Source organism: Arthrobacter sp. LjRoot14 (assembly GCF_964253905.1).
Taxonomy (GTDB): domain Bacteria; phylum Actinomycetota; class Actinomycetes; order Actinomycetales; family Micrococcaceae; genus Arthrobacter.
In genome coordinates this window covers 3,822,706-3,934,566 of record NZ_CAXURL020000001.1, presented here as the reverse complement: position 1 = coordinate 3,934,566, position 111,861 = coordinate 3,822,706, and the positions used below count along the sequence as shown (strand labels likewise).

At 66.6% G+C, this 111,861-nt stretch carries 99 protein-coding genes, 1 tRNA gene and 2 pseudogenes (1 of these 102 only partly in view); 55 read left to right on the top strand and 47 right to left on the bottom strand.

The window, feature by feature from the left end:
• Positions 1-137: 137 nt before the first annotated feature.
• A complete protein-coding gene (gene pucL, locus ACSQ12_RS17810) occupies positions 138-1,046 on the bottom strand; it encodes a factor-independent urate hydroxylase (RefSeq protein ID WP_436066301.1) in 909 nt (302 codons plus the stop codon).
• 360 nt (positions 1,047-1,406) lie between these two features.
• On the opposite strand from pucL, the gene ACSQ12_RS17805 reads away from it, so the two are divergent.
• Positions 1,407-1,604: a hypothetical protein gene (locus ACSQ12_RS17805; RefSeq protein ID WP_436066300.1), complete on the top strand. Its 198-nt coding sequence runs from the start codon at positions 1,407-1,409 to the stop codon at positions 1,602-1,604.
• 199 nt (positions 1,605-1,803) lie between these two features.
• Here the strand turns inward: ACSQ12_RS17805 and ligD are convergent, their stop codons facing one another.
• Positions 1,804-3,048 (bottom strand): non-homologous end-joining DNA ligase, encoded by a 1,245-nt coding sequence (gene ligD / locus ACSQ12_RS17800; protein ID WP_436066299.1) that lies wholly within the window; start codon positions 3,046-3,048, stop codon positions 1,804-1,806.
• A 120-nt stretch (positions 3,049-3,168) separates the two neighbouring features.
• A complete protein-coding gene (locus tag ACSQ12_RS17795; RefSeq protein WP_436066298.1) occupies positions 3,169-4,533 on the bottom strand; it encodes an 8-oxoguanine deaminase in 1,365 nt (454 codons plus the stop codon).
• A gap of 393 nt (positions 4,534-4,926) precedes the next feature.
• Here ACSQ12_RS17795 and ACSQ12_RS17790 point away from each other — a divergent pair, with 393 nt between their 5' ends.
• From ACSQ12_RS17790 to ACSQ12_RS17760, 7 genes are all read left to right on the top strand, one after another.
• On the top strand, positions 4,927-5,421 hold the full coding sequence (locus tag ACSQ12_RS17790; RefSeq protein ID WP_436066297.1) for a nucleoside deaminase: 495 nt from the start codon (positions 4,927-4,929) through the stop codon (positions 5,419-5,421).
• A 14-nt stretch (positions 5,422-5,435) separates the two neighbouring features.
• Positions 5,436-6,932, top strand: coding sequence for an NCS2 family permease (locus ACSQ12_RS17785; RefSeq protein ID WP_436067025.1), 1,497 nt, complete (start codon positions 5,436-5,438; stop codon positions 6,930-6,932).
• Positions 6,933-7,064: 132 nt separating this feature from the next.
• Complete coding sequence (locus tag ACSQ12_RS17780) at positions 7,065-8,366, top strand: XdhC family protein (RefSeq protein WP_436066296.1); 1,302 nt, start codon at positions 7,065-7,067, stop codon at positions 8,364-8,366.
• Positions 8,357-9,325: an FAD binding domain-containing protein gene (locus tag ACSQ12_RS17775; protein WP_436066295.1), complete on the top strand. Its 969-nt coding sequence runs from the start codon at positions 8,357-8,359 to the stop codon at positions 9,323-9,325. The genes ACSQ12_RS17780 and ACSQ12_RS17775 overlap by 10 nt, the downstream gene beginning before the upstream one ends.
• 2 nt (positions 9,326-9,327) lie before the next feature.
• Positions 9,328-12,216 carry a molybdopterin-dependent oxidoreductase gene (locus ACSQ12_RS17770; RefSeq protein WP_436066294.1) on the top strand — a complete coding sequence of 963 codons (2,889 nt, stop codon included), beginning with the start codon at positions 9,328-9,330 and terminating at the stop codon, positions 12,214-12,216.
• A gap of 7 nt (positions 12,217-12,223) precedes the next feature.
• A complete protein-coding gene (locus ACSQ12_RS17765; protein ID WP_436066293.1) occupies positions 12,224-13,207 on the top strand; it encodes an aldo/keto reductase in 984 nt (327 codons plus the stop codon).
• A gap of 52 nt (positions 13,208-13,259) precedes the next feature.
• Positions 13,260-14,012: a HEAT repeat domain-containing protein gene (locus ACSQ12_RS17760; RefSeq protein WP_436066292.1), complete on the top strand. Its 753-nt coding sequence runs from the start codon at positions 13,260-13,262 to the stop codon at positions 14,010-14,012.
• On the opposite strand, the gene ACSQ12_RS17755 is transcribed toward ACSQ12_RS17760, so the two are convergent.
• Positions 14,009-14,533, bottom strand: a complete 525-nt coding sequence (locus tag ACSQ12_RS17755; protein ID WP_436066291.1) for a DUF488 domain-containing protein — start codon at positions 14,531-14,533, stop codon at positions 14,009-14,011. The genes ACSQ12_RS17760 and ACSQ12_RS17755 overlap by 4 nt on opposite strands.
• 70 nt (positions 14,534-14,603) lie before the next feature.
• Here ACSQ12_RS17755 and ACSQ12_RS17750 point away from each other — a divergent pair, with 70 nt between their 5' ends.
• Positions 14,604-15,254, top strand: a complete 651-nt coding sequence (locus ACSQ12_RS17750) for a uracil-DNA glycosylase (protein WP_436066290.1) — start codon at positions 14,604-14,606, stop codon at positions 15,252-15,254.
• Positions 15,255-15,258: 4 nt separating this feature from the next.
• Here the strand turns inward: ACSQ12_RS17750 and nboR are convergent, their stop codons facing one another.
• The gene (gene nboR / locus ACSQ12_RS17745; protein WP_436066289.1) at positions 15,259-15,867 is read right to left on the bottom strand and encodes a nicotine blue oxidoreductase; all 609 of its coding nucleotides are present in this window, start codon (positions 15,865-15,867) and stop codon (positions 15,259-15,261) included.
• A 130-nt stretch (positions 15,868-15,997) separates the two neighbouring features.
• On the bottom strand, positions 15,998-18,766 hold the full coding sequence (aceE, locus tag ACSQ12_RS17740) for a pyruvate dehydrogenase (acetyl-transferring), homodimeric type (RefSeq protein ID WP_436066288.1): 2,769 nt from the start codon (positions 18,764-18,766) through the stop codon (positions 15,998-16,000).
• 307 nt (positions 18,767-19,073) lie between these two features.
• Here aceE and ACSQ12_RS17735 point away from each other — a divergent pair, with 307 nt between their 5' ends.
• The 5 genes from ACSQ12_RS17735 (at position 19,074) to ACSQ12_RS17715 (ending at position 25,123) form a co-directional block, all read left to right on the top strand.
• Entirely contained in the window at positions 19,074-20,642 is a 1,569-nt protein-coding gene (locus tag ACSQ12_RS17735; RefSeq protein ID WP_436066287.1) for an NCS1 family nucleobase:cation symporter-1, read from the top strand.
• Positions 20,643-20,682: 40 nt separating this feature from the next.
• Entirely contained in the window at positions 20,683-21,426 is a 744-nt protein-coding gene (locus tag ACSQ12_RS17730; protein ID WP_209742494.1) for an aspartate/glutamate racemase family protein, read from the top strand.
• A 42-nt stretch (positions 21,427-21,468) separates the two neighbouring features.
• Positions 21,469-22,248: an SDR family oxidoreductase gene (locus ACSQ12_RS17725; protein WP_436066286.1), complete on the top strand. Its 780-nt coding sequence runs from the start codon at positions 21,469-21,471 to the stop codon at positions 22,246-22,248.
• 138 nt (positions 22,249-22,386) lie between these two features.
• Positions 22,387-23,400 (top strand): endonuclease domain-containing protein, encoded by a 1,014-nt coding sequence (locus tag ACSQ12_RS17720; protein ID WP_436066285.1) that lies wholly within the window; start codon positions 22,387-22,389, stop codon positions 23,398-23,400.
• Positions 23,401-23,614: 214 nt separating this feature from the next.
• Positions 23,615-25,123, top strand: a complete 1,509-nt coding sequence (locus tag ACSQ12_RS17715) for a cation:dicarboxylate symporter family transporter (protein ID WP_436066284.1) — start codon at positions 23,615-23,617, stop codon at positions 25,121-25,123.
• A 211-nt stretch (positions 25,124-25,334) separates the two neighbouring features.
• On the opposite strand, the gene ACSQ12_RS17710 is transcribed toward ACSQ12_RS17715, so the two are convergent.
• The 3 genes from ACSQ12_RS17710 to ACSQ12_RS17700 are packed head-to-tail and all read right to left on the bottom strand — an operon-like array spanning position 25,335 to position 28,368.
• Positions 25,335-25,736 carry a sterol carrier family protein gene (locus ACSQ12_RS17710; RefSeq protein ID WP_436066283.1) on the bottom strand — a complete coding sequence of 134 codons (402 nt, stop codon included), beginning with the start codon at positions 25,734-25,736 and terminating at the stop codon, positions 25,335-25,337.
• 1 nt (position 25,737) lies between these two features.
• The gene (locus tag ACSQ12_RS17705) at positions 25,738-26,754 is read right to left on the bottom strand and encodes an asparaginase (protein ID WP_011693233.1); all 1,017 of its coding nucleotides are present in this window, start codon (positions 26,752-26,754) and stop codon (positions 25,738-25,740) included.
• Between the two features lie 36 nt (positions 26,755-26,790).
• Positions 26,791-28,368, bottom strand: a complete 1,578-nt coding sequence (locus tag ACSQ12_RS17700; RefSeq protein WP_436066282.1) for a molybdopterin-dependent oxidoreductase — start codon at positions 28,366-28,368, stop codon at positions 26,791-26,793.
• A 91-nt stretch (positions 28,369-28,459) separates the two neighbouring features.
• Here ACSQ12_RS17700 and purD point away from each other — a divergent pair, with 91 nt between their 5' ends.
• Positions 28,460-29,776, top strand: a complete 1,317-nt coding sequence (purD, locus tag ACSQ12_RS17695; RefSeq protein ID WP_436067024.1) for a phosphoribosylamine--glycine ligase — start codon at positions 28,460-28,462, stop codon at positions 29,774-29,776.
• Position 29,777: 1 nt separating this feature from the next.
• Positions 29,778-30,731, top strand: coding sequence for a phosphoribosylaminoimidazolesuccinocarboxamide synthase (locus ACSQ12_RS17690; protein WP_436066281.1), 954 nt, complete (start codon positions 29,778-29,780; stop codon positions 30,729-30,731).
• 27 nt (positions 30,732-30,758) lie between these two features.
• Here ACSQ12_RS17690 and ACSQ12_RS17685 read toward each other — a convergent pair whose 3' ends face one another.
• Complete coding sequence (locus ACSQ12_RS17685) at positions 30,759-32,033, bottom strand: helix-turn-helix domain-containing protein (protein ID WP_011693229.1); 1,275 nt, start codon at positions 32,031-32,033, stop codon at positions 30,759-30,761.
• Between the two features lie 131 nt (positions 32,034-32,164).
• Between ACSQ12_RS17685 and ACSQ12_RS17680 the strand changes: the two genes are divergently transcribed.
• Entirely contained in the window at positions 32,165-32,395 is a 231-nt protein-coding gene (locus ACSQ12_RS17680; RefSeq protein WP_209742500.1) for a hypothetical protein, read from the top strand.
• 97 nt (positions 32,396-32,492) lie between these two features.
• The gene (locus ACSQ12_RS17675) at positions 32,493-32,837 is read left to right on the top strand and encodes a hypothetical protein (protein WP_436066280.1); all 345 of its coding nucleotides are present in this window, start codon (positions 32,493-32,495) and stop codon (positions 32,835-32,837) included.
• Positions 32,838-32,917: 80 nt separating this feature from the next.
• Here the strand turns inward: ACSQ12_RS17675 and ACSQ12_RS17670 are convergent.
• The 5 genes from ACSQ12_RS17670 to ACSQ12_RS17650 all read right to left on the bottom strand — a co-directional run bounded on the left by ACSQ12_RS17670 (position 32,918) and on the right by ACSQ12_RS17650 (position 40,136).
• Positions 32,918-32,994: transfer RNA gene (locus tag ACSQ12_RS17670), tRNA-Pro, on the bottom strand.
• A gap of 82 nt (positions 32,995-33,076) precedes the next feature.
• A complete protein-coding gene (locus ACSQ12_RS17665; protein WP_436066279.1) occupies positions 33,077-34,909 on the bottom strand; it encodes an ABC transporter ATP-binding protein in 1,833 nt (610 codons plus the stop codon).
• Positions 34,906-36,723, bottom strand: a complete 1,818-nt coding sequence (locus tag ACSQ12_RS17660; RefSeq protein ID WP_436066278.1) for an ABC transporter ATP-binding protein — start codon at positions 36,721-36,723, stop codon at positions 34,906-34,908. The genes ACSQ12_RS17665 and ACSQ12_RS17660 overlap by 4 nt, the downstream gene beginning before the upstream one ends.
• Positions 36,724-36,883: 160 nt before the next feature.
• Positions 36,884-37,828, bottom strand: a complete 945-nt coding sequence (locus ACSQ12_RS17655) for a metallophosphoesterase (protein WP_436066277.1) — start codon at positions 37,826-37,828, stop codon at positions 36,884-36,886.
• Between the two features lie 7 nt (positions 37,829-37,835).
• Positions 37,836-40,136 carry a transglycosylase domain-containing protein gene (locus ACSQ12_RS17650; RefSeq protein ID WP_209742505.1) on the bottom strand — a complete coding sequence of 767 codons (2,301 nt, stop codon included), beginning with the start codon at positions 40,134-40,136 and terminating at the stop codon, positions 37,836-37,838.
• A 37-nt stretch (positions 40,137-40,173) separates the two neighbouring features.
• Here ACSQ12_RS17650 and ACSQ12_RS17645 point away from each other — a divergent pair, with 37 nt between their 5' ends.
• From ACSQ12_RS17645 to ACSQ12_RS17635, 3 genes are read left to right on the top strand one after another with little or no spacing between them, the layout of a single operon-like run.
• Positions 40,174-40,329, top strand: coding sequence for a DUF4177 domain-containing protein (locus ACSQ12_RS17645; protein ID WP_011693223.1), 156 nt, complete (start codon positions 40,174-40,176; stop codon positions 40,327-40,329).
• Positions 40,330-40,331: 2 nt separating this feature from the next.
• A complete protein-coding gene (locus tag ACSQ12_RS17640; protein ID WP_209742506.1) occupies positions 40,332-40,901 on the top strand; it encodes a RidA family protein in 570 nt (189 codons plus the stop codon).
• A gap of 15 nt (positions 40,902-40,916) precedes the next feature.
• The gene (locus tag ACSQ12_RS17635) at positions 40,917-41,828 is read left to right on the top strand and encodes an NUDIX hydrolase (RefSeq protein WP_209742507.1); all 912 of its coding nucleotides are present in this window, start codon (positions 40,917-40,919) and stop codon (positions 41,826-41,828) included.
• A gap of 260 nt (positions 41,829-42,088) precedes the next feature.
• Here ACSQ12_RS17635 and ACSQ12_RS17630 read toward each other — a convergent pair whose 3' ends face one another.
• Positions 42,089-42,766, bottom strand: a complete 678-nt coding sequence (locus tag ACSQ12_RS17630; protein WP_011693220.1) for a Crp/Fnr family transcriptional regulator — start codon at positions 42,764-42,766, stop codon at positions 42,089-42,091.
• A 260-nt stretch (positions 42,767-43,026) separates the two neighbouring features.
• Here ACSQ12_RS17630 and ACSQ12_RS17625 point away from each other — a divergent pair, with 260 nt between their 5' ends.
• Positions 43,027-44,211 (top strand): MarP family serine protease, encoded by a 1,185-nt coding sequence (locus ACSQ12_RS17625; protein WP_209742508.1) that lies wholly within the window; start codon positions 43,027-43,029, stop codon positions 44,209-44,211.
• Between the two features lie 14 nt (positions 44,212-44,225).
• On the opposite strand, the gene ACSQ12_RS17620 is transcribed toward ACSQ12_RS17625, so the two are convergent.
• From ACSQ12_RS17620 to ACSQ12_RS17600, 5 genes are all read right to left on the bottom strand, one after another.
• The gene (locus ACSQ12_RS17620) at positions 44,226-45,245 is read right to left on the bottom strand and encodes a DUF2332 domain-containing protein (protein WP_436066276.1); all 1,020 of its coding nucleotides are present in this window, start codon (positions 45,243-45,245) and stop codon (positions 44,226-44,228) included.
• Between the two features lie 2 nt (positions 45,246-45,247).
• Positions 45,248-45,724 carry a type II 3-dehydroquinate dehydratase gene (aroQ, locus tag ACSQ12_RS17615; protein ID WP_209742510.1) on the bottom strand — a complete coding sequence of 159 codons (477 nt, stop codon included), beginning with the start codon at positions 45,722-45,724 and terminating at the stop codon, positions 45,248-45,250.
• Between the two features lie 74 nt (positions 45,725-45,798).
• Positions 45,799-46,167: an SRPBCC family protein gene (locus ACSQ12_RS17610; RefSeq protein WP_436066275.1), complete on the bottom strand. Its 369-nt coding sequence runs from the start codon at positions 46,165-46,167 to the stop codon at positions 45,799-45,801.
• A 5-nt stretch (positions 46,168-46,172) separates the two neighbouring features.
• Complete coding sequence (locus ACSQ12_RS17605) at positions 46,173-46,997, bottom strand: FAD-dependent oxidoreductase (RefSeq protein WP_436066274.1); 825 nt, start codon at positions 46,995-46,997, stop codon at positions 46,173-46,175.
• Between the two features lie 28 nt (positions 46,998-47,025).
• Positions 47,026-47,520 (bottom strand): FAD-dependent oxidoreductase, encoded by a 495-nt coding sequence (locus ACSQ12_RS17600; protein ID WP_436066273.1) that lies wholly within the window; start codon positions 47,518-47,520, stop codon positions 47,026-47,028.
• Between the two features lie 164 nt (positions 47,521-47,684).
• Here ACSQ12_RS17600 and ACSQ12_RS17595 point away from each other — a divergent pair, with 164 nt between their 5' ends.
• Entirely contained in the window at positions 47,685-48,632 is a 948-nt protein-coding gene (locus tag ACSQ12_RS17595) for an SMP-30/gluconolactonase/LRE family protein (protein ID WP_209742513.1), read from the top strand.
• An 89-nt stretch (positions 48,633-48,721) separates the two neighbouring features.
• On the opposite strand, the gene ACSQ12_RS17590 is transcribed toward ACSQ12_RS17595, so the two are convergent.
• The 4 genes from ACSQ12_RS17590 to ACSQ12_RS17575 all read right to left on the bottom strand — a co-directional run bounded on the left by ACSQ12_RS17590 (position 48,722) and on the right by ACSQ12_RS17575 (position 54,383).
• Positions 48,722-50,929: an alpha-galactosidase gene (locus ACSQ12_RS17590; protein ID WP_436066272.1), complete on the bottom strand. Its 2,208-nt coding sequence runs from the start codon at positions 50,927-50,929 to the stop codon at positions 48,722-48,724.
• 173 nt (positions 50,930-51,102) lie between these two features.
• On the bottom strand, positions 51,103-52,446 hold the full coding sequence (locus ACSQ12_RS17585; protein ID WP_209742515.1) for an ABC transporter substrate-binding protein: 1,344 nt from the start codon (positions 52,444-52,446) through the stop codon (positions 51,103-51,105).
• 58 nt (positions 52,447-52,504) lie between these two features.
• Positions 52,505-53,431, bottom strand: a complete 927-nt coding sequence (locus tag ACSQ12_RS17580) for a carbohydrate ABC transporter permease (RefSeq protein ID WP_011693211.1) — start codon at positions 53,429-53,431, stop codon at positions 52,505-52,507.
• A 10-nt stretch (positions 53,432-53,441) separates the two neighbouring features.
• On the bottom strand, positions 53,442-54,383 hold the full coding sequence (locus ACSQ12_RS17575; protein ID WP_436066271.1) for a carbohydrate ABC transporter permease: 942 nt from the start codon (positions 54,381-54,383) through the stop codon (positions 53,442-53,444).
• Between the two features lie 214 nt (positions 54,384-54,597).
• On the opposite strand from ACSQ12_RS17575, the gene ACSQ12_RS17570 reads away from it, so the two are divergent.
• Positions 54,598-55,800 carry a Gfo/Idh/MocA family protein gene (locus tag ACSQ12_RS17570; protein ID WP_436066270.1) on the top strand — a complete coding sequence of 401 codons (1,203 nt, stop codon included), beginning with the start codon at positions 54,598-54,600 and terminating at the stop codon, positions 55,798-55,800.
• A 14-nt stretch (positions 55,801-55,814) separates the two neighbouring features.
• Positions 55,815-56,834 carry a LacI family DNA-binding transcriptional regulator gene (locus tag ACSQ12_RS17565; RefSeq protein ID WP_374100806.1) on the top strand — a complete coding sequence of 340 codons (1,020 nt, stop codon included), beginning with the start codon at positions 55,815-55,817 and terminating at the stop codon, positions 56,832-56,834.
• 35 nt (positions 56,835-56,869) lie between these two features.
• On the opposite strand, the gene ACSQ12_RS17560 is transcribed toward ACSQ12_RS17565, so the two are convergent.
• From ACSQ12_RS17560 to acs, 5 genes are all read right to left on the bottom strand, one after another.
• A complete protein-coding gene (locus ACSQ12_RS17560) occupies positions 56,870-57,661 on the bottom strand; it encodes a DeoR/GlpR family DNA-binding transcription regulator (RefSeq protein ID WP_436066269.1) in 792 nt (263 codons plus the stop codon).
• 58 nt (positions 57,662-57,719) lie between these two features.
• Positions 57,720-58,634, bottom strand: coding sequence for a carbohydrate ABC transporter permease (locus ACSQ12_RS17555; RefSeq protein ID WP_436066268.1), 915 nt, complete (start codon positions 58,632-58,634; stop codon positions 57,720-57,722).
• Entirely contained in the window at positions 58,631-59,602 is a 972-nt protein-coding gene (locus tag ACSQ12_RS17550) for a carbohydrate ABC transporter permease (RefSeq protein ID WP_209742521.1), read from the bottom strand. The genes ACSQ12_RS17555 and ACSQ12_RS17550 overlap by 4 nt, the downstream gene beginning before the upstream one ends.
• 119 nt (positions 59,603-59,721) lie before the next feature.
• Positions 59,722-61,032 (bottom strand): ABC transporter substrate-binding protein, encoded by a 1,311-nt coding sequence (locus ACSQ12_RS17545; protein WP_436066267.1) that lies wholly within the window; start codon positions 61,030-61,032, stop codon positions 59,722-59,724.
• 227 nt (positions 61,033-61,259) lie between these two features.
• On the bottom strand, positions 61,260-63,290 hold the full coding sequence (gene acs, locus ACSQ12_RS17540) for an acetate--CoA ligase (RefSeq protein WP_209742523.1): 2,031 nt from the start codon (positions 63,288-63,290) through the stop codon (positions 61,260-61,262).
• Positions 63,291-63,783: 493 nt separating this feature from the next.
• On the opposite strand from acs, the gene ACSQ12_RS17535 reads away from it, so the two are divergent.
• Genes ACSQ12_RS17535 through ACSQ12_RS17525 form a run of 3 tightly spaced genes read left to right on the top strand, consistent with a single transcriptional unit; the run spans position 63,784 to position 66,864 of the window.
• Positions 63,784-65,346: a hypothetical protein gene (locus ACSQ12_RS17535; protein WP_436066266.1), complete on the top strand. Its 1,563-nt coding sequence runs from the start codon at positions 63,784-63,786 to the stop codon at positions 65,344-65,346.
• Between the two features lie 10 nt (positions 65,347-65,356).
• A complete protein-coding gene (nth, locus tag ACSQ12_RS17530; RefSeq protein WP_436066265.1) occupies positions 65,357-66,190 on the top strand; it encodes an endonuclease III in 834 nt (277 codons plus the stop codon).
• Positions 66,187-66,864, top strand: coding sequence for an NUDIX hydrolase (locus ACSQ12_RS17525; protein WP_011693200.1), 678 nt, complete (start codon positions 66,187-66,189; stop codon positions 66,862-66,864). The genes nth and ACSQ12_RS17525 overlap by 4 nt, the downstream gene beginning before the upstream one ends.
• 54 nt (positions 66,865-66,918) lie before the next feature.
• On the opposite strand, the gene ACSQ12_RS17520 is transcribed toward ACSQ12_RS17525, so the two are convergent.
• Together ACSQ12_RS17520 and ACSQ12_RS17515 are read right to left on the bottom strand one after the other, a co-directional pair.
• Entirely contained in the window at positions 66,919-67,119 is a 201-nt protein-coding gene (locus tag ACSQ12_RS17520; protein WP_209742525.1) for a YegP family protein, read from the bottom strand.
• A gap of 159 nt (positions 67,120-67,278) precedes the next feature.
• Positions 67,279-68,985, bottom strand: coding sequence for a bifunctional 3'-5' exonuclease/DNA polymerase (locus ACSQ12_RS17515; protein WP_436066264.1), 1,707 nt, complete (start codon positions 68,983-68,985; stop codon positions 67,279-67,281).
• A 380-nt stretch (positions 68,986-69,365) separates the two neighbouring features.
• Between ACSQ12_RS17515 and ssd the strand changes: the two genes are divergently transcribed.
• From ssd to ACSQ12_RS17480, 7 genes are all read left to right on the top strand, one after another.
• Positions 69,366-70,670, top strand: a complete 1,305-nt coding sequence (gene ssd / locus ACSQ12_RS17510; RefSeq protein ID WP_436066263.1) for a septum site-determining protein Ssd — start codon at positions 69,366-69,368, stop codon at positions 70,668-70,670.
• A complete protein-coding gene (locus tag ACSQ12_RS17505; RefSeq protein WP_436066262.1) occupies positions 70,667-71,947 on the top strand; it encodes a TadA family conjugal transfer-associated ATPase in 1,281 nt (426 codons plus the stop codon). The genes ssd and ACSQ12_RS17505 overlap by 4 nt, the downstream gene beginning before the upstream one ends.
• Positions 71,947-72,777 (top strand): hypothetical protein, encoded by an 831-nt coding sequence (locus tag ACSQ12_RS17500; RefSeq protein ID WP_436067023.1) that lies wholly within the window; start codon positions 71,947-71,949, stop codon positions 72,775-72,777. The genes ACSQ12_RS17505 and ACSQ12_RS17500 overlap by 1 nt, the downstream gene beginning before the upstream one ends.
• Positions 72,774-73,388, top strand: coding sequence for a type II secretion system F family protein (locus tag ACSQ12_RS17495; RefSeq protein ID WP_436066261.1), 615 nt, complete (start codon positions 72,774-72,776; stop codon positions 73,386-73,388). Before ACSQ12_RS17500 ends, ACSQ12_RS17495 begins: the two co-directional genes overlap by 4 nt.
• A gap of 168 nt (positions 73,389-73,556) precedes the next feature.
• Positions 73,557-73,850, top strand: coding sequence for a DUF4244 domain-containing protein (locus tag ACSQ12_RS17490; RefSeq protein WP_209742530.1), 294 nt, complete (start codon positions 73,557-73,559; stop codon positions 73,848-73,850).
• Entirely contained in the window at positions 73,847-74,302 is a 456-nt protein-coding gene (locus ACSQ12_RS17485; RefSeq protein WP_209742531.1) for a TadE family type IV pilus minor pilin, read from the top strand. Before ACSQ12_RS17490 ends, ACSQ12_RS17485 begins: the two co-directional genes overlap by 4 nt.
• Positions 74,299-74,769, top strand: coding sequence for an Rv3654c family TadE-like protein (locus ACSQ12_RS17480; protein WP_436066260.1), 471 nt, complete (start codon positions 74,299-74,301; stop codon positions 74,767-74,769). The genes ACSQ12_RS17485 and ACSQ12_RS17480 overlap by 4 nt, the downstream gene beginning before the upstream one ends.
• A 147-nt stretch (positions 74,770-74,916) precedes the next feature.
• Here the strand turns inward: ACSQ12_RS17480 and ACSQ12_RS17475 are convergent, their stop codons facing one another.
• Both ACSQ12_RS17475 and ACSQ12_RS17470 read right to left on the bottom strand, forming a co-directional pair.
• Positions 74,917-77,331, bottom strand: coding sequence for a DEAD/DEAH box helicase (locus ACSQ12_RS17475; RefSeq protein WP_436066259.1), 2,415 nt, complete (start codon positions 77,329-77,331; stop codon positions 74,917-74,919).
• A 107-nt stretch (positions 77,332-77,438) separates the two neighbouring features.
• Positions 77,439-78,131, bottom strand: a complete 693-nt coding sequence (locus ACSQ12_RS17470; RefSeq protein WP_209742533.1) for a GNAT family N-acetyltransferase — start codon at positions 78,129-78,131, stop codon at positions 77,439-77,441.
• Between the two features lie 144 nt (positions 78,132-78,275).
• On the opposite strand from ACSQ12_RS17470, the gene trhO reads away from it, so the two are divergent.
• Positions 78,276-79,169, top strand: coding sequence for an oxygen-dependent tRNA uridine(34) hydroxylase TrhO (gene trhO, locus ACSQ12_RS17465; RefSeq protein ID WP_436066258.1), 894 nt, complete (start codon positions 78,276-78,278; stop codon positions 79,167-79,169).
• Between the two features lie 15 nt (positions 79,170-79,184).
• Here trhO and ACSQ12_RS17460 read toward each other — a convergent pair whose 3' ends face one another.
• The 6 genes from ACSQ12_RS17460 to ACSQ12_RS17435 form a co-directional block, all read right to left on the bottom strand.
• A complete protein-coding gene (locus tag ACSQ12_RS17460; protein ID WP_436066257.1) occupies positions 79,185-79,724 on the bottom strand; it encodes a hypothetical protein in 540 nt (179 codons plus the stop codon).
• 72 nt (positions 79,725-79,796) lie between these two features.
• Positions 79,797-80,357, bottom strand: coding sequence for a hypothetical protein (locus tag ACSQ12_RS17455; RefSeq protein WP_436066256.1), 561 nt, complete (start codon positions 80,355-80,357; stop codon positions 79,797-79,799).
• Entirely contained in the window at positions 80,354-81,241 is an 888-nt protein-coding gene (locus tag ACSQ12_RS17450) for a hypothetical protein (protein WP_436066255.1), read from the bottom strand. Before ACSQ12_RS17450 ends, ACSQ12_RS17455 begins: the two co-directional genes overlap by 4 nt.
• Positions 81,242-81,285: 44 nt before the next feature.
• Complete coding sequence (locus tag ACSQ12_RS17445; protein ID WP_436066254.1) at positions 81,286-81,747, bottom strand: hypothetical protein; 462 nt, start codon at positions 81,745-81,747, stop codon at positions 81,286-81,288.
• 40 nt (positions 81,748-81,787) lie between these two features.
• The gene (locus tag ACSQ12_RS17440) at positions 81,788-81,916 is read right to left on the bottom strand and encodes a hypothetical protein (RefSeq protein WP_280872639.1); all 129 of its coding nucleotides are present in this window, start codon (positions 81,914-81,916) and stop codon (positions 81,788-81,790) included.
• 66 nt (positions 81,917-81,982) lie between these two features.
• On the bottom strand, positions 81,983-83,176 hold the full coding sequence (locus tag ACSQ12_RS17435) for an NYN domain-containing protein (protein ID WP_436066253.1): 1,194 nt from the start codon (positions 83,174-83,176) through the stop codon (positions 81,983-81,985).
• Positions 83,177-83,292: 116 nt separating this feature from the next.
• On the opposite strand from ACSQ12_RS17435, the gene ACSQ12_RS17430 reads away from it, so the two are divergent.
• The gene (locus ACSQ12_RS17430; RefSeq protein WP_436067022.1) at positions 83,293-84,954 is read left to right on the top strand and encodes a DUF7059 domain-containing protein; all 1,662 of its coding nucleotides are present in this window, start codon (positions 83,293-83,295) and stop codon (positions 84,952-84,954) included.
• A gap of 159 nt (positions 84,955-85,113) precedes the next feature.
• Here the strand turns inward: ACSQ12_RS17430 and ACSQ12_RS17425 are convergent.
• A pseudogene (locus tag ACSQ12_RS17425) lies at positions 85,114-86,166 on the bottom strand (MFS transporter); the annotation flags it as partial.
• A gap of 214 nt (positions 86,167-86,380) precedes the next feature.
• Between ACSQ12_RS17425 and ACSQ12_RS17420 the strand changes: the two are divergent.
• From ACSQ12_RS17420 to proC, 9 genes are all read left to right on the top strand, one after another.
• Positions 86,381-87,016: an ArsR/SmtB family transcription factor gene (locus tag ACSQ12_RS17420; protein ID WP_209742539.1), complete on the top strand. Its 636-nt coding sequence runs from the start codon at positions 86,381-86,383 to the stop codon at positions 87,014-87,016.
• Between the two features lie 107 nt (positions 87,017-87,123).
• Positions 87,124-89,859: a type I DNA topoisomerase gene (gene topA, locus ACSQ12_RS17415; RefSeq protein WP_436066252.1), complete on the top strand. Its 2,736-nt coding sequence runs from the start codon at positions 87,124-87,126 to the stop codon at positions 89,857-89,859.
• A 770-nt stretch (positions 89,860-90,629) separates the two neighbouring features.
• Positions 90,630-91,118, top strand: a complete 489-nt coding sequence (locus ACSQ12_RS17410; protein WP_436066251.1) for a hypothetical protein — start codon at positions 90,630-90,632, stop codon at positions 91,116-91,118.
• A gap of 121 nt (positions 91,119-91,239) precedes the next feature.
• On the top strand, positions 91,240-91,689 hold the full coding sequence (locus ACSQ12_RS17405) for an SseB family protein (protein ID WP_043431006.1): 450 nt from the start codon (positions 91,240-91,242) through the stop codon (positions 91,687-91,689).
• An 80-nt stretch (positions 91,690-91,769) separates the two neighbouring features.
• On the top strand, positions 91,770-92,828 hold the full coding sequence (locus ACSQ12_RS17400) for a Ppx/GppA phosphatase family protein (RefSeq protein ID WP_436066250.1): 1,059 nt from the start codon (positions 91,770-91,772) through the stop codon (positions 92,826-92,828).
• Position 92,829: 1 nt separating this feature from the next.
• Positions 92,830-93,666: a sugar phosphate isomerase/epimerase family protein gene (locus ACSQ12_RS17395; protein ID WP_209742543.1), complete on the top strand. Its 837-nt coding sequence runs from the start codon at positions 92,830-92,832 to the stop codon at positions 93,664-93,666.
• Between the two features lie 112 nt (positions 93,667-93,778).
• The gene (locus ACSQ12_RS17390; RefSeq protein WP_436066249.1) at positions 93,779-94,120 is read left to right on the top strand and encodes a YciI family protein; all 342 of its coding nucleotides are present in this window, start codon (positions 93,779-93,781) and stop codon (positions 94,118-94,120) included.
• An 18-nt stretch (positions 94,121-94,138) separates the two neighbouring features.
• Positions 94,139-95,449, top strand: a complete 1,311-nt coding sequence (locus tag ACSQ12_RS17385; RefSeq protein WP_436066248.1) for an RNA polymerase sigma factor — start codon at positions 94,139-94,141, stop codon at positions 95,447-95,449.
• Between the two features lie 489 nt (positions 95,450-95,938).
• Entirely contained in the window at positions 95,939-96,772 is an 834-nt protein-coding gene (gene proC, locus ACSQ12_RS17380) for a pyrroline-5-carboxylate reductase (RefSeq protein WP_436066247.1), read from the top strand.
• 20 nt (positions 96,773-96,792) lie between these two features.
• Here the strand turns inward: proC and ACSQ12_RS17375 are convergent, their stop codons facing one another.
• Together ACSQ12_RS17375 and ACSQ12_RS17370 are read right to left on the bottom strand one after the other, a co-directional pair.
• A complete protein-coding gene (locus ACSQ12_RS17375; RefSeq protein WP_198011609.1) occupies positions 96,793-97,431 on the bottom strand; it encodes a potassium channel family protein in 639 nt (212 codons plus the stop codon).
• 40 nt (positions 97,432-97,471) lie between these two features.
• The gene (locus ACSQ12_RS17370) at positions 97,472-98,905 is read right to left on the bottom strand and encodes a TrkH family potassium uptake protein (RefSeq protein WP_436066246.1); all 1,434 of its coding nucleotides are present in this window, start codon (positions 98,903-98,905) and stop codon (positions 97,472-97,474) included.
• A gap of 104 nt (positions 98,906-99,009) precedes the next feature.
• On the opposite strand from ACSQ12_RS17370, the gene ACSQ12_RS17365 reads away from it, so the two are divergent.
• Positions 99,010-100,233 carry an acetoin utilization protein AcuC gene (locus ACSQ12_RS17365; RefSeq protein ID WP_436066245.1) on the top strand — a complete coding sequence of 408 codons (1,224 nt, stop codon included), beginning with the start codon at positions 99,010-99,012 and terminating at the stop codon, positions 100,231-100,233.
• Positions 100,234-100,261: 28 nt separating this feature from the next.
• Here ACSQ12_RS17365 and ACSQ12_RS17360 read toward each other — a convergent pair whose 3' ends face one another.
• Positions 100,262-100,756, bottom strand: a complete 495-nt coding sequence (locus tag ACSQ12_RS17360) for a hypothetical protein (RefSeq protein ID WP_436067021.1) — start codon at positions 100,754-100,756, stop codon at positions 100,262-100,264.
• Between the two features lie 166 nt (positions 100,757-100,922).
• On the opposite strand from ACSQ12_RS17360, the gene ACSQ12_RS17355 reads away from it, so the two are divergent.
• The gene (locus tag ACSQ12_RS17355) at positions 100,923-101,480 is read left to right on the top strand and encodes an ArsR/SmtB family transcription factor (protein ID WP_436066244.1); all 558 of its coding nucleotides are present in this window, start codon (positions 100,923-100,925) and stop codon (positions 101,478-101,480) included.
• Positions 101,481-101,581: 101 nt separating this feature from the next.
• On the opposite strand, the gene ACSQ12_RS17350 is transcribed toward ACSQ12_RS17355, so the two are convergent.
• Positions 101,582-102,961, bottom strand: coding sequence for an alpha-hydroxy acid oxidase (locus ACSQ12_RS17350; RefSeq protein WP_436066243.1), 1,380 nt, complete (start codon positions 102,959-102,961; stop codon positions 101,582-101,584).
• Positions 102,962-103,079: 118 nt separating this feature from the next.
• Between ACSQ12_RS17350 and ACSQ12_RS17345 the strand changes: the two genes are divergently transcribed.
• Entirely contained in the window at positions 103,080-103,787 is a 708-nt protein-coding gene (locus ACSQ12_RS17345; RefSeq protein ID WP_436066242.1) for a FadR/GntR family transcriptional regulator, read from the top strand.
• A gap of 95 nt (positions 103,788-103,882) precedes the next feature.
• On the opposite strand, the pseudogene ACSQ12_RS17340 reads toward ACSQ12_RS17345, so the two are convergent.
• Positions 103,883-104,110: pseudogene (locus ACSQ12_RS17340) on the bottom strand (fibronectin type III-like domain-contianing protein); the annotation flags it as partial.
• Between the two features lie 169 nt (positions 104,111-104,279).
• Between ACSQ12_RS17340 and ACSQ12_RS17335 the strand changes: the two are divergent.
• On the top strand, positions 104,280-104,870 hold the full coding sequence (locus ACSQ12_RS17335; protein WP_436067020.1) for a TetR/AcrR family transcriptional regulator: 591 nt from the start codon (positions 104,280-104,282) through the stop codon (positions 104,868-104,870).
• Between the two features lie 86 nt (positions 104,871-104,956).
• On the opposite strand, the gene ACSQ12_RS17330 is transcribed toward ACSQ12_RS17335, so the two are convergent.
• Positions 104,957-105,979 (bottom strand): LacI family DNA-binding transcriptional regulator, encoded by a 1,023-nt coding sequence (locus ACSQ12_RS17330; protein ID WP_209742552.1) that lies wholly within the window; start codon positions 105,977-105,979, stop codon positions 104,957-104,959.
• A gap of 202 nt (positions 105,980-106,181) precedes the next feature.
• Between ACSQ12_RS17330 and ACSQ12_RS17325 the strand changes: the two genes are divergently transcribed.
• The 5 genes in view from ACSQ12_RS17325 to ACSQ12_RS17305 are tightly spaced (at most 32 nt apart) and all read left to right on the top strand, a layout consistent with a single transcriptional unit that may run on beyond the window.
• Positions 106,182-107,669 (top strand): Gfo/Idh/MocA family oxidoreductase, encoded by a 1,488-nt coding sequence (locus ACSQ12_RS17325; protein ID WP_436066241.1) that lies wholly within the window; start codon positions 106,182-106,184, stop codon positions 107,667-107,669.
• Between the two features lie 32 nt (positions 107,670-107,701).
• Positions 107,702-108,670: an NAD-dependent epimerase/dehydratase family protein gene (locus tag ACSQ12_RS17320; RefSeq protein WP_209742554.1), complete on the top strand. Its 969-nt coding sequence runs from the start codon at positions 107,702-107,704 to the stop codon at positions 108,668-108,670.
• Positions 108,667-109,572 carry a 5-dehydro-4-deoxyglucarate dehydratase gene (locus ACSQ12_RS17315; RefSeq protein ID WP_436066240.1) on the top strand — a complete coding sequence of 302 codons (906 nt, stop codon included), beginning with the start codon at positions 108,667-108,669 and terminating at the stop codon, positions 109,570-109,572. The genes ACSQ12_RS17320 and ACSQ12_RS17315 overlap by 4 nt, the downstream gene beginning before the upstream one ends.
• Positions 109,572-110,717 (top strand): mandelate racemase/muconate lactonizing enzyme family protein, encoded by a 1,146-nt coding sequence (locus ACSQ12_RS17310; RefSeq protein WP_436066239.1) that lies wholly within the window; start codon positions 109,572-109,574, stop codon positions 110,715-110,717. The genes ACSQ12_RS17315 and ACSQ12_RS17310 overlap by 1 nt, the downstream gene beginning before the upstream one ends.
• Positions 110,714-111,861, top strand: the 5' portion of a protein-coding gene (locus ACSQ12_RS17305) for an aldehyde dehydrogenase (NADP(+)) (RefSeq protein ID WP_436066238.1). The gene runs 331 nt beyond the window's last position; only the first 1,148 of its 1,479 coding nucleotides appear in the window; its start codon is at positions 110,714-110,716; the stop codon falls past the right edge of the window. The genes ACSQ12_RS17310 and ACSQ12_RS17305 overlap by 4 nt, the downstream gene beginning before the upstream one ends.

Genomic DNA, 111,861 nt, shown 5'->3' with positions numbered 1-111,861 from the left:
TCTGGCTAACAGTTGTGAATCGTTGATGGCCCCGGGCCCGGAGTTTTTGTCCAGATAATGGCCGCTTAGGGGTGCTAAGGCCTCGATATCTGGACAAAAACTCCGAGCCGCCGGAGCGGGCGGGCGCTAAGAGCGGTTTAGCAGAAGCCGGCGATGCCGGACCAGGCGATATCCGCCGGGGTGGCGTCCTCGCGCTGGACCGTGGCCTCGATCAGGCCGTAGGGACGGTCTGCGGCGAAGAAGACCTCGTTGGGGTTGTCGAGGCCGAACGGGGAGAGGTCCACCAGGAAGTGGTGCTTGTTGGGCATCGAGAACTTGATCTCGTCGATCTCGCTGTGCGCTTCCAGGACCTTGGCGCCCATGTCGAACAAGGTCTGCTGCAGGGCGTGGGAGTAATTTTCGGTGAAGCCCTCCAGCAGCAGGCTCTTGACGTCCTCGTAGCTCTTGTTGAAGTCGAGTGCGCTGAAGTCCGTGTTGGCGTTGAAGCGCCAGCGGGCCGAAACGTCCGTGGCCAGGATGCGGTCGGTGGTCTCCGGCAGGGTGGTGTACTTGTCCCGCGGGTAGCCGACGAAGCCGGACTGGGTGGACTTGAGGACGGTGAGGTCCTTCAGGCCGGAGATCAGGTGAGTGGCCGCGCCGTCGCGGACCAGCACCGCAGTGCGGACTTCCTGGCCGTTGCGCACGAAGGAGTGGTCGTGCTCGGCACCGTGGGCCTGGATCCGGTCCCAGCTGTAGGACTCGGCTTCCCAGCGGCCGCCGGTGACCCAGTCGAAGCTGGAGGTGAAGTGCTCGCCCAGCCGCAGGAGGAAGGCCTCGGGTGAGCCGACGCCTTCACGGGCAAACGCGTAGATGGTGTTCTTCTGCGTGTCCGTGGCCACAACGTGGCTGTTGTCGCCCTCAAGGTGTGCGGCGGCGAAGTCCCCGCGGAGCTGCGAGGTGACGTTCAGGTCTTCGATCTCGTGGCGGTCGGTGTCCCTGGTGATCTTGACGACCCGGACTTCGGCCTTGCCGTACTGGTTCTGGCCGAGGATGATTTTGCTGCTCATGGTCTGTTCCCAACTTCCGTGATGTGGAACCTAGGTTCCATCATTGAAATTAAGCGCGTGTTACACACGCGTTTCTGGTGGAGCCGACCCAACAAAAAAGAGCCGGCATCCAATGACGCCAGCTCATTACGACCCTGCCTGCTGCTCCCAGGTTACGTGACCTACGCCACGAGTTGACTTAAAGCGTAGCCGAGCATCGCCGTGGTGTACATCACTAGCTGAAAAATCAAATTGTGACCGGCGGCCTCCCGGACCATTGACGAATACCGGGCAGCGCTCTACGCTATTTCACATAGCAAAAGTTATTTTCCATTTTGTGGAAGTTGAGAGCTTAACCAAACCACCTTGGAGGAGGATCAGATGTACCAGCAGGACACAACGCCGGTTGCACCGGCACCGACGGCGGCACCTTCAGTCCAGGAGTTCTACCTCCCCCTCGGAGGCGGAACGGATCCGGACTTCTACCTGCCTGCAGACCGGGAGCACGTCCCGGGCCGCTTCTCGCGCTGGGTCCACGGCCTGCCGGGCTTCGGCGGCCAACGTTCGCAACGAGGCTGACGACACGCTTCTTCGCTGACGACGCCCAAAAGGCCTGGCGACACCCGAATCCGGGTGTCGCCAGGCCTTTTACGCGTCGCCAGGCCTTTTACGTGTCGCCGGGCGCTTTGCGTGTCGCCGGGCGCTTTGCGTGTCGCCGGGCGCTTTGCGTGTCGCCGGGCGCTTTGCGCGTCGCCGGGCCTTTTGCGCGTCGCCAGCGTCAGGCCCCCGCGCGTCCCGGCCATTCCTTGCCGGCCCAGGGGTCGTAATCGGCGATGAGCTCCTCCTGCTGCGGGCGCTCCGCTTCGGGGACGTGCTGCAGGTTCACCCGCACCCTGTACCAGAGCGAGCTCGATCCGCGCATTCCGTCGACGAGCACGTCGGCCGGGTGCAGGGCCGGGACAACGTCCGCGTGCCGGGCCTTCCACTCGTCGAGCGCCGCGAGGGCCTCGGGTTTGGTCCGGGTGCGGGCCACCTCGATCAGCGGCATCACTGATTGCCGGCGGCCTGAGCCGTCGCCGCCGCGCGGCGGCTTTTCGGCGGGGCCGAGCTCGGCAGCCAAAGCGAGGAGCCCGTCGAGGCTGCCCACCGCGGCGTCGATGCCGGCATGCGGGTCGCCCAGGTCCGCGAAGCGCTCGAGCACGGTGGGCACCGTGAACTGTTCCGGCCGGGTGGAGCGGACCTCGTCCCAGGTGAGCGGCGTCGAGACCCGGGCATCGGGCAGCGGCCGGATCGAGTACGCGGATGCCACGGTGCGGTCTTTGGCGTTCTGGTTGAAGTCGACGAACACACTCTCGCCGCGTTCCTCCTTCCACCACCGCGCGGTGGCAAGGCCGGGCGCGCGGTTCTCCACCTCGCGGGCGAGGGTCTCGGCGGCGAGCCGTACGTCGCGGTACGACCACTGCGGGGCGATGCGCACCAGAATGTGGAGTCCCCGCGAGCCGCTCGTCTTCGGCCACCCCACGAGTCCCGCGTCGGCGAGGACCTCCCGTGCTACATATGCGGCGTCGACGATCTGGGGCCAGCCGACCCCCGGCATCGGATCGAGGTCCACCCTGAGCTCGTCGGGGTGCTCAAGGTCCTCGGCGCGCACAGGATGCGGGTTGAGGTCGAGGCATCCAAGGTTCACTACCCACGCAAGGCCGGCAGCATTCCGGATAACAGCCTCTTCGGCAGATGTCCCGGACGCGTAGTGAAGGGTCGTCGTGTCAATGAAGTCGGGGTGGTTTTCGGGCACGCGCTTTTGAAAGAACGGTTCAGCATCGATGCCTTTCGGGAAGCGCTTGAGCACCATCGGACGGCCGCCTGCGCCGCGAAGCGCACCATCCGCGACGGCGAGGTAGTAGCGCACCAGGTCGAGCTTCGTCAGCCCGGGCCCGGGGAACACCACCTTGTCCGGACTCGAGATGCGGACGTCGCTGCCGGCAATGTTGAGGATCTCCGCCGGGGTCTTTGAATGGCTCATTTCGACACGCTAGCAACGATCGGATACCGCAGCCAGACCCGTTGCGCGGCAGGCCGCATGGCCCGCGGCGGCCCGCCCAGGCCACATGGCCCGCGGCGGCCCGCCACGGCCCGCGGGAACCTACCCGCTCACCAGCTTCCGGGCCGCGGCCGAGTGTTCCGCGATCAGCCCGGCAACATCCAGGCCCGGAATCTGCCCGTCCACCACGCGCCACTGCCCGCCCACCATGACCCGGTCGGCCCGGTCCGCTCCGCACAGCAGCAGCGCGGTGAGGGGGTCGTGGCTGCCGGAGAAGCGCAGCTCGTCGAGCCGGAACAACGCCAGGTCCGCCTGCATCCCGGGTGCCAGCTGGCCCAGGTCGGAGCGGCCCAGCACCGCTGCCGACCCCCGTGTCGCCCAGCCCAGCGCCCGCTCCACCGGGACCTGCGCCCCGTAGCGAAGCCGCTGCAGGTACAGTGCCTGCCGTGCCTCCAGGATCATGTTCGAGGCATCGTTCGACGCCGACCCGTCAACTCCCAGCCCCACGGGCACTCCGGCGTCCTCCAGTTCGAGTACCCGGGCGGTGCCCGAGGCCAGCCGCATGTTGGAGGTGGGGCAATGCGCGACGGCGGTGCCCGCGGCTCCCAGCGCGGCGATCTCGGCATCGCTGAAGTGGATGCCGTGGCCCAGCCAGGTCCGGTTGCCGAGCCAGCCCACGCTCTCCAGGTAATCCACCGTCCGCAGGCCGAACATCTTCCGGCAGAAGTTTTCCTCGTCCAGCGTTTCAGCCAGGTGCGTGTGCAGCCGGACGTCATGCCGCTCGGCCAGCGCGGCGCTTTCGGCCATGATCTCCTTGGTCACGGAAAACGGCGAGCACGGGGCCAGGGCAATCTGGATGACGGCGCCGTCGCCGCGTTCGTGATACTCGCGGATGAGCCGTTCGCTGTCCGCCAGGATCACCTCCGGCTGCTGGACGGTGGACTGCGGCGGCAGGCCGCCGTCGTCCTCTCCGAGCGTCATGGAGCCGCGGGTGAGCGTGGCCCGCATGCCGAGCTCCCGCACCGCCCGGACCTCGATGTCGATGGCGTCCTCCATGCCGTCCGGGAACAGGTAGTGGTGGTCCGCGGCCGTGGTGCAGCCGGAGAGCAGCAGTTCCGCGAGGGCAACCGTGGTGGCCAGTTCCAGGTCGCGGGGTGTGAGCCGGGCCCAGACCGGGTACAGGTTCTGCAGCCAGGGGAACAGCGGGGCGTTGGCCACCGGCCCCCAGGCGCGCGTGAGTGTTTGGTAGAAGTGGTGGTGGGTGTTGATCAGGCCGGGCAGCAGCACGTGGCTGCCGGCGTCGAATGTTTCCTCGCAGGGGGCGGAAGGCAACTGGCCGGCGGCCAGGACTTCCGTGATGATGCCGCCGGCCACCACGATGCCGCCGGAGGCATCAAGACGGTTGGCGGTGAAGGCTGCGAGTGGATTCCGGATCCAGAGCCGGGAAGCGGAGGGATGCGTGGTCATGGGGCTGGCTCCTGCCTGAGGGTGCGGATGTGGTTCCAGCTCAGTGAAGGGCCTGTCTGCTGATCCAGGCGTCCGGCGCGCGTGGCACCGGTTGGGCATCAGCGTAAGGCGGCGGGAATCGCCCCGTCAACGCCGGAAACTGTGCCGACGCGTTGTGACAGGCCGGAAACGCAAATTTCACATCACGAAATTAACTTTCCGAAAACCTATGGCGCAGCTCACGTTCCGGTGCTAGTCTCGATTCTGCCAAAGGCGGGCCCCCGGACACCGGGGAAGCTATCTACCAGGCGCAACTTAACCTTCAAAAGCACATGCTGAAGCCTGGTAACCGTCGCATCTGGCCTTTTTCGTTCCACCTCGGCGTACCGGCTTCCCAGCAAAGGGAGTCGCATCATGAGTACCACCGTCACGGCCCAGGAATTCCTGGCCAGGTCCATCGAGTTGGCCACTGCCAACGTCCTCAACAGCGGCGGCCCGTTCGGAGCCGTCATTGTCACCGCAGACGGACAAGCGTTCGACGGCGTCAATCGCGTCACCGCCACGAACGACCCCACTGCCCACGCCGAAGTCACGGCCATCCGCCGCGCGTGCAGCGAACTCGGCACGTTCGACCTCTCCGGAGCCACCCTCTACACCAGCTGCGAGCCCTGCCCCATGTGCCTGGCCTCCGCACTGTGGGCCAGGGTGGACCGGGTGGTGTTCGCAGCGGACCGGCACGACGCCGCCTCCGTGGGTTTCGACGACGCCGTGTTCTACGAGTACTTCGAAAACGAGCAGCGCGATGCGCTGATGCCGGTGGCCAGGCTCGAACTCGAGGACCCCGAGGCTCCTCCGGTCCTCGAACCGTTCACCACCTGGAACACGCTCGACTCCAGGATTGATTACTAGGGCCGGTGGCTGAGATGACAATCCTGGACACTACCTCCGACGAGCGGCAGCAACCGGCCGCACCCAAGCGCCCGCAGCCAGCCAATGCTTTCCTGGACCGCTTCTTCGAAATCACCAAGCGCGGTTCAACTGTGGCCCGCGAGGTTCGCGGCGGCCTGGTCACGTTCTTCACCATGGCCTACATCGTCATCCTGAACCCGTTGATCCTGGGCGGCTTCAGCGCGGACAATGCCCCCACCGATGTTGCCGGGGGCTGGCTGTCCGCAGCGCAGGTGGGCGCCGTCACCGGCCTCACCGCCGGCGTCATGACCATCCTGTTCGGCCTGATCGCCAACCTGCCCTTCGGGCTCGCGGCCGGCCTGGGGATCAACTCCTTCCTGGCCGTGGCCGTGATCCAGGAGGTTACCTGGGCCGAGGCCATGGGCCTGGTGGTCATCAACGGAATCCTGATCGTCCTCTTCGGCGTCACCGGCGCCCGGACAGCCATCTTCCGGGCCGTGCCCAAGGAACTGAAGGCTGCCATCACGGTGGGCATCGGCCTGTTCATCGCCTTCATCGGGTTCGTGGATTCGGGCTTCGTCCGGGCCACGACCGCGGGGCCTCCGGTCCAGCTGGGCGACAACGGTTCCATCACCTCGGTTCCCACCCTGGTGTTCGTCGTGGGCCTGCTGGTCATGGGCATCCTTGTGGCCCGCAAGGTGCAGGGCGGCCTGCTGATCGGCATCGTGGCCACCACCGTGCTCGCCGCGGTGGTCGAGGCAGTCATGCAGATCGGCCCCGGCAGCGCGAGCAACCCCGGCGGCTGGCACCTGAACACCCCTGTCCTCTCCGGCCAGCTGGTGTCCGCCCCGGACCTGTCCCTGGTGGGACAGTTCGACCTCTTCGGCGCCTTCGGCCGGATCGGCGGGCTCGCGGCGACCATGCTGGTGTTCACGCTGGTGTTCACCAACTTCTTTGACGCCATGGGCACCATGACAGGCCTGGCCAGGAGCGCCGGCGTGGCGCACAAGGACGGTACGTTCCCGCGGCTGAAGTCCGCCTTCATCGTCGAAGGCCTGGGAGCCGTGGCGGGCGGTGCCACGTCAGGTTCGTCCAACACGGTGTACATCGACTCGGCCGCGGGCATCGGGGAAGGCGCCCGCACCGGTCTGGCCTCCGTGGTCACCGGCGCGCTGTTCCTGGGCTCGATGTTCCTGACCCCGCTCACCTCCGTGGTGCCGCTGGAAGTGGCCGCCGCAGCGCTGGTGGTTGTCGGCGCCATGATGATGGCCCAGATCCGCGAGATCAAGTTCAGCAAGTTCTCCGTGGCACTGCCCGCCTTCCTGACCATCGTCACCATGCCGCTGAGCTACTCGATCGCCAACGGCATCGGCGTGGGCTTCATCTCCTGGGCGGTTATCAGTGCCTGCTCCGGCAAGATCCGGAAGGTGCATCCGCTGATGTGGGTGGTCACGGCAGGCTTCCTGATCTACTTCGCCCGCGGTCCCATCAACGCCCTGCTGGGCGCGTAGGGACCCTTTAGACCGGACCGGGGCAGGCAGATGGGGCCGGCCCCGGTCCACCAAACCGCCGGTGCTTCCCCCGGCGCACGATAGGAACGAGAATATGGACACCATCGCCGCACAGGAAAAGGGAGTGCAGCAATGTTGGATCTGATGCCTTCACTGAAGGAATGGCAGCCCGCCGCCACCGGCCAGCGCTGCGCACTGGCCACCGTGGTGGGGGCCGGCGGATCCGTGCCGAGGCCGCTGGGCACCTCCATGCTGGTGTCCGAAGCCGGCGACGTCCTGGGCAGCCTGTCCGGCGGCTGCGTTGAGGGCGCCGTCGTGGAGGCGGCGCTGGCGGCAATGCACGACGGCGGCACGCGCCGCGAGTTCTTCGGCTACAGCGCGGAGGACGCGTTCGCCGTCGGGCTCACCTGCGGGGGAGAGCTGGAGATCCATATCGAACCCCTGGGCACGGCGGCCGGCGGGCTCCGGTTGGATAACCTGCGGGTCCTTGCCGGTCAGGGGGGCGGCAGCGCACTCGCGCTGATCCGCCGGGTGGACGCCCACGGGGGCGGCGCCGTCGTGATTCCGGACCCGGCAGGTTTCCAGGCGGAGCGTTCCCCGGAACTCGCGGCGCTGCTGGGCCTCCCCGGGCCGGCAGCACCCGAGGCCCGGCGCCTGATGCTGGCGGCCGCCGCCCAGCTGGAACCCCTGCTGCGCGGCGGCCGGACAGGGCTGGTCCGGCTCGCCCCGCCGGAGGGCTGCCTTTCCGGCACAGCCGTGCCACATAACGCCCCAACCGGTCCGGCCACCGGCCCGGAGCCCGTCACCCTGCTCGTGGAGAGCCGGCTGCCCCCGGCCCGCCTGCTGATCTTCGGCGCCAACGACTTCGGGGCCGCACTGCTGCCCGCCGCCCAGCTGCTGGGCTACCACGTGACCCTCTGCGACGCCCGGCCGGCCTTCGCCGGCCAGTCACGGTTCGCCGCGGCGGACCAGGTGGTCACGGCCTGGCCGCACCGCTACCTCGCCGAGGAAGCAGCGGCAGGGCGGATCGACGCGCGGACCGTGGTGTGCGTCCTGACCCACGATCCCAAGTTCGACATCCCGCTGCTGCACACCGCGCTGCGGCTTGACCTCGCCTTTGTGGGCGCCATGGGATCGCGGCGCAGCCACCGGCAGCGCGTCGATGCGCTCCTTGCCGCAGGGGTGGACCCCGAGGACCTGTCCCGGCTGCATTCGCCCATCGGGCTGGACCTCGGCGCCGTGACGCCTGCCGAAGTGGCCGTGTCCATCACTGCCGAACTCGTGGCCAGCCGCAGCCGCTCCGCTGGTGCCTCGGTGCGGGCGGCGTCGCTGAAAGACGGCGCGGGCCCCATCCACGGAACCGGCCCCATCCACAGAACCGGCCGCATTGACAACGTCAACACCCCGCAACACCAGGAGACCCCATGGACATGAACACCATCGAGGCCGTGGTCCGCACCGAAGACCCGGCCGAATGGCGCGACGGCGATGCCTGGCTCGCCGGCGGAACGGTGCTCTTCTCCTACGGGAGCCTTGCCTTCGGCAAGGAACCGCTCCGGCGGCTGCTGGACCTCGGCTCCGCCGGCTGGCCCGCCGTCACGGTGACGGATGCGGGCATCGAGCTCGCGGCCACCTGCACCGTGGCGGAGCTGTACGCCCTGCCCGGGTCCGCCGCGGCGGACCGGGACACTGCCTGGCCCGCCCTGGACCTCGTCCGTCCCTGCTGCGACTCCTTCGTGGCCTCCTTCAAAGTGTGGAACATGTCCACCGTGGGCGGAAATCTCTGCACCTCGCTACCCGCCGGGCCCATGACCTCCCTGTGCGCCGCCCTCGACGGGGTGGCCACGGTTCTCGGGGCGGACGGCACCAGCCGGACCGTCCCGGTGGCGGATTTCGTCACGGGGGACGGGCGCAACTGCCTGGCACCCGGCGAGCTCCTCCGCAAAGTCCACCTCCCGGCGTCGGCCCTTGCCGCCCGGGTGGCTTTCCGCCGGCTGTCGCTGAGCAACCTGGGACGTTCGGGGGTGCTGCTGATCGGAAGGCTCGACGCCGACGGCACCCTGGTCCTGACCGTCACCGCGGCCACCAAACGCCCCGTGCAGCTGCGCTTTCCGGCCACTGCCGCGATCTCCGCGGCCGCGCTCATAGAAGCGCTCGACGCCGCCATTCCGGCGGAGCTCTACCACGATGACATCCACGGCCTGCCCGCCTGGCGGAAGGACATGACCTACCGGCTCGCGGAGGAAATCAGGGCAGAACTCGCATCTCCGGCAGGGGTTCCGCCTGCCCGGGTGTCCGGGGACTTCTGGCCGCCGCAGCGAAAATCGCCACAGCACGGTTCACCACAGAGCACAGTTACATCGCAGGCGTCGCCTCAGCAGGAAGGGGCCTGAGCATGGCCAACCACACCACCCGCGGCATCGAAATCAACGGCGTCCAGTCCGCGGCGGAGCCACGTCCCGGCCAGTGCCTGCGCACCTTCCTGCGCGAACAGGGCAACTTCGGCGTCAAGAAGGGCTGCGACGGCGGCGATTGCGGCGCCTGCACCGTGCACGTGGACGGCACTCCCGTGCACAGCTGCATCTACCCGGCCGTGCGGGCCGAAGGGCGCGCCGTCACCACCATCGAGGGGCTCGCCCGCACCTGCGGCAGTTCCGCCGGGACTGATACCGAAACGGCAGGGACCGGCTCAGGCGCCCTCCACCCGATGCAACAGCAGTTCCTGGACCGCCAGGGATTCCAGTGCGGATTCTGCACCGCCGGCATGGTGATGACGGCGGCCACGTTCGACGAGGAGCAGAAAGAGAACCTGCCCCGGAACCTCAAGGGAAACCTGTGCCGCTGCACCGGCTACCGGGCCATCGAGGATGCCGTGTGCGGCCACGAAGGGCACCCGGACCCCAAGGGCCCGGGTTCGGGCATCGCCGGTGAAGGCCAGCCCGAGCCCAAGCCGGGCCAGCTCGGAGACGACGTTCCCGCCCCCGCCAGCCTTGCGGTGGTCACCGGGAAAGCCCGCTACACCCTGGACGTTCCCGCAGAGGAGCTGCAAGGGCTGCTGCACCTAAAGCTCCTGCGGTCACCGCACGCCCACGCGCGGGTAATCTCCGTCGACTCAAGCGCTGCCCTCCAGGTTCCGGGCGTGGTGGCCGTCTTCACCCACGAGGACGCCCCGGCCCAGCCCTTCTCGACCGCCCAACACGAGCTTTACACCGACGATCCGGACGATACCCGTGTCCTGGACGACGTGGTGCGGTTCATCGGACAGAAGGTGGCCGCCGTCGTCGCCGATTCCGTGGCGGCCGCGGAAGCCGGCGTGCGCGCCCTCGCCGTGGAATACCAGCTGCTCGACGCCGTCTTCACCCCCGAGCACGCGATGCGCCCCGGTGCCCCCGCGATCCACGGGGAAAAGGACGCCGCCACGGCCCGCATCAGCCGGCCCGAGCAGAACGTCGTGGCAGAGCTGCATTCGGAACTCGGCAGCGTGGCAGCCGGGTTCGCCGAGGCCGATTTCATCCACGAACAGACGTACCGGACCCAGCGCGTCCAGCACACCGCACTGGAAACCCACGCCGCGATCGCATCCGTGGACGGGGAAGGCCGGCTGCAGGTCCGCACCTCCAGCCAGGTCCCCTTCCTGGTCCGGCGCACCCTGTCCCGGGTCTTTGATATGCCGGAAGAACAGATCCGCGTGGTGGCCGGCCGCGTTGGCGGCGGTTTCGGCGGCAAGCAGGAGGTGCTCACGGAGGACGTCGTGGCCCTGGCGGCGATGAAGCTGAAGCGGCCGGTGCAGCTCGAATTCACCCGGACCGAGCAGTTCACGGCTTCCACCACCCGGCACCCCTTCACCATCCACCTCAAGGCCGGTGCCAGCAGGGACGGCCGGGTCACCGCGCTGCAGCTGGAGGTGCTTACCAACACCGGCGCGTACGGCAACCATGCCCCGGGCGTGATGTTCCACGGTTGCGGCGAATCCCTGGGCGTATACAAGTGCGCCAACAAGAAAGTCGATGCCCACGCCGTGTACACCAACACGGTTCCGTCCGGCGCGTTCCGCGGCTACGGCCTCAGCCAGATGATCTTCGCCATCGAGTCCGGGATCGACGAGCTCGCCACCGGGATCGGGATGGATCCGCTCGAGTTCCGCCGCCGCAACATGGTCCTGGAGGGCGACGACATGCTCTCCACCCATTCCGAGCCCGAGGATGACGTGCACTACGGCAGCTATGGGCTGGACCAGTGCACGCGGCTGGTGCAGGATGCCCTGGCACGCGGGTTGGAACGGTACCGTGCCGCCGGTCTGGATGACCTGGGCCCGGACTGGGTCACGGGGGAGGGGACCGCGCTGTCCATGATCGACACCGTCCCGCCGCGCGGCCACTTTGCCCACTCAAAGCTCCGGCTCCTTCCGGACGGAACGTACGCTGCCGACGTCGGGACCGCCGAATTCGGCAACGGCACCACCACCGTCCACGCGCAGCTCGCGGCCACCGCGCTGTCCACGACGGCGGGACGCATCACGGTGCGGCAGTCGGACACGGACCTGGTGCAGCACGACACCGGGGCGTTCGGCTCGGCCGGAACCGTGGTGGCTGGCAAGGCCACACTGGCCGCGGCCGAGGAGCTCGCGGTCCGGATCCGGGCGTTCGCTGCCGGGATCCGCCAGGTCCAGTCCTCCGGCTGCGTGCTGGAGGAGGACGCCGTGGTGTGCGAAGGAACCCGGGTTCCCCTGACCGAAATCTTCGAGGCCGCCGAAGCCGCCGGCGTCGAACTCGCCACCGAGGGGCACTGGGGCGGGACGCCGCGCTCGGTGGCGTTCAATGTCCAGGGTTTCCGCGTGGCGGTTAATACGGGCACCGGCGAATTGAAGATCCTGCAGAGCGTCCAGGCCGCCGACGCCGGCGTGGTGGTCAACCCCCGGCAGTGCCGCGGGCAGATCGAAGGCGGGATCGCGCAGGCCCTCGGCGCCGCGCTGTACGAGGAAGTGAAGGTGGACGACGGCGGAAAGGTCACCACGGACATCCTCCGGCAGTACCACATCCCCACGTTCGCGGACGTGCCCCGCAGCGAAGTTTACTTCGCGGAGACCAGCGACAAACTGGGCCCGCTGGGGGCGAAGTCTATGAGCGAAAGCCCGTTCAACCCGGTGGCGCCGGCGCTCGCCAATGCCATCCGGAATGCCACGGGGGTGCGGTTCGCCGAGCTGCCCATCGCCAGGGACAAGATCTACCTCGGCCTGAAGGAAGCGGGGCTCGCCTCTCACCTTGAGAGCGCTAACGGCCTATAGTCGGATGATGGAAAAGCGAATGTTGGGCAAGACAGGACGGAATGTCTCCATTGTTGGACTGGGGACCTGGCAGCTTGGCGCGGACTGGGGCAGCGTGGACCCCGCGCAGGCGCAGGCCATCCTGGCCGCTTCCGTGGAAGAGGGCGTCACGTTCTTCGACACCGCAGACGTCTATGGTGACGGCCGCAGCGAGCAGGCCATCGGCGCGTTCCTGGCGGCCAACCCCGACCTGGAGATCACGGTGGCCACCAAGATGGGCCGCCGGATGGAGCAGCGGCCGGAGAACTACAACCTCGCCAACTTCCGCGAGTGGGCGGACCGCTCCCGGCGAAATCTGGGCGTGGAACAACTGGATCTGGTCCAGCTCCACTGCCCGCCCACCGCCGTGTACAGCAACGCGGAAGTCTACGACGCGCTGGACACCCTCGTGGCGGAGGGTGCCATCCGGAACTACGGCGTCAGCGTGGAGCGGACCGACGAAGCCCTTGAAGCAATGCGCCACGAGGGCACAGCCACCGTGCAGATCATCCTCAACGCCTTCCGGCTCAAGCCGCTGGACGACGTGCTGCCCGCGGCGGAGGCTGCCGGGGTGGGCATCATCGCCCGCGTACCGCTCGCCTCCGGGCTGCTCTCCGGAAAATACACCGAGGATACGTCCTTCGCGGAGAACGACCACCGCAATTACAACCGCACCGGCTCGGCGTTCGACGTCGGGGAGACCTTCTCCGGTGTGGACTTCGGGCAGGGCCTCAAAGCGGTGGCCGAGTTCGAGGAACTGGTGCCCGACGGCGTCAGCACAGCACAGGCGGCCATCGCCTGGATCGCGGCGCAGGACGGCGTCAGCACGGTGATCCCGGGCGCGCGCAACGTGGACCAGGCCCGTTCCAACGCTGCCGCTGCGCATGTCAGCGGCATTGACGCAACGTTCGACGTCGGTGTCCACGAAATCTACGACCGCTACTTCCGCGAATCGATCCACCCGCGCTGGTAGCGCGCAGGATTTCTTCACGGCCGGGCGCACTTCGGGAGCGAGGAATTGGCCGATGACCAAACGTTCGGATTACCGGGCGGTGCTGGAGTCGCTCCCCGCTGACCAGTGGGTGGCCTACCTGAACCAGGAATCCGGCCTTCCCGGCCCCCGCGGGAACATAGAACTTGCGGAGGCTTTCGCCGATGTGGCCGACCCCGTCCTGATCCGAAGGTGCGCGGAGAGCCAGGACGAATACCTGGCTACCTGCGGCGCCGTCGGCTTTGGCCGTTTACTTGCCGAGGCCGAGGGCGAGGGCGAGGTGGAGGCCGCGGAAGCGTTGAGGTCACTGGCAGCCGATTCCCGCTGGCGGGTGCGCGAGGGTGTGGCGATGGCACTGCAGCGGCTCGGCGATGCGGACATGCCGGCATTGTGGGCCGTGACCGGGGACTGGTCGGATGGCCCGCTCCTGGTGCAGCGCGCCGTGGCGGCCGGGATCTGCGAACCCCGCCTGCTGGGCCACCCGGACGATGCCCGCCGGGCGGTGGAGACCCTGGACCGGATCACGGCGTCAATCCAGGGCCTGGGGCCTGAGTCCCGGCGTGCGGAAGAGTTCCGTGTGCTGCGGCAGGGGCTGGGCTACTGCTGGAGTGTTGCCATTGCGGCGTCACCGGCGGAGGGCTTCGAGAGGCTGGAACGGTGGGCGGCCAGTGACGACAAGGATGTTCGCTGGATCGTGCGGGAAAACCTCAAGAAGGCGCGCTTGGCACGGGCCGACCCGGCAGCTGCCGAACGCGTGGCCGCCGTCCTGGACCGGGCAGCTCGTTAGTCCGCCGGGTACCACACCCGCTCTTCCTCGACGCGGGCAAAGGAGGTCAGGGTGTGGGGTTTGGCGGACTTTTCCGTCATGATGTCCAGCACCTTGACGTTCCGGGCCAGGAGCGCGTCACCGATCAATGAACGGTGGCAACGCCACGGGACTGCCTCCGCGCACATGATCACCGCATTGCCGGTCCGGCCGCGTTCCATCAGCTGATCGATCGCTGATGAGAACTCTTCGGTCTGCATGTAGTCCGCGTACCCCCGGAAAGACGCGTTCCGCCAAGCGTCGTTGGGGCTGTCTTTCCGGGCATGCCGCAGGCCTCCGAGGGATGCCATCCGCCGGTAGGTGATCCCGCTGGCGCGCGCGCTCGCCGCCAGGGCGTCCCCGTTGAACTGCGGATTGTGCCGCGACTTCGGGACGGTGCGCACATCGATCAGCTTCTTGACGCCGTGGGCCTTGAGCATGCCGATGAATTCGTCGATGGGATGAGTGGAGTGCCCCACCGTAAAGATGGTCATGTCCGTCATGCCCCCATGCTAAGGCGGCAGCCCGGATATTCTGGTTGTCCGACCAGCTGCCAAGGGAAACGGGCATGGAATGACTTCATCCGCACTCGATGCCTTCATCGAGCGGCTCGGGGCCGTGGCAACAGGGCCGGGGTGCAACAACTTCTTCGACCATGCCGTCCCGGAGAATGCGCAGCGCCGGCGGAACCTGGGGATCTACCTGCAGGAAATGCTGGACCGTTCCCCGAAGGTGCTGCTGGTGGGGGAGGCCCCCGGCTTCCGGGGCATGAGGGTCACCGGTGTTCCGTTCACCAACCGCACCATGTTTGAGGGGCCGGCCAACAGCTTTGGGCTGTTCGGGCCGGGCAAGGGATATGTGCTGCCGGCTGAGGCCGCCGGCGTTGCAGCCGAGCCCACCGCAACAGTCATGTGGCAGGTCCTGGCCGAGCTGGAATTCCTGCCCCTGCTGTGGAGCGCGTGCCCATGGCATACGCGCGTGCCGGGGCGGCCGCTGTCCAACCGCACTCCGAAGCCGGCCGAGGCAGCACTCGGAACTCCCTTCTGGCAGGCACTGACTGAGCTCTTTCAGATCGAAACCGTGGTGGCCGTAGGCAACGTGGCGCACCGCAGCCTGCACCGGAGCGGCCTGGACGTGCCGAAGATCAGGCATCCCGCCCATGGCGGCCGGTCCGGGTTCAAAAGGGGACTGGAGGAGTTGCTGGCAGCGGGAATCCGGCCCTGAGCCGCTAGCCGAGCAGCCCCAGCTGGTCCGGGGTGTCGAGGTCCCCGCCGCCGGACTGGTCGCTGCAGTCCACCAGATCGATGAGCTCCGGGTGGGCCTGCAGGAAATGCCGGGCTCCGGCGTCGCCTGTTGCTGATTCAGCCGCGTCGGCTCGCAGGCCGGCGTCCAAAAGCAGCGGATGGCCGCGCCGGAGGACGCCGTCCGCGCCGCGGTAGGCGGCGGCAGTCACCCGGCCGGGCGTGTGGGCTGCCAGGAGCCGGGACACGGTTTCGGGAGTGAGGCCGGGCTGGTCCACCAGCGCGATCAGCACATGGTCGTCTGCTGCCGCCGCGGCAACCCCCAGCCGGAACGACCCGCCCATCCCGGACTGCCAGTCAGGGTTGTGGGCAACGGTGTACTTGGCCAGGTCGGTGGTTTCGCGGACCTTCGCGGCGTCGGCGCCGAGGATGATCACGACGTCGCGGCATCCGCCGTCGAGCAGCACCCCGGCGAGCACTTCCACCAGTGTGCGGCCGCGGAACGGCAGCAGGGCCTTGGGCCCCAGTCCCAAACGGGACCCGGACCCGGCAGCGAGCAGCACCGCCGTCGTCCCCTGCTTGTTCGGATGGGTCATTCCCACACCATATACAAGCGAGTCCCCCCACATCACATACGAGTTTTTGTCCAGATAATGGCCTCAAAAGTGCTTCCAAAGCGCATTATCTGGACAAAAACTCCAAAGGAGGACAGCTGGGTTGCCTGCGTCAGGCGTCGCCGCCTGCTCCTCCGGTTGTTCCGGCGTTCACGTCCAGGAGCTTGTAGCGGTCCATGGCGTACGACGGCGCCCCCTCCTCCACGTCTCCCCTCGCCGCGAGCATTTGCAGCGTCTTCACCACGATGGAGTGGGTGTCGTTCTTGAAGAAGCGGCGGGCGGCGGCGCGGGTGTCGGAGAAGCCGAAGCCGTCCGCGCCGAGCGAGGCGAACTCGTTCGGGAGGAACTGGCGGATCTGGTCCGGGACGGCCTTCATGTAGTCCGAGACCGCCACGATGGGCCCGTGCGCCTCGGCCATCTGCTGTGCCACAAACGGGATCCGGGCCGGCTCGCCGGGGTTCAGGAATGCTTCCTCCTCGGCGGCGAGGCCGTCGCGGCGGAGTTCGTTCCAGGACGTGACGGACCAGACGTCTGCGGAGACGCCCCAGTCCTCAGCCAGGATCCGCTGGGCTTCCAGCGCCCAAGGCACCGAAACGCCCGACGCCAGGATCTGGCTCTTGGGACCTTCCACACCCGACGCCGATACCCGGTAAATGCCCTTCAGCACACCGTTGACGTCGAGGTTCTCAGGCTCGTTGGGCTGGGTGATGGGTTCGTTGTAGACGGTGAGGTAGTACATCAGGTTTTTATCGGATGCAGCTCCGGTTCCTTCGCCGCTTGCGGCCCCCGGTCCGTACATGCGCTCGATGCCGTCGCGGATGATGTGGCCCATTTCGTAGCCGTAGGCGGGGTCGTAGGTGACGACTGCCGGGTTGGTGGCGGCGAGGATGGGGGAGTGGCCGTCGGCGTGCTGGAGTCCTTCGCCGGTGAGGGTGGTCCGTCCTGCGGTGGCGCCGATGATGAAGCCGCGGGTCATTTGGTCCGCGGCGGCCCAGAAGGCGTCGCCGGTGCGCTGGAAGCCGAACATGGAGTAGAACACGTAGACCGGGATCAGCGGTACGCCGTGGGTGGCGTAGGCGGTGCCGGCGGCGGTGAAGGCTGCGACGGCGCCGGCTTCGTTGATGCCGGGGTGGATCAGCTGGCCCTGGGCGGATTCCTTGTAGGCCAGGACCAGGTCCCGGTCCACGGAGAGGTAGTTCTGGCCGCCCGGATTGTAGATCTTCGCCGTGGGGAAAAACGCGTCCATGCCGAACGTGCGCGATTCGTCCGGCACGATGGGAACGATCCGGTGCCCGAACTTCTTGTCCCGGAGAAGGTCCTTGAGCAGGCGGACGAACGCCATGGTGGTGGCAGCCTGCTGCTTGCCCGTGCCGCGCTTGGCGACGTCGAACGTCTTGGCTTCGGGCAGCTCAATGGCCGCGTGGTTGGCCCGGCGCTCGGGCGTGTAGCCGCCGAGGGCCGCGCGGCGCTCAAGGAGGTAGGCGATCTCCGGAGCGTCCGCACCGGGATGGAAGTACGGCGGGCTGTACGGGTCCTCCTCCAGGCGGGCGTCGGAAATGGGAATCCTCAGGTAGTCCCTGAATTCCTTCAAATCCTCCACCGAGAGTTTTTTCATCTGGTGGGTGGCATTCCGGCCCTCAAACCTCGGGCCGAGGCCGTAGCCCTTGACCGTTTTGGCCAGGATGACGGTGGGTTTGCCCTTGAATTCGGTGGCTGCCTTGTACGCGGCGTAGACCTTGCGGTAGTCGTGGCCGCCGCGCTTGAGCTTCCAGATCTGGTCATCGGTGAGGTCCGCGACGAGGTCCTTGGTGCGGGGGTCCTTGCCGAAGAAGTGTTCGCGGACGAACCCGCCGGATTCGGCCTTGTAGGTCTGGTAGTCCCCGTCCGGGGTTTCGTTCATGATCTTCACCAGCGACCCGTCGGAGTCCTTGGCGAGCAGCTCATCCCATTCCCGGCCCCAGACGACCTTGATGACGTTCCAGCCCGCGCCGCGGAAGAACGCTTCGAGTTCCTGCATGATCTTCCCGTTGCCGCGCACCGGCCCGTCCAGGCGCTGGAGGTTGCAGTTGATCACGAAGTTCAGGTTGTCCAGGTTCTCGTTCGCGGCGAGCTGGAGCAGGCCGCGGGACTCGGGCTCGTCCATTTCCCCGTCGCCCAGGAACGCCCAGACCTGCTGGTCCGAGGTGTCTTTCAGGCCGCGGTTGTGCAGGTACCGGTTGGACTGGGCCTGGTAGATCGCGTTCATCGGCCCGATGCCCATGGACACGGTGGGGAATTCCCAGAACCCGGGCATCAGCCGCGGGTGCGGGTAGGAGGACAGGGCGTGCCCGGCCTTGGACTTTTCCTGCCGGAACCCGTCCAGGTCTTCCTCGGTCAGCCGGCCTTCCATGAAGGCACGGGCGTACATGCCGGGGGAGGCGTGGCCCTGGAAGAAGACCTGGTCCCCGCCGCCGGGGTGGTCCTTGCCGCGGAAGAAGTGGTTGAACCCGACCTCGTACAGGGTCGCGGCACCGGCGTAGGTGGAGATGTGCCCGCCGACGCCGATGTTCGGGCGCTGGGACCGGTGCACCATGACCGCGGCGTTCCAGCGCATGTACGCCCGGTAGCGGCGCTCGTATTCCTCGTTGCCGGGGAACGGTGCTTCCTGGTCCGCGGGGATGGTGTTCACATAGTCCGTGGTGGTGACCATCGGAACCCCGACGCTCTGGGCGCCGGCACGCTGCAGGAGACTGCGCATGATGTACTGGGCACGCTCAGTGCCCTGTTCCCTGATCAGCGTATCCAGGGACTCAATCCATTCGGCGGTCTCTTCCGGATCACGATCAGGCAGCTGGTTAGTCAACCCGCTGAGGATATGGGAGGTATCTTCTCCTGCAGCCACGGCAGCCTCTTTTCATCTTTGAATGTCTGGGCTCTAAGTTTTCGTATTGTGAGAAAACATTCTTGCCATTCGAGATTATGCAGAAGCGGCCGAACGGTCAAGGCGGTCCCGCCGTGCCGCCTCCGGAGCGGAGGGAAAGCTCCTGCGGACGGATTGTGACCGGCTGATGCGCCGCCGGGCCCTTGACCATAAGGTGACCCAAGTCATAAAGTTATTCCACTCCTCAAAACCAAATTTCCATCCTGTGGAATTACTCTCTCGGAAGCAGTGGCTTCCCCCATCACCATCCCTAGAACTGGAGAACCAGATGCAGACGACCCCATCAGTCGGCGTCAAAACGGACTCCGGCCCGACAGAGTTGTCGGGCCAGCCGGTCCATCCCGCAACGGGCGTCGAAGCCCTGTGCGAAACAGCGAGCGCCGCGTCCGGGCGCATCATCAGCCCCAGCCTGTACAACATCGACCTTGCGCCGACGAAGCGCGAAGGCCGCCGCTGGACCAGCTACAGCATCTTCACCCTGTGGGCCAACGACGTCCACAGCCTTGGAAACTATGCCTTTGCCATCGGGCTCTTCGCGCTGGGCCTCGGCGGCTGGCAGATCCTGCTGGCCCTCGGCGTCGGAGCCGTCCTCCTGTTCGGTCTCCTGAGCTTCTCGGGTTTCATGGGTGTCAAGACCGGTGTGCCTTTCCCCGTCATGAGCCGGATCAGCTTCGGTATCAGGGGAGCACAGATCGCCAGCCTCCTGCGCGGTGCTGTGGCCGTGGCCTGGTTCGGCATCCAGACCTACCTTGCGTCGGTAGTGCTTCGGGTCATGCTCGTGGCCGTGGTTCCCGTGCTGAAAGAACTGGACTCCAACTCGATCCTCGGGCTGTCCACGCTGGGCTGGGCCGCCTTTGTGTTCCTCTGGATCGTGCAGCTGATTATCGTCAGCTTCGGCATGGAAATGATACGCAAGTACGAGGCTTTTGCCGGGCCCGTCATCCTCGTGACCATGGCGGCCATCGCCGTCTGGATCTTCATCGAAGCCGGCGGCTCCATCGCGTGGTCGTCCGATAACGCCCTCGAGGGCGCGGACATGTGGCGCACCATCTTCGCCGGCGGTGCACTGTGGGTATCCATCTACGGAACTTTCGTCCTGAACTTCTGCGACTTCACCCGCTCGGCCGTCTCCAAGAAAGCGGTGGTGCGCGGCAACTTCTGGGGCATCCCCATCAACATGCTCCTCTTCGGCGCCATTGTGGTGGTAATGGCCGGCGGCCAGTTCAAGATCAACGGCACGGTCATCCAAAGCCCGTCGGATATCGTCCAGACCATTCCAAACACGCTGTTCCTGGTGTTGGCCTGCCTCGCGCTGCTCATCCTGACCATCGCCGTGAACCTGATGGCCAACTTCGTGGCCCCGGTCTACGCCCTGACCAACCTGTTCCCGAGGCACCTGAACTTCCGCAAGGCGGCCTGGGTCAGCGGCACGATCGGACTGATCATCCTGCCGTGGAACCTGTACAACAATCCGCTCGTGATCGTGTACTTCCTGGGCGGCCTCGGGGCATTGCTCGGCCCGCTGTTCGGCGTCGTCATGGCCGACTACTGGCTGCTACGCCGCGGCAAGGTCAATGTGCTTGAGCTGTACACGGAAGATCCCGCCGGAGCCTACTTCTACAAAAAGGGCTTCAACCCCCGCGCCATCATCGCGCTGGTCCCGGCAGCCGCCGTCGCGCTCCTGATAGCCTTCGTTCCGGCGCTCGAGGCGGCCGCCCCGTTCGCCTGGTTCTTCGCGGCCGGCATCGCCGCAGTGGTGTACTACTTCATCGCCGACCGCTCGCAGCGGCTCGAAGACGTCGACGGCGAATCCATCGCCGTCGCGAGCACGCACTGACGAACACCGCCCGGCTCCACAGACAACGGAAGACACCACCATGCGCATACTTGTCGCCAACGTGAACACCACACAGTCCATGACCGACTCCATCGCCGCCCAGGCCCGGTCCGTCGCGGCACCCGGCACCGAGATCATCGGGATCACGCCGCGGTTCGGCGCGGACTCCTGCGAGGGGAACTTCGAAAGCTATCTCGCCGCGATCGCCGTCATGGACGCCGTGGTCAACTACCCGGAGCCGTTCGACGCCGTCATCCAGGCCGGGTACGGCGAGCACGGGCGGGAGGGGCTGCAGGAGCTCCTCGACGTCCCCGTTGTGGACATCACCGAGGCAGCGGCCTCCACGGCGATGTTCCTTGGACACAAGTACTCGGTGGTCACCACCCTTGACCGGGCGGTTCCGCTCATCGAGGACCGGCTGAAACTGGCCGGCCTCGATGCGCGGTGTGCCTCGGTGCGGGCCAGCGGAATGGCAGTCCTGGAGCTGGAAGAGGAGCCGGAGAGAGCTGTCGAAGCGATCATCGAACAGTCGCTGGCCGCCGTGCGTGACGACAAGGCCGAGGTGATTGTCCTGGGCTGCGGCGGGATGGCCGGCCTGGACGAGGAGATCCGCAAGCGTGCCGGCGTCCCGGTGGTTGACGGAGTGGCGGCCGCCGTGACCATCGCGGAGTCCCTGGTGCGGCTGGGGCTGTCCACGTCCAAAGTCCGGACCTACGCCAGCCCGCGGCCCAAGACCGTCATAGGCTGGCCCCTAACGGCAGCGGACGTGCCCGCTGCGCCGTAACCGCGGCCCCGACAGCCCGGCCATCAACGCAAGGAGCGACGAATGACTGCAACCCACCGGCCTGTTCCACCCCACCGGCCGGGGCCGGTCGCCGTCGTGACCGGTGCAGGGTCCGGGATTGGCCGGGCGGCGGCGCGGCTCATGCTGGCCGAGGGCTACCGCGTGGTGCTGGCCGGCCGCCGTGAGGCTCCGCTGCTGGAGTCTGCGGCGGGTCACCGCCAGGCGCTGGCGGTGACCTGCGATGTCACGGTGCCCGACGACGTCGAACGCCTTTTCGCTGCGGCCCTCCAGAAGTGGGGGCGGGTGGATGTCCTGTTCAACAACGCGGGGGTGTTTGGCCCGGCCGCGTCGGTGGACGAGATCAGCGTGGCCGACTGGGATGCGGTGGTGGCGGTGAACCTCACCGGGTCCATGCTGTGTGCCGCCGCTGCAGTGCGGGCGATGAAAGCCCAGGAGCCGCAGGGCGGCCGGATCATCAACAACGGTTCCATTTCAGCCCATTCCCCGCGCCCCCGGACGGTTGCTTACACAGTGACCAAGCACGCCATGACGGGCCTGACCAAGAGCATCGAACTGGACGGCAGGGGATTCGGCATCACCTGCGGCCAGATCGACATCGGCAACACGGCCACGGACATCATGGGCACCATCGGCGTGGACTCCGGTGCCCTGCAGGCCGACGGCAGCCGCCGGGTGGAGCCCACGTTCCCGGTGCAGGATGCCGCCCGCGCGGTGCTTCTGATGGCAGGCATGCCGCCTACGGCCAGCGTCGGCTCGGTGGTGATCACGGCAGCAGGAATGCCGTTCATCGGCCGCGGCTAACCTCCTTCTTCGAGTTTTTGTCCACATATCGCGACTTGGGAGGCCTCTAAGTCCCCCGATATGGACAAAAACTCGCGAGCCGGGATGTTGGCCTGTGGATAACCTCTGCGGGCATGCGGAGGGGTGCCTCAATGGACCATGAGCAGATTGTCTCCCCTTCCAGAAGAAGTCGGCCGGCGCCCCTTTGCTGTTGCGGAGGCCACCGCTGCCGGCGTCGGAACCAGCAGGCTGCTGGGCGCCGACCTGCACCGGCCAAGCCGCGGAATCCGCGTGCCCAAGGCCGGCCGGACTGACCTCGCGGCGCTCGTCCGATCCCACACCCGGTTGGACGCGGTTACCTTCTGCAGCCTTGTCAGCGCTGCTGAGATCCACGGCGTTCCGCTGCCGCCGTGGGCGGAATTCCGGCCCGACGGCGGCGGCCCGGTGACCGCCGTCGTCGAACCTGTTCCCTGGGGTAAGAAAACCGGCCCGCACTTCCGCGAGCCCGGGCGCTTCCTGCACCTTTCCCGCGGGGGCGGCGCAACGCTGCCCCGACGCAAGGGAGTGGCGGGACACCGGCTCAGGATCCGCGACGGCGATGTCGTCGAAATCGATGGGCTGAGACTGACGTCTGTTGCCCGGACCTGGGTGGATCTTGGCTCACTGCTGCCCATGGATGACCTGGTGGTGGCGGGCGACGCCATCGTCAGCGAACACGCCAGGTCGTTCGGTCCGCCAAAAGTTGCCATGGTGCCGCTGGCTGAGCTCCGGAAGTTCGTGGACAACGCCAACGGCATCCATGGTGTCCGCAAGGCCCGGCTTGCCCTGGACCTGCTGCGCGTCGGCGTCGATTCGCCGCCCGAAAGCAGACTTCGCCTGATGCTCCACGGCGCGGGCCTTCCGGAGTTCACCGCCAACTGCCGCGTGGACGATGCCCTGGGAAGGCCGGTCTGGACGGACCTGGGCAACGCGCGGTACCGGACCTGCGTCGAGTACGAGGGCCTGCATCATCTGGACCCGGAGCAGCAGGCCATGGACGCATACCGGGATCAGCGAGTTGCGGACGCGGGCTGGCGGCAGGTCAGGATCAACAGGATCGACGTGGAGCGGGGTCCCGAGTGGGTGGTGTCGAGGGTGACGCACACACTCCGGAAGCAGGGCTGGCGGCGCTAGGGAGTTTTTGTCCAGATGACGTGACTTCAGACGCTTTCGAGTCCCTCGATGTGGACAAAAACTCGAAGACGGGGGCGCAGCCAGGCTTTCGCGACTTCTTCATGATTTCCACTCTGTGGAAACTGAATTTCCTCTTGCGGAATAATGTGAGCGGGGTTACTTTGGAAACAGACCCCGATCTCCGGGGCTGTTCCCGATTGATAGGTACAGATCAATGAAGATCCCAGACTCTGCGGCGCTGAAGGCGAGTTCGGCGCCGTCGAAGAAGAAGCCCCTGTATAGGTCGCTCTTCTTCCAAATTCTGATCGCCGTCGTGGCAGGTGTTCTTATCGGACATTTTTGGCCGGACCTCGGCTCGCAGCTGAGGCCTCTCGGTGATGGATTCATCCAGCTCATCAAGATGATCATCGCGCCGCTGATTTTCCTGGTGATTGTCACCGGAATCTCGGCCGTAGGCGACGTCAAGGCGGTCGGAAGGGTAGGAGTCAAGGCCCTTCTCTACTTCACTGCGGCCACCCTCTTCGCGCTGGTCTTCGGCCTGGTCGTGGGCAACATCGTCCAGCCCGGAGCCGGGCTGAACATCGATCCCAGCACGCTCTCCCAGGAAGCGCTGAACGCGAAAACCGGCACCACGCCGCCGAAAGACGCGGCCCACTTCATCCTGGACATCATTCCCACCAGCGTGATCGGTGCCTTCGCGAGCAACAGCCTCCTGCAGGTCCTGTTCTTCTCGGTGTTCTTCGGCGCGGCCATCGTGGTCATTGGACGCGAGCGCTGCATGCCGGTCATCAGCCTCATGGAGACTGTCCTTGAGCTCATCTTCAAGATCATGTCCTGGATCATGAAGGTGGCACCGATCGGCGCCTTCGGTGCGATGGCATTCATCATCGGCCAGTACGGCCTCGGTACCCTCGGCACCTACGCCAAGCTGATCGCCGCCTGCTACGGTGCAGCAATCGTCTTCATCGCGCTGCTGTTCCTTGTGGCCTGGGGCTTTGCCCGGGTTCCGCTCTGGCATTTCCTGAAGTACACCCGCGAAGAGTTCCTGCTGGCCCTCGGCACTGCCTCCACCGAGGCTGTCATGCCGCGCATCATGACCAAGCTGACCAATGCCGGCTGCTCACGGGCCACTACCGGCCTGGTGGTTCCCACCGGCTACTCGTTCAACCTCGACGGCGCCGCGATCTACCTTTCGATCTCGCTGCTCTTCCTGGCCCAGGCCTTCGGCCACAACCTGGACCTTGGCCAGCAGTTGGCCGCCCTCGGTGTCCTGCTCCTGACCTCCAAGGGCATGGCCGGAGTGCCCGGGTCCTCGTTCCTCGCGCTGTCCGCCACCGCGGCCGCGCTCGGCATCTTCCCGGTTGCCGGCGTGGCACTGCTCCTCGGCGCCGACCGCCTCATGGACTCCATGCGGGTTGTGGTCAACCTGCTGGGGAACTGCGTAGCCACCTTCGTGGTCTCCAAATGGGAGGGTCAGTTCGACCGCAGCGTCATGGTCCGTGCATTCCGCGGCGAAATCACCAACCACGACTCGGCCATCATGCTCGGCGTCGAGGATGACTTCGAGGACCAGGAGCTCGAGCGGATCAGCGGCGGAGGGGCGCCGTCGCCCAAGTTCCGCGGCGGACCCAACCCCGAGGACATCCCCGGCTTCCAGATGAGCCGGCCCGGCGCCCACGCAGGTCCGCCGGAGCGCAGCTCAGCCGCCATCAACCACGAATAGGGCCCGGCCGTACAACCGGAAACCCGCAGAACCGCACTATACGCAGCCCCGTCCCGGAACACCGGGGCGGGGCTGCGTGTTGCCGCCGCGGAGTGTCCGGCCAACGCCGGCTGAAGCACCCCGCCCGCTGGCCGGGTTTTTGTCCAGATAATGGGTCCAAAACGTCCTTGAAGTCCCTCGATGTGGACAAAAACTCCAAGAGGAGGTGGGGCTACAGCGGGAGCAGTTCCGAGAGATCCGCCCGCAGCCCGGATGCCGCCACTTTCCCGGATGCCACGGCGTCGGCCCAGCCCACCCGGCCGGTGACCATTGCCAGCCAGGTGGCGGCGTCGCATTCGATGACGTTCGGGGGAGTGCCGCGCGTGTGCCGCGGGCCCTCCACGCACTGCGTCACGCCGAACGGCGGAACGCGCACCTCCACGGAGTTGCCCGGCGCCCTCGCTGTGACCTCCTCCAGCGTGTAGCGCACCGCCGTCGCGGTCACGGCACGCGGTACGCCCGACGCCGGAACGCCCGACGCCGGAACGTCCGACGCCCGTCCGGCGGCTTCCAGCCACGCGGCCAGGGCGGCGCGGCCTTCTTCGATATCAATGCGTCGACGTGAAACAGCCATGTCAGTCCAGGAGCGCCGAGACGGCATGGCCGAGCCGGATCTTGCCCACAGGCCGTCCGCCGCCGAGCACGGGTTCCACTACTTTTTCCAGCACGCTGGAGACGCCCGGGATGTCCACCGCGCCGGAGGCGGCCAGCAGGGTCAGGCCCACCAGGGTGGTGGCCCGCAGGTTTCCGTCCAGCACCTTGATGGCCACGGAAACCCCCGTGGTGGTGGCCATGGCAAGCACGCCTTCCGCACCGATCTTGGCGATGATCTCCAGTTCGTCCATCACGATCGTGTTGGGCTCGCCCTTGCCCTGGACTGCCCATGGGTAGTCGAGCATGGAGGTCGCGATGGTGGCGGCGCGCGCATTGGAATTCTTGTCCCCAGGGGCCTTGGCCAGCCGCGAGTAGGCCCGTGCCAGCCCGGTCAGCGAGATGGCCGCCACCGGTGCACCGCAGCCGTCGATCCCCAGGTGTGCGATCCGCTCGCCGGAATACTCCTCGATGGCGGAGCGGACCCGCTGCTGCAGCGGATGGTTGGGCTCAAGGTAGCTGTGTGTGTCCCAGCCGTTTTCCGTGCAGGCCCACAGGAACGCGGCGTGCTTTCCCGAGCAGTTGAACGCGAGCTTGGACCTGCCCTGTTCGGACCGGATCAGCCAGTGGCGGGCGTTCTCGTCCTGCGGCCAGGCGGCGGGACACTGCAGCTGCTCTTCCTTGACTCCCGCGGCCTTCAGCATCCCCTCCACCACATCCATATGGTCCAGGGAACCGGTGTGGCTGGCGCAGGCCAGGGCGACCTGTGCGCCCCGCAGGGGAACCCCGGACTGCATGGCCGCCAGGGCCTGCAGCGGCTTCAGCGCCGAGCGGGCGTAGATGGGGGTGGTGATGTCGCCGAGCTGCGTGACCACCGTTCCGTCGGCGGCAAGGACCACGGCTGAGCCGATGTGCCGGGATTCGACGAAACCGCTTCGTTCCACGACTGCCAGTTCGACGGCGGACTCCACTGTGAATGTGGCATGCGGATTTTCTGGCATGGCTAAAGTCTATGGTGCCGTTGCCTGAAATCCGGGCTATTGCACGGTCACCATGACCGACTGCCAGCCGGAGGCGCCGTCGGGCACGGGATCGGCGCGCTTGTCCGTCTGGACCTCGCCGGTACCGTCCGTGGCGCGGGCCTTGATGTAGTGCGGCCCGGGGGTGGCGTCCCATTCGAACGACCACTGGCGCCACGTCACTACGGATGCTTCGGTGGACAGCACGGCCTCTGTCCAGGGCCCGTTGTCGATCTGCACCTCCACCTTGGTGATGCCGCGTGTCTGCGCCCAGGCGGTGCCGCCGATGGCCACCTTGCCGGCCGGGACCTGCGCGAAGGACTTGGGCACCTCAACCCGGGCCATGGTCTTGATGGGGCCGCGCTCGGACCAGCCGCGGTCCGTCCAGTAGGCCTTGCTGTCAGCGAAGCGGGTCACTTCGAGGTCAACCACCCATTTGGTGGCGGAGACGAATCCGTACAGGCCCGGGACCACCATGCGGACGGGGTAGCCGTGTTCCAGCGGCAGGGGCTCGCCGTTCATGCCGATCGCCAGCATGGCGTCCCGGTCATCCTGCAGCACCTCGAGCGGAGTTGAGGCGCTGAAGCCGTCCTCGGAGGTGGACAGCACCATGTCCGCGCCATCCTTGGGGCGGGCCATCTTGAGGACCTCGCGGATGGGCAGACCCAGCCATTTGGCGTTGCCGGCGAGGTTGCCGCCCACGGGATTCGACACGCAGGTGAGGGTCACGTGGGACTCGATCAGCTCGGCGTCGAGCAGGTCCTGGAACGTCAGGGTGACTTCCTGCTCCACGAGGCCGTGGACGCGAAGCTCCCACTCCTCGGCATTGATCTCCGGGACGCTCAGGGCGGTGTCGATCCGGTAGAACTCGTTGTTGGGGGTAATCCACGGTGTGACCCCCGGTGCGGCGGACTGGACACCCGCCGGGACAGCGGGGGCTGCCTTGGCCGGCGCCGGCAGCTGGAGGGATTCGCGGGCCTGGGCAATATTGCTCCGTGCCGCGCTGAGCAGCCGGCCGCCGGTGGCCGCGACGGCAGCCGCCACGGCAGTGATCCCGCTGGCGGCGAAGAAGGCGCGGCGGGTGGTGGCCGGGCGTTCGGTGTCCTTGGCGGCAACATCCGCGGCGACGCCGGGCCATGTACGCATCCGCCACAGCCGCGTGATCAGCAGCCGCAGCACCACCAGCCCGGCGGCGGTGCCGATCAGCGACGGGATGGCGTCCAGCGGTTCCACGCTGGCCCGGGTCACAACGCTGGCCACGATCACCGCGCCCATCAGGAGGACGCCGGCAACGCCCAGCGCCCACTTCCGGTAGGCCACGACGCCCAGGACGCAGGCGAGCAGGAAAATGGTCAGCCCCATGCCCGCGAAGAGTGCCGCCTTGTCATTCGTGCCGAACGTGGCGATGGCGAAATCCTTCAGCCACGGCGGCGTGAAGTCGATAAAGGTTGAGCCGAGGGCAATGAGCGGCGTTGCCCGCGCCGTAAAGAAGGCGCCGATCAGCTCCGCAACGGAAAGTACGACGGCGGCCGCGGCCACGCCTGCCAGCGCGGCCAGCGCAGTGGGGCCCTTGAGCCAGTTCGTCAGCTTCTTCATGCCGGAGGTTCGTAGCTGCGGGCGTTAAGGATTGACGGGGGCAGGTCACGGCTTAGGAGCGGACCGGGTGCACAAAGTACCCTTGGAGACTGTGAAGGTACTCGTCATTGGCCCTGGTGGCCGCGAACACGCCATTGTCCGCTCCCTGCTTGCAGACCCCAACGTTTCCGAAGTCCACGCGGCTCCGGGCAACGCGGGCATCGGCAAGCTGGTCCCCACCTACGCCATTGACGGCAATGATCCGGACGCCGTTGCTGCCCTGGCCACCAAGCTGGGTGTGGACCTCGTGGTGGTTGGTCCCGAGGCGCCCCTGGCCGCCGGAGTTTCCGACGCCGTCCGCGCAGCCGGCATCCCCGTCTTCGGGCCCAGCAAGGCGGCCGCCCAGCTGGAGGCATCCAAGGCGTTCGCCAAGCAGGTCATGGCCGAGGCCGGCGTCCCCACCGCCATGGCGCGCGTTGCGAGCACCGCCGAGGAAGCCGCCGACGCACTGGACACCTTTGGCGCCCCCTACGTGGTCAAGGACGACGGGCTGGCCGCCGGCAAGGGCGTCGTTGTCACCAAAAACCGCGACGAAGCCCTGGCCCACGCCCAGAGCTGCTTCGACGCGGGCGGCTCCGTGGTGATCGAAGAGTTCCTGGACGGTCCCGAAGTTTCCGTGTTCGTCCTCTGCGACGGCCGGAACACGGTGGCACTCTCCCCGGCGCAGGACTTCAAGCGCATCTTCGACAACGACGAGGGGCCCAACACCGGCGGCATGGGCGCCTACACCCCGCTGGAGTGGGCTCCGGAAGGCCTGGTCCAGGAAGTCATCGACCGCGTGGCGCAGCCCACGGTCAACGAGATGGCGCACCGCGGCACCCCGTTCGTTGGTGTGCTGTTCGTGGGCCTGGCCCTGACCTCGCGCGGCACCCGCGTCATCGAATTCAACGTCCGCTTCGGCGATCCGGAAACCCAGGCCGTCCTGGCCCGGCTCAAGACGCCGCTCGGTGCGCTGCTGCTGGCAGCTGCCAAGGGCGAACTGGACAAGGCGGAAGAGCTGCGCTGGTCCAAGGACACCGCCGTCGCCGTCGTCGTCGCCTCGGAAAACTACCCGGACACCCCGCGAACGGGCGACCGCATCCGCGGGCTCAAGAAGGTAGACGAGCTGGAAGGCGTCCACGTGATCCACGCCGGCACCAAGCTGGACGAGGAAGGCAAAGTGGTCTCCGCCGGGGGCCGCGTGCTCGCCGTGGTGGCGCTGGGAACGGACCTTGTGGAGGCCCGCGAACGTGCGTACGACGGCGTGGAGCTGGTTCAGCTCGAAGGCGGGCAGTTCCGCACCGACATCGGGCGCAAGGCGGCCCGTGGCGAGATCAAGGTCTCGTCCGGAGCAACAGGGTCGCTGCCCGTAACGAAGGCGAAGGCATAGCATGACCGATAATTCCCCCTTTGAAGCAGCTCCCAAGGCCGGACTGGACACCGCCACGCTGGACCTTCCGGGCTGGCGCCATGTTTATTCCGGCAAGGTCCGGGACCTCTACGTGCCCGCGGATGATTCCGACGCCCGGCAGTTCGGCCAGGACTGCGTCCTGGTGGTGGCCAGTGACCGCATCAGCGCCTACGACCACGTGCTTTCGAGCGAAATCCCGGACAAGGGCCGCATCCTCACCCAGCTGAGCCTGTGGTGGTTCGACCAGCTCGACGTCGCACACCACGTGCTGGCATCCACCGTCGAGGACGGCGTCCCGGCGGCGGTCGAGGGCCGCGCCATGATCTGCAAGAAGCTGGATATGTTCCCGGTGGAATGCATTGCCCGCGGCTACCTCACCGGCTCCGGGCTCCTGGAATACCAGAAGTCCCGCACCGTCTGCAGCATCCCGCTGCCGGAGGGCCTCGTTGACGGTTCCCGGCTCGACGAAGCCATCTTCACGCCGTCCGCCAAGGCAGAGGTGGGGGAGCACGACGAAAACATCACCTATGACGCCGTGGTGGGCCTGGTGGGCGAGGACGTGGCCGCCCGCCTGCGCGAGCTGACGCTGAAGATCTACACCAAGGCCGAGGAAATCGCGCGCGGACGCGGCATCATCCTGGCCGACACCAAGGTGGAGTTCGGCTTCGACGTGTCCACCGGCGTCATCACCCTGGGTGACGAGGTCCTCACCCCGGATTCTTCGCGTTTCTGGGACGCGGCCACGTACGAGCCGGGCAAGTCCCAGCCGTCGTACGACAAGCAGTATGTCCGCGACTGGCTGACATCAGCCGAATCCGGCTGGGACCGGTCTTCGGACGTACCGCCGCCGGCACTGCCGGAGGACGTGGTGGGCCGCACGCGCGGCCGCTACGTCGAGGCGTACGAAAAGCTCACCGGACGGGCGTTCGTCTAAGCGGAGGTTTATTGAGGGGCGGGTTCGCTAGCTGGCCTCAGCAGCTGCCTGGGCGGCTGCTGCGCGCCGCTGGGCGAGCTTGATCTCCAGTACGGCGTCCATGGCCTGCTGGACGCGGTCGGAGGCTCCGGCGGCGCTGAATTCCTGCTGCGCTTCCTCGAGGAGCACCAGTGCTTCGTCGGATTCCCCGGCGGCCTTGAGCGACTTCCCCAACAGGAGTGACACTTCGCCTGCCGTGTGACGGGCCAGGGCCTTCCGCTCGGCGTGGATTTCGCGGAGCTTCTCCACGGCGGCCGGGATGTCGCCGGTCAGGTAGAGCCAGCGCGCGCGGATGAAGGCCACTTCCAGCTGGTCCGTCTTGTTCCCGCCCACGATGGACAGGGCAAGTTCGGCGCGCTCGATGGCGGAGAGGGTTTCCGGTTCCACGATCCCCGAGGAGAGCCGCACTGCTGCGGAGGCCTTGTTGAAGCGGGCCCACAGCTCGATGTCATTGGCCGGGGAGAGCAGTTTGGCGGCGCGTTCGTGGTACTTGATGCCCTCGGGGTAGTCATGCCGCATGAACGCCACGTTGCCAATCACCCAGGCGACCTCTCCGGCGAGCTGCGAGATGGACTGGTCGTCCATCTGGTCGTTCATGGCCTGGCAGTAGGTCCAGGCTTCGTCCAACCGTCCGCTTTCAGCCAGCGCGCCGATCAGGGCCCGCAGGGCACCGATGATCAGCGTTGACCCCTTCGGCAGCTGCGAGCAGAGTTCCACGGCCTTCTGGGCATGCTCGACGGCGGTGGCCAGTTGGCCCTGCCCGTGGCACACCGCGGCGAGCATCTGGCGGGCACGTACGCCCAGGCCGGCGGACTCGGTGGCCATGGGGTGCTCCAGGAGGTGCTGCATGATGTTCTGGCATTCCTGCAGCTGGCCCTGCTTCATGAGGCATTCCGCCTGCATATAAGTCATGTTCCACCAGGCGCTGGTGTTCTTGCCCTCAAGGGCTATCTGGGCGGCTGTGGCGGCGTGCGCCGCCGCGAGCGGGTAATCCCGCAGGTCCCAGGCCTGCCGGGCGTAGAGGCCGGCCAGGACATACTCGGCGTCGCTGACCGAGATGGGCTGGCTCCAGGCTTCCAACGCCTTGGGGGCCAGCTCGAGCCTGCGGGCTAACTCTTCGATAACATCGGCGGTAGGTTCACGCCGGCCTGTTTCCAAGAGGGAGATGTAGCTGGGAGAATAGAGGTCCTTTCCCAGTTCTGCTTGCGTCAACCCACGTTCGAGTCGTTCGGCGCGGAGCTTCTCCCCGAATCCGTTCCCCACGGGTTTCCTCCTTATTCCGGACAGTCTTTATACCAAATGCTTGACAGTCTCTGTGGAAAACATTTTACAATGTATGTCAACAAGGGCAGTGCTGACTTTGTAACGAATCCGACTCGTATTGAGGAAACCTAATGTTGAAGAAGATCGCAGCCGCCGCCGCCTTGGCTGGCGCACTGGCATTTTCAGCCGCAGCCCCCGCAGTGTTGTCTGCAGGTCCTATCGGCAACTGGGCGGATCAGCTGGGAAGCACCACCGCTATCGGTAACTGGCCGGATCCCATGCAGTTTGCGCAGTCCATCGGTAACTGGCCGGACCCGATGTCTTACCAGGCGTCCATCGGCAACTGGCCGGACCCGATGTAGACCTGAGGTACCTCCCGCAAGGGATCACCAGCTCCGGGACATGCGCAAACCATGTCCCGGGGCTGTTTTTTTGGCCAAACGTCGCAAGGGGAGTGTCATGAACCGCAGGGAACCGAATGACTTGAAGCGTGCCTACACGGCATGGACCATCGCCGGGACCTCGTTGATCGTGACCGCCGTGGCGGGGTCGGCAATAATCGCAGTGTTCGGCGGGACGGCCGACGCCGGGACCCTGGTGTGGGGGATTGTGGGCATGGCGTCGCTGCTGGAGGCGCTGGTGCTCTTCGCCTACGGACTCCGGCTTCGGCACCGGTACGTGACCCAGGTCCAGACGTATGAAACGCGGGGAGATTACCGGGAGGACGACGGCTCCAACCGGCCACGGGTTCCACTATTGGGCGACGGCCAGGCCAGCCAACGGTCCACGTTCGAGGGCCTCTGAGGTCACGGACGGCACCGCCGGAGCCGCCGAAGCAAACCAACGCAAAGAGGGCCTTCCGAATGGAAGACCCTCTTTGCTTTTGGTCGGGATGACAGGATTTGAACCTGCGACCTCGTCGTCCCGAACGACGCGCGCTACCAAGCTGCGCCACATCCCGATCCGTTGCTTCAAAAGCAACTTCACAAGAGTATCCGATTCCGGCCCCCATGTGAAATCGGCGCCCGGACGCCCCGCGGGAGCTACACCAGTGAGTCTTTCCACGCCCCGTGCAGCTCAGCGAATCGCCCGCCGCCGCCAATCAGTTCCTCCGGCGTACCGTCCTCCACCACCCGTCCGTCGTGGACCACCAGGACGCGGTCGGCGGTTTCCACCGTGGACAGCCGGTGGGCGATGATCAGCGCCGTGCGGCCCGCGTCGTGCCCTGCCACGCCCTCCAGCAGGCCGGCGAGTCCGCTCTGGACCAGGCGCTCCGAGGGGATGTCCAGCGAGGAGGTAGCCTCGTCCAGGATGAGCACTGCCGGGCGGGCCAGGAACGCCCGGGCAAAGCTGATGAGCTGGCGCTGGCCGGCCGAGACACGCCCGCCGCGCTTGTTCACGTCAGTGTCGAAGCCTTCGGGCAGTTCCATGATGAATTCGTAGGCGCCAACGGCACGGGCGGCCTCCTCGATCTCCTCGCGGGAGGCTTCCGGACGGCCCAGCGCGATGTTGTCCGCCACGGACCCGCTGAACAGGAAAGCCTCCTGGGTAACCATCACCACGTTCCGGCGCAGGTCCGGGGTGGTGAGGCTCCTCAGGTCCACGCCGTCCAGCGTCACCGACCCTTCGGACACGTCATAGAAGCGGGCAATCAGTTTGGCCAGCGTGGACTTGCCGGCCCCGGTCTGGCCCACCAGGGCCACGATCTGCCCGGCCGGTATGTGCAGGTTCAGCCTGGGGATGATGACCGGCCCGTCGCCGTACCGGAACTCCACTCCGTTGAAGTCGATGCTGCCGCGGGCGTCACGGAGCGCTACGGGGTTCTTCGGAGGCCGCACGGTGGGAACCTCCTCCAGCAGGCCGGAGACCTTCTCAAGGGCTGCCTGGGCGCTCTGGAACGAGTTGTAGAACATGGCCATCTGGTCCACCGGCTGGAAAAAGCGCTTGGTGGACAGGATCAGGGCCAGCAGGACACCCACAGCGAGGTCACCGCCCAGCACACGGAAACCGCCAAAGAGCAGAACCACCGCGACGCAGACGTTGCCGATCAGCACCAGGCCCGGCTGGAAGATGCCGTTGAGGTTGATGGACCGGACAGTCACTTTGCGGTAGTCCTCGGACAGTTCGCCGTAGCGGTCGGCGTTTTCGCGCTCCTTGCGGAAAGCCTTCACTGCCCGGATGCCCGTCATGGTCTCCACGAAGTGCACGATCAGGCGCGCGGACACCACCCTGGACTCGCGGAAGGCGATCTGGGAGTGCTTCTGGTACCAGCGTGCCAGGAAATACATGGGCACGCCTGCGGCCAGCACAATGAGGCCGCTGCGCCAGTCCAGGGCGAACACCGTGATGGCCGTGAACACCATGAACAGCATCCCGGAGGCCAGCGAGCTGACGCCCGAGTCCAGGAGTTCGCGCAGCGCTTCGAGGTCCGACGTCTGCCGGGCGATGATCCGGCCGGACGTGTACTTCTCGTGGAATTCCAGACTCAGCCGCTGTGTGTGCCGGAAGACGCGGACCCGAAGGTCCAGCAGCATCGCCTGGCTCAGCTTCGCCGTCGAGGTCACGTACAGGGCGGTGAGGCCTGCAGTGGCAACCGCCGCGGCAAGGTAGGCGACGCCGGTGAGGACCAGCGGCAAGTTGTCCCCGGCCCGCAGTGCGGGCAGGGCGTGGTCGATGCCGAAGGCGATCAGCGCCGGCCCGGCCACCCGGGCAGCCTGCGACAGGACCACCATGGTGATGGTGAGCCAGAACCTCAGCCGGACGGGACGGATCAGGGAGCCCAGCAACGCGAGCGACCGCCGTCGTACGGTTTTACTTTCGCTCTTGCTCAGGTGGGCGTTGTCCTCGTTGGCGGTGCCGAAGGTAGCGGTGGTCATCGGGAAATCTCCTCGGACTCGTCGCTCAATTCTGAAAGGTCCGACAGTTCGGAATCCAGGTCACGGGGTTCCGTTTCCAGGCTGGCGATCACGTAGCGGTAGTGCTCGTTGTGCGCCAGCAGCTCGGCGTGGGTCCCCACGGCGGCGATCCGGCCGTCCTCAAGCAGCGCCACCCGGTCCGCCAGCGCCACGGTGGACGGCCGGTGGGCGACGATCAGCGTGGTGGTGTCGGCAAGCACTTCGCGCAGCCGGGCTTCCACGAGTTCTTCGGTGTTGACGTCCAGGGCGGACAGCGGATCATCCAGCACCAGCACCTTGGGCTTCGCGGCGATGGCACGGGCCAGGGCAATGCGCTGCCGCTGGCCGCCGGACAGGCTGAGGCCCTCCTCGCCGATCAGCGTGTCCAGGCCGTCCGGAAGGGAATAGGCGAAGTGGGCCTGGGCAACGTCCAGGGCCTCCTCCAGCGCTTCCTGGCTCCGCTCGCTTGCACCGAGCAGCACGTTGTCGCGGACGGAATTGGAGAACAGGGTGGTGTCTTCGAAGGCGACGCCCACCACCGTGCGCAGCTGTTCCACGGAGAACTCACGCAGGTCCACGCCGTCGATGGTGATGGAGCCCGCGGTGACGTCGTAGAGGCGGGGGACCAGCTGGAGCAGTGCGCTCTTGCCGCTGCCGGTGATACCCACAAGGGCCATGGTCTCCCCGGGGCGGACGTCAAGGCTGATGTCCTTGAGGATCGGTTTGTCCGGGGCGTCCTCGAAGGCGAACGTCGCGGCGTTGAAGCTGAGGGCGCCCCTGAGCTGCGTGGGCTGCCGGGGCTGCTCCGGGCTGGTAATGGTGTTGGCGGCGTCCATGACCTCGAAATGCCGGTCGATGGCTGTTTTGGCCGTCAACGCCATGGCGAGCAGCATGCCGCTGAATTCCACGGGCGCAGCGACGACGGCCGCGGTGGCGAAAAACGCCACCAGCGAACCGATGCTTAGCTGGCCGTCCGCCGCCAGTGTGATGCCCACCACCAGTCCGGCGCCGAGCGCGAGTTCGGGCAGGAGAGTGACCACCATGCTGAAAGTGGCCTGGTGTTTGGCCTTGGCGATCTCGGTCTGCCGGAGTTCCTCGGCCTGTTCATTGAAGTTTTCCAGGGCTTCACGGCTGCGGCCGAAGGCCTTGAGCACGCGGATGCCGTGCACGGATTCCTCCACCGTGGTGGCGAGGTCGCCGGCCTGGTCCTGGCTCCGGCGGGCCACCTTGCTGAAGCGGGTCCGGAACCGGAAACCGTAGATCATGATGGGCACGGCGGCGGCCAGGAAGATCAGTGCAAGCTGCCAGCTCATGGCAAACATCACGACGACGCCGATCACCACCGTCAGCGTCGTCACCACCAGCATGATGGCGCCGAACGCCATCCAGCGGCGCAGGAAGTTCAGGTCCGTCATGGCCCTGGAGAGCAGCTGCCCGGATCCCCAGCGGTCGTGGAAGGACACGGTCAGGTCCTGGAGGTGCCCGTAGAGCGATACCCTCATCCGCGTTTCCACTGTGGTGGCCGGATTGATCACAAACTGGCGGCGGAGGGCAACCAGCCCGGCTTCGGCGACACCAAGGCCCAGGATGATCAGGGAGGCGATCCAGACAGCGTCCGTGGCGCCGCCCGGGCGGAGCGAGTCATTGATGAGCACCCGCAGCACCTGGGGGATGGTCAGTGCCACGATGCTGGCCAGGAGGGCACACAGGAGTCCCATAAAAAGCCGGGGGATGATCGGCTTCACATGGGGATAGAGTCGGCTGATTGACGTGAAGAATGGAGTCTGCTTGGCCATGCCTGCTTCTTAAAGCTCAACTGCGAATGTAGTTTCCTTTAGCAACTACCCTATGCCATGGCGTGACGTCGTTCACAGGATTCTGCGGGCCGCGGGGATCTTGCCCAGTCATTGCGTTTTGTAATGCATCCGGCGGTTGGGCCTGCGCAAACCTGGCTCCTCAACGCTCCGTCAGCGTGAGGAGTACGGCCTCGGGGCGGCAGGCGATCCGTACCGGTGCGAAGCGCGAGGTGCCGATCCCGCCGGAGACGTTGACCGGCGTCGTGCGTCCGTTGCTTTCCCAGTTGTTGAGTCCCTTGGCCCGCCACGTGGGGAGGTCGCAGTTGGACACCAGGGCGCCGTACCCGGGCAGGCAGATCTGGCCGCCGTGGGTGTGCCCGGCGAGGAGCAGGTCCGCACCGTCCTCGGTGAAATGGTCCAGCACGCGCTGGTAGGGCGCGTGGATGACCGCCACGCGCAAGTGCGGCGTGTTGTCCTGGCCCTTCGTCCCGCGGGGCCAGCCGGCATAGCGCTCCAACTTGAGGTGGGGATCGTCCACACCGGAGAAGTCAAAGCGCAGGCCCTTCAGCACCACGGACTGGTTCCGGTTGGTCAGGTCCACCCAGCCTGACATTCCGAAGTAGGAACGCAGCCTCGGCCAGTCGAGTTCCACGGGCTTTTTCTGGGCTTTTGACGGCCCCAGCAAGTAGGACGCCGGATTCTTCACGGTGGGTGCGAAGTAGTCGTTGGAACCGGGCACAAAGACGCCGGGAAATTGCAGGAGGGGTTCCAGTGCCGCCAGCAGCGGGTCGATCGCCTTGACGTGGCTGAGGTTGTCCCCGGTGTTGACCACCAGGTCCGGCTTCAGCTCCGCCAGGGACGAGAGCCACTGCGCCTTCCGGTTCTGCCCCGGAACGAAGTGGATATCGCTGAGGTGCAGGATCCGGAACGGGCCGAAACCGGCGGGAAGGACGGGCACGGTTTCCTCGCGCAGGACGAACTGGTTCTTCTCCCAGAGCCCGTACCCCGCCGTTGCCATGCCGGCCGCGGCGCCGGCTGCTGCAGTTACGGCAAGGCCGCGTCCGATGCTTCGGGCGCGGCCTGCCAGCGTTGTGTTGTCCCCCATTGGTGCGCTACCCGTTGCCCTTGCCGTTGTCCTTGTTGCTGGGTGCCGGAGCCGGAGCTCCGGTGGTGGGAGCCGGCGCCGGTGCTGGCGCACTGCTCTGCGTCGTCGGGGTGGTCTGCCGCGTGGGCGCTCCATTGACCATGTTCGACGGCGGGGCCGTGAACGGGTTGGTACCGTACGCGGGCGCTACCTGGGACATGAAGTTCGAGAACATCGGTCCGGCGATCATGTAACCGTCGATTCCGGTGTAGAACTTGCCGTTGACAGTCACGTTCTGGCCCGCGCGCTGCTGCGTTCCGAGGGCGTCACCGAACCAGGCCGCGGTGGCCAGGCCGGTGGTGTGTCCCACCACCCACGTTGAGCCGTTGTTGTTGGAGGTACCGGTCTTGGCTGCGATGGGGAAGTTGGTCTTCGTGGAAATCCGGGGCTGGATCAATGAGCCGGAGCCACGGTTGAGGACTTCCTGGAGGGCGTAGTTCACGCCGCGGGCGACCTCCGGCTTGAGGGCATCACGGCAATTCGTGGACTGGGCCGGCAGCTGGGCTCCGGTCTGGTCCGTGACCGACGTGATGGCAATCGGGGCACAGTACTTGCCGTCATTAGCGAAAGTGGCGAAGGCGCTCGCCATGGCCAGCGGCGACGTCTGCCTGGAACCAAGGAGGTTACCCAGGGTCGTCATGGTGATGGGCGGCGTCGGGTTGGTGATCTTACCGTCGCCGTCCCTCTGCGGAAGGCCTTCGTGCAGGCCCACGGCGTCCACGATCTTCTGGATTCCGCACAGATCCACCCTGGCGGCGGTGGCAAACGTCATGGTGTTGATCGAGTTGGCCAGGCCGTCGAGGACCGTCATTGACTTGTAGTAGTTCGGCTCGGCATTCTGCAGGTCCGTGGACTCGCCGTTGGTGCTGTCGTACCAGCCAACCGTCGGGGTCTCGCAGGTGTTCTTCCAGGGGAAGTTCTGTGGATACCGACGAACCGCTCCGTTCAGGATCGTGTTCATCGAATTGCCCTCGTTGAGCCACTCGGCAAACGTGAACGGCTTCATGGTTGAACCGGGCTGTGCACCGCCGAGTCCGTTGAGGTCGTTGCCGTTGGCGTCATACTGGTCAACGCTGAAGTTGAGCTGGCTGTCGAATTTGCCGTCCCCGGCGAACCACACGGTGTTCTGCGCCATGTTGGTGATCTTGCCGGTGTTCGGCTGGACCGAAACCACCGCAGCACCCCATTTGTCCGGGTTGGCTCCGGCTGACGCGTCCACTTGGGCCTGCGCCGCGTTCTGGGCCTTGGGGTCAAGGGTGGTGGTGATGGTCAGGCCGCCGCGGAAGATCTTCCGCTCGCGTTCCGTGGCATCGGCGCCATAGGCCGGATCGTTCAGCAGCAGGTGCAGGACGTAATCACAGAAGTAGGGGGCCGTGGAAGCATAGGCACAACCCTGGCGGGCCGGGGTGACCTTGGTTTCCACCGGGGTGGCTACCGCTGCTTCGTAGTCGGGCTGGTTGATCTTGCCCTGCGTGTACATCGCCTTGAGCACCTGGTCGCGGCGGTTCTTCGCGTTCTCGGGGTTGTTGATGGGGTCATAGAACGACGGGCTGTTCACCACGCCGGCCAGCAGGGCGGCCTGCGGCAGGGTGAGGTCCTTGGCGGTGGTGCTGAAGAAGAACTTGGAGGCCGCCTCAATGCCGTAGGCGTCCCGGTTGAAGAACACGATGTTGAGGTAGCCCTCGAGGATCTGTTCCTTGGTGAACTTCTTTTCCAGTGCGATGGCCAGCTTCATTTCGCGGAGCTTGTCGCCTACGCCCTTGTTGACGCCGTTGAGCTTGATGTCCTCGGTATTGCCTTCAGCTTCCAGCGAGGCATTGATGACGTTGTTCACGTACTGCTGCGTGATGGTGGACGCGCCCTGCTTGTTGCCGCGGGCCGTGCTGACCAGTGCACGCATGATGCCCGTGGTGTCCACACCGCCGTGCTCATAGAAGCGGCTGTCCTCAATGGCGATCACTGCGTCCTTGATGAATGGCGACATCTGGTCCAGTGCAACGCGTGTGCGGTTTTCAGCGTAGAGGTTGGCGATCAGGCTGCCGTCGGAGGCGAGGATCTTGGTGGACTGGCTCGGCGGATCCACCTGCAGCTCCGCCGGGAGCGTGTCGAAGAACTCGATGGAGCCGCTCGCGGTGCTGCCGGAAACAGCCGCCGCAGGGACCAGCAGGCCTGCCACCAGGACACCACAAATCGCGCTCACGCCAAGGAAAGCAAGGATCTTTCCGAGGGTGGTGGCCGTGTCGAATAAAGGGTTCTTACCAGTCGCCATGTTTTCCACTTTACCGGCAAGGACTAGTCTTTAGCTCATGACCAAATGGGAGTACGCCACGATTCCGCTCATTATTCACGCCACGAAGCAGATTCTGGACCAGTGGGGAGAGGACGGCTGGGAGCTCGTCCAGGTAGTCACCGGTCCTGACGGCAACGGCCTCGTTGCCTACCTCAAGAGGGAGAAGCAGTAGTTATGACAAGCCCTGCGGGCACGGCGCCGGAATCCCCGGCCCACGCCGAAAATCCGGCCTCCGGAGCGGAAACCGGAGCACCGGTTTCCGCCGTCGAACAGCGTCTGGCGGAGCTGGGACTGGCCCTTCCGGACGTTGCGGCCCCGGTGGCTGCCTATGTTCCGGCCGTCATCTCCGGGAACCATGTTTATACGTCCGGCCAGCTGCCCTTTATTAACGGCAAACTCGAAGCTACCGGCAAGGTGTCCACGGGCACCGAGGGCTACGCTGACGAACCCACGGTTTCTCCCGAGGACGCCAAGCGCTTCGCTGCTGTCTGCGCCGTCAATGCCCTGGCCGCGGTCAAGAGCGTGATCGGCGACCTCGACCGCATCACCAGGATCGTCAAGGTGGTGGGCTTCGTTTCCTCCGATCCCACCTTTACCGGGCAGCCGGGAGTCATCAACGGCGCGTCCGAACTCCTGGGCAAGGTCCTCGGCGACGCCGGCCAGCATGCACGGTCCGCCGTCGGCGTGTCGGTGCTTCCGCTGGACTCGCCGGTCGAAGTCGAACTGATCGCCGAATTTAGCTAAGGCCGGTCACTTCCCTTGCCCCAGTTAGCCCGTCGCCTGTTTGTGCTGCCTCCCGATCTTGAGGGGGCAGCACAAAGCTGGCTCGAACATGGCGAGCGGACACCGCGCGCCGCACGCTACGCGTCCTCCGTTGTCCTGCTGAGGGACTCTCCCACAGGGCTCGAAACCTGGCTGGGCTACCGGCCGGGTTCGTCTCCGCTCGGCGTCCTCGCCTTTCCCGGCGGTTCGCTGGAGGCGTCCGACGACGACGCCGTCGGCTGGCTGGGCCCCACGCCGCAGCATTGGGCGGACCAGATGGGAACGGCCGACGTCGGTCTGGCGCGCCGCCACGTGGTGGGTGCCATCCGCGAACTCTTTGAAGAAACCGGCGTCCTGCTCGCCGGCCCGGACTTCTCCACCACGGTGGAAGCCACCTCCACGCCCGAATGGATGCGCGCCAGGATTGCCGTCGCCGAACAGGAGAAATCCTTTACGGACGTGCTGGCCAAGCGCGGATTGTCGATCCGCACGGATCTGCTGAAACCGCTGGTCAACTGGCTCAGCCCCGACTTCGCCCACCGCCGCTTCAACACCCGCTACTTTGCCGCCACCGTGCCCGTGAACCAGCAGCCCACCCTGCTGGGAAGCAAGGGCGTGTGGGGCCGGTGGGTGTGCGCCAGCAAGGTTATCGCCGAACGTGACACCACTGCCCTGGGTGACGAAGTGGGCCAGGAAAACACGGTGGGCCTGAAACTCGGCCAACTGCTGGTCCCCGGCTCCGAAATCATGCTCGAGAAGATGGCGGCCGCCAACGGCTGCATCGCCTACCTGAGCTATAAGCGCAAGCCGCACGTGTACCAGCCGAAGCTCGTCGACGAAGACGGCAAGCTGATGCTCGAAGTCGAAGCCGCCAAAACCGTGGCAGGAGAGCCTCAGCGCGAGCGCTAAGTCTGTCAGCCGCATCGCCGTGGTTCGGTTCGCCGCGATGCGTTCCTACGCGAAGGACCGCCGCACGGTTTTCTTGGACGCTCTCGCAGTTCCTGTCGCCTTTTTCGAAACCCTCTCGCAGTTCCTGCCGTGTCTTCGAACCCTGAACGTGGCCGGGACGCAAGGGAGGCCCTGAGGCGGGCATCCGGAAGCGTGCGTCAAAGCGACGAAGGAGCAGCACGCGGAGGATGTCGCCCTAGGGCCTCACCTAGTGAAAGTGACTAGCGGGAGCGCTGGCGGAGGCGCTGCATGTCCAGGATGACGACGGCGCGGGCTTCCAGGCGGAGCCAGCCTCGCTGCACGAACTCGGCCAGGGCCTTGTTCACGGTTTCGCGTGAGGCGCCCACCAGCTGGGCCAGTTCTTCCTGCGTGAGCTCGTGGGCCACCAGGACGCCGTCGGTTGCCGGGCGGCCGAAGCGGTCGGCCAGGTCCAGCAGCGCCTTGGCCACGCGGCCCGGGACGTCGGAGAATACCAGGTCGGATAGGGAATCGTTGGTGCGGCGCAGGCGGCGGGCCAAGGCCTGCAGGAGCTGGGCCGATACCTCGGGGCGGGTGCGCAGGAGTGCGTTGAGGCTCTCGTTCTTCAGGCCGGCGAGGCGGGTCTCCGAGACGGCAGTTGCCGTGGCCGTGCGGGGGCTCGGATCGAAGAGGGCCATTTCGCCGAAGAGCTCGCCCGGGCCGAGGATGGCCAGCAGGGACTCGCGTCCGTCCGGGGACGTGCGGCCCAGCTTCACCTTGCCGGAGACGATGAAGTAGAGCTGATCACCCTGGTCGCCTTCGCGGAAAACCGAGGCTCCGCGTGAGAGGTCCACCTCCGTGAGCTCGTCCGTGAGCAGGCGGAATGCCTCGTCGTCGAGCGTGGCGAATAGGGGTGCGCGGCGCAATACCTCGATGTCCATGAAATCTCCTGAGTAAATGTGTCGGCTGGGGCGCTTCAGCCATTGTTTCAGAATTTTGAAGGTTCTGTGACGTACTTGGCACGCGAAACGCCTGAAACGGCGCCGATAAGGCCCTTGCGGGGCCCCTACGCGGCAGTTTCCGACGGCGGGAACGGGGTTTGGCGGGCAAATTGCCGTTTGCTGCGGCGTCCGGCCCCGGTCGGCAAACTGTCAGGGTCCGCCCCTAGAATTAGGGCTTACCTGTTTTGTGAGGAGCCCGTGTGTTCGGCTTGACCATCCTGGACCTGGCGTTGATCCTGGTGCTGCTGTCGTACCTGATCTACGGCCTGCGCAATGGCTTCCTGGTGACCCTTGGCGGCATTGCCGGGTTTATCGTCGGTGCCGTGGCCGCGTTCGTTTCGGTGCCCGTCGTCAGCAACCTGGTGGAGGACAGCGGGTGGCGGCTCACCGCCATCGTGGCCGCCGCCGTCGTGCTGATTGTCCTGGGGCACGCGCTGGGAACCATGATCGGCCGCAAAATCCGCAGTGCCGTGCGGATCCAGCCCCTGCGGGCAATGGACCGGCTGGTGGGTGGAGGCGTCAACGTGGTGGTGGCAGCACTGGTCATGTCCATGCTGTCCTTCAGCATCAGCGCACTGGGCGTCCCGTTCGTGTCCCAGCAGCTGGCCGAGTCCAAGGTCATCCGGTTCATCGACGGCCTCACGCCCGTGCCGGTAAAAACGGCCGTGGCGCAGCTGCGCTCCACCGTGATCGGTGACGGCATCCCCACGCTCATCGAGGGACTCGGACAAGGCCAGCAGGTGGCCATTCCCAACGCCAGCACGGACACGCCGGCCCTGAACCGGGCAGCGGAATCCGTCCTGAAAATTGCTGGCACTGCCTACCAGTGCGGCCAGAACCAGACCGGAAGCGGCTTTGTGGTGTCGCCGGGGCGCGTTGTGACCAACGCCCATGTGGTGGCGGGCGTGTCGCAGCCCGTGGTGGAGATTCCCGGCGGGGGAGCCATGCCCGGCCGGGTGGTCTACTTCGACAGCCAGCATGACCTGGCGGTCCTCGCCGTGGACGGCCTGCCTTCGTCCCCGCTGCAGCTGAGTGCGGACCTTCCGGCCGGCAGCCCGGCCGCTTTCGCAGGCTACCCGCACGGCGGTCCGTTCCAGTCCAAACCGGCAACGGTGCAGGACATCGCCACCGTCCTTGTTCCGGACATCTACGGCAGCAATGCGGCACCCGAGGATGTTTACCGGCTTGCCGGCGATGTCCAGCCGGGCAACTCCGGCGGCCCGCTCTTGACTACCGAAGGCCAGGTGGCCGGTGTGATCTTCGCGAAGGCAACCTCGGATGCCGATTTGGGCTTTGCCATCACCATGGATGACCTCGGTCCGGTGGCCGCCCAGGCCGCTGGGCTGAGCAGCCCCGTCTCATCCGGGCAGTGCATCCAGAAGTAAACGGGCACCGGGACTTAGAGCCACTCCAGGCTTTGGCCGTGCGGGCCGGCGATGGCCACGGGAACGCCGTCCTGGAGGAGGAGGAAGCGGCCCTGCAGGCGGGCGTCATCCATTTCCGGCACCACCACCGAGCCGTCGGCCTGGGCAACGACCGTGTGGCCCTCGTTGGACAGCCAGTGGCAGCCCCGCTCTGCCGCAAGAGCGCCGATGGTGGCCCGGAAGGTTTCCCGCTGTGAGGCGTTAAGGTAGGCCATCACCGCGCTGTGGAACACCACCAGGGTTGCGTCCGGCGGCGCCTGTCCTGCCAGCGCCACCAGCTGCTCGTTGAGATCGCCGGTCACCAGGAGGGGCGGATCCTGGCGCGCGATGGCAATCGCCCGGCGCAGCCGCTCGCGGCGGAAGTCCTGCTCCGGCCAAATGAGGGCTTCAAGCCAGGCGACGTCGTCGGGGTTGTTGATGTCCAGGGGGTTCAGGTCGATTCCGGCCCGCCACACCACCTCGGGCAGCCGGGAAGGAACCGGAACGGCACCCTGCACCGTGCAGTGCAAGACCGGCGGCCCGTCCGCCGGGGACCGGGCGGTGTCCGGCTGCGGGTCCAGCCGCGTGACAGACGCCCCGCGGTGGTACTCGTAGGCGTATTTGTCCGGGTACAGCGCCAGCCCTGCGGAGGCGCCCACCTCGATCAGGGCCAACGGACGGCCCGAGGCAGCGGCGATGCCCGCGAGGGAGGGCAGCAGCGTGGCGCAGCGGCCGGCCTCGTTGGTCTGCGTGGCGCGGGAGAGCACAATCCGGGAAACCTCCTCCCAGTTAGCGACCACGAACTCCCGGAACGCGCGGTACGGGGTGATTCCAGCCCCGAGGAAGCGGGCGGCAGCGAGGATCAGCAAAGGCTGGCGCTTGTTGTGCGGCCACTGCTCGATGCAGCGGATCAGCTCGGGATCGTCGGCGATTCCCACTGACCATTCGGCGTAGCAGGGCGAGGAAGACGGCGCATCGAAAGTCCCGAAGTTCCGGTACCAATCCGCCGTCCCCATGGTCAGGCCTTGCCGGCGTTCAGTTCTGCGAGGTATTCGACGGCGAACCGGTAGCCCATCACGCCGGCGCCGGCAATCACGGCCTTGCTGATGTCCGAAAGGTACGAGTGGTGCCGGAATTCCTCGCGGGCGTGGACGTTGGTGATGTGGACCTCCACGGCCGGCAGCTGCACCGCGGAGATGGCGTCCCTGATGGCCACGGAAGTGTGCGTGTACGCACCGGCGTTGAGGACGATGCCGATGGCCTTGCCCCGGGCTGCGTGAATAGCGTCAACCAGTGCGCCCTCGTGGTTGGACTGGAAGCACTCAACCTCGAGGCCGTACGTTGCGGCGGCATCCTTGGCGAGCTGTTCGACGTCGGCCAGCGTGGCCGTGCCGTACTTCTCCGGTTCCCGCGTTCCCAGCAGGTTCAGGTTGGGTCCGTTGAGGACCAGGATGGTGCCGCGGCCGGCGTCGGTGGCGGGGGAGGCTTCAGTCATGTCAGCCAATCTATCGCGTTGCGGGCGGCGTGCGCCGTTCTTTACGAGCCACCGCAGCTGCGCAGCTGTTGTGCCTATTCGGTGATTCTGGCGATCCTGCGCAGTGCCACTGCGCAGACCGGCAGGTAGGCCGGCGCCCACCATGGGACAGTGAACGTGGCCCGGCAGCCGTCCCCCTCCGGAACCACGAGGTGCCCGGTGGCCCGGATACCGGCCACGGCCCAGGCCCAGGACCGGCCCGCGTCGAATTCCGTCACCGTGAACGGCAGCCTTAGGCCGAGTCGAGTCCGCACCCGGCCTGTGCTGCCGGCTTGGAGGCCGGGCGAGTCGAGTTCGGCACCCGTTATGGAAGGCCCCCAATCCGGCCAGCGCCCGACGTCAGTGAACAGCCCCCACACGTCCGCCGTGGACGCCGCCATGTGCCGCGACACGGAAAACTGCATGCCAGCTACCCGAAATCCGGGCGCAGAATGGCCTGCGCCGCGCGGTGGCCGCTTTCGAGGGCACCCTGGATGGACGCGGTGGCGCGGTAGTCGCCGCAAAGAAAGAGGCCCGGCGAGGCCTCCGCCGGGTGCGGTGATCCCAACGGCGGCGGCTGGACGGGCAAGGCCTGTGGAACTTCGTGCCTGGCCACCAGTTCCCAATGCGTAGCATCCTCGCCGTAGATCCCAGCGGCGTGATTGCGGACCTCGTCGTCGCCGGGCACCGGCCGTCCCGGGCCGAACAGTGCCGAGGTCTGCACCAGGTGCCTGCCCGCGGGTGCGTATCCGGGCGCGGCGTTGGATACGACGGCGGTATTGACCAAGGGACCGCCGCGAGGTTCCCGGGCATCGACGCAGAGCATGTTGAGCCGCGACGGTGGCTCGCTGGCCGCAAACCAGTGCGTCAGCACCCCCTTCATGGCCGGGGCGCCGCCGCGCCCCGCCCTGCCGGCTGCCGCACCGCGGCCCGGCGCACCGGCGTCGTCGTTTCCCGGCGCCAGGCTTCCGGCACTGACCGGATCGGTGGCCAGCACCACCTGCTCTGCGCGGAGCTCCGCTCCGGGGGCACGGACCAGCATGGAACCGCCCTCGCGCCGGATGGACTCCACCGTGGTCCGGGTGCGCACCGGGACGGCGAGGGAAGCCGCCAGCTGCCTGGGCAGCGCCTGCATGCCCAGCCGCGGCAGCCCCGGCACACCCAGCGCGAAGGTGCGCAGCAGGAGCAGGGCGAAGTCATTGGAGGTGCTGCCGTCGTCTTCCAGGAGCACCCCCGCGAAAAACTGTTCAACCACCCGGCGGAGTTCGCCGGAAAGGCGGGCGTCATCCAGCGCCCGGTGCAGCGTGACGTCCCGCCCGGACCCTCCGGTGCGACGCCCTGCGGGCGCGGCTTCCGCCGTCGTCGTACTGCCCCCAGGATCGGACAAATGCCGGAGCCGCCCAGCGGAGGAAGGCAGCCGCATCACGTGGCTTGGCGATGCCGCTGCCAACCGTCCGGGCGATCAGCCGGGGTTCGCGCAGCGGGTGGGCGAGCACGGCGAAACCGTCATCGCGCCGGACGCCGAGGCCGGCGCCGAAGGGCTGCAGTTCCAGCGCGCCCACGTCCACCCAGCGCCGGACGGCCGGGTAGGCGGGATTCAGCACCTGGAACCCGCGGTCCACCAGGAAACCGTCCACCTGTTCCGTGCGGATCCGGCCTCCGACGTCGTCGGCTGCTTCCCACACCTGCACGTCACGCCCGGCGGCCTGCAGTTCGCGGGCACACTGGAGCCCCGCGAGCCCGGCACCGACCACCAGGACTTCACACGAATCGGTCATGGTTCATCTTGGCACGCCGGGGCGGGGCAGCCGGCGGCCCGCGACCGCCGTTTCCCGCGACTCTGGCCACCCTTAGCGGGGGTGCCTAGACTTGAAGGACCATCGTGCGGAGCTCCCGTACCGGTCAGCTCGCGCGGAAAGCCCGATCTGGAGAGAGCGTCATCATGCGCTGCAAAAATGTGGATTCAGGAAACGCAATTCGCCGTGCCGCCGTGGGACTTGTTGCCCTCGCAGCACTCTTAGCGCCGGCGCCTGTGGCGTCCGCCGCCCCGCCGTCAAACGGCCACGACAAAGTCATTGAGCTCCCGGGCGCGTCGTCGGCCGAGGGCATAGCCGAGGGGGAGGGCACCAGCTTCTTCGCCGGGGACCTGCTCAAGGGGGATATTTTCCGCGGTGACATCCGCAGGGGAACCGCCAGGCTTTACATTGACGTGCCCGACGGCCGGATGGCGGTCGGCATGAAGGTGGACGTGGAGAACGGCCTGCTCTTCGTGGCCGGCGGCGCCACCGGCCAGGCCTACGTCTATGACACTGACACCCGAAAGACAGTGGCCACCTATCAGCTGACCACGGAACCGGCGTTTATCAATGACGTCGCAGTGACCCCAGACGGCGCCTGGTTCACCAACTCGCGCAAGGGTGAGCTGTACTTCGTCCCGGTGGACCGCCACGGCACGCCGGGCGAGGCCAGCACGCTCGAACTGACCGGACCGGCCGCGGCCACCCCGGCCGACTTCAACCTGAACGGCATTGCGGCCGTCCGGGGCGGCCGGACCCTGATCGTGGCCCACACCGCCAACGAGGCCCTGTACACGGTGGACCCGGACTCCGGTTCCAGCGCCGACATCACCGGTGCCGGCCTGCCCTTCGTGGACGGGATCGTGGTGAAGGGGAACACCCTCTGGGCCGTGCAGAACATGCTCAACCAGGTGAGCCGTGTCCGGCTGGACTCCCGGCTGGATTCCTTCGAGGTCAGGGACGTGATCACCAGCCCTGACTTCCAGGTCCCGACGACGGCAGCCCTGTTCGGCGATACGCTCGCCGTGGTCAATGCGAAGTTCGGCGTTCCCGGGGCCAGCACCTACGAAGTGGTCCTCGCCGACGCCCGCTAAGCGGTCTCGGAAAGCCAAGAGCCTGCCGGCCGGGTTGGTACCCGGCCGGCAGGCTCTTTGGGACGCGGTGAAACTACACGGCGTTGAGGCTACACGGCAGTGAAGCTGAGCAGCAGTGCATGCTCCGGGTTGAGGACGGGCATGGGCAGGCCCACCTCGGACAGGAACCGGCCGCTGGCTTCTGCACCCTCGGTCAGCCATGCGGGGGGCTGCGCCTGGGTGTAGTTGTGCGCGTAGTCGGCATCGCCGGGCGTCGGGAAGATGGCCTCCACGCGGTAGCTGCGGTCCTGGTCCAGTCCCGGAATGGTGATGCGGCCCGGCTGCTCCGCGAGCGAGGTCCTGGTGCTGACCAGAGCGAACAGTGCCGCCGTGTCCCCGGTTGCGGGGCTACCGTGGGAAACGACGCCGTGCAGCATCAGCGAATCGTCGGCAACATCCGCCCGGACCATCCGGCCCGAGTGGATCAGTCCGCGGTGCGCCTTGTAGAGCCCGATGAAACGCTTGAGTTCTTCGCGCTCCGCGCCGTGGACCTGGCGGACGTCCCATTCGAGGCCGAAGTGTCCGAACAAGGCCGTGATGGCGCGGAACGAAACGTCGTGCGTGCGGCCCGTGGTGTGGGACGTGGTGGGACCGATGTGTCCTCCGACCAGTTCCGGCGGCACCACCAGTCCGGTCCAGCGCTGGATGGTCTGGCGTTCCAGGGCATCGTTGCAGTCCGAAGCCCAGATCCGGTCCGTGCGTTCCAGGATGCCCAGGTCCACGCGTGCCCCGCCGGAAGAGCAGCTCTCGATCTCGAGGCCGGGATGGGCTTTCCTGAGCTCGTCGAAGAGGCGGTAGGCGGCCAGGGTCTGTTCGTGGACGGAGGCGCGCCCGGCGTGGCCGTGCTCGGTGAGGTCCCGGTTCTGGTCCCACTTCAGGTAGCTGATGTTGTTTTCGCGCAACAGGGCGTCGATCCGGTCGAAGACGTACTGCCAGGCCTCGGGGTTGACCAGGTCGATGACGTGCTGGTGGCGCCAGGTCAACGGCAGCCGGCCGCCGTCCTTGTGGGACCGTGGGGCGGGCCCGACGATCCACTCCGGATGGGCGCGCGCGGTGTCCGAGTCCAGGTTGATCATTTCGGGCTCCACCCAGAGGCCGAATTCCATGCCGCGGGAGGTGACGGCGTCGATCAGGGGCGTGAGGCCGTCCGGCCAGAGGCCTTCGTCCACGTACCAGTCGCCCAGGCCTGCCTGGTCGTGCCGGCGGCCGCGGAACCACCCGTCGTCGAGCACGAAGCGCTCCACGCCCAGGTCCGCCGCGGAATCGGCCAGTTCGACCAGCGTGCCGAGATCGTGGTCGAAGTAGACGGCTTCCCAGACGTTCAGCACCACAGGCCGGGCCTTGCCGGTGCCCGCAGTGCCTGCTCCTGAAACGGCTGACGGCGCAGGCAGCACGTGGTGCGGGCGGCTCCTGAACCAGCTGTAGAAAGCTTCGCTGATGCCGTCCAGGCCACGGTCCGAGTAGGCCGCGAAGAGAGCGGGGGTGGTGTAGCTGCCGTTCGCCTGGAGGACCACTTCGGCGGGACCCAGCAGCTCGGACCCTCCGATGACGGTCCGTCCGTCCCCGATGCTGTCCGCGAACTGCTCATGGTTTCCGCTCCAGGCCAGGTGGGTGGCCCAGACCTTGCCGTGGCGGTTGCCGAAGCCTGCCGTGCCGGCGGCCAGCAGCAGGGAGGAGTCGTGTCCGGTGCGGCCGTGCCGGCCGGTCCGCACCCAAGTGCCCTGCTGGATGGCGCGGCGCTGGGGGTGGCGTTCACGGCACCACCGTCCGGTCAGGTCAAGGAGTTCGACGGCGTCGGGAGCCACCGGCAGCACGGTGGCCAGTTCGTCGAGCTGAAAAGGCGACGTGCCGGTGTTGGTGACGGTGTGGCGCATTTCCAGCAGCCCGCCGTCGTGCAGTTCCAGCGCGGATTCAACGGAGATGCCGGCATCGGGATCAGACTGGACAACCACAGCTGAACTTCCTCCGGTCTTGACGTCCGTGACGCGGAGGCGGACGGAAAAGTCGTAGCCGGGCACGCCGTCGGCGATCCGGTGCCCCCGGAGGGCCGGGCGTCCACGCCAGCTGGAGGATGCCTGCGGAAGCAGCCCGGCGGGGACGGCGGTATCGACGGCGGACGGCGGGATCGCTTCGCCGAGGATGGCCAGATCGGGCAGTGAAGCGCCCAGATCGGCGCCCCAGTGAATGACCTCGGCCTCCCCGCTGTCGAAGCTGATCACCAGGCTGGTGCCGGCGGAGCGGAGGTGCAGGGGATCCATGGGGGTTCTCTTTCGTTGTGGCGGGCGTCCGGTGACGCTGCCGGCGGGGTTCGTATGGTGTGTTTGTCAGTACGTGCGGGGTGGAGCGCCCCGGGTGCCGCCGCTCCGCGAGGATGAAGCGGCGGCACCGGGGCCGTGGCTGCGACCACTTACGCAGCCACTACAGGTGCGATCTACTTGAAGAGATCGTTCACCTGGTTGTTGGCTTCGGTCAAGGAGCTGGCAGGCTTTTTGCCGGATACCACAGCGTCCATGGCAGGCTCCATGATGCCCTTGACCTTGGCAGTATTGTCAGTGATGGGGTAGAGGAAAGTAGTTCCGTTCTTGACGTGCTCGGTGAAGGCGGTGACATCTACACCCTTGGCCTTGAATGCTTCCGCAGCTTTTTCGGAAGAGGCCTTGAGGGCCGGGAACACTACAGCCTTGGATGCGACGACGTCCTGGCAAGGTGCCGAGGCAAGGTACTCCACCCACTTGATGGCGGCGTCCTTCTTCTTGGTGCCGGCCCAGATCGAGTCGGCCAGGCCGTTGAACATCGAGGCCCGCTTGCCTTCCGGACCCACGGGGGTGGGAGCGATGCCCACCTCAACACCCTTGTACCCGGTGTACTGGCCGATCATCCATGAGCCGTGGGCGTTGATGGCTGACTTGCCTGCGGCGAAGGTGTCGGCCATGGCCGCACCAACAGTGGTTTCGAGCTTGGGCATGTAGCCCTTGTCAACCAGCCCGGCGAACCAGTCGATTGAGGACTGGAACTTGGGGTCGTCATAGTTGTAGTGCGTTCCCCACGGGTTCTTGTCCGTGTGTGACCAGCCGGTGGTGTTGGTGAGGTAGCTCCACTCAGTCTGGCCTGAGGAGTCGCCGCCGCCGTTGAGTCCAAGGCCGTAGACATCCACATTGTTCTTGTCGAAGCCCGCTTCGTCCCCGCGCTTGCCGTTCTTGTCAACGGTCAGGTGGGCAATGACCTTCTCGTACGTGCCGCCGTCCTGCGGGTTCCAGGTGAGGTTCTTCATCTCTTCTTCAGAGACGCCGGCCTTGGAAAGCATGGCCTTGTTGTAGAACAACCCGATGGTGTCCCAGTCCTTCGGCAGGCCGTAGCGCTTGCCGTCTTGGCCCACCCAGAGGTCCGCGAGTCCCTCGTTGTAGGCGGACAGGTCCACGTTGTCCTTCTTGACGGCGTCGTCAATGGGGAGCAGCTGCTTGTTCGCGGCGAGCTCGCCGTAGCGGCCCAGGTGGTTGGTGAAGACGTCGGGAGCCGTGCCGCCAACGAACCCGTTCGTGAGCGTGCTCCAGTAATCGTCCCAGCCGCGCTGGGTGATCTTGACCTTGATGTCCGGGTTGGCCTTCTGGAAGTCATCAGCGCACTGCTGGTAGGCGGGAAGCTGGTTGGCGTCCCAGAGCCAGTAGCTGAGCTCGCCCTTGGCCGATTCTGCTGAGGATCCTGAGCCGCCGCCACAGGCGGAGAGTGAGAGCGCGATGGCTGCGGCGACGGCGACGGTGCCGAGGGATTTCTTCATTGTTTTCTTTCCGTTCGGGATGGGATGGGGAGTCGGGGTGGTGGTGAGAAGCCGGGGGTTACTTGATTCCGGAGAATCCGATGGAGTTGACGATTTTCTTGCCGAAGGCGGCGAAGAGGATCAGTACGGGCAAGGCAGACACCAGGGTTGCGGCCATGAGGCCGGACCAGTCCGGCGCTCCCTGCGGGGATTGCGACTTGAAGACGCCGAGCCCTACCTGCAGGACGCGGACATCATCCTGGGAACCGACCAGCAGGGGCCAGAAGTACTCGTTCCACTGCCCGATGAAGGTCAGCAGGGCCAGAGTGGCCAGGGGTGCGGCGGCATTCGGGAGAACGATCTGGAAGAAGATGCGCAGGTGCTTGGCGCCGTCGAGCATGGCCGCCTCTTCCACTTCGCGCGACATGTTCAGGAAGAACTGACGGAGGAAGAAGATCGCGAAGGGGGTCATGAACACGTATGGCAGGACCATGCCGAGCATTGTGTTGAGCAGGTCCAGGTTCTTGATCAGCAGGAAGTTGGGCAGTGCGGTGAAGATTGGCGGGACCAGCATGGTGCCCAGGAACAGGCTGAATACGGCGTTCCGGCCCTTCCAGCGCAGGCGGGCAAAGGCGTAGGCGGCCATCGCGCTGAAGAACACGGCTCCGGCGGTGGTGATGGAGGAGAAGATGATCGAGTTGCGCAGGTACAGCCAGAAGTCGATGGCTGCGCCGGAACCGCCTTCGGCGACGGCGTCGGCCGGGCTCTGCAGCCCGAACACGCGCATGAAGGCACCCAGCGTGAAGTCCGCCGGAAGGAGGCTGGCCGATTGGGAGGCCAGTGACCCGTTGGTGGACAGTGCCGTGCGGAGCACCCAGAGGAACGGGACCACTGAGACCGCGATGGCCAGGGCCAGCAGGGCCCAGGCGCCTGCGCGGCGGGTGTTGAAGGGACGGCGACGGCGGGTGGTGGCCGGCTTCGGTGCGCGGCTGGTGGTGGTGGTCATGCGGGGCTCCTTAGTCCAGGTCCGACTCGTTGCCCCGGAGGAACTTCATCTGAATGAAGGCAACGAGGGCGAGGATGAGGAAGAGAATGACGGCGATGGCGGACCCGTAGCCGAAGTCCGACTCAGTGAAGGCGCGCTGGTAGATGTAGTACTGGATGACGCGGGTGGCGTTGACCGGTCCGCCCTGGGTGGTCACGGCCACGGTGTCGAAGACCTGGAAAGAGCCGATCACCGTCACCACGAGTACCAGAACCAGGACCGGGCGCAGCAACGGCATGGTCACCTTGCGGAACGTCTGGAACGGAGAAGCGCCGTCAAGGTTGGCCACTTCATAAAGGTGCTGCGGGATGGCCTGGAGGCCGGCAAAGATGAGCAGTGCGGTGTAGCCCATGTGCCGCCAGGTGTTGATCAGGGCCTGGGTGGGGATTGCCCACTCCTCACTGCCGAAGAACGCGACGCGGGGAAGGCCGCTCCATTCGATGAACTGGTTCACCACGCCGATCTGGTAGTCCAGCATCCAGAACCAGAGCAGGGCGGCGATCACGTTTGACATCAGGTAGGGAAGCAGCAGGGCCCCTCGCACAAGGGTGGATTTAGCCACCCTGTCCATCAGCAGTGCCAGGCCGAGTGCCAGGGCCGTCTGGAGCACGATATTGATGAGGACGTACTGCCCTGTGACGGCCAAGGAATTCCAGAACAGGGCATCCTTGGCAATCGCTGCGTAATTGTCGAAGCCGACCCATTCCGGGTCACCGAGGATGTTGTACTCCGTGAAGCTCAAGTAGATACCGCGGAACGTGGGCACAACGTAGAAGAGGACGAACCCGATCATCGCCGGGGCAATGAAGAAGAGGGCGATCTTGAGGTCACCGAACCGGCGGAGGCCGCCTCGCGGCGTTGGCGCTCCGGCCCGGAGCTTTGCAGAACTCTCGTGCTTGGTAAGGGTGGTCATCTTCGACCCTTTCCTGACTGTGATGTGGATTACAACTGAGGATGAATCTACACGAGTAGATTCGAGGTGGCAAGTATTTCTTCCCATGAATCGGGAGGATTTCCGATGTCGCCGGAAATTCGTTGACTCGAGTAGATTCCGGTGGAAGACTCGCAGTAAGCCCGCAGGGGCCAGTCGTGCCCGGTATCGCGGGCCAATCAGGGAAAGGTAAACAATGACGTTTTCAATCGGAGTCGTCGGCGTCGGACAGTTCGGCGGCCATTTCGCCCACCTCTTCAAGCTCCACCCGGGAGTCAGCGAGGTCTACGTCGTCGACGAACGCCCGGAACGCGCCGCCGCAGCGCTTGAGCGCTGGGGGCTTGACGGCACCAAGGGGAGCTTCGAGGAGCTGCTGGAGTCCGACGTCGATGCAGTCGCCATCTTCACGCAGCGCTGGACCCACGGTCCCCTGGTGGAACAGGCGCTGCGCGCCGGAAAGCATGTCTACTCCGCTGTTCCGATGGCGGTTTCGGAAGAAGAGATCGAACGCATCATCGCGGCGGTGAAGGAAACCGGGCTTGTCTATGCGATGGGCGAGACCAGCTACTACAACCCCGCCACCGTGTACGCCCGCAACCAGCACGCGGCCGGCAAATTCGGCCGGATCTTCTACAGCGAAGGCGACTATGTCCACGACATGGACCTGGGCTTCTACGACGCCTACCAGTACAGTGGCGGGGAATCGTGGAAGTCGACGGCGAGCTACCCGCCCATGCTGTACCCCACCCACGCCATCGGCGGCGTCCTGGGGGCGATTCCATCCCACGCAGTCAGCGTCAGCTGCATCGGAGTCCGGGACGACCGCAATGACGGTGTCTTCGACAAGGACGTGAGCATGTTCGGCAACGACTTCTCCAACGCCACGGCACTCTTTGAACTGAACGACGGCGGCGCCATGCGCACCAACGAAATGCGCCGCGTGGGGTATCCGTCTCACATCCGCGAATCACGGTTCCGCTTCTTCGGCACTGAGGCGAGCTTTGAGCAGCTTGCCAAGGTGACGGTGTGGCAGGACAAGGAAAACGTCCACGACATCTCCGAACAGGTGGAAACCCGGCCCAGCATCCCGCTGGACGACCCGTCGCTGGCCGACGTCGCCCCGGAACTGCGGGACGCCTTCATCTCCGGACTTGCACCTGTGCACGACCGCGGACGCCTGCCGGAGGAATTCCGCGGCGCCCCGAACGGCCACGAAGGAAGCCACCAGTTCCTGGTGGACGACTTCGTGACGGCGGTCAACGAAGGGACGCTTCCGCCCGTCAACGCCTGGGTTGCCGCGCGCTTCACGCTTCCCGGAATCGTGGCGCATGCCTCGGCCCAGCAGAACGGCGAACGCCTGCCGATCCGCGATTTTGGCGACGCTCCGCAGCGTGCATAGCTAGCATGTACTCCATGACCATTCCCGCAACGCATCCGCCCCGAGGCCCGGTAACCCGCAAGGATGTTGCCCGCTATGCGGGTGTGAGCACTGCGGTGGTCAGTTACGTTGTCAACGGCGGACCCAAGCGGGTTGCGCCGGCCACCGAGGCGAAGGTCCAGGACGCCATCCGCGTCCTGGGCTACCGTCCCAACGCCGCGGCACGTGCGCTGAAACTCGGTTCCAGCGAAACCATCGGCCTGATCATTCCGGACAACAGCAACCCTTTCTTCTCCTTGCTGGCGCACGCGGTGGAAGACGCCGCCGCTGACCGGGGATTTGCGCTGGTTCTAACGAACTCGGACGGCAATGTAACGAAGGAACGGCGGAACATCCGCAACTTGGCCGCCCGCCAGGTGGATGGCGTGGTGCTGGCCAGTGTGCTGTTTGAACCGGACCTCGCGGAACTTGAGTCGGCCGAGATCCCCTCGGTATTGCTCAATCACAGCGGGGATTCCCCCGGTTTCAACAGCGTGGGCGTGGATCTTGCCGCCGGCGCCAAGATCGGTGTGGAGCACCTGATCTGGCACGGCCACAAGAACATCGCGCTGGCCATGGGCACCAACGTCTCCAACGAGGTCGACGGACGTGAACAGGGCTGGCTTCAGGCGCTGGCTGCGGCCGGCCTGCCGGAAGGCCCCATTGTCCGCGGTGAATTCACCCGGGAGGGTGGCTACGCGGCGGGGCAGCGCCTGGTGGCATCTGCCAGCCATCCGACCGCGGTGTTTGCGAGCTCCGACATGCAGGCCATCGGAATCCTCAGGGCCCTGCATGAGGCCGGCGTCTCCGTTCCGCAGGATATGGCGCTGACGTCCTTCGACGGGTCCGCCGAGGCGGAATTCAGCTGGCCCGCACTGACCACAGTGGAGCAGCCGGTCCGCGCCATGGCGGAAGCCGCCGTCAGTGCCCTGGTGGGTGAAACGAAGGGAAGCCCGCCCGAACATAGGCTGTTCCCCACCCGACTGCGCATCAGGCAGTCCTGCGGCTGCCCGTAGCCGGACCCGGGCCGTGAACAGCGCCGGACGCAGGGTTACCCCGCTTTGGCGATCCGGAGCCGGCTGACGCTTTCCTGCAGGATCCGCCGCGCGTCGCTGCTGAGCCCGGCGTCGCTGATGACCTCGTCCGCCTCCTCGAACCCGGCAATGGTGCTCATGCCCTGGGTGCCCCACTTGGTGTGGTCGGCCACCACCACCACCTTGCGTGAGGCCGCCACGAACGCGCGGTCCGTCTCGGCCTCCAGCAGGTTGGGAGTGGTGAAACCGGCATCGGGATCCATGCCGTGCACGCCCAGGAACAGCAGGTCCAGGTGCAGCTGCTTCAGCGCGGCCGTCGCAATAGGGCCTACCAATGCGTCCGACGGCGTGCGCTCGCCGCCGATCAGGATCACCGTGGAGCCGTAGCGTCCTGCCCCGGAAGACGAGCCGTGATGGAAGAGATCGGCTATGCGGATGGAGTTGGTCACCACGGTGATGCGCGGTCCGTTGACGAGTTCCTTGGCCAGCGCCCACGTGGTGGTTCCGGCGCCCAGCCCCACCGCCATCCCCTCATGCACCAGCGAAGCTGCTTCCAGGGCGATGGCCCTCTTTTCCGCCGTGAGCTGCGTCGACTTCTGCTCGAAGCCGGGTTCATGGGTGCTGGCATCGCCGGGGAGCTTGGCGCCGCCATGGATCCGTTCCACCCGGCCGCCCTCCTCCAGCAGCTCGATGTCCCGCCGAACGGTCATGAGCGACACACCCAGCTGCTGCGCGAGATCCGACACACGGACCACCCGCTCGCGCTGGACGGCGTCCACGATTGCCTGGTGGCGTGCTGCGGGGAGCATGGAGTTCCTTTCGGGCTGTGGCCGGGGGAGTGCTGTCCCCGTCAGCTTCCATCATGGTCTACCCCTTGGAAGAACCAAGAGTCAGCCCCGCAACAAACTGCCGCTGCAGGAGCAGGTAGATCACCAGGGTGGGGATGACGGTGATGACGGCACCGGCCGCCAGGAGGTTGTAGTTGTTCAGGAACTGGCCCTGGAGGTTGTTGATGGCGGTGGTGATCGGCAGCCGGTTGCCACTCTGGATGAACAGCAGCGGCCAGAAGTAGTCGTTGTAGATGAAGATGACCTGCAGGGTGCCGAGCGCAGCGAAGGCCGGCCGGCACAGCGGAAGGATGATCTCCCGGTACTGCCGCCAGATTCCGGCGCCGTCCACCAGGGCGGCTTCGGTGAGGTCGGCGGAGAGCGCCTTCATGTAGTTGGAGAGCACGAACGTGCAGAACCCCATCTGGAAGGCCGTGTTGACCGCGATGACAATGATGTAGGTGTTCAGCATGTTGCCGGAATCGCTGAAGGAGTAGGGCACTTCGAAGTGCTTGGCCATCTCGAACAACGGCGCGGCAAGGACCTGCGGCGGCAGGAGGTTGCCGGCGGTGAACATGATGAGCAGGGTGATGTTGAACTTCCAGCTCACCCGGCTTACGGCGAATGCCATCAGGGAGGCCAGGAAAAGGGTCATGAGCACGGCCGGGACGGTGATGAGCACCGAGTTCCAGAAGTAGGTGGAAAATCCGCCCTGGGTCCAGGCCTGGATGAAGTTGTCGAAATTGAAGTCGCCCGCCAAGCTGAAGTAGCCGTGCTCGTTGGTGGATGCCACCGGACGGAGGGCAGTGAAGACGGACCAGCCCAGCGGGACCAGCCACATGACGGCCATGACGGTCAGGAAAATATGGGTTCCGTAGTGGCGTTTGGGCCGGCTGCCGGACCGGGGCCCCGCAGCGGTATCTTTCCTGCCGGTGCGGACTGCGGTAGTGCTCATGCTTTGTTCTCCTTGCCAAAGGTGCGGCTGAGGTAGAAGACGATGGGGACGAGGGAAATGACCAGCAGCACCACTGCCAGGGCCGAACCGACACCGATCACCTGGCCTTCGCCCACCAGGTTCTGGATCACCAGGGCACTGAGCATTTCCAGGCCGTTGGTGCCGCGGTTGATGACGTACACGACGTCGAAGGCCCGCAGGGATTCGATGATGGTGATGACCACTATCACGATGTTGATGGGCCGCATGGCCGGGAAGACCACCCGGAAGAACGTCTGGACGGCGCTCGCGCCGTCGATGGCGGCGGCCTCCTTCAGGCTGGGGTCCACACCCTTGAGTCCGGCCAGGTAGAGGAGCATGACGTAGCCGGCATGCCGCCAGGTGGCTGCGATCATGGCGGCCCAGATGTTGACGGAGGAATCTCCGAACCAGTCGACGGCCTGCGGCGTCCCGGCTGTGCCCAGCAGGAAGTTCAGCAGACCGTTATCGCGCTGGTAGAAGAGCTGCCAGATGATGCCGATCAGGGCCAGCGACAGCATCACGGGTGCAAAGAAGATGCTTTGGTAGATCTTGCTGCCGCGGATGTTCTGGTCCAGCAGCACGGCCAGCAGCAGGCCCAGCGGGGTCGCGATGAGGGCCAGGAACAGGAGCCACAGCATGTTGTGCTGCACCGCCGGCCAGAACGGCGGGTAGTCCTGGGAGATGTACTGGTAGTTGTCCAGTCCCGCGGGGCGGATGTCGCCCAGGTCCAGGCCGTTCCACCGGGTGAAGCTAAGGCCCACGGACATCAGCATGGGCAGCCACACCAAGGTCAGTTCGATCAGGGTGGGGATGCCCACCATCAGTGACAGGACCACCTTGTCCTGTCCGGACAGGCGGCGGACCCTGCCGCCCCTTGCCCGTTTCGCGGGAGCGCCTTCAGGCTCCCGTGATTCCGGCGGAACCAGTTCTCTTGCTGTGCTGCTCATGGAAGTTTTCCCTCGATTGGTCCGGATTCCGGGAAGGAACGACGACGGCGGAAGGCTGTGCCGCCGTCGTCGTTCCTTCCTGGGTGGTTGCCTGTGATGCGCGGCTGACGGGGCCGGAGCTACTGCGCGGCGTAGAGCGTCTTGGCCTGTGCTTCGAGGTTCTTGACGTCCATCTTGCCGTCCTTGATGAAGCTCTGCAGGGCGGGAATCATCACGTTGTTGGCCATGGCCGGAAGGGCGTCGCGGTCGAAGAACTGGCTGATGTATTTTGCGTTGGCGATGGTGTCCGCGCACGTCTTGTTGAGGGGCGTGAACTTCGACGTGTCGGTGCCCTTGGCCGTGGCGATGTTCGACGAATCCACCGCGGCGTAGGCGTCCTGGGCTTCGGCCGTCCCCAGGTATGCCATGAAGTCGCGGGCGGCCTTGTTCTCGCCGCCCTTCTTGGACAGCAGGAGGCCGTCAATGGGGGCTTCGACGGCGTCGCGGCCTTCCATGGCGATCTCCGGGAAGGCGAAGAATTGGATGTCCGCCAGGACGGCGGGATCGGTGAACTGCTGGGTCACGAAGGATCCCAGCAGGTACATGCCGGTCTTCTTGGCCTCCAGCGCCTTTGCCGCGTCCTGCCAGGTCTGGCCGAGGGCGGCCGGGTCCTGGAAGGGAAGGAGTTCCGCCCACGTGTCAAAGACCGCGCTGACCTTTTGCTGGTCCCAGGATTCCTTGTGCGCGCAGAGGTCCACATGGAACTGGTAACCGTTGAGCCGCATGTTGATGTAGTCGAAGGTGCCCATGGCCGGCCAGCCGTCCTTGTCGGCAAAGCCGATCGGGATGAGGCCGTCGGCCTTCATCTTGGTGGCCAGGGCCTTGAGGGCGTCGAAGGTTTCCGGGACCTCGTAGCCCTTCTCCGCCCAGAGGCTCGTCCGGTAGAAGAAGCCCCACGGGTAGTTGTAGTTGGGGACGAAGTACAGCTTGCCGTCCGGGCCGGTGGAGGCCTTCTTCAGCGCGTCGGAGTAGTTGGCGCCGATGCTCTCCCAGACGTCGTCGATCGGTGCGAGCAGTCCCTTGCCTGCGTAGTACTGCATGCGGTAGCCGGCAAACCACGTGAAGGTATCGTCCGGGGAGCCCTGCAGGTAGGAATTGATCTTGTTCTGGAAATCGTTGTGCGGCACCACATTGGTGGTGACTTTCTTGCCGGTCTTGGCGGTGAAGGCATCGGTGACGGCCTGGTATGCCCGCTTGGGGACGTCGTCCGAGGATCCGGAACCGAAGGTGAGGCCGGGGGAGTCGGAACCCGTGGCCGACGGCCCGCTACCGCCCGTGCAGGCGGCGAGGAACGGAATGCCGGCCAGGCCTGCCGCGCCGACGCCGACGGTCTTGAGGATGGTCCGCCGGCTCGGATAAGCAGTTGCCGACGCATCAAACTGTGCTGCCATGTTCTCTCCCTTGAAAAATAGCTGCATGTGAGGCACCTCACATGCTCTGACTATAACCTCTCAAAAGAGAACAGGAAAGAACGGGAAACAACATTTTGACTGCATTCCATGTTTGAATCGTCACAAAGCAGTGCGGCCCCGCTTTTCCGCGCCGGAGCGGGGAAAAGCGGGGCCGACTGGCGCCCTTCAGCCGGGATTTCCGGCGACTGTTACTTTTTGAGCGACGGCTATTTTCTGAGCGACTGGGCAATCTGGGCCATGACGGTGTTGTCCGCCAAGGTAGTGGCATCACCGACTTCGCGGCCCTCGGCGACGTCCTTGAGGAGGCGGCGCATGATCTTGCCGGAACGGGTCTTGGGCAGCTCCGGCACCACCAGGATGGTCTTGGGCTTGGCGATCGGACCGATCTCCTTGCTCACGTGGTTGCGGAGTTCCTGGACGATTGCATCCCCGGAGTCCACGGCGTCCTCGCGGAGGATCACGAAGGCGACGACGGCCTGTCCGGTGGTTTCGTCGGCGGCACCCACCACGGCCGCTTCCGCCACGGCGGGGTGGCTGACCAGGGCCGATTCGATCTCCGCGGTGGAGAGCCGGTGGCCGGAAATATTCATCACGTCGTCCACGCGGCCCAGGAGCCAGACGTCGCCGTCGTCGTCCTTCTTGGCGCCGTCACCGGCGAAGTACATGGTCTCGAAGCGGGACCAGTAGGTTTCCTTGAAGCGTTCCGGGTCCCCCCAGATGCCGCGGAGCATGGCCGGCCAGGGCTCGCGGATGACCAGGAAGCCGCCGCGGCCGTTCGGTACGGATTCGCCGGCCTCATCGACCACATCCACGGCGATGCCTGGCAGCGGCACCTGGGCCGAGCCGGGTTTGGTCGCGGTGACGCCCGGCAGCGGGGCAATCATCTGGGCGCCGGTTTCGGTCTGCCACCAGGTGTCCACGATCGGGGCCGGATTTTCCTTCTTTTCGCCGTTCTTGCCGGCGTTGGCGCCGATGACGTCGCGGTACCACATCCAGGCTTCGGGGTTGATGGGTTCGCCCACCGAGCCCAGGACGCGGATGGAGGAGAGGTCAAACTTGGCCGGGATCTCCTTGCCCCACTTCATGAAGGTCCGGATCGCGGTGGGTGCGGTGTAGAGGATGGACACCTTGTACTTTTCGATGATTTCCCACCAGCGGCCCTGGTGCGGGGAGTCCGGGGTGCCTTCGTACATGACCTGGGTGGCGCCGTTGATCAGCGGGGCGTAGGCGACGTAGGAGTGGCCGGTGATCCAGCCGACGTCGGCGGTGCACCAGTACACGTCCGTTTCCGGGTGCAGGTCGAACACGGCCTTGTGGGTGTAGGCGCCCTGGGCCAGGTAGCCGCCGGTGGTGTGCAGGATGCCCTTGGGCTTGCCGGTGGTGCCGGAGGTGTAAAGGATGAACAGCGGGTGCTCGGAGTCATGGCCCACGGCGGTGTGCTCGGCGGAGGCTGCTCCAACGGTGTCGGCCCACCAGTGGTCCCTGCCCTCGTGCCAGTCCACGTCCTGGCCGTTGCGCTTGACGACGACGACGTTCTCGACGGTGTGGCCGCTGCCGTCCCCTTCGTGGGACAAGGCGTCGTCCACTGCGTGCTTAAGCGAGCTGGGCTTGCCGCGGCGGTAGGTGCCGTCGGCCGTGACCACGAGCTTGGCTTCGGCGTCGTCGATGCGGGAGCGCAGGGCCTCGGCGGAGAAGCCGCCGAACACCACGGAGTGGATGGCGCCGATCCGGGCGCAGGCCAGCAAAGTGATGACCGCCTCCGGGATCATGGGCAGGTAAACGGCCACGCGGTCGCCTTTGGCCACGCCGAGGGATTCGAAGGCATTGGCTGCCTTCTTGACCTCGTCGGTGAGCTGCGCGTAGGTATACGTGCGGGTGTCGCCGGGCTCGCCCTCAAAGTAGATGGCCACCCGGTCCCCGAGGCCGTTCTCCACATGGCGGTCCAGCGCGTTGTAGGCGGCGTTGATCTCGCCGCCGACGAACCACTTTGCGAAGGGAGGGTTGGACCAGTCAAGTGTCTGGGTGAAGTCCTTGCTCCAGGTGAGCAGCTCGCGGGCCTGCTTCGCCCAGAATGCGGGACGGTCGGCATCGGCCTCTGCGTAGTCCGCAGCGGTGACCACCGCGTTGGCGGCGAACTCCGCTGACGGGGCGAACTTGCGGTCCTCCTGGGAGAGGTTCTCGAAGGCGTCGCCCTGCCGGGGTGTTGTCGTGGTGGAGCCTGTGGTCTGTTGGGACATGGTGAACCTCATCATTCATCGATCTTTGCTGCGCGGGACGGACCGTCACCGGGCCACAGCCGGGCCGCATGCGCGGCATCGGGCGGCGGCTGGTCACGGCTGTACCGCAAAGAGCTGTTCCGAAATACACACTAATACCTGCCCCGCAGCGTGCGTGTGCCCCGTCACATAGTGAACCGTGAGCGGCATTTATTAAGCGCCGAGTGGTTCCGGAGCCCCGCATCCGGCGATCCCGGATGCGGTAGCCGGAAGCCTGGCCGGCCCCTCCCTAAGGGTCGTGTCCACCCCGTGAACAGGCGGGTGTGCTATGCGAATTCCGCTGGTATTCCGCTGCGTCCGCCTCCGGCCCGTCAGCTAGTGATCAGCCAATCACTTGGCTAGGCTGAGATGGAGTTGTGACATCCGATGGAGGCAACAGGACCGCTTGGCGGTCCCGTTTCTGCCTGCCGTTAGGAGGCGCTGTCCAGGGCGCCGCCGTGCTAAGGAGAACAGAATGAACCAGCAGAGCCATGGACAGCACAAAGCCGTCCATCAGCATCCCGGTCAGGCGACAGGCCCGGCGAATTCCGGCAAGCCGGCAAGTGCGGACGGGGCGAAGCCCGCGGGAAGCAGGCTGACCGGAAAGAAGAATGAAACGGTCCTTGGCGCGTTCACCGTGCGCGACCTCACCGTCTTTGCGTCGACGCTTCTTCTGTTTGTCGCGTCGCTGATCCCGATGTTCGCTTCCCGGTACAACCTGTGGAACCTGGGCAACCTCTTCTTCCTGGGCCTGGGGATCATCCTGCCCCTCATCGTGACCGCCCTTTTTGTAGCCCGCAGGCTGAGCCCCGAATCCAGGGTGCGGATCGGGTCCCTGTCCATTGACCAGTTCGCATCTGTGGTCGCTTCGTTTTCCCTGGGGTTCTTTTTCCTGTCCGCCGCCCAGGAATTCGTACCGGTCCTGCTGGTGGGACTGATCGGATCCGTAGGACTCTTTGCGGCCACTGTGCTGGCACGCATCATTCCGTTCCTGGCCGGCGACTTCCTGGACCGCGCCGAGGTTCCCGCGCATGTTGTGGCCCGTGAGTCCGCCGCACCGTTCCGCAAGCCCAGCGCCCCGAAGGAGCCCAAGCCCGCCAAGGAGCCGGGCTCCAGCACGTTGGCCGGCTGGTCGAAGCGACTGACGGCCGGTGCTGCAGGGGGCGGGGGTGCCGCCGACGCTCCCGCTGGAGGCAAGGGTGCCCCCGCAAGTGCGGTCCAGAACGGCGGCCGTCCCTACGCCGGCGCCTCAGCCGGAGATACGCCGCTTGCGGCCACGCACCATGGAGCAACGCAGTTCGGGACACCACAGCATGAGCCAGCACAGCATGGCGCAGCCAGGCAGGGTGACGCCGTTCCGGCAGCTGCCGCAGGCGTGGCCGCATCATCGGGCCATGCGGCGGGCAACAACGCCGCTGCCGCCGCGGGGGCCGCCGCGGTAGGTGCTGCAGCCGCCAGCCGCGGTGCCGACGCGTCGCCCGCAACGCAGGCCGCCGACGTCGTTCCTTCCGCCTCCGAGCGGACGCAAGCCGCAGACGTTGTTCCTTCCGTCTCCGAGCGGACGCAAGCCGCAGACGTTGTTCCTTCCGTCTCCGAGCGGACGCAAGCCGCAGACGTTGTTCCTTCCGTCTCCGAGCGGACGCAAGCCGCCGGCGTCGTTCCTTCCGTCTCCGAGCGGACGCAAGCCGCCGGCCCGGAGGCCCACTCCAGTCAGGCCACAGGCGCAGTACCCTCCGCATCGGCTCCTGCTGAGACGATGCTGAACCCGCAGGTGAGGTCGCAGGAGCCCATCGGTGCCACGGTTGACCCCTACAGCCGCCCCGAGGAAGACGAGGAGCAGCCGGTCCACGAGGCTTTCTGGTTCGCCGTGGCCCAGCCCCGCACTGCCATCGACGAGCGGACGGGCATGCCCGCGTTCGTGATCGATCCCGGCGGATGGGTTCTTGCCCTGGAAGACCGGGGGCACGAATTCCTGGTGCAGCACACTGACGGCCGGGTGGGCGTGCTGCGGGACCTCAGCAACATCGAGCGCGGCTAGCCGGCCGCCGGTGGCCACTCTTTCCGGCACCCCGAAGCCGGGCAGCATTATTCCGCGGACGTCCGGGGAATCCCTGCTGGGGCTGAAGCGGCGGGCCCGCAGGATCAACCGGGCGCTCGCTGAGCTTTACCCCTATGCGCACGCCGAGCTGGACTTCCGCAGCCCCTTCGAGCTCCTCGTGGCGACGGTGCTCTCGGCCCAGACCACCGATGTGGTGGTCAACCAGGTCACACCGATGCTGTTTGCCCGGTATCCGAACGCCCGGAGCATGGCCGAAGCCGACCCCGCCGAGCTCGAAGTGATCCTCAAGCCCACCGGTTTCTTCCGCGCGAAAGCGAGGAACGTCATGGCGCTGTGCAACCGGCTGGTGGACGAGTACGACGGTGAGGTGCCGCCGCGGTTGCAGGACCTGGTAACGCTGCCCGGTGTGGGTCGTAAGACTGCCAACGTGGTGCTGGGCAACGCCTTCGGCATTCCCGGGATTACCGTGGACACGCATTTTGGCCGCCTTGCCAGGCGGTTGGGCTGGACCGAATCCGACGATCCCGTCCGCGTTGAGGCCGATGTGGCCGAGCTGTTCGAACCGCGGGACTGGACCATGCTCTCGCACCGGGTGGTGTTTCACGGACGGCGCGTCTGCCATGCACGGAAGCCGGCCTGCGGTGCCTGTGCGGTGGCCACGTGGTGCCCCAGCTACGGGGCGGGGGAGACGGACCCGGAGAAGGCACGCAAGCTGCTCAAATACGAGCTCGCGCCCGGGCAGGAGGCGCTCCTGGCGCAACTGCTGGCTGAAACACACCGGGCTGCTGAAATCCGGATGGAATCACAAAAGCGGGGGAAATGACCGCCCGCCAGGACCTCGTGGACCTCATTGCCGCCATTGACGCCGGGAGCGGCCCGGCGCGCAATCCCTACTGGCGCGATCTCGCGGTGGATGACAGCGTTGCCCGCAAAGCCGCCGTGCTGATGCTGTTCGGTGCCTTGGACAACGTTCCGGCCGCTTCGGGAAAGCCGCTGGCACCGGCCGACCTTGATGTCCTGCTGCTGGAACGCGCCCACACGCTGGACGATCACCCCGGCCAGGTGGCGTTTCCGGGCGGCGGGATCGACCCCGGCGAGACCCCCATCGAAGCGGCCCTCCGCGAAGCCGAAGAGGAAACAGGGTTGGACTCGGCCGGGGTGGAGGTACTGGGTGCCATGCCGCAGCTGGCCTTGCCCCGCGGGAATTTCCTGGTGACGCCCGTCCTTGCCTGGTGGCACTCGCCGTCGCCTGTCCGGGTGGTGGACTACGGTGAATCGGCCCAGGTTTTCCGGGTCCCGGTCCGGGACCTTCTGGATCCCGACAACCGCGTGATGGCAACGGTCAGCCGGGCCGGCCAGTCGTTCCTGAGCCCTGCCTTCGTGGTGAACAAAGTGGTGGTCTGGGGCTTTACCGGGATGATCCTGAACGAACTGTTCGATCACCTGGGCTGGTCCGTTCCCTGGGACCGGTCGCGGTTGCACCAGATCGATGTGTGAGCACCCGATGTAAGCTCTGGGCGGGCCGGTTGCCCGTCCGGGCGGCCCGCGGCGCTAGCCGGAAGCCAGTTCCCTCCGGGAGCGGTTTACGACCAGCCCGGTGGCTGCATTCTCGCGGACCGCGTTGATGCCTGCGACCACGCCTTTGAGCGTCTTGAACCGTGGCGAAACCGCCACCAACGTGCCGTCGTCGGCCGTGAGCCGGAAGTAGAAAGCTTCTTCCTCCGCATTAACAATTTCAAATGTGCCAGCCACTATGTGGTGCCTCCCCAAGTTCCATGCGTCATTGCATCGGCCGGTCCTTTATCGGAGCTGCACTGCCACTGCTGCGAACCGGCTAATCGAGCTTAACCGGGATGTGAGACAGTCCACAAAGCTACCAACAGGTAGGTTACAAAGCGCGACTTACAGGGGCTATTTCGCCTTGTCGTAGGAGTCCACCACTGCCACGCTCACCGGGAATTCCACCGGAATCCGGCCGAACAGCAGTTCCTTGGCGGCCGCAGCTGCCTCCTCGATGGCCCGGATACACGCGTCCACGGAGTCGTCGGGGCAGTGGACCATCACTTCGTCATGGAGGAAGAACACCAGCTCGCCCGTGGGTCCGCCGGCCGAGCGCATGGCGCGGAGCCGCCGTCGTAATTCCGCCAGCCAGCAGGCCGCCCAGTCCGCTGCCGACCCCTGGACCACGAAGTTGCGTGTGAACCGGCCGCGGGAGCGGGCAATCGCGTCCGCCCGGCGCTGTTCCTCGGCGGTGGTGGATTTCTGGCTCTGCAGCCAGCGGTCCGACGGCGGCGGGCTGCTGCGGCCCAGCCTGGAGGTGACCGTTCCGCCGGCCTCTCCCTCCCGGGCAGCCTGTTCCACGAAGCCGACGGCACGCGGGTACGTGCGGGTCAGCTGCGGCATAAGGCGCCCGGATTCGCCGGTGGTGGCCCCGTAGATGGCACCGAGCAGGGCCACCTTGGCTTTGGCGCGGTCACCGCCGAATCCCTGGGCTGCGATGCCCGCATAGAGATCCTTGTCCCGGGCTGCTTCGGCCATTTTGGAGTCCTGGGCCAGGGCCACCAGCACCCGCGGCTCGAGCTGCGAGGCGTCAGCCACGATGAGTTTATGGCCGGGATCGGCGTGCACGGCGCCGCGGATCTGGCGCGGAATCTGCAGTGCTCCGCCGCCGCGCGATGCCCACCGTCCGGAGACGACGCCTCCCACCACATACTCGGGCTGGAAGCGGCCGTTGTTCACCCAGGCGTCCAGCCAGGCCCAGCCGTTGGCCGCATGGAGCCGTGCCAGCTTCTTGTAGGCGAGGAGCGGTTCGATGGCCGGGTGACTGGATTCCTTGAGTTCCCATTGCCTGGTGGTCTTCACCTCAATGCCGTTCCGGTGCAGGGCGCGCATCAGTTCCTGGGGCGAATCCGGGTTGAGGCCTGGCGAGTTCAGGAGCCTGCGGAGCTCGGTGTTCAGCGCCTCGAGCCTGGCGGGCCGGTGGCCCAGCGGCGGGCGCGGGCCCAGATAGTCCGCCAGGATCTCTTCGTGAAGTTCTTCGCGCCAGGGAACACCGGTGTGCTGCATTTCCACCGCGATCATGGCGCCCGCGGACTCAGCGGCGAGGAGCAACTGGAGGCGCTGCCTGCGGTTCGCGTCAGGGCTCGCCTGGCCGAGGGCTTCCTGTTGGGCGGCGTACTCGGTGCGCAGCTCCTCGAGTGAATGCCTTGGTGCCCGGCTGAGCCCGGAGTCCTCGAAGAGCGCCCCCTGATGTGCCGGCTGGGGCGGCGGCTGCAGGCTGCGTGGCGGCTGCTGCGAGTCGTCGTCCTGGGTGAGCTTTTCCGCGTTGCGGGCATAGGCAGTGTGGGCGGTGAACTCGGAGTGCGCCAGGATCGCTCCGCAGAGTGTGAGGTCGTAGCAGCGTTCCAGTTCAACACCCGCCGCCAGGAGCGCCGGATACCAGTCCTGCGTCCGGTGCCAGATCCAGCGCGGGCGCCGCTTTTCGAGTTCACGTACGACGCCGGCCATCTCGCCGGCGCTGATGAGGCGGGGTTTGGGGTTGGCCGCGGCGGCAGAGCCGTCCGCTGCCAGTTCCTGGAGGGCTGCGCCGTCGGCGTGGGCGGACAGCAGCAGGTACATAGTCCTAATTCTGCCTTGTGGAGTGCCATGTCGGCGCCGCAGTCCGCCCTGCAGGCAGCCTGTGCCCTTGTGCCGGTCCTGCGGGCCTACCGCGAGGGGGTCCTGCGGGCGCACCGCGAGGGGTTCCTGCGGGCGCACTTCCCCTCCACAGGTTGTTCGGTGCCGGAGGTTGTCCACATGGCGTGTGCGGGGTCTGTCCGGACGGGTCGGCGGGTCGGCACAGTGTCAGGATGAGCAGGCAGCATCTTCACGAACCCACGCCGGAGCCCACACCGGAATTCATGCCCGAATTCAGCGGCCGCGGCCCCGGCCCCGTGACGGTCCCGGGCCGAGGTATTGGTCCAGCCTCCGGAGCGTCAGCCGGGCCTCCGGAGCCGGGCATGGCGGCACGCCGTGCGGCGCGGGCCACAGCGTCGGGAGATGACGGCGTTTCGCGCCGAAAAGCGTCCCGGGCACGGAATGGAACTGAAGAAGAAGCAGCCAAACCGCGCGCCCAGGAAGGACGATCCACGCGCGGGCGGCAGACGCCCGGCCGGCAGGCTGATGCGGGCAGGCGGCCAGGCCAGGCCAGGGCGGCAGCCCGCGGAACCACGGCAAGGGATGCCCTGCCGGCCGCCCGGGCTCCCGGCGCCTGGCTTCCGGCCGAGTCTGCGGAAACGCTCCTGGTGACCGGCTTTGACTTTCTGCGCGGCGAGGTTGAACGGATCGTGGCCGCTGCCGGCGGCCAGATTCGCGTCGCAGCCGATGCCACCGAAGCGGCCCCTTTCTGGGACACCGCGGCCGTAGTACTTGTGGGCAGCGATATCCGGGAGCTGCCGCCCCGCCGCCGGGCACCTGCCGTGCTCGTGGGCCTGGGCGGTGAGGGCGATAGCCTCTGGCACCTTGCCGCGGCCCTGGGCGCCGAACGCGTGGCGGTACTACCGGATGCCGCCGCGTGGCTGGCTGAATACCTGAGCCGCTCACGGTCACCGGAAGCCGGCGGGCTCGTCCTGGGTGTGACAGGCGGGTGCGGGGGAGCCGGCGCCACTACCGCTTCGATCTGGATCGCCCAGGCTGCCGCGGAGTGGGGAGCCCGGGTCCTGTTGATTGATGGCGATCCTTGGGGCGGCGGCCTGGAACTGGCCCTTGCTGCCGAAGAATCACCCGGTCTGCGGTGGAGCGACCTTTCAGAGGCGAGCGGGAGCATCGATCCGGAACAGCTGTCCGACGCGCTGCCCGTGGCGGGCGGGTTCTCCTTCCTGTCCTGGCCGGGCAGCCGCGAACGCCAAAAGGGTGTGGAGGCAGCCACCGTGGGCGGTGTCCTCGATGCCGCGCGGCGTGGGTACGAACTCGTCCTGGTGGACATCGGCCGCGGAACGGAGCCGCTGCGGACGTTCGCCTGGGACTGCGACCGCATCCTCATGGTGGCCCCCGCGCAGCTCAAGGCCGCCGTTTCGTCCGCCAGACTCCTGCAGGAACTCCCCCCGGTGGAGACTGCGCTGGTGATCAGGGGCAAGGCGGGAGCCGTCCTCGACGGGCCGCTGATCGCGGAATCCGTAGGGTTGCCCCTGCAAGGACTTGTTCCGGAGGTGAAGGGCACGGCCAACGCCACGGAGCTGGGCCGGCTGTTGGAAATGGGCCGCCGGCGCAGCGTGCGCCGGTTCGCCGCCTCGGTACTCGACCTGCTGGGTGGTGAGCTTCCATGAGCACGCCTCCGCAGATGCCGGGTGCGTCCCGGTTTCCCGGGCCGGCCGGCGGCCTCAGGCGGCGGCAGAACAGTGCACTGGACGCCGGGCTGCTCGAATCGGTCCGCGAATCAGTGATGGCCGATTCCGGTCCGGTGACCCCCTCCCGGGTGGCCGCTGCCGTTCAGGCCACGGGAAGGCTCCTGGGCACGGCGGGGTCGCTGGCCGCCGTCGAAAGGATCAGCGCAGAGCTCAACGGCCTGGGACCGTTGCAGGCGCTGACCAGGGATCCGTCCGTCACGGACATCTTCGTCAACGCCCCGGACTCCGTCTGGCTGGACCGCGGAAACGGCCTGGAGCAGGCGGCGGTGTCGTTCTCCTCCGAAAGCGAGGTCCGTTCGCTGGCGGCCCGCCTCGTGGCGGCAGGCGGGCGGCGCCTTGACGACGGATCCCCGTGCGTGGATGTCAGGCTTGAGGCCGGATACCGGGTCCACGCAGTCCTCCCGCCGATCTCGACAGCCGGGACGCTGTTGAGCGTCAGAATCCGCCGTCACGAGGTGTTTACGCTGGACGAGCTCCGGGACGGCGGCATGTTTGGTTCCTTGGTCCAGGACGTCCTGGAACGCGTGGTTTCACGGCGCCTGAGCTTCCTCGTCAGCGGTGCCACCGGGTCGGGGAAGACCACCCTCCTCTCAACGCTCCTGGGGCTGAGCGAGCCTGGCGAACGGCTCGTCCTGATCGAGGATGCTTCCGAGCTGAACCCCGTCCACCCGCACGTGGTGTCACTTGAGTCGAGGCACGGAAACCTCGAAGGCGGCGGTGCCGTGGACCTCGCCGAACTCGTGCGGCAGGCCCTCCGAATGAGGCCCGACCGCCTGGTGGTGGGGGAATGCCGCGGAGCCGAGGTCCGCGAACTCCTGACCGCCATGAACACCGGACACACCGGCGGCGGCGGAACCATCCACGCGAACACAGCTGCCGCCGTGCCTGCCCGGCTCACGGCGCTGGGGGCCCTTGCCGGAATGGGCCAGGACGCCATGCGGCTGCAGGTTGCCAGCGCTTTGGACGTTGTGGTGCATGTTGAGCGGTCCCGCGGCATCCGTCAGGTGGCTTGCATCGGGGTGGTTGACGACGGCCCCCTCGGACTGGAAGTCTCGGCTGCCGTGGCCGTGCAGGCGGGTGCCGTCAGCCTTGGAGCCTCATGGCCGAAGCTGGCGCGAAGACTGGGCATTGATGCTTCCGGCGCCGCGGACCCCGGTGCCGGACCCGTGGGGCCAGTGCACAGGGGAAGCGAATGATGGTTCTCTTCGTCACAGCACTGGTACTCGCCGCATGGCTGATGGCCCGGCCGCCAGGCGGCCGTGCAGGGAGGATCCGCACAGCACTGAACCCCGGGCACCCGGACTCGCAAGGCAGGCGAGGCTCCCGAAGTGCGCTCGGGATCAAGGGAAGAGGCGGCCGGCCAAGTGGGGCACCGGTCTGGAACGCCATCCGGGCAGGGAAGTCGCGCCAACAATCGCAGGTAGTGCCCATGACGGTTGTGGTCCAGCAGTTGGCTGCGCTGCTCAAAGGAGGCCGTACGCCGTCACGGCTGTGGGACGAACTCTGGATGGTCTATTCCGTGGAGGAGCCGCCCGGATCCGGACCCGGTGACGAGCCGGGATTCACCCCCGGGTCGTTGTCGATGGTGTCAGTGGCCCGGGCAGCCGCCCTGCGGGGCTCCCCCGTGGCGGAGGCCATTCGGGCGGCATCTGCTGCAGCCTTCCCTGGAGGCCAAAACCGCGAACGGCGCATCTGGGGCGAAATCGCGGCGTGCTTCGATATTGCCGCAGCGAGCGGCTGCCCGCTGGCCGACGTCCTGACCCGTCTGGCGGCGCAGCTTGAGGTGGAGGACGACGCCGAAGCCGCCCGCCAGACCGCCCTGGCAGGTCCGAAGGCAACGGTCACCCTCCTGACCTGGCTGCCCCTGTTGGGCCTGGGGCTCGGGGTTGCCCTAGGCGTGGATCCGCTGTCCATCCTGCTCGGCACGCCGTTTGGGATGGCTGCGCTCGCAGCCGGAGTAGCGCTGACCGTGGCCGGCCGGATCTGGTCTGCCAGGCTCGTCCGCTCTGCCATTGGAACACCATGACGGCGGAATGGCTGCCGTCGGCGGTCGTGGCACTTGTGCTGGCCGCGGCCGCTGCCCTGGCCTTGACCGGACGCGGTAGCCCGTACAGGAGACTTCTTCGGCGGAGCCGGCTGACCATGGACAACGGAGGGAACGGCGATGCCGGGACAACCCGTCCGGCTCTTCGGGCCGGGGAGGGCCTGCGCGACACCGCCATGATGCTGGAGCTGATCGGGGCCATGCTGGACGCCGGCTCGGGGATCGGGCGTGCACTGGAACTCGTCGCTGATTCAGCCTCACCCGAGTACCGCCATTCGCTCCGTCCCGTTGTGTCGGCGCTGGCCATTGGAGCCGACTGGGAAACAGCGTGGCGCAGTTCCGAGGTCAGGACTCCGGAGCTGTTGATCCTGCGGCAGGCACTGGGCTTTGCCGCCCTGACCGGGGCGCCGTCGTCGGCCATTCTCTACGCACAGGCAGCCAGGCTGCGCAGGGAACGCTTCAGGGCGGCGGAAAAGTGTGCTGCCGCCCTCGGCGTACGGCTGGTGGTCCCGCTTGGCCTCTGTTCGCTGCCCGCCTTCGTCTGCCTGGGCGTGGTCCCGGTCTTGCTGGCGATGCTTCCCACCGGAAGCTGACCCAGGGTCCCGGATGGAGGGAGGCCCGACCGCGGCCAAGTCTTCCTCCACAGCCACGGCTTTCCGGGCTTTTCCACTTAGCCGAACCTCTCCCTTATCTCCATTCGGCCAAGCCGGGAGAGTCGAATCAGCCGGCAGATCAGCCGGAAAACAATGGAAGGAACTGCAATGTCAACTACATCCAACCACCGCCCGTACGCCCAGACTGAGCCCACCGGCCAGGCCGTCCACGCGGACGCAGAAGTGCTGGAGATCTACCCGGGTGCCCGGGAAGCGGCGCCCGTGTCCGGCAGGGCGCGACGGCGTCTTACGGGATCCGAAGTGGGAATGGCCACCGCGGAATACGCCATCGCTACCCTCGCCGCAGTGGGTTTCGCCGGGATCCTGGTGTTCATCCTTCGCAGTGACGAAGTCCGGGGCTTCCTGCTGAACCTGATCCGGACGGCGCTGGCGTTGCCATGACGCAGGGGTTGCGCCGCTGCCGGGTGGCGGACCGCGGAGCTGTGACCGCCGAGTTCGCGGTGGCGTTGCCGGCTGTCCTTCTTCTCCTGGCGCTGCTGCTTGCGGGATCGGCGGCGGGGATTACCCAGCTTCGGCTCGAAGAAGCGGCACGGGCCGGGGCAAGGGCGCTGGCGCGAGGGGAAGACGCCGGCGCCGTGGAGGGTATCGTCCGGCAACTCGCCGGGGGCTCGGCATCATCATCCATCGTGGGTGAGGGTGAATGGCTCAGTGTCACGGTTTCAGGCAGGGTGTCCGGGCCAGTCGGGTCCATCATCCCGTGGACGTTGTCCGCCCGGGCTTTGGCCAGGAGCGAAACCGCGGAGTCCGTGCGAGTCCGTCCGTCGGAGACGTGGACCGTACCGGCACACTCCGGGCACGTCCGGGAGCAGCGTCCCGAAGCTGTGGCCTCGTGAACGTGGCGGGGGCTCCGCACCCGGGAAATCCGGAACCGGGGAACGGCGAACAGGGAAATCCGAAACCCGGGAACGGCGAGCAGGGAAATCCGGAACCGGGCGGAGCACATGCCGGTGAGCCGGAACATGGCCATGAGCGCGGATCCGGAACGGTTCTTGCCGCCGGGCTCGGCATGGTGGTGATGCTAGCCATGGCGTTGATGCTGTTGCTGGCCCAGTCCGCCGTGATGGCATCCAGGGCAGCGGCGGCCGCCGACCTGGCAGCGCTGGCGGCCGCCGACGCGCTGCGCGGGATCAGCCATGGCGTGCCGTGCTCCGTGGCGGCCGATGTTGCCGGCCGGCAAGGGGCGAAAATAACCAGTTGCACGGAAGGAGGAAGTGACACCGTCGAGGTCCGGACAGAGCTCTTGAACAGGAGCATGTTCGGCGTGGCGACCGGCCACGCCAGGGCAGGCCCGCCGCCATGACCGGGCACCATGCCCTGGCCCATTGGTCCGCCTCCCTGAACAGCACCCACGAGCCGCCCCCGTGAGGGACCGGTGACGAAGTCCGGGAGGCGGGGCTCAGGAAGCCGGGCTCAGGCGCGGCCGGGAAGCCGGGCCAGGGGGACGGGCCTAAAAGGGGGCTGCGTGCTCTTCCGCCAGTGCACCAGGGGTCCGGGCACCAGCCGGCTGCCCGGCGAGTTGTTCGGTGGCGTCCTTCAGCAGGACGTCGATCAAGGTGATCGCCGCCGCCTTGTCCAGCGGGTTGTTCTTGTTGCCGCACTTGGGCGACTGAACACAGGACGGGCAGCCGGCGTCGCACTCGCAGGCCGCAATCGCGTCACGGGTGGCGGAGAGCCATACCTTGGCCTTGTCGAAACCGCGCTCGGCAAAACCGGCGCCGCCGGGGTGCCCGTCGTACACAAAGATCGTGGGCACCCCGGTGTCGGCATGAATGGCGGTGGATACCCCGCCGATGTCCCAGCGGTCGCTGGACGCCACGAGCGGCAGGAGTCCGATGGCAGCGTGTTCGGCTGCATGCAGGGCACCGGGGAACTGGGCTTCGATCAGCCCGGCCCCCGTCAACGAACGGTTGTCCACCACGAACCAGACGGCCTTGGTGAACAAATCCCTGGCGCCGAGCTCCAGCGGCTCCTCGCCCAGAATCTCATTCGAAATCAGCGCCTTACGCTGGAAGGAGACCACCTGAGTTGTCACCTTCACGTCCCCGAAGTGCACGGCGACGTCTCCCCATTGCGCCGTCCGCTGCGTCTCCAGGACTTCGATCTGGGTCACATCACGGGCCGTGGTGTAGTAATCGGGGTTGGCGCGGCGAACCACCACGCAGTGGTCTGCCTCGTTCAGGTCCTCCACCACATAGCTGTCGCCCTGATGGACGTACACGGCACCGGTGTGGGCCTGATAGTGAGTTTGCGGCGAGTCCATGGTGCCCAGCAGGGAACCCGTCTCGGCGTCGACGATGCTCACGGGACCGCCGCCGTCGGCCCTCAGGTTCACCATGGCCGCCGCGCTTTGCGGGTGCGTCCAGAACCAGCCGGCCGGACGCTTGCGCAGGTAACCCTGGGAGACGAGCTGGTCCAGGAGTTTCTCCGCGGTGTCACCGAACAGGTCAAGCTCCGCGTAACCCAGTGGTAGTTCCGCTGCGGCGGCACACAGGTGCGGTCCCAGCACGTACGGATTGGAGGGATCGAACACCGTGGCCTCGACGGAAACATCAAAGATGGCTTCCGGGTGGTTCACCAGGTAGGTGTCCAAGGGATCATCGCTGGCCACAAAAGCGGCGATGGCGTCCTGGCCGGCGCGCCCCGCCCGGCCGATCTGCTGGAAGAGTGAAGCCCTGGTCCCGGGCCACCCGGCAACCAGGACGGCGTCCAAGCCCGAGATGTCGATCCCGAGTTCAAGGGCCGAGGTGCTGGAGACGCCCAGGAGTTCCCCGGACCTCAGCGCCCGCTCCAGCGCCCGGCGCTCCTCGGGGAGGTAGCCGGAACGGTAGGCGGCAACACGCTGGGGGAGGCTGGGATCCACCTCATCCAGAAGCCTCTTGGTGATGGCGGAGATGGTCTCTGCCCCGCGCCTCGATTTGATGAACGCGATGGTCCGGATGCGGGAGGACACCAGGTTTGCCAGCAGGTCGGCGGTTTCGGCCACGGCAGTCCTGCGTTCCTTGGCGCCGTTCTCGCCGCGCAATTCAGTGAGGGCAGGCTCCCAGAACGCCACGGTGGTGGAACCGTGCGGTGAGGAATCCTCGGATACGGCGCGGACCGGCGCGCCGATGAGCCGGCCGAAGGAGGTTCCCGGCTCGGATGCGGTCGCCGAAGCGGCGATAAACACCGGACCGGGCTGGGAGGTGCTGGTGCTGTAATAAGCGCAGATGCGCCGCAACCGACGCATCAGGTTGGCCACATGGGAGCCGAAGACGCCCCGGTAGCTGTGGGCCTCGTCGACAATCACGTACTTGAGCCGGCGGAAGAAACTCGCCCACCAGGCGTGGTTGGGCAGGATGCCGAAGTGCAGCATGTCGGGGTTGGCCAGGATCACGTTGGCGTGGTCCCTAATCCAGCGCCGGGACGCCGGGTCGGTGTCGCCGTCGTACGTTTCGGCCCTGACAGTCGGGAGCTTGAGCGAGCGGATGGCGGCAAGCTGGTCGGCGGCCAGGGCTTTGGTGGGGGAGAGATACAACGCCACGGCGCCGTCGTCGTGGATTTTTCCCGGTTCGGACAGTACCCGCAGCTCCGAGCGGTGGATCGCGTCCAGCGCAGGCAGTTGATAGGCCAGCGACTTTCCGGAGGCGGTCCCGGTGGCGATCACGACATGTTCCCCGTCATGGGCAAGGTTGGCCGCCTGGATCTGGTGGCGGTACGGCTCGTGGATGCCGAGGGAACCGTAAGCCTCGACGATGTCGGGGTGGGCCCATTCCGGCCACGGCTCGTTCACGGCCTGGCGGGCCGGAATGGTGCGGACATGACGCAACTGTTCCGGGTCCGGGCCACGGCCCAGCAACGGAATCAGGGAGTCATGGGGGTTCACTTCAATATTGTTTCATCCGGGCTCAAATCGCCGGACATGAGCAACCGGGCAGCAACAGGTCCGGCACCAACAACCCCTGCATGGCAGCCCGACCGGCTGCAGCAGTCTTAACCGACGGAAAGGTCAGCGCCTTCGTTCGATGCCGACAGCATCAGCACGTGGCACAGGGTGGTCCAGCCCAGGTGCGAGTACAGCTTCTGCCCGTCCAGGGAGGCCAGCAACAGGCCGTTTTCCACGTCGTGTTCAAACGCCTGCGCCGCCAATGCCTTCATGATGAAACTCCCCAGCCCGCGCCGCTGGTACGCCGGTTCGGTGACGATCTTGTCGAACACCGCCGTGTGGCCCACCACGAAGACGCGGCCGCTGGCTGCCACGGATTCCCCGGCGTTCACCACGGCATGGTGGACGCCGTCCTTTTTGAAGGAGGTCAGCTTCAGGTCATCGTCGGACAGCCAGGGGTCCTCGGAGTCCTGAGTCTCCATGTCCACGATCATCATGGTTTGCGAGGCGGAGGTGACGTTCAGGCCTTGTTGCTGGGCGAGGTAGGTATATCGCGCGACGTCGTTGGTGAGGATGGTGAGGATCCGGGCCGGAGCTTCCGCTGTCTTGGCAGCCAGCTCGGCGAATTCAGTGTCCGAGGGATCGTGGGCGAAATATTCCCATTCCTTCGTGGTGTCCGCGCGCAGCGCGGCCGGAAAGCGGCCTTCCGTTCGCGTCTCGTAGCCCCGGCAACCGGCCCATCCGGTTACCCAGATTTCCACGAGGCGGGTGATGTCTTCAACCATGGCGTCTGGACTCATGTGATGAGAGTATTCCAGCCCTGCCGCAAGCAACAGGGGGTATGGCCCGGGAGGGAGGCTTGCTTATTGAATTGTGACCGGAACCGTTGGTAGAGGCTAAGGCCCCGTTTCGGCCGCTTTCGGTCAGCAAGTACCCTTAAATACGTGGCTTTGAACCGAATTGTGCTCTTTTACGGCTTTACTCCGATCGCAGATCCCGACGCCGTGCGCCTGTGGCAGCGCGCCCTGTGCGAGAAGCTGGGACTGACCGGACGCATCCTCATCTCCAAGGACGGCATCAATGCGACCGTAGGCGGCGAGCTGAACGCCGTCAAGCAGTACGTGAAGACGACCCGCGAATACAAGGGTTTCCACGGCATTGACGTCAAGTGGTCCGACGGCGGAGCGGAGGACTTTCCCCGCCTCAGCGTCAAGGTGCGGGACGAAATCGTATCCTTCGGCGCCCCCGGCGAGCTCAAGGTGGACGCCAACGGTGTGGTGGGCGGGGGCACCCATCTCAAGCCAGAGGAACTGCACCAGCTGGTTGATGCCAAGAAGGAAAGCGGCGAGGAAGTGGTGTTCTTCGACGGCCGCAACGCCTTCGAAGCCCGGATCGGCAAGTTCAAGGACGCAGTCGTCCCGGACGTGGCCACCACCCATGACTTCATCAAGGAACTCGAATCCGGCAAGTACGACGCCCTCAAGGACAAGCCGGTCGTCACGTACTGCACGGGCGGGATCCGCTGCGAGGTGCTCTCCAGCCTCATGGTGAACCGCGGCTTCAAGGAGGTCTACCAGCTCGACGGCGGGATTGTCCGCTACGGCGAGACCTTCAAGGACCAGGGCCTCTGGGAAGGGTCGCTGTACGTCTTCGACAAGCGCATGCACCTCGAATTCAGCGACGAAGCCAAAACGATCGGCGAGTGTGTCCGCTGCTCGGCTCCGACCAGCAAGTTCGAGAACTGTTCCAACCCGAGCTGCCGCACGCTCACGCTCTACTGCACGGAGTGCGCCTCCAGCCCGGAGACACTGCGCTGCCCGGAAGGCTGCGCCGCCTAGTTTGGCATCCCGCGCTCAGATCCTGCTGATCCGGTAGGCGAAGTTCGCTGCGGACTGGGCCGCCACCTCCACGCTGAGCACGGCGTCGTTGGACACGTGGATTACGTTCACGCGCGAAGTTCCGCACCGCAGGCTCAGGTCCACAAGAGCAAACTCCCCGTTGCGCACAGTGAACGACACCCTGCGCGGGCTTTTGCACGCCAGCGTCAGCGAGTAAGTGCCGCTGGGCAGCTGCCCGGTGCTCTCCTGGCGCGCGGTGCCCGCCTTGAGCAGGCCGAAACCCGTGTGGAAGACCTGGCCCGCCGTGTCCGGGAGGACCTGCCCGACCCACGCCTCAAGTTCCGCGCCGGTCACCGGGAGGTTCCGCCGGGGGTCCTGGGGGAGGGTTGCGTCGGTGAAGGGCGGCGCCGTCGCGGTGGGCAGCGGCCCGCGGCCGTCGTCGTACACGTACTCGCACGCGCTCAGTGCCGCACCGGCGGCCAGCGCACCGGAAAGCACGACGGCGGCCGCCGCGGCCGTACGCCGTGGCACCCGGGGTGCCTGCACGGTGTGCATACTCTGACTCTAGGCCTGCGGCCACCCCCAAACCAGAGGCGGCCGGACGCAGGCCCGATGCCCTTCCCGGCGTCAGGGTCCGGGGTCCAGAATCCGGATCGCCCCTACTGCCGCTGTGCGGACCCGGTCCTCGTCCGGACTCACGATATGGGCGGTGACCGGGCCGGTGTTCAGCTCGACCTGTTCGCTGACCGGTTCCCCGCAGGGCACGTCAATGCGATGGGTGGTGCCGGCGGACCCGCGGGAGGTGACCACCAGCTGGGCCGTCACCGCACCGACGCAGACGGCCGTAACGGTGTATACGCCCGCCCCGGTAAGGACTCCGTTGAACGTCAGGCCGCCTCCGGTTCCGGTGTGCCCGCTGATAGCTCCGGCAGCGCCGCCCGCACCCACGGGGACGTCCGCCAGCAGGAGTTCGACGGCCGCCATGTTTCGTTCCAGCTCAGCCTCGAGTGCGGGATCCATGCTTCCGAACGGAACCGGTGGTGCGGCAACCGTGGTTGCCGGGCGGCCGGTCGGTCGGGACGGCTCCGGGCCGACGTCGTTCGCGTATTCACACCCGGCCAGGCCGGCCGCGGCCAGGGCTCCTGCCACCAGAAGAACGGCGCGCCGTGGCGCCCGGTGCACCATCACAGCCCGCTCCCGGCAGCGGGCAGCAGGCTGTACGCAGCCCGGACCGTATCGCTGGTGGAATCCACCCTCACCAGGATGCCGTCGGGTCCCACCGGAATGTCTGTGGGACGAGGCCTGCCGCAGGGAAAGCCGCTGCCGGAGAGCAGATCCTCACCATTGGGTTTAACCACCGAAATCTCAACAGTGCCGGTCCCTTCGCAGGCAAAGGTAAGGGTCAGTGTCCCGGGTGACCCAACCTGCCCGGAGCGATGCCACCGGCCCGCCACCGGATAGCCCCGCACCTCACCCGGTTGCGCCGGGCCGAGTTGTTTCGCGGACCAGCCCACGGCCGGCTCCGCCGTTGAACCAGGTGCGTCAGGGTAGGGTTCCAGCCGGAAACCGCTCGCGCCGAACCGCGGCTCGGCGGCGGCCGCAACCCGTGCCGTGATGAGGCCGCCTTGGTGGTTGAGGCGCATGACCCTCCGCGTGTGGCACAGGAGGTTTGACTGCTCCGGGGTGGCCTCGGCCAGCCGCACCTCGAGCACGCCATACTGCGCCGCAACGCAGGCGGCTGTGAGGAGGTAGTCGCCGGCCGGTACCTCGGTGCTCCACACGGCCGCAGCCCCCGTTGCCGTCACGTATGGCAGTTGATGGCTTCCTGGCGGCCCCAGCAGCCGCCTCAACTGCTCGTCGTTGGCCCGCTCCGGTTGGACCGTGGGAGAGTTCGACGCCTTCCCGGAGTCCGGCCGGTCCGGGCCGGCGTTCGACCGTGGCGGGGACCCAGCAAGACCCGGCGGACCGCCGTCGTCCGCGTATTCACAGCCGCTCAGTGCGGCCGCAAGCAGGCCCGCAACCGGCACAACCGCAGCGACGCCCATCATCCGCTTCCCCCAAAGAGCTGACATGTCCCTGAGCATACGCACCCTTGGGGACGGTGCAAGTCACAGAGCTAGCTTCCGGCCGCCAGATGGTAGGCGTAGATGAGTGGGGCATCCACGCTGGAGACGCTTACCTGCACGGCTCCGGCGGCGGGTACAGATATTTTGGCGTTCTCGCGGCTGCCGTTGCAGGCGGCCCCGGCCTCGGCTAGCTTCGTGCCACCGGCGCTGACGGTGAAAAAGGCCTTGCCGCCGCCGTCGCACGTCATGGTCAGGGTGTACGCGCCGGCCGGAACGTCGGCCGCATCCTTGACCAGCGGCTGGCGGTTGAGGATCTTGCCGGCATCCTCGAGCACCGTTCCGCTGGCCGTCGGCAGGGCTGTGGCCTTCCAGGCAGGGACATCGGCGTTCTCGATGGAAACGGCTGAAGAGCACGCCGAGGCGGCAACCAGCAGGCAGGTGCCCGCGGCCGCCGTGCCGAGGACGCGCCTCAGTGCAGGCAGCGGCCCGGGCCCGGATGAACGTGAAAACATACCTCCAACTTACCCGTTGACGCGGGCCGCGCTGACCGTCCTAACCGGCGATCAGCTCCTGCACTTTTCCCTGGTGGAGGACGATGTACACCCGGTCGCGCAGCACTTCTATGTCCGCCTCGGCAGGGTCCGCCAGCACCAGGGAGAGGTCCCGGCGGACCGGCGGCATGAGTGAAACCGGCCGGTAGGGCGCAAGGTACAGCAGCCGCTGCGGCGCATGATTCCCGCGGTGCTGCTATTGAACGAGCTCATCCAGCCGGCGCCAGAATGCCGCCCGGATGGCCTTGCGGATGTCCTGCAGGTCCGTTTTGGCTTCGCCGATCTTCGCGGCGCAGTCCTTGATGAGGACCCGGTCAATCGTCGGCGGCAGCAGCGGCCGCTCGGCGAGGAGTTCGTTGAGTTCGCGCTGGCTGACGCTGCCGTGCCAGTTATCCGCAAGGCTGACAGCCACCGCTTCGGCGCTCTCCACCAGGTCGAACCAGGGGCTCTGGGCCGCGGGGGCGCCGGTTGCCGTGGAATAGACCGGTTCCCGGCGCACAACGCCGGCTGCCGGCACCGGACGCACGTCCGGCTGCAGCCTCCTGGGTCCGGGCGTCGGGACCGGCCTGCCGGATGACCCTGCCGGGCCCGCAGCAGCCGCAGTAGCCGCGGCAGAAGCGGCCCCGGGCTCTGCCGGCGCAGTGGATCCGGCGGCCTCGGAAGCGGAGCCGGCCGCATAGCCGGCGGCCGGAGCCGCGGTGGCGGGCCGGGCGGGAACAACGCCCGGCCCGGGGACAGGCCGTGTGCCGGGAAGATGGGCCGCGCCGTTGCCGGACACGCTGACTGTAGCTCCGGTTTCGGACGAAGCGGGGGCGTAGGCAGCAAGCTCAGCCACGGGCGCCGACTTCGCAAAGCAGCGGTCCAGGAGCGTCTGCGGCAGGGTGGCAATATCGTCAACCTGCAATGCCAGATGCTCGGCCACCGCGGTGACCCCCAGCCGGTGGCCTTGGTTCTCGATCCCCAGCAGCACCACCTTCATACCGAGGTCCTGCGCCGCTTCCACCGCCTCGGCGAGGTCATCGTCGCCGGAGAGCAGGTAGGCGACGTCAGCCGACCGGTTCCGCGCCACTCCCACGAGATCCAGCCCGAGCTTAAGGTCCACACCTTTTTGTTCGCCGTTGTAGGACATGCGCCCGAGCCGGACTTTCACTCCCGGAAGCAGCCCGATCCGCTTGTGTTCGTCGCTGAACAAGCCGTCCTTGGCGGCGTCATACCAGTACATCCTCAGCAGGTCCCGGCTGTCGCGCTCGCTGACAAACTCCTGGATGCCGTCCACCAGGCTCTTGTATTGAACGGAAAAGGCAGAGCGCAGCGAGTTCCCGGTGACTCGCAGCCCGCCTGTGGCCAGGAGGAAACCTGCGTCAACGAAGATCACACTTTTGCGGCTCATGCTCTGAAGCATAGGCGGTGCTGCTGACAATCCCGCCCCGGCGGCGCGGGGCCGGACGAACCCGGCCTGGAGGGCGCAGCCCGGAACCATAGACTTGCCTGGTGACTGAAACAGCTATGCACTTTACGGCCGGCAACACTTCCGACGCCCCGCGCAGCGACCTCCCGGAACTGCTTTCCGCCCTCGCCGCGGACTTGCGCGGCGTCGGTTACTCCGTGGACGGAGTGGCCGGACTGCTTGGCGGATCCGCCTATTCCGCTCTCAGCCGCGACCAGATCATCCCGTCGTTGATCGCCACCGAAAGTGCCGCGAAAGGCGGCCCGGAGACGGCGGCGCTTGCCGCCGTCGTACGCCTGTGGCTGCTGGCAGTGCCACAGCGCGCCGAAGTGCTCGACGCCGCCCTCCCGGGGGTCCGCACCGAGGGTCTCCTGGCGCTGGGACTTGTTGAACCTTGCGAGACCGTGGAGGCCGGCTCGGATCCGGCTTCGGGAACCGTCAGGGCAAAAGCCGATCTGCGGCCGTACAGCTGGAGCGGTGCTGCTGAGGCAAGCGCAGACGAAACAGGCAGCAGTGGCGGCACCGACCTCTGGGTGGCCAGCGACCTCGCGGCGCACCAGCAGCCCGGCGTCCTCCGCCACGACCATGTGCTGGGAATCGGGCAGGCTTCCACCACGCTGGTGCAGACCACCATCCGCCGGCAGGTGTCCAAAGCCCTGGACCTCGGCACCGGCTGCGGCATCCAGACCTTCCACCTGTTGCACCACGCAGACCATGTGACAGCCACGGACATCTCAGCCCGGGCGCTTGCCTTCACCCGGTTCAACCTGCTGCTGAACGCCGAGGCGCTCGGTATCGACCCGGCCAGGCCGGAAGACCGGGTGAGCCTGCGCCTGGGTTCGCTGCTGGAACCTGTTGCGGGGGAGGCCTTCGACCTGGTGGTGTCCAACCCGCCGTTTGTCATCACGCCCCGAAGCGCGGGGGAGGCCGCCGCGGACCAGTTCACGTACCGCGACGGCGGCCTGCCCGGAGACGACATTGTCGCCTCACTGGTGCGGGAACTGCCGTCCGTCCTCGCGCCGGCCGGAACAGCCCAGCTTTTGGGCAACTGGGAGATCGCCGCGGGGACGTCATGGCAGGACAGGCCGCAAAGCTGGGTCAGTCCGGATGTGGACGCCTGGTTCATCCAGCGTGAACTGGTGGGGCCGGAACAGTATGCCGAAACGTGGCTGCAGGATGCCTCTGAGTCCCGTGACCGCCGGCACTACCAGGATGCCTACGCAGCTTACCTGGACGACTTTGCCTCGAGGAACGTGGAGGGGATCGGGTTCGGCATGATCTTCCTGCGGCGGCCCGCTGACGGCGCACGGCCCGTCATCAGCCGCTTCGAGGAGATCACCTACCCCATCGAGCAGCCCATTGGCCCGCACCTGGGGGCAGCAGTGGAACGGGCCGACTGGCTGGCGGCCAACGATCTGGGCGCCGCCCACCTGCTGGTGGCGGAGGACGTCACGGAGGAGAGGCACCAGCGCCCGGGGGCGGAACACCCCGGCGTCATCCTGCTGCGCCAGGGCGCCGGGCTCCGGCGCACCAACCTGTTGAGCACCGAGCTGGCGGGCTTCGTGTCAGCGTGCGACGGCGATTTGTCCGCCGGGCAGATCATCGGCGCCCTTGACGCGCTGCTGGGCGGGGATGACGGGTTCGACGGCGAAGCGTTCCGGAACGGGCTCCTCACCGAAGTCCGGAACCTGGTCCGCGACGGGTTCCTCCTGCCGGCCTGAACCGGCAACGGCGGCAGGTGCGGGGCCGGCACCGTCCGGGACGGTTGCGGAGGAGCGGGCACCGTTCGGGACGCCCGGAGCCAAATCCTGTGAACCGAAGCGCCACAGTACGGTGACGGCGATGGCGAGGGACACCACCGCTCCGGTCCCGCCGATCAGCAGGAACCCGGTCCGGATCGGCAGCAGGGCGCCCAGGAGCCCGCCGAACGCCAACGCTGCGATGGTGATGGCGCGGGTCAGGCCGCCGATCATGGACATCGCCTGGCCGCGGCCTTCCTCGGGCATCCTGAGGATCACGATTGCCCCGAAACAGGCATTGAGGACACCGCACACAACACCCATCCCCGTGTAGGCGATGAACATGATGTCCACGGTGGGCACCAGGCCGATGACGGCGAGCACAGCGGACGTTAATGCCATCGACCCCAGCAGGATGCGGAGGCGCACCGGGGGTGTCCTGATCAGGCCGGCGAGGGCGGCGCCCGCCGCCATTCCCAGTGCGAAAGCGGCAACGAGCAGTCCGTACTGCGTTTCGGAGGCGCCCATTTCGCCCCGTACCAGGAACACTTCAAGGACGTTGGTTGCCTCTCCTACGGCAATGAAGAACAGCGCGCCGAGCACCAGTGCCCACACCAGGCTGTCCCGCCGGATAAGCCGGAGGCCGTCCATCAAAGCGGGCTGCTTCCGCCCGGCCCGTTCGGCTGCGGTGCCCCTCCGGGTCCGGATCAGGAACGCGCCGGCCCCCATCAGGACATAGCAGGCGCTTGCCACGGAAAAGACCAGCAGGGAGCCGCCCCAGCCACTCAGAAGACCCCCCGCCGCAGGCCCGGCCATTCCCGCGATCATGATGGTTGCCTGCATGGTGCCCACGGCGCGTGGCGTGCGCTCTTCGCCGACGATCCGGGGCAACAGGGCTTGAAACGTCGGGCCGGCCACGGCCTGGCAGGCGTTCAGCACAAGGGTCAGGGCGAAGAGCGCGGGAATGTGATCTTCCAGGTAGTACATGCTCACGCCCATGCCTGCAACGGCGGCTGCACTTCCCGCGGAGGCCACCGTCGCGAGTGTGCGGGAATCCCTGGTATCCGCCAGCCTGCCGGCCCACGGGGCGAGGACCACCAGGGGCAGGGCGGAGCACAGCAGGTAAACGGCCACCAGCCAGGAACCGGCGAAGGAAACGGTGCCGGCCGCAGTGGCGGCCTGAAGATGCAGCATCACGCTGACCACAACGGCACCCATGCCGGCGGCAGCCATGAAACGGGCGCTGCTCGCCAACAGGAAATCCCGGTTTCGCCAGAGCGCCGAATTTACCGGTAGTAAGGCAGGCGATGGCCCGGCAGAGTCCCCCATGTCCGCGAAGCTACTCCCCGGTGAACGGGGATGTCAAGCGTTTCTTTCAGACCCGCCGGAGGGCCGATAGAATGGAGGCGTGAATGCAGAAACGCCGGACCCGGCGCCGGCCGCGCCAGAGGCTGCCAAGCGCAGGATCCGCCCGGAGAAGAAAGTGGAGATCACCGACCCCAAGGCTATCCGCGCGCTTGCCCACGCCGCACGCCTGGAAGTGATCTCGGAACTGTATTCCACGCAGGTGAGCCGGACGGCCACGGAGCTTGCCTCCCAGACGGGCCTGACGCCGAGTGCCATGAGTTACCACCTGCGGGCCCTGCAGAAGTGGGGGATCGTGGAGCCTGCTGCCACCGCGGGTGACGCGAGGGAGCGCCGCTGGCGGGCCGCCGGAACAGACTTCACCATCAACTCAGGCGGCGGCGTGGCCAGTCCCGAGTTCGCCGTCCTGGATCTCGAGCTGGACGCCTTCCGGCGCAGGGTCGACGCCTACGCCAGGGTCCGCGATGAGCGCCGCAAAAACAATGAATCGATCGAGGCGCCCGGCGTGGTGGTGTTGTCCAGCGACCTGCTGTACCTGACGCCGGCGCAGCGCGCGGAGCTGACCGCGAGGGTGTTCGGGCTGCTCAAGGAATACGAGCTTGAGGACCCGGACCAGGTCCCCGAGGGGGCCGGGCGCATGGCCACAATGTGGTCCCTGATTCCGGACGATCGTAAGTGATCCCCGGCACCCGTTTTCCACCTGAATGCGCATCATCCTCCAAAATATGGTGAACTAGGCGAGTATGGGCCCATCTGCCCGAGCCAACCTTTTTCTGTAGGAGCACCGTGCCAAGCAAGGCCAAAACCGGCAAGAAACTCGTGATTGTGGAGTCTCCGGCCAAGAGCAAGACCATCGCCAAGTACCTGGGCGAGGGCTTCATCGTTGAGGCCTCCATCGGTCACATTCGTGACCTGCCGCAGCCGTCCGAGCTCCCCGCCGAACTCAAGAAAACCTCGATCGGCAAGTTCGCCGTCGACATCGAACACGACTTCAAGCCGTACTACGTGGTGTCCCCGGACAAGAAGAAAAAGGTGACTGAGCTCAAGGCTGCGCTCAAGGACGCCGACGCCCTCTATCTCGCAACCGATGGGGACCGCGAGGGAGAAGCCATCGCGTGGCACCTGCTGGAAGTACTCAAGCCCAAGGTCCCCGTCTACCGGATGACGTTCGGCGAAATCACCAAGGAAGCCATCCAGCGCGCCATGGGCAACCTGCGCGATGTCGACCAGGACCTGGTGGACGCCCAGGAAACCCGCCGCGTACTTGACCGCCTGTACGGCTACGAAATTTCCCCGGTGCTGTGGCGCAAGGTGGCCCGCGGCCTGTCCGCCGGCCGTGTCCAATCCGTGGTCACCCGCATGGTGGTGGACCGCGAACGGGAACGCATGGCGTTCAAGGCCGCGTCCTACTGGGACCTCACCGGCCAGTTCGGTGCCGGCAACGGCGCGACGTCGTCATTCAAGGCGAAGCTCGCTGCCGTCGACGGCGCCAAGGTGGCCAGCGGCCGGGACTTCAACGACGACGGCGAACTCACCTCGCGCAACGTCACGCACCTGAACGAGGAACTTGCCACGTCGCTGGCCGCCGGGCTGCAGAACGCGGAATTCCGTGTCCGCTCCGTCGACACCAAGCCCTACACCCGCCGTCCGGCCGCTCCGTTCACCACCTCCACGCTGCAGCAGGAGGCGGGCCGCAAGCTGCGGTTCTCCTCCAAGAGCACCATGCAGGTGGCCCAGCGCCTCTACGAAAACGGCTACATCACCTATATGCGTACGGACTCGTCCGCGCTGAGTGATGAAGCCGTGACGGCTGCCCGGCGCCAGGCCGCCGAACTCTACGGCCCGGAGTACGTGCCGCAGTCGCCCCGTGTTTACACCGGCAAGGCAGCCAACGCGCAGGAAGCCCACGAGGCCATCCGCCCCGCCGGCGACTCCTTCCGCACCCCGGCGCAGGTGGCCAAGCAGCTCTCGGGTGACGAATTCCGGCTCTACGAGCTCATCTGGAAGCGCACCGTTGCCTCCCAGATGGGCGACGCCAAGGGCTCCACGGCCACCATCCGCCTCGGTGCGGTGGCTGCGGACGGCCGCGACGCCGAGTTCTCGGCGTCCGGTACCGTCATCACCTTCCCCGGCTTCCTCGCCGCCTATGAGGAAGGCAAGGACGAAAGCCGCGGGGACGACGACTCCGAGGAAGCGCGCCGCCTTCCCAACGTGACCAAGGACGACGCCCTCACGGCCTCGGAGATCGTCGCCGTCGGCCATGAGACCTCGCCGCCGCCGCGCTACACGGAAGCCTCCCTGACAGCCGAGCTGGAAAAGAAGGGCATCGGACGCCCGTCCACCTATGCCTCCACAATTTCCACCATCCAGGACCGCGGCTACGTGCGTAAGCAGGGTTCCGCGCTGGTCCCGAGCTGGATCGCCTTCTCGGTGATCCGGTTGCTCGAGCAGCACTTCCATGACTACGTGGACTACGAGTTCACCGCCGACATGGAAGGCGACCTGGATAAGATCGCCAACGGCCAGGCCGTTGGCGCTGCCTGGCTCAAACACTTCTACTACGGCGAAGACTCCGACCCCGGCCTGCTGAGCATCGTGAACAACCTTGGCGAAATCGACGCCAAGGAGATCAACTCCGTGCCGATCGCCGAGGGCATCACCCTGCGCGTGGGCAAGTTCGGCCCGTACTTGGAGAGCTCGGTCCCCACGATAGATCCCAAAACCGGCGAAGTGGTGGAGTCGGCGCGCGCCAACGTCCCCGAGGACCTGGCTCCGGATGAACTGACGGCCGCCAAGGCCAAAGAGCTGATGGAGACGGCAGCGCCGGAGGAACGGGTCCTCGGCGAAGACCCGCACACCGGCCACACGATCGTGGCCAAGAACGGCCGCTACGGTGCCTACGTCACGGAAATCATTCCGGAGATGACGGACGAGCAGTTGGCCAACCAGCCCGTGGAGTACTACAAGAACGGCAAGCCCAAGCCGCCGAAGAAGCCTGTGAAGGCCAAGCCGCGCACCGGTTCGCTGTTCGCCTCCATGAGCGTGGACAGCGTCAGCCTGGACGAGGCCCTGCAGCTCATGAGCCTGCCGCGCGCGCTCGGCGAGGACGCTGAAGGCAACGTCATCACCGTGCAGAACGGCCGCTTCGGCCCGTACCTGAAAAAGGGCACCGACTCGCGTTCCATCGGTTCCGAAGAGGAAATCTTCACGATCACGCTGGAGCAGGCACTGGAGATCTACTCCCAGCCCAAGCAGCGTGGAGCCCGTGCGGCAGTCCCGCCGCTCGCCGAGTTCGGTCCGGACCCGGTGTCGGAGAAGAACATCGTGGTGAAGGAAGGCCGCTTCGGCCCCTACATCACCGACGGGATCACCAACATCACGGTTCCGCGGTCCACCGCGCTGGAGGAACTGACGCGCGAACAGGCCGTGGAACTGCTGGCGGAGAAGCGTGCCAAGGGCCCGGCCAAGCGTCCCGCGGCGCGCAAGGCCCCGGCGAAGAAGAAGGCTGTCGCCAAGAAGTAGCCACTCGAGACCGTGGGTGCGGGCCGGGGGCTGCGTTCCGCAACGCAGCACCCGGCCCGCACCCACGTTCTGGGTTTTCCACATAGCCCGGCGGGGCGCTTTTACGGTCCCCGGCGCCCGTGGAGGCTGGTGGAATGAACAGTCAGGGAAACCCCCGGCCGCATGAAGCCATTGACCCGCTCGCGGACGTTTGGGCAGAGATCGCGGGCACACGGACGGGTGGCCGGGTAGCAGGAACCACGGCGCCCCGACGCCCCGCGCTTCGGACGGATGCTGCGCCGATCCCTTCCGTCGCCTCCGCCCGCGTATCGCCTCCGGCGCGTGGTCCCGTCGCCTTACCAGCGAGTCCGCTGCCCGGCGGCTCAGTCATGTGGCGGACGGAAGAGTTGCTTGCCAGCGGGCTCAGTAAGCGGCACATCAATGAGCACCTCCTCGCAGGCTCCCTTGTCCGGGTCCGCACGGGCATTATGGCCCGCGGCAGTTATTGGAATGCCCTTTCTGACGGCGACCGGGCGCGTGCCCGGCTCGCCGCGTACAGCAAGCGGACCCTGGCGGTCACGGCTGGCGACGGCCTTACGTTCAGCCACACTTCCGCCGGCCGGCTGCATCGTCTGTATCTGTGGCGGCCTGACCAACTGATTCATGTCATCATTCCCTACCACGCGGCCCGCGGTTCTCACGCGGCCGACGTCAAAGCCCATTCCGCTCTTCTCCTGCCCGGCGACCGCACCGAGAGAGACGGTTTGCCAGTAACTTCACTGGATCGGACTGTGCTTGACTGCGCTCTGATGCTCAACTACCGGCAGGCCCTGATCCTCCTCGACCACGGGCTGCGGAGCGGATGCGACCGGCACCGACTGGAATCGGCCTGCGCAGGACTGGCCGGAGTCCGGGGAGTGGCAGGCTTCCGCCAGGCGCTGGCTTTTGCGGACCCGATGTCCGAGTCGCCCGGCGAGTCATTGGCCAGGGACATCATTGCAAGGCTGAGGTTCCCCGCTCCTGTGCTCCAGTTTCCGGTTCAAACAGTCCGCGGCACCTACCGATTCGACTTTGCGTGGCCGGATCTTCGGGCCGCCCTGGAATTCGATGGAAAGTCCAAGTACTTCGACTACAAACCGACAGCCCAAGTGATCTATGAAGAGCGCGAACGGGAGAAGCTGTTGACCGAACAAGGGTGGCGGATCCTGCGCATCGGCTGGAAGGACCTGTTCGACGAACGGGGAATGAAAGGGCGCCTACTGCGGCTCCTGCGTGGCTGAGATCGTGGGTGCCGGCCGGGGCCTGTGTTCCGGAACGCAGCCTTCGGCCCGCACCCACGAAGTCGAAGCCCGGCAAGGGAAGGAATTGCGTCCCGCCCGGCAAACGTGGTCGAGTAGATGTATGACTGAACAGCCTGCACCCGCGGAAATCCAGCCCCTGAACGACCTCGAAGAGAAGCTCGCCACAGGTGACCAGCCGGATGCCAACCCGGTGGACGTCATCCTGTCCTTCCTCAACAACGAGGTCTACATCATCAGCTCCGATGCGCTTGAGGGCGAGGACGCGCAGGTGGAACCACTGGTGCTCTCCAACGCCGAGGGCAAGCCCGTGCTGGCCGTTTTCTCGCACCCGAGCCGGGTGGACCAGCAGTTCCTCGACGCCGCCCCCAACGTCCTGGGCACCCAGGGAGCCGCCATCATCGGCAACCTCGGGGACGAGCTCGGCATGGTGATCAACCCCGGGAGCGCCTTCGGCTTCGAAATCGATCCCGAAGGTGTAGCCAACATCCGGCGCGACTTCAAACGTGCCGACCAGCCCGCAGAGGATTCGGGCACTCCGGCAGCCGAGTAGCTGCAGCTTCATTCCGACTTGGACGGGCAAGCCGCCGACGCAGTTGCGCCGGCGGCTTGCCATCGGTGAATAATGGCAGAATGCGTCTAGGCGTCCTCGACATCGGTTCAAACACTGTCCATCTGCTCCTGGTTGACGCGCACCCCGGCGCGCGGCCGGTGCCCTTCGCTTCACACAAACGGCCGCTCTCGCTGGTGCAGTTCCTCGACGCCGACGGAAACATCAACGACGCCGGCCAGCACGAACTCATCGAATTCGTCCTGGAAGCGTGGGAGTTCGCGGCCAAACACAAAGCCGAGGACCTGCTGGCCTTTTGTACCTCCGCCATCCGGGAAGCCACCAACGGTCCTGCGGTGCTGGCCCGGGTCAAGCACGAAACCACCGTGACGCTCCAGGAACTCACCGGCAGCGAAGAAGCGTCCATGACGTTCTTTGCAGTCCGGCGCTGGTACGGCTGGGGTGCCGGACCCATCCTGAACCTCGACATCGGCGGCGGCTCCTTCGAAATGGCGCTTGGCCAGGACGAGCTTCCTGAGCTGGCCACGTCCGTGCCGCTGGGCGCGAGCCGCCTCACCCGGGACTGGCTGCAGGAGGACCCGCCCACGGCGAAGAGCGTCAAGGAGCTCCGGCGCTACATCCGGGCAACGCTCAAACCTGCTGTCCGAAGCTTCAACGAGCTGGGCAGGGCCAATGTGGTGGCCGGGACGTCCAAGACCTTCCGTTCCCTGGCCCGGATCGCCGGGGCAGCCCCCAGCGCGGCCGGACCCTACGTCAAGCGCGAGCTGGGCGCTACGGACCTTGGCATCTGGGCGCAGCGGATCTCCGCCATGAAGACCGAGGATCGTCTGCACCTCCCCGGTGTCTCCGAAGCCCGCGCCAACCAGCTCCTCGCAGGAGCCCTTGTGGCTGAGGCGGCTCTGGAGCTCTTTGAGTTCAAGAAGGTCAAGATCTGTCCGTGGGCGCTGCGGGAAGGACTGATCCTCCGCCGGCTGGACCAACTGATCTTTGAAGGACCCCTGGAACCGGCACACCAGGTGGTGCTGCCTCCCCTTGCGGCCCCCGCTGCCGCCCCGGCCACCGCCACCGCCACCGACTCCGACTCGGTCACCGCCACCGCCTCCGGCGGGAGGGCTGACTGAGATGAGCACCGCCGTCGAACGTTCCCCGGAGGAAAAACGCGTGATCCCGGTGGCGCTGTCCAGCGCGTCTGTCTACCCGTTGAGCGTGCACGATGCTTTCGCCGTGGCCCAGGACCTTGGTTTTGACGGCGTGGAAGTGATGGTCACCAACAACGCCACCAGCCAGAGTCCGCACTCCCTCCTGGAGCTCAGCCACCGTTACCGGCAGCCGATCGTGTCCATCCACGCGCCCACGCTGCTGCTGACCCAGAAGGTCTGGGGTTCGGCGTGGAACAAGATCGAAATGTCCTGCCGGATGGCGCGTGAAGTGGGCTGCGGGACCGTGGTGGTCCATCCGCCGTTCCGCTGGCAGAACAACTACGCGGAGAACTTCCCGGCAGGCATCCGCCAGCTCGCCGACATGTACCAGGTGCGGATCGCCGTCGAAAACATGTACCCGTGGCGCGTGCGAGGCCGGGAGACGGTTGCCTACCTGCCGCACTGGGACCCGCTGGGACAGGATTACGACGACGTCACGTGGGACTTCTCGCACGCCGCCACCGCGGGGGCCAACAGTGTTGAGGCGATCAAGGCTCTCGGCAGCAAACTCAGGCACATCCACCTCACGGACGGATCCGGTTCCGGCCGGGACGAGCACTTGATTCCAGGCCGCGGCAACCAGGGCTGTGCGGAAGCGTTGCAGCACCTGGCCGCCAGCGGATTCGACGGCGTGGTGGTGGCGGAAATTTCCACCCGGCGGGCAAAGTTCGCGGGGGAACGCGAGCTGTGGCTTAACGAAACCCTGAAGTTCGCGCGCCAGCACCTGAGCCACCCGCTGGTCGGTGCACGCGAGGCGTAGCAGGATTCTCCGCAAAGGGGCGGGGGAGGCGTGTCGATACGGGCGGGAGCCGTTCGTATAGGAGGTGAGAGGCCGGCACCCCGCCGGCCGGATCCTCAAGGAGGAAAACCAAATGTCACAGTATCTGCTCAGCATCTACCAGCCTGACGGTCCCGTCCCGGACGCGGAGTTCCTGGAGCCCATCATGCGCGGTTTGGAAGGCCTGAACCTGGAGATGAAGGCGGCCGGCGCCTGGGTGTTCGCCGCCGGCCTCCATCCCGCGGACACGGCCACCGTCCTGCGGCCGCAGGGGGACGACGTGCTTGTCACCGACGGCCCGTTCACCGAAGGCAAGGAGCACCTGGGCGGCTTCACTGTCATCGACGTGGACGACCTCGACGCCGCCCTGGACTGGGCCCGCCGACTGGCCAAGATCGTGACGTTGCCGGTCGAAGTCCGCCCCTTCCAGCACTAAGCCCTCGGAGACGTCCGGATGACGGGGCGCGGTTCCGCTGCCGGGGGTTCCGCCTCGGAGGCTTCCAGCGGCGAGATAGCCCGGATCTTCCGCCGCGAATACGGCCGCGCCGTGGCAGTGCTGGTCCGCATATTCGGCAGCATCGACGTCGCCGAGGACGCCGTCCAGGACGCGTTCACGGCGGCGGTGCAACGCTGGCCCTCCAGCGGGGTCCCGCCCAGCCCGGCCGGATGGATTATCACCACTGCCCGCAACAGGGCCATCGACCGGCTTCGGCGTGACGCCGCCCGCGACGACAAATACGCCCAGGCAGCCCTGCTGCATGCCCGCACCGGTGATGCCTCCGGAGCGGCACCCGGGGACCTGCTAATGGATGAGCCGGGAGAGGAGGCCGGCGTGCGCGATGACACGCTGAGGCTCATCTTCACCTGCTGCCACCCTGCGCTGGGAACTCCGGCCCGCGTGGCGCTGACGCTCCGCCTCCTGGGCGGCCTGAGCACCGCGGAGATAGCCCGAGCCTTCATGGTGCCGGAAAAGACCATGGCCCAGCGGCTGGTCCGGGCCAAAGCGAAAATACGGGATGCCCGGATTCCCTACCGCGTGCCCCGCGGCGCCGAACTGCCGGAGCGCCTCACGGCGGTGCTCGCCGTCGTCTACCTCATCTTCAACGAGGGCTACAGCGCCAGCTCCGGCGACACCCTCGTCCGGGGCGAGCTCTGCGGGGAGGCCATCAGGCTGGCCCGGCTCCTGGCGGCCCTGATGCCGGATGAGCCCGAAGCCCAAGGGCTTCTGGCGCTGCTGCTGCTGATAGAGTCGCGGCGCGCAGCCAGGATGACGCCCGACGGCGGCATGGTGCTGTTGGCGGACCAGGACCGGCAGCTGTGGGACAAGGACCTGATCCTGGAGGGTCAGGCAATCGTCCGCCGGTGCCTTCGCCGGAACCGGCCGGGACCGTACCAGCTCCAGGCCGCCATCAACGCCGTGCACAGCGATTCCCCGTCGGGCGAGGAAACGGACTGGGAGCAGATCCTGCGGTTGTACGATCAGCTCCTGCAGGCATCGCCGGGCCCGGTTGTGGCCCTTAACCGCGCGGTGGCCCTGGCCGAAGTGCACGGCCCGGAGACCGCCCTCACGCTGGTGGACACCCTGGACCTGGCAGGCTACGGGGTGTTCCATTCCGTGCGCGCTGATCTCCTCCGGCGCCTGGGCCGCGTCTCCGAAGCCAGCGAGGAATACCGGGAGGCACTGCGGCTGGCAGGCAACGCGGCCGAGCGGCAGTTCCTGCAAGGCCGGCTGCTTGGCCTGTCCGGGGCGGACCAGCCGGATTAAAGAGAAAACGCCGGGCGGTCCTGCCGAAGGAATTGGGGGAACCCTTCCGCAGCCGCCCGGCGCTCCGCCGGTTCCGAAGAACCGGCTGTCATCACTCGCACCTGTGAGGCGCTTTCCATGTTACGGACGCACTTTGGGTGTTCCGGGAGTTTTCCCTGTGCGTTGGCTGGCAAGACGTCCGCCGGCCGGACGTAATGCTGCGCTGGGGCTTAAATGAGAAAGCACCGGCGGCCTCGCAGGAAAATGGGGGAAACCTGCTGCAGACCACCGGTGCCGGGCAAACATCCCCATGCTTGCCTCATCACTCGCACCCTCAATGAGGTAATAACTACGTTAGGTGCCGACTTTGTGAGGAAGCTGCGCCGATCATGTGAGCCAGCTGTGAATGGGGCGGGCCCGCCTGCCCCCGGCTGCCGCCTCACGGCCGGAGGGCGTCCGGAGAGCAGCCTCCGGATGCGGCGACGCGCGGGGAACTGCAATGATGGACCAATGAGCAACCGAATCGCATTCCTTGGCTGTGGATCCATGAACGAGGCCGTCATGACCGGCATGCTGGAGGCCGGAACGGACCCGGCGGACGTCGTGGCCACTGTCCGGCGCGCGGAGCGTGCTGCCGAACTTGCCCAGCGCTACACCGGCATCACTGCCATTGCCGGTGAGGAGGAGCCGGAGAACAATAAACAGGCGGCCACCGGCGCCGACGTCGTGATTCTCGGCGTCAAGCCCGTGGGAATCACCGACCTCGCGCGGGAAATCAGCGGATCGCTTTCGCCGAAAACCATCGTGGTCAGCGTCGCCGCCGCGGTGTCCATCGCGCAGCTTGAAGCCGCGCTGCCAGCCGGTCAGCCGGTGATCCGCACCATGCCCAACACCCCTGCCAAGCTGGGCCGTGGCGTCGTGTCCGTCTCGCCGGGTTCCAACTGCTCGGCCGAACAGCTGCAGCTGGCCAAAGACATCCTCAAGGGTGCCGGGACCGTGGTGGAGGTGCCCGAAGAACAGGTGGACGCGCTGTCCGCCATCAGCGGTTCGGGCCCGGCCTACGTGTTCTACCTTGCCGAGGCGATGGCTGCCGCCGGTGTCGAGCTGGGGCTGGATCCGGAGTTGTCGCTGCTGCTGGCACGGGAAACGGTTGCAGGAGGCGGCCTGATGCTGGCCGAACCCGGCGCGGACCCTACCGCCCTGCGCAAGGCCGTGACCAGCCCGAACGGCACCACGGAACGCGCCATAGCCACGTTCGATGAACGGGGCTTGCCGGCGATCATCGCCGACGGCGCCCGCGCCGCGGCAGCCCGCGCAGCCGAGATCACGAAGCAACTGGGCTAACGGCTCAACCGCCGGCCCGGCTACGGGCGGGCGGCGAACCGTTCCAGCAGGTCCACGTGGCCGGACACGATCAGCATGTCCCGTGAAGACACCTTGGTTTCCGGCCGGGCATAGGTGAAGTCTTCGCCCGGTGACTTTACGCCGACAATGGTCACGCCGTACTTGGAGCGGACCTTGGACTCGTCCAGGGTGAAGCCCACGGTCTCGCGCGGCGGGTACATCTTGACGATCGCGAAGTCGTCGTCGAACTCGATGAAGTCCAGCATGCGGCCGGAAACCAGGTGCGCGGCGCGGACACCGGCGTCGGCCTCGGGGTAGATCACGTGGTTGGCGCCGATCCTGGTGAGGATCTTGCCGTGCGAGGGCGTGATCGCCTTGACCCAGAGGTGTTCGATGCCGAGGTCCACCAGGTTCACGGTGATCAGCACCGAGGATTCGATGGACGTACCCACCCCCACCACTGCGGAGCTGAACTCCTGTGCACCGAGCTGCCGGAGGGCGTCGATGTTCGTGGCGTCGGCCTCGACGACGTGCGTGAGCACGGGAGCCCATTTCTGCACCAGGTTGCGGTCGCGTTCGATCGCCAGGACCTCGCGGCCCTGCTTGACCAGCTGTTCGGCGGTGGACGAGCCAAAGCGGCCCAGCCCGATCACCAGCACGGGGGCATTGTGGGCGGGGCGGTTGACAGCGCCTGAGGGATTAGCCAATGATGGGCCTCTCTTCCGGGTAGTGGTACAGCTGGCTGCGCTGGCGCAGAGCCAGGGCAGCGGCAAGGGTCACGGTTCCCACGCGGCCGGCGAACATCAGCGCGGTCAGGACATAAACGCCGGACGGCGGCAGCTCGGCACTGAGGTTGGTGCTGAGGCCCACGGTGGCGAAGGCTGAAATGGTCTCGAACAACACCCGGTCCAGGGGAGCGCCGCTGATGTGCAGGAGCGCGAAGGCCGAAACGGACACCAGGGTTGCGCCCGCGACGATCACCGAAATGGCCACCCGCATGGTTCCTTGCGGGATGGTGCGTCCGTAGACCTTCACATCCGCGTCGCCGCGGGCCTCGGCTGCGATGGCCAGGAACATGACGGCGATGGTGGTCACCTTGATGCCGCCGGCAGTGGAGGCTGAACCGCCGCCCGCGAACATGAGTGCGTCGGTGAGGAGCATGGTGGTGGATTCCATGTGGTTCTGGTCCACCAGGTTGAAGCCGCCGGACCGGGTCATCACGGAGGCGAAGAGGGAATGCGCGATCTTGTCGCCCACGTCCATGGAACCGATGGTCCGCATGTTTTCCCACTCCATCAGACCCCACAGCACTGTTCCCGCGGCCAGGAGGATGAAGGACACCTGGATGGTCAGCTTGGTGTGGAGGTTCCATTTCTTCCAGTTCAGCCCGTTCTGCTGCAGCACCATCACCACCGGGAAGCCAAGGCTGCCCAGGAAGACGCCGAGCATCAGGGGGACCAGGATCCAGAGGTCGGTCTCGTACGGGACGATACCGTCCGAGTGCGGGGTGAAACCGGCGTTGTTGAAGGCCGAGATCGCATAGAAGACGCCGTGCCACACGGACTGGCCGAAGCTCTCGCCCAGCACCAGGAAGCGGGGAACGAGGGCAAGCGCCAGACCGGCCTCGATGACCACGGACGTGGTGATGACGATCCGCAGCAGGGTGCCCACTTCGCCAAGGCGCCCGGCGTTGTTCATGGCTTCCTGGGCAATGAGCTTGCCGCGCACCCCGAGCTTCTTGCTGACCATGAGGGCCAGCAGCGAGGCCAGGGTCAGCGTACCCAGGCCGCCGACGAAAATGCCGATCAGGATGACCAGTTGGCCGAAGAAGGACCAATGCACGGCCGTGGACACCACGGTGAGGCCCGTAACGCAGACGGCGGACACCGCGGTGAACAGGGCCTGGTACAGGGGGGTGAAATTTCCGGTGGCAGACGCCGCCGGCATGGACAGGAGTCCGGTGAAAACGAGGATGACAACAGCGAACGCAGTCAGCGCCAGCCGCGCCGGCGACGTGTTGGCGATGTTGTCGATGAAGTCGCGGATACCCGTGAAGATCCATAGACCCTCACGCTCCGGCATGCCGGGGTGCCAGTTAGCCGGGCTCTTGGACCTCGGCTGGCTTTGCGTCATGTGCGGCTTTTCCTCGGTTGAAACTGCTTCCTTCAGTAGTAAACCACTATATTCCGCGCGACGACCGGGAAATCAGGGCGTCCGGCTCAGGTAGCCTGTCCTTGATGACATTCCTGCCCGGACTCGCTCAATCCGCATTGCCAACGATGGTGGTGTGGGACATGGCCATGACCGCCTACAACTTCGGCCACGGGCATCCGATGGCACCCGAACGCATGGAGCTCACCGCGCGCCTCGCCCGCAGCCTGGGCCTGCTGGACCTGGGGCACGTCACTGTGGCCGCCCCGGACGTGGCCGGCGACGACGAACTGTGCACCGTCCACAGCCCCGGATTCGTGGCGGCGGTCCGGCGGGTCAGCCTGAACCCGGACGTACCCGACCTGGAACGGGGCCTGGGCACGGAGGATGATCCCGCTTTCGCCGGCATGCATGAGGCCAGCGCGCGGCTTGCCGGCGGTTCACTGATGGCGGCCGGTGCAATCCTTGACGGCAGCGCCGTGCGGGCAGTCAACTTCGGCGGCGGTATGCACCACGCTGCCAAGGAGCGGGCCAGCGGCTTCTGCATCTACAACGATGCCGCCCTGGCGATCCAGAAACTGCTCGACGGCGGTGTGCAGCGTGTGGCATATATCGACGTTGACGCCCATCACGGCGACGGGACGCAGAGTATCTTCTGGGATGACCCGAGGGTCCTCACCATTTCCCTGCACGAGACCGGACTGACGCTGTTCCCCGGTACGGGCTTTGCCAACGAGATCGGCGGCCCCAATGCCCAGGGCAGCGCGGTCAATGTGGCCCTTCCGGCCGGAACGGGCGACGCCGGCTGGCTGCGGGCGTTCCATGCCGTGGTTCCGCAGCTGATCGGCGCCTTCGAGCCCGAGGTGATCGTGAGCCAGCACGGCTGCGACTCGCACCGGCTTGATCCCCTGACGCACCTCAACATCAGCGTGGACGGCCAGCGTGAAGCGGCAACCGCCGTCGGGAATCTCGCGGCGCGCTACTGCGGCAACCGGTGGATTGCCACCGGCGGAGGCGGCTACAACGTGATCAGCGTGGTGCCGCGGTCCTGGAGCCACCTGATTGCCGTCGCGGCCGGCAGGCCCGTGCCGCTCCGGACGCCCGTTCCCGAAGACTGGCGGCAGTACGTCCAGGACAAGTACGGGGCACTCTATGGGGTGACGGCGCCCGAATCGATGGGCGACGACGTGGACCTGTGGTGGCGTTCATGGGAGGTCGGCTTCGATCCCAATGACGAGGTGGACCGGACCGTGATGGCCACGCGCAAGGAAGTGTTTCCGCTGTACGGCCTGGACCCCTGGTTCGACTAGCGCCTGGTTCGACGATCGCCCGGTTCGACTAGGTGAGCGGCTTTTCCGTCTGGAACACCACCCCGGCGGCGCCGATGAGCCAACCCAGCAGGGACAGCGCGAAGGCGCCGATGAGGTCCGTTGACGCGGTTCCCTTGACCAGCCAGAGCAGCAGGACCAGCAGCCCCACTGCCAGGTAAACCACCACTGCGGCCACTATCCGCCCGGACAGCCGGGCCGTGACCTCGGCCGGGTTGAAGGCACCGGTGGCGCCGGCTTGGCCGGGTTTCAGGTCACGGCGGGCTTCCTCGTCGCGGCGGACTTCGGCAATGGTGAACCCCAAGGCCGATGCGGTCAGGGAGCTCAGGGACGTGGCCAGTACGCCCGCCGCGGTTACCAGGGCGCCGTTGAGGGGCGGCGCGACTGTCCTGCCGTCGGGCACCCAGAACCCGACGCGCAACAGCACGGATCCCCAGACCGCCACGAACAAGCCCAAAAACACAAAAGCGATGATGTTGAACAGCTGCTGGCGCAGGAAATCCATGGCCACCCACCCCTCATGTTTGAGCGGCCGCAGCCGGACAGCCCGGGGCAACCGTGAGTCCGTTGTAGCACTGCGGCAGGTGCGGGGCAATGGCCGTTGTGCGCGGGAGGTGCGCGGGAGGAAATAGTGGATGCCATCCGGCGTATATGTCGCTAGGGTGGATCCCATGGTGACAGACGACGTATTTGCCGTCATTGCTGAGGCAACCCGGCGTGACATTCTGGTATCCCTCCGCTCGGGGGACAAAGCAGTGGGGGAGCTGGTCGAGGAGCTGGACGCCAGCCAGCCCACCATATCCAAACATTTGAAAGTGCTCCGCGAGGCCGATCTGGTCAGCATGCGCGCCCAGGGCCAGAAGCGCTACTACGCGCTGAACCCCAAACCGCTCGCCGGCGTCGCCAGCTGGCTGGAGACGTTCGACGTCGGGCCGCGTGCCGCCGTCGTCAGCTCGCCGGCCGCGCAGATTCTGGAGGAAAAGACGGAGCAGGCGGCGGAAGCCGCAGCTTCCGCGCCCTCGCCGGTGGCCGCGGCTGCAGGCATGGCCCGTCCGGCAGCGGTGCCCGGTGCCTCGGAAGGCGGTCAGTTGAGCCCCGCCGTGGCAATTCCGGTGGCCACGGCAGGGGATGACACCGTCCCGCAGCAGATCGGGCGCACCGTGGGCCGGGCCGCCACGAAGGCCGCCGACCTCATCGCGAACCTGCCAAAGTTCGGCCGCAAGAAGTAGCCACGAACCCAACTGACTCGCAGTTAACGCTGTGAAAACCCGTTTTGGGAGCGTTAACTGCCAGTCAGTTGGGCGAGGCGGCTGGGGGCCGGGCGTGCAGGTTACCTGCCGAGGATCCGGACGTGGTCCGGGGTGAGCTCGGAGAGCTTGCTGACGCCCAGCAGCGCCATGGTGCGGGTCATGTCCTTTTCCAGGATCTGGATGGCGCGGTCCACACCGGCCCGGCCGCCGGCCATGAGGCCGTAGAGGTACGCGCGGCCGATCAGCGTGAAGTCGGCTCCCTGGGCCAGCGCGGCAATGATGTCCGCGCCGCTCATGATGCCGGTGTCCAGGATGATGGCGGCGTCGGAGTTGTCCCTGGTGAAGGCCTCCTTGACGCCGGGCAGCAGGTGGAACGGGATGGGCGCACGGTCCAGTTGGCGTCCGCCGTGGTTGGACAGCACCACGCCGTCGGCGCCGTGGTCCACCACCTTGCGGGCGTCATCCACGGTCTGGATGCCCTTGACCACGAGCTTGCCCTTCCACGTCTCGCGCAGCCAGTCCAGGTCCTCGAACGTCAGGGTGGGGTCGAACATGGAGTTGATCAGGTCCGCCACGGTGCCGGTGTACCGCGAGAGCGACGCGAACGTCAGCGGCTCGTGGGTGAGGAAGTTGAACCACCAGGCCGGGCGGTAGGACGCGTCCAAAACGGTCTTGATGGTCAACGCCGGCGGAATGGTCATGCCGTTGCGGACGTCGCGGAGGCGGGCGCCGGCGACGGCGGTGTCCACGGTGACCATCAGGGTGTCGTTTCCTGCCTTGGCGGCGCGCTCGATCAGTTCGAGGGAGCGGTCGCGGTCCGTCCACAGGTACAGCTGGAACCAGTTGCGTCCGTTGGGTGCCGCCTCGGCGACATCCTCGATGGATGCGGTGCCCATCGTTGAGAGCGTGTAGGGAATGCCGGCGGCTTCAGCGGCCTGGGACCCGGCGTACTCGCCTTCGGACTGCATCATCCGGGTGAAGCCGGTGGGCGCGATGCCGACCGGCAGGCGGGACGGCTTTCCCAGGATCTCGGTGCCCAGGTCGATGCTGGAGACGTTCCGGAGGATGCCCGGGCGGAACTCGATGTCCAGGAAGGCCTCACGGGCGCGCCGCAGGGTGATTTCGGCTTCGGCGGCGCCGTCGGTGTAGTCGAACGGTGCCTGCGGGGTGCGGCGCTTGGCCATGTCCCGCAGCTCCCAGATGGTGCTGGCGCGCTGCAGCTTCGCGGCGCGGCTGAACTCGGGCTTTTTGAACTGCATGAGCGGCGCGAGGTCCGAGTACTTCGGCACGCGGCGCTTGAGCGCGGCCGGGACTGCTGCTGCGGCCCGGTTCACTGCGCCGGACAATGTTGCGCCGGTCAGGGACGCTCCGGGTGCGGTGCCGGCGGCCGTGGACGGCGCGTCCGTTGCGTCGGGGGCCGGGGTGGCCTCGGGGTTGTTGGGCTGGATGGTGTGCGTCATTGCTGCCTCCGGGGCATCGGGCTGAAGCGGCTCTGGACGGGTCGCTCTGGACAGGTGGCTCTGTGGTCTAACCACACTCTAAGGGATGTGGTCCAACCACATCAAGTACCATTGGCCCATGCGTACCCATCAATTGGTCCTGCAGTGGATCGAGAACCAGCTTTCCAGCGGCGAACTGGCACTGGGTGGCCGGCTGCCGGCGGAGCGGATGCTGGCTGAACAGCTGCAGGTCTCACGGACATCAGTCCGTGAAGCGATCCGGGTCCTGGAAGCCATGGGGGTTGTCCGCGCCGGCGTGGGATCCGGTCCCGACGCCGGCACGGTGGTCATCGCAGACCCGACGGCCGCGCTCGGATCGGCGCTGCGACTCCACGTGGCCACCTCGCACCTGCCCGTGGCGGATATCGTGCAGACCCGCGTCCTGCTCGAATCCTGGGCGGTTGCCCGGGCCCGCACGGACTCCCCGGCGCTGGCAGAGGCCGCCGAACTGCTGGAAAAGATGGAGGCCTGCCCGGACACCGACGAATTCCTGGCCCTCGACGTCCGCTTCCATCTGGCCCTCGCCGAAGCTGCCGGCAACGCCGTGGTCAGCGCCATGATGGGCTCCCTGCGGGAAGCGATCCAAAGCTACGCCGGCAGGCTGACGGCAAACCTTCCCGACTGGGATGCCACCGCCGCCCGGCTCCGCGCCGAACACCGTGAGATCCTGGCGGCCATTAACCACCACGACGGCGGCAGGGCGGCCGGGCTCGTGGCAGCCCATATCGAGGGGTACTACAAAGAGGCCGGGCTGGGTCCGAAAGATTCGGACCCAGCCCGGCCTTAGCCCTGGAGTTTTTGTCCAGATAACGTGCCCAAAGGCCTGTTTATCTCACGTTATCTGGACAAAAACTCGGAAGGGAAGGGTGGGGCGTGGGGGCGTCAGCGCAGTTCGATCTCCAAAACCTGGAAATCGTCAGCCGCGTGGCGTCCCACCAGCAGACGGAACGTGCCCTGCTCGAACTGCCAGCCGCCGTCGTAATGCGCGAAGGCCTTCGCCGGGATGTGTACCTCGACGCTTTCCGCGCCTGCCGGTGCCAGGTGTGTTCCGGCGTAGCCGGCGAGCCAGCGGACCGGGCGTTCCACGGCAGAGTCCGCACGGTCGAGGTACCCCGGGGTTCCGCTGGCCGGAGAAGCAGCGGAATCCTGGGGAATGGTCTTGACGGCCACATTGCCTCTTGACGAAAAGTGACCCTCCGTTGGGTCCTGACAATGATGGTAGCGACAAAAATCAAGTCTGACTTGATTTTTATGGAAAGAAGTGAAATACACTGACTCAATGTCAACGTCGAAGCCACGCGGCCAGTACGCCAAGGGAGCGGAACGCCGCGAACAGATAATCCAGACGGCCACGGATGTTTTTGCAACAGAAGGCTTCGAGGGCACGGCGCTCAAACGCGTGGCCGAGCTGGTGGGGGTGAAGGAAGCCACCCTGTTCCATTACTTTCGCGGCAAGCAGGAACTGCTGACGGCTGTGCTCGCCGAACGGGACCGCCGGAGCCTGGCCGCCGGTGAAGACACGGAAGTGGGCCTGCGGCTGATGGCGCCGATCGCTGAGCGCAATCGCAGGGAGCCGGGGCTCACCACGCTCTATGCCGTGGCATCAGCGACGGCGAATGATCCGGGACATGATTCCCACCCCTACTTCCAGGAGCGCTACGCCCAGGTGGTGGCGGAGCTGGCCGAAGACATTGGCCGACGCCAGGAGGCCGGTGAAGTGCGCCGCGACGTGCCCGCGCAAAAGCTGGCGCGGCTGGTGGTGGCCGCCTTTGACGGCCTGCAGTTGCAGTGGCTTTATGACAAGAATGTGGACATGGCGGACGGCCTGACTCAGCTGATTGATGTCCTCCTGGCGCCACCCGTGGCCTAGGTCCGGCTGAGAGTTTTTGTCCAGATAATGGCCCCAAAAGGGGTCCCAGGTGCCATTATCTGGACAAAAACTCTCCCGAGGAGGGGCTAGCCCTTCGCCGCGCCCGTGCTGCCGCGGACTTCGAGCCGCGGCTGGAACACCGTGGGTCCTTCGGCGACTGCGTCGGAGGGGATGTGGCGGATCAGGTCCCGCATCCGGTGCCACGCCTGCTGGCCCAGTTCGGTGATGGGCACCGCCGCCGTGGTGAGCGTGGGGGTGGTGTAGCGGGCAAAGGGGATGTCGTCGAAGCCGGTGACGGAGATGTCCTCCGGGACCCTGACGCCGCGCTCGTGGAGCCCGCTCAGCAGGCCCATGGCCACGAGGTCGTTGAAGGCCAGGACGCCGGTGGCTCCGCTGGCAAGGACGGCATCCACCGACTGGTGCCCTACCTCGAAGGTGGAGCCGCCGTCGAGCATTGTGAGGTCAATCTCCGGGTGGGCGGCTGTGAACTTTTCCAGTCCCACGAGGCGCAGGCCGTTCGACGCGCTCCGGGCCGGTCCGGCCAGGAAGGCGAGGCGCGTGTGGCCCAGGTCCACAAGGTGTTCGGCCAGTTCCTGGATGCCCTGGCCGTAGTCCACCATCAGGCTGGGCGTGTGTGTGTCCACGGTGGTGCGGTTGATCAGCACCATGGGCTGGAGTGACGGCGCGAGCTCTTCCAGCTCGGCGTCGCCCATGCGCGGCGCACAGAGCACCAGGCCGTCGCAGCGCCGGCGGGCCTCGCCGGCGAGGATGGCCTCCTCGCTGGACACTTCGGAGGAGTCGGCGATGAGGACCCGGTAGCCATCCTGGGCGGCGGCCATGCTGAGGCCGCGGAGGATGGCCTGGAAGGTGGGGTTGGAGAGGTCCGGCACCACGATGCCGATGGTGTCGGTTTTTCCCAGCGCCAGGCTGCGTCCCACCGGGTTCGGCTGGTAGTTCAGTTCGGTGGCCGCAGCCCTGACGCGCTCGGCGATGGCGGGGTCAACAGTGAAGTTGCCGTTCATCACACGGGAAACGGTCGCGTGTGAAACGCCTGCCTTGAGGGCGACGTCGGCAATGCCGATTCGCCGGGTGGTGGCTCTCCTGCCCAAAGTGGCCCCTTTCCGGGCTTCTCCGACCCCTTCGCCGTCTTCCCCTACGGGCATTGCCGTTCGGGGCGATGGTTGACGTGACCGCCAGAGTCTTGATACAAAGCTTATAACGTTCCGAGAAAACGCTTTCTCATAATTCTCACCGCACCACCACCGGCCGTCAAGCGGCCACCTTCCTGCCTTCCGAAAGGGTTACACCGCAATGGGCAACACAGCCAACACCGTCAATCCGGGCAGCAGTGCTGCCGTGGCCAGCACTGCCGCTGCCGCCGCCCCCGCCAGCGCTGTCCACCCCTCCGGCGCAGCCCCCGCCAAAGCGGTCCGCAAAGCGCGGATCGTCCTGATCGGCACGGGTGGCCGGTCCGAAATGTACATCCGCGCGATCTTCGGCAAGCACTCGGACACCGCTGAACTGGTGGCCTTCTCCGACGTCAACCCCGGCCGCGTGGAGTTCTACCAGAAGCTCATCAAGGAACTCGGCGCTCCCGGCCCCGTCGCAGCATTTGATCCCGCCGACCTGACCGCGTTCATCCGGGACAACGACATTGACCGCGTTGTGGTGACCACGCCGGACTACACCCACGCCGACTACATCGTGGAAGGCCTGGAAGCCGGTGCCGACGTGGTGGTGGAAAAGCCGCTGACCATCGATGCCGAAGGCTGCCGCCGGATCACCAGGGCCGTCGAAGAAACCGGCCGGAACGTGGTGGTCACCTTCAACTACCGCTACTCGCCGCGCAACAGCGCCCTGAAGGAGATCATCCAGAGCGGCGTGATCGGCAAGGTCACCTCGATCGACTTCAGCTGGGTTCTGGACACGGTCCACGGTGCGGACTACTTCCGCCGCTGGCACCGTGAGAAGAAGAACTCCGGCGGCCTGCTGATCCACAAGGCATCCCACCACTTCGACCTGGTCAACTGGTGGATCGACGACGTCCCGGAACGCGTTTTCGCCTCCGGAGGCTTGAAGTTCTACGGCGATAAGAACGCTGCCGAGCGTGGCCTGGGCCCGCGCCCGGAACGCGGAACGCCCGACGCCGGTGCTTCCGCCGCCGTAACAGGCTCGGCAGAAAAGGACCCGTTCGCGCTGGACCTGCGCGAAGACGAACGCCTCAAGGCACTCTTCCTGGACAACGAACACTTCGACGGCTACCGCCGCGACCAGGACGTCTTCACGGCCGGCATCACCATCGAGGACAACCTCGCCCTCGTGGTGGACTACCACGGCGGCCCCGTCCTCAGCTACTCTCTCAACGCCCACAGCCCCTGGGAAGGCTACCGCGTGGCCGTCAACGGCACCGAGGGCAGGGCGGAACTCGAAGTGGTGGAACGCGCCGCTGTCCTGCACAGCACGGACAAGAAGACCGTGGTGGACCCGTCCGCGACGCCCGTCGAGGAAGAGGACGCAGTGCGCCGCAACGGTGAACGCCTGGTGGTCCAGCGGCACTGGGAGGCGGCCTACGAGGTGCCCATCGTCAACGGCGAGGGCGGCCACGGCGGCGGCGATGAGCTCCTCCTGTCCGATCTGTTCAACGGCCCCGGCGAGGACCCGCTGGGACGCCCCTCCGGCTACCTGGACGGACTTCGCTCCGTCTCGGTCGGCATCGCGGGCAACCGTTCGCTGGAATCTTCCCTCCCGGTCCGCATCAAGGATCTTGACCTCGGCGCAGACCTACGCCGCGGCGCCTAGCCGGCGGCCGACAACCTAAAGGAATCAACACCATGAGCAGGATTTTTGTCACCGGCGGCTCCGGCCGGCTGGGGCGCAGCGTTGTCGCCGGCCTCGCCGCCGCAGGCCACCACGTCATCTCCGTGGACCGCGACGCTGTTCCCGCCGCCCAACTGCCCGACGGCGTCGAGCAGCGCACTGCCGACCTCCTGGCGCCGGGGGAGGCGGAACGCCTCCTGCGCGAAACAGCGCCCGACGCCGTCGTCCACCTTGCGGCGATCGCCGTGCCGTTCAGTGCGCCGGAAGACGTCATCTTCAGCACCAACACCAGGCTGGCGTACGCCGTCATCAGCGCGGCGACGGAACTGCGCATCGGCAGGATCGTCACGGCAAGCAGCCCCACGGTACTGGGCTACGGCTCGCCCGCGGGCTGGCTGCCGGAGAGCTTCCCGGTGGACGAACGCACCACACCAAAACCCTGGAACGCCTATGCACTGTCCAAACTCATCGCCGAACAGACCGTGCAGATGTTCGCCGCGGCGCAGGGTGATGCCATCCGCTACGCGGCGTTCCGCCCCTGCTATGTGATCTCGCCGGAAGAATGGGCGGGCGCGCCCACCCAGCAGGGCCACACCGTCCGTGAACGGCTGGATGATCCGGCGTTGTCCGCACCCGCACTCTTCAACTACGTGGATGCGCGGGACGTGGCGGACTTCCTGGACCTGCTGCTGGCCAAGATGGACAGCATCCCCAACGGACAGACCTTCTTCGTGGGGGCAGCCGATGCACTGGCCACCGCACCGCTTGCGGAGCTCATGCCCCGGTTCCTGCCCGGCAGCTCGGAGCTTGCCGCCGGGCTCAGGGGCAACAGCCCGGCATTCTCGATCACCAAGGCCCGTGAACTGCTCGGCTGGGAACCCAAACGCAGCTGGCGGACCGAACTGAAGACTGAAACCGCCCTCAATGACGAGACCCCCGCCGTGCTGGTCGCGGCCGGCACAGGATCAAAGGAGACCCCATGAAATTCGACGGCGTACTGTTCTTCCCCGTCACACCCTTCACACCGGAAGGGACAGTTGATGTGGACCTCCTCAAGGAACACATCACCTCCCGCCTCCCGCACGGACCGGGCGGCGTGTTCCCGGCCTGCGGCACCGGCGAGTTCCATGCGCTGAGCATCGACGAGGTGCGCACCGTGGTGACCGCCGCCGTCGAAGCCGTGGCCGGCCAGGTGCCGGTGGTTGCCGGTGCCGGCGGGCCGCTGGGCCACGCGCTTGAAGCCGCCCGCATCGCCGAGGAAGCGGGCGCCGACGCCCTGCTGGTCCTGCCGCCGTATCTCGTGACCGGCCCCACCGACGGCCTGGTGGCGTACATCGAGGCGGTGGCCGCCGCCAGCAGCCTGCCGGTGATCGTCTACCACCGCGGGAACGCCAAATACACGGCAGCCTCCATGGCACGGCTGGCCGCCAACCCCAAAGTGATCGGCTTCAAGGACGGGCTGGGCGACGTTGGCCTGGCCCAGGAAATCGTCAGCGCCATCAACGCCAGCGGACGCGCAGACTTCCTGCTCTTCAACGGCCTGCTCACCGCGGAACTGACCCAGGGCGCCTACCGCGGCCTTGGCATCCCGCTCTACTCCTCGGCCGCGTTCGCCATGGCCCCGGAAATCGCCAAGGCCTATTACGACGCCTACGTCTCCGGGGACGAGGACCGGCGGCACGCGCTGCTGGACGGTTTCTACGCGCCCCTGGTGAGGCTCCGCGACCAGACCCCGGGCTTCGGCGTTTCCCTGATCAAGGCCGGGCTGCGCCTGGGCGGGCTGCCGGTCGGGCCGGTGCGGGCTCCGCTGGTTGACCCCACCGAGGAACAGCTCGTCCAGCTCAAGTCCATCCTGGCCAAGGGCTACGAGCTGGCCGGCCGCTAATGGGCTCGCCAGTTGCCGAAGCGCCGGTCGCCGCAGCGTTGCGGACGCTGCCCCGGATCACCGGGCTCTCGAGCCGCCTGCTGACTGTTCCGCTCCTGCGGAGCTGGGGAGCGGAGGCACCGGAAAACCATGTGATCGTCACCGAAGTCCGGACGGACGACGGCGGCACGGGTCACGGGTTTTCCTGGACTCCCACCATCGGCCCGCAGGCGGTCCAAGCGCTCCTGGACTTCGACGTCGCGCCTTTCATCACCGGGCTCGAAGCGAACCCCGAGAGCGTGTGGGACCAGCTGTGGAAGCGGCTGCACGAAGCCGGCGGCGGGGGACTGACCACCATCGCCATGGCCGGGGCGGACCTTGCCCTGTGGGACCTGCAGGCCCGCCGCGCCGGAACCTCGCTCACCGGACTGCTGGGCCAGCGGCAGGATTCCGTGGAGGTGTACGGTTCGGGCGTGAACCTGCACTACTCCATCGGGGAGCTCGTGGCTCAGGTGGAACGCTGGGTGGCTGCCGGGCACAACGCCGTCAAGATCAAGGTGGGCAAACCGGACATCCGGGAAGACATGGAACGCGTGGCTGCTGTCCGTAAGGTCCTGGGCCCGCACCGGAAGCTGATGATCGACGCCAACCAGCGCTGGGACCTGCCCGCCACGTTCCGTGCCCTGGAGGTGCTGGGCGAGTTCGGCCTCGAATGGCTGGAAGAACCCCTCCGGGCTGACGACCTCTGGGCCTACCGCAGGCTGCGCCGGCACTCGCCGGTACCCATCGCGCTGGGCGAGAACCTGCACAACATCTACCGCTTCCGTGACTTCATCGAGGCGGGAGCGGTGGACATCATCCAGCCCAACATCATCCGCGTCGGCGGCATCACCCCGTTCCGCCGCATCGTGGAACTCGCCCGCACGCACAGCATCAGGGTCATGCCGCACCTGCTGCCGGAACTCTCCGGCCAGCTCGCGCTGACCATGGCCGAACCCACCATGGTGGAGGACGTCGAGGACGCCTCCTTCGAACAACTTGGCGTGCTGGAAGCGCCCTCACCCGTACAGGTCCGTGACAGCCGGCTCACCCTCGCCGGCAGGCCGGGCCTGGGGTTCGCCTTCTCCGGGGCATCCGCCGATCACCAGAACAGGAATTCACTGTGACAACAGCAACCCTCGAACTCACCGCCCTAACGGCCGCCGCCACCCGGGCGGCCAAAACCGCTGCAGCCGCGTCCGACGTCGAACGGGCCGCCTGGCTGAACGCCGTCGCCGATGCGCTGGACGCCAACGTGACGGAACTGGTGGCCCTTGCCGACGAGGAGACCCGGCTGGGCACCGCGCGGCTCACCGGGGAAGTGGCCCGCACTTCCGGGCAGCTGCGGCTTTTCGCCACGGTGATCACCGAAGGCTCCTACCTTGAAGCTGTCATCGACCACGCCGACCCGTCGTCCACTCCGCCCAAGCCTGACCTGCGGCGGCTGCTGAAGCCGGTCGGCCCGGTGGCTGTCTTCTCGGCGTCGAACTTCCCGTTCGCGTTCTCGGTGGCGGGCGGCGACACGGCGTCGGCGCTCGCCGTCGGCTGCTCAGTCGTTGTGAAGGCGCACTCCGGCCACCTCAGGCTCTCCGAACGGACGGCGGAAATCGTCACGGATGCGCTGGCCGCGGCCGGCGCTCCCGACGGCCTGTTTGCGCTGGTCAGCGGACGGGACGCCGGCACCGCGCTGGTGCAGGATCCCGCCATCAAGGCCGTGGGCTTCACCGGGTCCATTCCCGGCGGCCGGGCGTTGTTCGACCTCGCGGTCTCCCGGCCCGAACCCATTCCGTTCTACGGCGAACTCGGCAGCCTCAACCCCGTGGTGGTCACGGCCGAGGCACTGAAGGCCCGTGCCGGTGATCTGGCCGCAGGTTTGGCGGGCTCCTTCACGCTCGGCGCCGGACAGTTCTGCACCAAGCCGGGGCTGGTGTTCATCCCCGCCGGCACCGACTTCCCGGTGCTGCTCGCGGAGGCGGCCAAGGAAAAGGGGGCCGCCCCGATGTTGACCGAGCGGATCGCCGACGCCTACCCGGACGGCCTTCGGGCGGTGGCTGCCCTGACGGATGCGTCGGGCCGGCCCGCCGTGCAGGTGGTCAGCGGTTCGGTTGACCAGGACGCAACAGCGAACGGCGCGGCCCCGGTGATCTTCAGGACCACCGCCGCTACCGTCCTGGAGCGCCCGGTGGAACTGCTGGAGGAGTGCTTCGGCCCCACCACGCTGCTGATCGAATACTCCGGCAACAATGAGCTGGCCGAAGCACTTGCGCTGGT

What these genes read in the sequence shown, in the direction of transcription:
- ACSQ12_RS17550 (WP_209742521.1), bottom strand. Translation starts at nt 59,602, where the DNA reads ATGAGCAGCACAGCAAGAGAACTGGTTCCGCCGGAATCACGGGAGCCT.
- ACSQ12_RS17770 (WP_436066294.1), top strand. Translation starts at nt 9,328, where the DNA reads ATGGCCAACCACACCACCCGCGGCATCGAAATCAACGGCGTCCAGTCC.
- ACSQ12_RS17790 (WP_436066297.1), top strand. Translation starts at nt 4,927, where the DNA reads ATGAGTACCACCGTCACGGCCCAGGAATTCCTGGCCAGGTCCATCGAG.
- ACSQ12_RS17690 (WP_436066281.1), top strand. Translation starts at nt 29,778, where the DNA reads ATGACCGATAATTCCCCCTTTGAAGCAGCTCCCAAGGCCGGACTGGAC.
- ACSQ12_RS17710 (WP_436066283.1), bottom strand. Translation starts at nt 25,736, where the DNA reads ATGGCTGTTTCACGTCGACGCATTGATATCGAAGAAGGCCGCGCCGCC.
- ACSQ12_RS17525 (WP_011693200.1), top strand. Translation starts at nt 66,187, where the DNA reads ATGACCGCCCGCCAGGACCTCGTGGACCTCATTGCCGCCATTGACGCC.
- ACSQ12_RS17785 (WP_436067025.1), top strand. Translation starts at nt 5,436, where the DNA reads ATGACAATCCTGGACACTACCTCCGACGAGCGGCAGCAACCGGCCGCA.
- ACSQ12_RS17735 (WP_436066287.1), top strand. Translation starts at nt 19,074, where the DNA reads ATGCAGACGACCCCATCAGTCGGCGTCAAAACGGACTCCGGCCCGACA.
- ACSQ12_RS17535 (WP_436066266.1), top strand. Translation starts at nt 63,784, where the DNA reads ATGAACCAGCAGAGCCATGGACAGCACAAAGCCGTCCATCAGCATCCC.
- ACSQ12_RS17665 (WP_436066279.1), bottom strand. Translation starts at nt 34,909, where the DNA reads ATGACCACCGCTACCTTCGGCACCGCCAACGAGGACAACGCCCACCTG.
- ACSQ12_RS17750 (WP_436066290.1), top strand. Translation starts at nt 14,604, where the DNA reads ATGACTTCATCCGCACTCGATGCCTTCATCGAGCGGCTCGGGGCCGTG.
- ACSQ12_RS17400 (WP_436066250.1), top strand. Translation starts at nt 91,770, where the DNA reads ATGCGTCTAGGCGTCCTCGACATCGGTTCAAACACTGTCCATCTGCTC.
- ACSQ12_RS17360 (WP_436067021.1), bottom strand. Translation starts at nt 100,756, where the DNA reads ATGGATTTCCTGCGCCAGCAGCTGTTCAACATCATCGCTTTTGTGTTT.
- nboR (WP_436066289.1), bottom strand. Translation starts at nt 15,867, where the DNA reads ATGACCCATCCGAACAAGCAGGGGACGACGGCGGTGCTGCTCGCTGCC.
- ACSQ12_RS17515 (WP_436066264.1), bottom strand. Translation starts at nt 68,985, where the DNA reads ATGTACCTGCTGCTGTCCGCCCACGCCGACGGCGCAGCCCTCCAGGAA.
- ACSQ12_RS17730 (WP_209742494.1), top strand. Translation starts at nt 20,683, where the DNA reads ATGCGCATACTTGTCGCCAACGTGAACACCACACAGTCCATGACCGAC.
- ACSQ12_RS17645 (WP_011693223.1), top strand. Translation starts at nt 40,174, where the DNA reads ATGACCAAATGGGAGTACGCCACGATTCCGCTCATTATTCACGCCACG.
- ACSQ12_RS17780 (WP_436066296.1), top strand. Translation starts at nt 7,065, where the DNA reads ATGTTGGATCTGATGCCTTCACTGAAGGAATGGCAGCCCGCCGCCACC.
- ACSQ12_RS17355 (WP_436066244.1), top strand. Translation starts at nt 100,923, where the DNA reads ATGGTGACAGACGACGTATTTGCCGTCATTGCTGAGGCAACCCGGCGT.
- ACSQ12_RS17570 (WP_436066270.1), top strand. Translation starts at nt 54,598, where the DNA reads ATGACGTTTTCAATCGGAGTCGTCGGCGTCGGACAGTTCGGCGGCCAT.
- ACSQ12_RS17650 (WP_209742505.1), bottom strand. Translation starts at nt 40,136, where the DNA reads ATGGCGACTGGTAAGAACCCTTTATTCGACACGGCCACCACCCTCGGA.
- ACSQ12_RS17700 (WP_436066282.1), bottom strand. Translation starts at nt 28,368, where the DNA reads ATGAAGAAGCTGACGAACTGGCTCAAGGGCCCCACTGCGCTGGCCGCG.
- acs (WP_209742523.1), bottom strand. Translation starts at nt 63,290, where the DNA reads ATGTCCCAACAGACCACAGGCTCCACCACGACAACACCCCGGCAGGGC.
- ACSQ12_RS17545 (WP_436066267.1), bottom strand. Translation starts at nt 61,032, where the DNA reads ATGGCAGCACAGTTTGATGCGTCGGCAACTGCTTATCCGAGCCGGCGG.
- pucL (WP_436066301.1), bottom strand. Translation starts at nt 1,046, where the DNA reads ATGAGCAGCAAAATCATCCTCGGCCAGAACCAGTACGGCAAGGCCGAA.
- ACSQ12_RS17445 (WP_436066254.1), bottom strand. Translation starts at nt 81,747, where the DNA reads ATGTTTTCACGTTCATCCGGGCCCGGGCCGCTGCCTGCACTGAGGCGC.
- ACSQ12_RS17565 (WP_374100806.1), top strand. Translation starts at nt 55,815, where the DNA reads ATGACCATTCCCGCAACGCATCCGCCCCGAGGCCCGGTAACCCGCAAG.
- ACSQ12_RS17705 (WP_011693233.1), bottom strand. Translation starts at nt 26,754, where the DNA reads ATGCCAGAAAATCCGCATGCCACATTCACAGTGGAGTCCGCCGTCGAA.
- ACSQ12_RS17490 (WP_209742530.1), top strand. Translation starts at nt 73,557, where the DNA reads ATGTCAACTACATCCAACCACCGCCCGTACGCCCAGACTGAGCCCACC.
- ACSQ12_RS17755 (WP_436066291.1), bottom strand. Translation starts at nt 14,533, where the DNA reads ATGACGGACATGACCATCTTTACGGTGGGGCACTCCACTCATCCCATC.
- ACSQ12_RS17450 (WP_436066255.1), bottom strand. Translation starts at nt 81,241, where the DNA reads ATGTCAGCTCTTTGGGGGAAGCGGATGATGGGCGTCGCTGCGGTTGTG.
- ssd (WP_436066263.1), top strand. Translation starts at nt 69,366, where the DNA reads ATGGCGGCACGCCGTGCGGCGCGGGCCACAGCGTCGGGAGATGACGGC.
- ACSQ12_RS17775 (WP_436066295.1), top strand. Translation starts at nt 8,357, where the DNA reads ATGGACATGAACACCATCGAGGCCGTGGTCCGCACCGAAGACCCGGCC.
- ACSQ12_RS17405 (WP_043431006.1), top strand. Translation starts at nt 91,240, where the DNA reads ATGACTGAACAGCCTGCACCCGCGGAAATCCAGCCCCTGAACGACCTC.
- ACSQ12_RS17430 (WP_436067022.1), top strand. Translation starts at nt 83,293, where the DNA reads ATGCACTTTACGGCCGGCAACACTTCCGACGCCCCGCGCAGCGACCTC.
- ACSQ12_RS17805 (WP_436066300.1), top strand. Translation starts at nt 1,407, where the DNA reads ATGTACCAGCAGGACACAACGCCGGTTGCACCGGCACCGACGGCGGCA.
- ACSQ12_RS17470 (WP_209742533.1), bottom strand. Translation starts at nt 78,131, where the DNA reads ATGAGTCCAGACGCCATGGTTGAAGACATCACCCGCCTCGTGGAAATC.
- ACSQ12_RS17610 (WP_436066275.1), bottom strand. Translation starts at nt 46,167, where the DNA reads ATGCAGTTTTCCGTGTCGCGGCACATGGCGGCGTCCACGGCGGACGTG.
- ACSQ12_RS17560 (WP_436066269.1), bottom strand. Translation starts at nt 57,661, where the DNA reads ATGCTCCCCGCAGCACGCCACCAGGCAATCGTGGACGCCGTCCAGCGC.
- ACSQ12_RS17505 (WP_436066262.1), top strand. Translation starts at nt 70,667, where the DNA reads ATGAGCACGCCTCCGCAGATGCCGGGTGCGTCCCGGTTTCCCGGGCCG.
- ACSQ12_RS17485 (WP_209742531.1), top strand. Translation starts at nt 73,847, where the DNA reads ATGACGCAGGGGTTGCGCCGCTGCCGGGTGGCGGACCGCGGAGCTGTG.
- ACSQ12_RS17715 (WP_436066284.1), top strand. Translation starts at nt 23,615, where the DNA reads ATGAAGATCCCAGACTCTGCGGCGCTGAAGGCGAGTTCGGCGCCGTCG.
- ACSQ12_RS17335 (WP_436067020.1), top strand. Translation starts at nt 104,280, where the DNA reads ATGTCAACGTCGAAGCCACGCGGCCAGTACGCCAAGGGAGCGGAACGC.
- ACSQ12_RS17595 (WP_209742513.1), top strand. Translation starts at nt 47,685, where the DNA reads ATGCGCTGCAAAAATGTGGATTCAGGAAACGCAATTCGCCGTGCCGCC.
- ACSQ12_RS17655 (WP_436066277.1), bottom strand. Translation starts at nt 37,828, where the DNA reads ATGGGGGACAACACAACGCTGGCAGGCCGCGCCCGAAGCATCGGACGC.
- ACSQ12_RS17765 (WP_436066293.1), top strand. Translation starts at nt 12,224, where the DNA reads ATGGAAAAGCGAATGTTGGGCAAGACAGGACGGAATGTCTCCATTGTT.
- ACSQ12_RS17585 (WP_209742515.1), bottom strand. Translation starts at nt 52,446, where the DNA reads ATGAAGAAATCCCTCGGCACCGTCGCCGTCGCCGCAGCCATCGCGCTC.
- ACSQ12_RS17620 (WP_436066276.1), bottom strand. Translation starts at nt 45,245, where the DNA reads ATGGGGACGGCGGATTGGTACCGGAACTTCGGGACTTTCGATGCGCCG.
- ACSQ12_RS17315 (WP_436066240.1), top strand. Translation starts at nt 108,667, where the DNA reads ATGAAATTCGACGGCGTACTGTTCTTCCCCGTCACACCCTTCACACCG.
- ACSQ12_RS17365 (WP_436066245.1), top strand. Translation starts at nt 99,010, where the DNA reads ATGACATTCCTGCCCGGACTCGCTCAATCCGCATTGCCAACGATGGTG.
- ACSQ12_RS17600 (WP_436066273.1), bottom strand. Translation starts at nt 47,520, where the DNA reads ATGACCGATTCGTGTGAAGTCCTGGTGGTCGGTGCCGGGCTCGCGGGG.
- ACSQ12_RS17435 (WP_436066253.1), bottom strand. Translation starts at nt 83,176, where the DNA reads ATGAGCCGCAAAAGTGTGATCTTCGTTGACGCAGGTTTCCTCCTGGCC.
- ACSQ12_RS17795 (WP_436066298.1), bottom strand. Translation starts at nt 4,533, where the DNA reads ATGACCACGCATCCCTCCGCTTCCCGGCTCTGGATCCGGAATCCACTC.
- ACSQ12_RS17575 (WP_436066271.1), bottom strand. Translation starts at nt 54,383, where the DNA reads ATGACCACCCTTACCAAGCACGAGAGTTCTGCAAAGCTCCGGGCCGGA.
- ACSQ12_RS17760 (WP_436066292.1), top strand. Translation starts at nt 13,260, where the DNA reads ATGACCAAACGTTCGGATTACCGGGCGGTGCTGGAGTCGCTCCCCGCT.
- ACSQ12_RS17675 (WP_436066280.1), top strand. Translation starts at nt 32,493, where the DNA reads ATGAACCGCAGGGAACCGAATGACTTGAAGCGTGCCTACACGGCATGG.
- ACSQ12_RS17660 (WP_436066278.1), bottom strand. Translation starts at nt 36,723, where the DNA reads ATGGCCAAGCAGACTCCATTCTTCACGTCAATCAGCCGACTCTATCCC.
- ligD (WP_436066299.1), bottom strand. Translation starts at nt 3,048, where the DNA reads ATGAGCCATTCAAAGACCCCGGCGGAGATCCTCAACATTGCCGGCAGC.
- ACSQ12_RS17310 (WP_436066239.1), top strand. Translation starts at nt 109,572, where the DNA reads ATGGGCTCGCCAGTTGCCGAAGCGCCGGTCGCCGCAGCGTTGCGGACG.
- ACSQ12_RS17555 (WP_436066268.1), bottom strand. Translation starts at nt 58,634, where the DNA reads ATGAGCACTACCGCAGTCCGCACCGGCAGGAAAGATACCGCTGCGGGG.
- ACSQ12_RS17385 (WP_436066248.1), top strand. Translation starts at nt 94,139, where the DNA reads ATGACGGGGCGCGGTTCCGCTGCCGGGGGTTCCGCCTCGGAGGCTTCC.
- aroQ (WP_209742510.1), bottom strand. Translation starts at nt 45,724, where the DNA reads ATGACTGAAGCCTCCCCCGCCACCGACGCCGGCCGCGGCACCATCCTG.
- ACSQ12_RS17395 (WP_209742543.1), top strand. Translation starts at nt 92,830, where the DNA reads ATGAGCACCGCCGTCGAACGTTCCCCGGAGGAAAAACGCGTGATCCCG.
- ACSQ12_RS17460 (WP_436066257.1), bottom strand. Translation starts at nt 79,724, where the DNA reads ATGCACACCGTGCAGGCACCCCGGGTGCCACGGCGTACGGCCGCGGCG.
- ACSQ12_RS17390 (WP_436066249.1), top strand. Translation starts at nt 93,779, where the DNA reads ATGTCACAGTATCTGCTCAGCATCTACCAGCCTGACGGTCCCGTCCCG.
- ACSQ12_RS17495 (WP_436066261.1), top strand. Translation starts at nt 72,774, where the DNA reads ATGACGGCGGAATGGCTGCCGTCGGCGGTCGTGGCACTTGTGCTGGCC.
- ACSQ12_RS17590 (WP_436066272.1), bottom strand. Translation starts at nt 50,929, where the DNA reads ATGGATCCCCTGCACCTCCGCTCCGCCGGCACCAGCCTGGTGATCAGC.
- ACSQ12_RS17350 (WP_436066243.1), bottom strand. Translation starts at nt 102,961, where the DNA reads ATGACGCACACCATCCAGCCCAACAACCCCGAGGCCACCCCGGCCCCC.
- ACSQ12_RS17640 (WP_209742506.1), top strand. Translation starts at nt 40,332, where the DNA reads ATGACAAGCCCTGCGGGCACGGCGCCGGAATCCCCGGCCCACGCCGAA.
- ACSQ12_RS17580 (WP_011693211.1), bottom strand. Translation starts at nt 53,431, where the DNA reads ATGACCACCACCACCAGCCGCGCACCGAAGCCGGCCACCACCCGCCGT.
- ACSQ12_RS17440 (WP_280872639.1), bottom strand. Translation starts at nt 81,916, where the DNA reads ATGCCGCCGGTCCGCCGGGACCTCTCCCTGGTGCTGGCGGACCCTGCC.
- ACSQ12_RS17630 (WP_011693220.1), bottom strand. Translation starts at nt 42,766, where the DNA reads ATGGACATCGAGGTATTGCGCCGCGCACCCCTATTCGCCACGCTCGAC.
- ACSQ12_RS17320 (WP_209742554.1), top strand. Translation starts at nt 107,702, where the DNA reads ATGAGCAGGATTTTTGTCACCGGCGGCTCCGGCCGGCTGGGGCGCAGC.
- ACSQ12_RS17325 (WP_436066241.1), top strand. Translation starts at nt 106,182, where the DNA reads ATGGGCAACACAGCCAACACCGTCAATCCGGGCAGCAGTGCTGCCGTG.
- ACSQ12_RS17370 (WP_436066246.1), bottom strand. Translation starts at nt 98,905, where the DNA reads ATGACGCAAAGCCAGCCGAGGTCCAAGAGCCCGGCTAACTGGCACCCC.
- ACSQ12_RS17500 (WP_436067023.1), top strand. Translation starts at nt 71,947, where the DNA reads ATGGTTCTCTTCGTCACAGCACTGGTACTCGCCGCATGGCTGATGGCC.
- ACSQ12_RS17680 (WP_209742500.1), top strand. Translation starts at nt 32,165, where the DNA reads ATGTTGAAGAAGATCGCAGCCGCCGCCGCCTTGGCTGGCGCACTGGCA.
- ACSQ12_RS17725 (WP_436066286.1), top strand. Translation starts at nt 21,469, where the DNA reads ATGACTGCAACCCACCGGCCTGTTCCACCCCACCGGCCGGGGCCGGTC.
- ACSQ12_RS17345 (WP_436066242.1), top strand. Translation starts at nt 103,080, where the DNA reads ATGCGTACCCATCAATTGGTCCTGCAGTGGATCGAGAACCAGCTTTCC.
- ACSQ12_RS17720 (WP_436066285.1), top strand. Translation starts at nt 22,387, where the DNA reads ATGAGCAGATTGTCTCCCCTTCCAGAAGAAGTCGGCCGGCGCCCCTTT.
- proC (WP_436066247.1), top strand. Translation starts at nt 95,939, where the DNA reads ATGAGCAACCGAATCGCATTCCTTGGCTGTGGATCCATGAACGAGGCC.